We start from the raw sequence: 91,603 nt of genomic DNA, 5'->3' as shown, positions 1-91,603 counted from the left end.
ACTTGCCGCAATTGCTCAATCAGATTCCCACCCATGATCTTTTATCCCCTCAATACTTGCTATTTTACCTATTTTAGGGAATGAAACAGCCCTGCTTTTTAAGGCAGGGCTGTTTCATTCCCTAAAAGGCTCTGATTTACAAGCGCTTCAAGCAGAAAATTCAGGTGAATAAAAAACCTGATTGGGCAAGAAAATCGCGTTTGCACTGAAATTTACTCGTTGAAGTGGTATCTTTTCAATGACCAAATCAAGCAAATTTCTGACTTATACTATTGACAAAATCTCTAAGAGATCGAATGAAACAGCCCTGCCTTTTTAAGGGGGGTTGGGGGGATCAAAAGTCTGTAGGACAACTTTAGAAGACTTGTGTGTACACCATAGCCGAATGGCACGCTTGTAAAGCCGAAAGCCTTGTGTAACCTCGTTCCCAGTCTTCAGACTGGGAATGTATTCCGAATGGGCTGCTGCCTCTCGTCAAGAAAAAGGAGGCGGCAGCCCTCCCAGAATGGGTTCCCAGCCTGGAGGCTTGTTCCAGTGAGGGCAAGGGCTATATCTTAACTTAGTGCCATTCCACCATAGCCTTTGATCAGAGTCTGTTGCACAAAACGATCGCTTCCCTTCGCTATGTCGTTCGATCAAGGTGCTGTTACTTTCACGATTTTTCCGGGAATCCTGTAGTTGTATACCCACCATATTTGTCAATCCATCAGCTTAGGTAGGCAAGTTTTATGCAACTCATCACCTCACTAGATATTAGAAATTCAGAATATTTATCAAAAAATCGCCTCGTTAGTTACCATCACCAGGTGCGTCTAATTTTTTCGCTGGGTAATCAGGTAAAAAACGTTTTGGAAATTGGCATTTTTAATTCTCTGTTAACAGATATCCTGAAGAATAATGGATACAACGTCACTACCGCCGATGTTGACCCCAACCTCAAGCCAGAAATGATCTTGGATTTGACCACAGATTTTTCATTGCCAAAAGATAAATTTGATGCGATCGTTCTGTTTCAAGTTCTGGAACACTTTCCCTACCCTGAGTCAGAAGCAGCATTGAAAAAACTGGCAGAAGCAACAAAGAAATTTTTAGTGATTTCGATTCCCTATTGCACCCAATACCTCTCGTTTCAGATCAATACCTCTTTTTCAGGTAGACCAAGGTATTTATTATTCAATATGCCGAAATTCTGGAGTACAACGCCAGTCTGTGACGAACATTACTGGGAAATGGGTTTGAAAGGATATCCCAAAACCCGAATTTTAAACTCTGTTGCCAAAGCTGGGTTAACTGTCAAGCAAGAATTTATCGATCCCAGTTATCCATACCATTATTTTTTGGTGTTGCAGAAGAATTCTAGTAATACTTAGGGAGTGGGGAGATGGGGGAGATGAGGGAGATAAGGGAGTAGGGAAATCCGAATCAGATAATGGGGGCAAACAATCCTTAAAAAAGGTGCGATCGCCTAAGTTATGATTTTAGAATCCTAATTGGTATCATACCTTTCTGTGTTCTCCGGGTTTATCCTGGAAAACATGAGGGCTAAGTTGTATTACCTACTATCATCATTTCAGATACTAACATCGAAGATTACCAATTATGCTAGAACAAGGCACCATCAGTATTCATACTGATAATATTTTCCCCATCATCAAGAAGTCGCTTTACTCAGATCACCAAATCTTCTTGCGGGAACTGGTATCCAACGCTGTAGATGCCATCCAAAAGCTGAAAATGGTATCCCGCGCTGGAGATTATGCTGGAGATATCGGCGAACCAGAAATTGAAATTGCCATTGACAAAGATCAGAAAACCCTATCGATTTCCGATAACGGTATTGGGATGACCGCCGATGAAGTTAAGAAATATATCAATCAGGTTGCCTTCTCTAGTGCTGAAGAATTTATTCATAAGTATGAAGGCAAATCAGACCAACCGATAATCGGTCACTTCGGTCTTGGTTTCTACTCTTCCTTCATGGTGGCGCAAAAGGTAGAAATTGATACCCTCTCCTATCAAGAAGGGGCGCAAGCGGTTCACTGGACTTGCGATGGTTCCCCAGCTTTCACCCTCGAAGATTCGCCTCGGACAACTCGCGGCACTACTATTACTCTCAGCTTGGAAGGAGAAGAGGAGGAGTTTCTCGAATCAGCACGAATTAAGAATCTTGTCAAGACTTACTGCGACTTCTTGCCAGTCCCAATTAAACTCGATGGTGAAGTAGTAAATAAGCAAAAAGCACCGTGGCGAGATTCTCCAAGTAATCTGAGTCAAGAAGATTATTTAGAGTTTTACCGCTACCTGTATCCTTTTCAGGAAGAACCCCTGTTATGGGTACATCTAAATACAGATTATCCCTTTATCATCAACGGGATTCTGTATTTTCCCAAAATGAGGCCGGATGTAGATGTAACCAAAGGGCAGATCAAGCTATTCTGCAATCAAGTTTTTGTTAGCGACAACTGCGAAGAAATTATCCCACAATTTCTGATGCCGATGCGGGGTGTGATTGATAGTACCGATATTCCTCTGAACGTATCGCGTAGTGCTTTGCAAGGCGATCGCACCGTGAAGCGAATTGGTGATTACATTGCCAAAAAAGTAGGCGATCGCCTCAAAGAACTTTTCCGCGACAACCGCGAACAATACATTAGCGCCTGGAAAGACCTCGGCACCTTTGTAAAATTTGGCGCTCTCAACGACGATAAATTCAAAAAACAAATTGAAGATATCATCGTCTTCCGCACCACCGCCAAATTGACAGAAAAAGTTGCTGCTGAAACTCCAGTGGTTGAGGTACAATCTTCAGACGGGGATGCTTGGCAAGATGTCACTCCCTCGCCCAGTTCTGAGAACTCAGCACCCAGCGCTCCCTATACTACCCTGAAAGAGTATCTAGAACGCAACAAAGAACGCAACGAAAACCGGGTTTTCTACAGCACCGATGGAGCAACCCAAGCTACATACATAGAACTGCACAAAAATCAAGGTTTGGAAGTCCTGTTTATGGACTCATTCATCGACACCCACTTTATCAACTTCCTAGAGCGGGAATATCAGGATGTCAAATTTACGCGGGTAGACTCAGATTTAGATAATACCCTGCTAGAACAAGACAAAGCTACGGAAATTGTTGATCCCAACACGAATAAAACCCGGAGTGAGACGATTAAAGAGTTATTTGAGAAATCCCTCAACAAACCCAAACTCAACATCCGTACCGAAGCATTGAAATCAGACGATCCTCAAGGTACACCACCTGCGATCGTGCTTTTACCAGAGATTCTCCGCCGCCTGCGGGAAATGAACGCCATGATGCAGCAGCAGTCAGCAGAGTTTCCCGAAGACCACGTTTTGCTAGTGAATACTGCTCACCCACTAATTCAAAATCTGGCAAATATTAGCCAAGGTAGTATTATTCAAGGTGACGGTCAATCGTCTACAGATCAGTTAGTCAACTTGATTTGCCAACACGTCTATGATTTAGCGCTGATGTCTCAGAAAGGATTTGACGCTGAGGGAATGAAATCTTTCGTCGAGCGATCGAATGAGGTACTCACTAAGTTGACGGAACAAGCTAGTAAGTAGTGCTTGGGGCATTGGGAATTGGGTATTGGGCATTGGGTATTGGGCATTGTTTAATAGACTTCTTGCATAAATCAAAAAAAGAACCCCACCCCGCCTTTAACTTACGTCAAAGTCTCCCCTCCCCGCAAGCTCTTAGGGGTTGGGGGTGGGGTGTTAGGGGACTTTTGCAAGAGGTCTAATGGTTAATGGTTAATGGTTAATGCTTATTCTTCCCCCACTTCCCCGACTCCCCATTCCCCATTCCCCATTCCCCACTTCTGTTGCCTAAGACCTAAAATGGAAAGGCTGTATTAAAATAAGAATCTGGAGATACTTGCTATGTCCCGTCGCTGTGAACTAACTGGTAAGAAGGCAAATAACGCCTTTGCTGTTTCCCACTCCCACCGCCGTACTAAACGCCTTCAGCACGCTAATCTGCAAAACAAGCGTGTTTGGTGGGAAGCCGGAAATCGCTGGGTAAGATTAAAGCTGTCTACTAAAGCAATCAAAACCCTACAAATTAATGGGTTAGAAGCAATGGCAAAAGAAGCTGGCATTAACCTGAATCATTACTAGATAATGTGGATTTCATAACCCAAAACTTGGGTAGCTTGCAATACAGGTAATTCGTAGGGTAGCACAGCTAGGTGTGCTACCCTATTAGTTTTGATGGTTTGTAATAAAGACTTTAATGCTGAGAAAATAAGGACTAAAGTCCTTACTACGAGCTTGCTCACGCATCATTGTTCACGGTAATATTACATAATTGTTTTACCTTTTCTGTTACCCAATCGACACGATCCTTTCCCCAAAATCTTTCGCCTTCTACTACCCAAGTTGGCACTCCAGGACAACCAAATTGCTCGTATTCTGCTAAGGCTGCTACTGCTGCAAGTTTTGCTGTTTCGCCTTGGATTAACTCAAGAATGCGATCGCCATTCAGCCCAACATCATTTGCAACTTTCTTAATCACAGACTCATCGTTAACATCCAGAAGGTCGATGTACGTCGCTCGAAAGAAAGCCGCATCAAGCAGATGCTCCTTCCCAGTTCCACAAGCAGCGTAATACGCCCTCGCGGTCAGTTCTTCGCGACCAAACTTCATTTTTTCCCAGCGCTTGACCCACCGACGAAATTCTTCATACTCCTTGAGCCGAATTTCAATGCCGTACTTTTTCGCCCACCGCAGACAATCTTCTTTGTGATACGACGATAACAGGGCGCTTTCACTTCGTCCTTGCAGGTCAGCGACCTTTATACCTCGCTCCTTCGGTATGTAGATTGGTCGTCGTTCAATATCAACAGGTAAACCCTGCAATGCTTTTTCGGCAAGAGCAATACCAATATATGAATTTGACGAGTGGTATATCGAGTATGAATATACTTTGATTCGCTGCGACATATATGCTTCTAAATCTGTCTAAATTAATTCGCTATTTTGATTGATATTAAATTTGGCTTTTAACCCATTGCCGAAATTCTTTAACTAATTCCAAATAATCTTTTTCTCCCACCTGCTCTAAAAAATTAGAAATCTCTGTTAATGGCAGATTGGGAAATGCTAAACTCCGTTCAAAAGATATATATTTCTGATTTTGTAAAATGTTAATACTAAAAGAATTGCCATCATATCGCCAGATTTCAGGCACACCCATATCAGCATAGACTTCAAAGCGATTTTTAGAACTGCTAGTAATATCAATTTCCACTACCAAATCTGGCGGTGGGTCTTGCGTTAAATCTATTCTTTTTTTGCCTCTGATTACATTAATATTTTCAATGTAAAAGCATTTGTCTGGTTCTGCTCCACTAAGTTGTGGACGTTTAAAAGTAGTAGAACCAAGGCAGTCAATTCTAACTTCTAGTTCTTCTGCTAGAGTTTCGACAAATCGACCCATAATTTCTTTGTATCGTTCATGTTCAGGTGAAGGAACCATAATTTCTAAAGTACCTCGATTGTAAGTAAGCCGGAGGCGGCGACTAACACTAAGTTCAGTTAGCAAGTTTTCGTATGTTTGCCAACTGATACCCGATAGGTGGATGATTTCTGTGGGTTGAAGCAGTGTGTTGCTAGTCATAGGTATCCAAGAGTATTTGAGAAGTTTTGGGGTCTAAGGAATAATAGTAATTGTGTAATTTTTAATTACGTTTAGCGCATTAATTTTAATCAATTTTACTTCTAACCCAGTTGCGAAAATCGCTCACCAACTCTAGATAATCTTTTTCTTCAATCTGTTGTAAAAAATCAGCAATTTCTGTTAGAGGCAAATTAGGAAATGCTAAACTTTGGTCAACAACTATATATTTGTCATTTCGTAAGATATTTATACTAAAAATAGTGCCATCATAACGCCAAATCTCTGGTAAACCCATATCAGCATAGACTTGAAAACGATTTTTGGAACTGCTGCTAATATCAATTTCCACTACCAAGTCTGGCGGTGGATCTTGTTGTAAATTAATTCTTTTTTTGCCCTTAATAAACTTGACATTTTTAATGTAAAAGCATTCACCTGGTTCTGCACCACTCAGTTCTGGACGTTTGAAAGTAGTAGAACCAAGGGGCTGAATCCTAACTTCTAGTTCTTCCGCTAGAGTTTCGACAAATCGACCTAATACTTTTTTGTACCGTTCATGTTCATGGTGAGGGAACCATGATTTCTAAAGTACCTCGATTGTAAGTAAGCCGGAGGCGGCGACTAGCACTAAGTTCAGTTAACAAGTTTTCATAAGTTTGCCAACTGATACCCGATAAGTGGACGATTTCTGTGGGTTGAAGCAGTGTGTTGCTAGTCATAGCGATATGTGATGTAGGTTCTCGCTGTACAATAGCCATTCTTACCTTCACTGTACTTGAAAGGTAGGTATCTGGTTGCTACAGTCGGGGTGAAAAATACTAAGCTGGTAAATAGCACGTTAAAACTTTAGCGGAAATTCCAAATCGCATTCATCGGCGGTTTAAAATTCCCCATTGGCTAACTACCTGTAATTACATTATGTTTGATGCATTATCTGACCGTTTAGAATCCGCCTGGAAAAAACTGCGGGGACAGGACAAAATTTCTCAATCCAACATTCAAGATGCATTGCGCGAAGTGCGCCGCGCCCTGTTGGAAGCAGATGTCAATCTCCAGGTAGTCAAAGATTTTATTAGTGAAGTTGAAACCAAAGCACAGGGAGCCGAGGTGATTACCGGCGTGCGACCTGACCAACAGTTCATCAAAATTGTTCACGATGAACTGGTGCAGGTGATGGGAGAAGAAAATGTTCCCATCGCAGAAGCCCCGGAACAGCCTACGATTATTCTCATGGCTGGGTTGCAAGGTACTGGTAAAACCACAGCTACGGCTAAGTTAGCCTTACATCTGAGAAAATTAGAGCGTAGCTGCTTATTGGTAGCGACAGACGTATATCGCCCAGCCGCCATCGACCAGTTGCTAACGTTGGGTAAGCAAATTGACGTACCAGTATTTGAACTAGGAAGCGACGCCGATCCGGTAGAAATTGCCCGACAAGGTGTAGAACGCGCTAGGGCAGAAGGTGTAAACACAGTAATTATTGATACTGCTGGTCGCCTACAAATTGACGAAGATATGATGGCGGAATTAGCCCGCATCAAAGCAACTGTCCAACCCCATGAAACTCTGTTGGTGGTGGACGCGATGACTGGTCAAGAGGCCGCAAATCTTACCCGTACCTTCCATGAGCAGATCGGCATTACTGGGGCGATTCTCACCAAGATGGATGGTGATAGCCGTGGTGGTGCAGCGTTGTCAGTGCGGAAGATTTCGGGAGCGCCGATTAAATTTGTGGGCGTGGGTGAGAAAGTCGAGGCACTGCAACCGTTTTATCCCGATCGCATGGCATCGCGGATTCTCGGTATGGGCGATGTGCTAACCCTGGTAGAAAAAGCCCAGGAAGAGTTTGACTTAGCCGATGCTGAGAAAATGCAGGAGAAAATTTTGTCAGCGAAGTTTGACTTTACTGACTTTCTCAAGCAGTTACGGATGCTGAAGAACATGGGTTCTCTGGGAGGCTTAATCAAGATGATTCCAGGGATGAACAAGCTCTCAGACGATCAACTCAAACAGGGAGAAACCCAGCTGAAACGCTGTGAGGCGATGATTAACTCCATGACTCGCCAAGAACGCCATGACCCCGATTTATTAGCCAGTTCTCCTAGTCGGCGGCGGCGGATTGCTTCTGGCTCCGGCTATAGAGAGTCAGATGTGACTAAATTAGTGGGTGATTTCCAAAAAATGCGATCGCTCATGCAGCAAATGGGTCAAGGTGGCTTCCCTGGAATGCCGGGAATGTTCGGCGGTGGCGGTATGGGTAACGCCTTCGCAGGTGCTGGTAATCGTCCCGCAGCCCCCGGATGGCGAGGTTATGATGGTGCCCCAGCTGCGAAAAAGAAGAAACCCAAAGATAAAAAGAAAAAAGGCTTTGGCAATCTTTAGTTATTGGGGATGGGGCATTGGGCATTGGGCATTGGTAATTTGCAAATGACTAATGACAAATAGCAGCAAATGCTAGGCAGTGCTAAAATTAGCATTTCGACCTCAGAATTTATCAGCAGAGGAAACTAACCCTCAATTTCTCGGCAACAGCCAGATTTCGGTTACTTCGTCACCAATTAGTTGCTGACTAATATCTAACAACAGGAGAATGATTCTTCAACCATGATCAAACTGCGCTTGAAGCGATTCGGTAAAAAGCGGGAAGCAAGTTACCGCATTGTCGCCATTAACAACCTCGCTCGCCGCGATGGCCGTCCCTTAGAAGAATTGGGTTTTTATAACCCCAGAACCGATGAAGTGCGACTAGACGTTCCCGGTATCGTCAGGCGTCTACAACAAGGCGCTCAACCCACTGACACCGTTCGTCGCATTCTAGTAAAAGCTAATGTTTTTGAGCAGGTCAGTGCAACAGCCGCATCATAATTTCGGAACAAAACTCCCAACAGCTAGCCCTAACTATGCTGGGCTGGTTCGGTTTTTGGTGCAGCCGTTTTTGGAAGCTCCAGAGACATTAAGCGTCGATTGTGAAATTTCTCAAGCCCTTAACCGGGTTTGGGTTCGCATCGCCTTTGAAAGCACAGATAAAGGTAAAGTGTTTGGTCGAGGGGGACGCAATATTCAGGCGATTCGCACAGTAATTGCCGCAGCCGCAACCGCAGCTGGGCAATCAGCATACCTGGATATCTACGGCAGCACCACTCCAGGCCGCGAGGGTATGTCTTTTGATGAAGACACAGAAGAGCGATCGCCACCGCCAACAAAGAGAGAACCGCGTGCAAATGATGGGCCTAAACCCATTGTTAAACCGCGCCTCCGCTAGGTTAAAACTAGAGAGCAAGTCTGAGCGGTTGTTGTTACCTCCGCTCAGAATTTTTGTAAAGATGGAAAGAAATCGGCGGTTAGAAACCGCGTCTACACAAGCAAAACCCACCTCCGTGGGTTTCAAAACTCAATTTTTTCTTAGTCTGCGGAGGCAGACTTTGTTTGTGTAGCCGCGAATTCCATTCGCCTTGACTCTAAGCTGACACCTACAGGCAATTAATTTGTTACAAATATTTTTCCAAAACGTCAGTAATAAAACTGTAATTTCGTCCTTAGCGAGAAAACATTAACCTTTGTCAAACACAGATCCTCACCAATTAAGAAATACTATGGCAGGTGCCTTAACAATTCAGCTGCCGAATGTTGCCAGCGCGATCGCTCTTGGGGGAGATGGAGAAGAAAATCTCAAATTCCTATCTCGGCAAACAGGAGCCACTTTAGTCCTACGCGGACAGGAATTAGTCATTTCTGGTACCCAAGGGCAAATTGATCTGGCTTCTCGATTAGTGCGATCGCTTGAAGACCTCTGGATTAAAGGCCATACTATCTCCAGTGCCGATATTTTAACAGCCCGTCAAGCCATCGATAGCGATCGCCAAGGAGAACTACAAGATTTACAACGAGATGTCCTCGCCAAAAGTCGCCGGGGTGAAGAAATCCGTGCCAAAACCTTTCGCCAGCGTCAATATATCGACGCACTCCGTAAACGCGATCTCACCTTTGGCATTGGTCCTGCCGGTACTGGCAAAACTTATCTTGCCGTTGTTGTCGCCGTGCAAGCACTCCTTGCGAACCAAGTTGAAAAGTTAATTTTAACTCGCCCTGCTGTCGAAGCCGGTGAAAAACTCGGTTTTTTGCCTGGAGACTTGCAGCAGAAAGTTAATCCCTATCTTCGCCCACTTTACGATGCTATTTATGAATTCATCGACCCAGAAAAAGTACCCAGTTTAATGGAACGCGGTGTGATTGAAGTCGCCCCACTCGCCTATATGCGAGGACGCACCCTCAATAACGCCTTTATAATTGTCGATGAAGCTCAAAATACTACACCCGCTCAGATGAAAATGGTTTTGACTCGTTTGGGTTTCCGTTCGCGGATGGTGATTACAGGCGACATGACACAAACTGATTTACCACTTCACCAACAATCGGGTTTAGGAGTGGCTTTACAAATTTTAAAACACGTTGAAGGCATTGCCTTTTGCGAATTTTCCCAAAAAGATGTTGTGCGCCATCCTCTAGTTCAGCGTATTGTTGCTGCTTATGAACAATATGAAAAATAGTCATTGGTCATTAATCATTAGTAAAAAACTAAGAAAGGATAATAATTTATGAGTACTACTTTGAAAGAATTTTTAGCAGCTTGTGAGACTTTGGGAACTTTACGTTTAATTGTTACTAGCAGCGCTGCTGTATTAGAAGCACGAGGCAAAATTGAAAAGCTATTTTATGCAGAATTGCCCAAAGGTAAATATGCAAATATGCACACCGAAGGCTTTGAGTTTCACTTGAATATGGATAAAATTATTCAAGTGAAATTTGAAACTGGTGAGGCAAAAAGAGGTAACTTTACTACCTATGCAATTCGCTTTTTAGATGAGAAACAAGAATCCGCTTTGAGCCTATTTTTACAATGGGGTAAACCGGGGGAATATGAACCCGGTCAGGTGGAAGCTTGGCTGGCTTTGAAAGAACAGTATGGGGAAATTTGGCAACCTTTACCAGCAGAAATTTAATATTGCTCATTGGTATGTTGAAAACTGCGGATGTTTCGGAAATCAAAAGATGTTTACGTAGTTCCTTGATGGAAAAAACTGCAAAGAACCAACCATTGAGAAAAGTCTCTATATGAAATGTTTCCAAAGCTTGGAGATTTTTAGAATGAAATGGACGCTTGACGAAGCCCAAAAACAGCTACCCTCAATAATTAATGCGACTAGTCAAGAACCTCAGCTAATCTATACTGAAGAGGAATTGGTGGCCGCAATTCTAGATCCTGAGCTTTTTCAAGAATTTTTAAACTAGCGACAAAAAGCTACGAAAACATCTCTAGCTCAAGTCTTTCAAGAACTTCAGCAGTTATGTACTGAAGAAGATTATAGCTTAGAGATACCACTACGAAGCGACCGTAACAATTGTTACTAGAAATATTAAGGATTTTGAGGGTTGTGATATATATACATTGAATCCATTTCAGCTATAACAATTGTGACAATATAATAGTCTTGTTGACATTATAAGACCGCCTTGAGGCGCTCTCACTAAAATCAATAAGAGTCGATACTATAGATTAATTTTTAATCAATAAATAATAAACGTTAAATATAAAACTGCTAATGTTTTTTATAAAAGCGATTTGGAGTTTTTGCTTAATTGCTTTTTTCCTGCTATGGAGTGGAGAAGCTGAAGCCGGAGAGTTATCTGAACGGTTAACCAACTTTCCTCAGTGGGAAAAATTAACCTCTGTGCAGCCAGCATCGGGAGATTTAGTTTACCCTGAATGGATGGCTGGTACTTGGCAAGTTACAAGTACTTTGGTAGATTTAGCTGCGCCTTTAGCACCAGAAATCGTAACGCCAGGGTTTGAAGGTAATCGCCGACAATTAAACCAGTTTGTGAATTTTGTAGTAAGATTTGTGAAAGATCAACCACATCTTTCTGGGTTAAATATATTACCTAGGATAGATAACAAATCCCCCATTTTAATAGCAGATAGAGCATTTAATAGTTTGAATTTGGCACGGGCTTATTTAGGGGATAAAGCAGTGTTATTAGTCAAAGTAGATCCAGATTCACCTAATCGTCAAATTACGTTTTTGCGTAGCAGCCGCCAACTAGTTTCTATTGTGACTGCGCGGGCTACAGAAACTACCTCTGATGGCAAGTTCGTCACCACAGAAGTGTTTCAACAACTATTTAAAGGCGGTTCACGCCCCTATTTAAACTCTGTAGAATCTACCACCGCTTATCATAAACTTACAACATCTACTCCGGCGATTGAGGCAGATCAAGTTACTGCTGTCTATCTTTCACCCCAAGATCCAGATTACTTTAAAGCTGGTTCTCAGCCAGTTGCCCTCTATCGCTATCGCCTAGAATTTGTCCCTGTACAAATGCCTACTACTCCAAAAGGCTGATTTAAACCTACAACCCTTGACTATCCTGTAATACGCTTGTAATATACTAATTCCAAGTTTACGATCGCGCTCTTGGACGGTGTGCATCATGGCCAAATTTCAAGATATTGTCAATTACTTTCGCTCTGATTGGAAGCTGAGTCTTTTCAGTATTACAACATCCAGCATTTACGAAATTCTTGATTTGGTTGTTCCTTATGCGATTGGGCAGATTTTAAACGTTTTGTCTGCTCAACCGTTGGATAAACCACTTCAAAGTGCGATCGCAACTTTTTCTGACATCACCAATTACCCAGCTAATAAAACTCTATCTTTGGGTGTATTACTGGGTTTAATATTCATTGTCACCGTAGTAAGAGCGCCCACACAACCTTGGTTAACCCATTGGTTTCATTGGGATATAACCTTAAGGCTGCGTCGGCAGAAAGCCCAAACAGCCATAGAAAAAATTCTCACTCTCCCATTGGAATTTTATGATGAAAATAACCCTGGGCGGATTGCTGCAAGAATAGCTAGAGGTATTGGAAACCACACTTTTACATACCCCGAAGTTGCCGGACAGTTGATTCCTAGACTAGTTCGTATACTAGCAATTTTCGTCTTTATCTTGATGATTGAGTGGCGAATTGCGATTTTATATCTGATTTCCTTTGTGGTTATTCTTAGCTTTACCTTGAAGAATTTACAGCAGATAATTTGGCACGAAACTCTTCTAGATAAATATGGAGAAGATACGGAAAGCCGCAACTCTGAACTGATCACCAACATCAAAACGGTGAAAGCATTTGCAACAGAAGCTAATGAACTGAAACGGCAAAAACAACGCTTGGATCGTGAACTAATGGTGGTTGATTATCGCATCCACAAAGGTTATGTAAAACTGGCTACTTGGCAAAGGACTGTAATTCAGTTTTGCGTGTTTACGATCCTAGGTTTGACTCTAGCAGCAACAGTACATGGGAGAATTTCTCTTGGTCACTTTATCATGACCTTAACTCTTTCTAGCATGGCTTATGCCGAATTAGAACCTATTGGCACTTTGGCAGAAGTTTTTGCTCGTCGTTATTCTTCGATGCTGCGGTTTCATGAATTTCTCCAAGAGCCAACTGCACCTGATTCAGCTGGTCTTTTAGAAGAGATTAACCAGACAGAATCACCTTATAAATTCACTGGAAAAGTTGAGTTATCGCACGTCAGTTTTGGATATGATACTAAGCGTCAAGTCTTGCAAGATATCAACTTGTTGATTGAGCCATACCAAACAGTGGCATTAGTGGGGCGTTCCGGTTCTGGGAAGTCTACTTTAGTGAAATTACTATTGCGATATTTTGAACCTCAATCAGGTCAAATTCTGATTGATGGTCAAGATATTTGCACTTTGAATGTAGGTAAGTATAGACGAAGGCTAGCGATCGTTCACCAAGAAGTAGACGTTTTCAACGGTACTATATTGGATAACCTGACTTATGGTAGGACAAATGCCACTTTGGAGCAGGTTGACGAAGCCTGTAGAATTGCCAGAGTCGATGAAGTAATGCAGCACTTACCCCAAGGTTATTACACCGTCGTCGGGGAACGAGGTGTCAGACTATCTGGAGGACAAAGACAACGCTTGGGAATTGCGAGGGCGTTGCTAGTACAACCAGACGTGCTGATTTTTGACGAAGCCACCTCTAGTTTAGATTATGAGTCTGAGCGCTCAATTCAGCTAGCCATGCGATCGATTCAGGGCACTTGCACTACCATTGTTATTGCCCACCGTTTAAGCACAGTGCGGGAAGCTGATAAAATTGTAGTTCTGGAGCAAGGAAAGATTGTAGAAGTGGGTAGCCACGATGAACTCTTGCGTCACGAGGGTATTTACCGCCGCTTGCACTCCCTACAAGAAACAGGAGAACTGCTGAGTTAGGGGAAATACACATTTTTGATTTTCGATTGACTCCAAGAATCAATCCGCTTGATTTTATCGACTTTATTGACAATACAATAAGGTCGATTTTTGCCAATTTTCCCCGACAGTACTTTGTACAAGACTGAAAATTTTGAGCCACCAGTCATTATGTAATGTACAAATTAATCGTGGTATGCATTTACCAAAATAGGTCGTTTTAGGCTGGCATTAATCATTCTTTAATAGTATATAGATCCGCGTTGTAGATGTGGCTTTTCAAGCCATCCATATTTGGTATTTCCTGTCAATGCGTAAGTACTAGAAGTTTGCCAACAACAAAAAACTAAGATTTACTCTTATCTGCTTCTTTCTGTGCCGCCTCACTATATTTCTTATAGAGTTGAGTCCGAATCTTAGCTTCTTGATAACGGCTGTGGTTTTGTGGCACCGTACTCATTAAATCTGAAGCCCTTTGCCACTTAGCAGCTATCTCTAACCACTGAGTTGAGGTTGTGGCTGTTTTTCCAGATGCAGAAGCTTGGTTTGCAATTCGCACAGATATTGCAAATGGGTCATCAGGTTGTTCAGAAAGGCTATTGTTAGGAGCAGAGAATGGTATTTGGGCTTTCCCTTCGTTAGTATGTTCTGTAGTGAAAGATTTGGAAGTTTCTAGTTTGATTAAATTTTTAAGTTTATTACCTAATTGGGCATAAACAACCCAACTAAGCAACAACAGTGAGCATAAACCAACTACTACTAATATCTTTTTTTCAGATTTATTTTTGTGTTTTTCTTTGCTAATAAGTACTAAGGGACGAGAGACTTGAGTTTTAGGGAAATTTGGTTTTCCTAGTTCAGCTTGAGCTTCTGTGAAATCTTTAATTAATTGCTTTATAATATTAGGCTGAATTAATGTAATTTCCTGTGACCAAAGCAATTGGTTTTCGCGATCGCTATCTATTTCCTTTAACCACAGTAATTGTTGTTCCCGAACAATTCGACTGTTGATATTAACCCGGCGAATGTGACGCGGGGCGATGGACTCAAGAATTTGCTCGATTTGTTCTACCACAGGAGATTGCTCAAGTTGCTCTACCCTAGGCGCTTCACACAGAAGTTGTAAGACACCATCAGAAAAAATGGCTCTAGTTCTGACACCAGACTTGGCTAGCTTCTCGTTCAATAGCTGAATAATCGCCGCAACGCTACCTTGGTGAGCTTGCCAAGCGATATCGTTTATCCGGTCTACCACCTGAAATTTAGTGATAGCTCTTCCACCCTGACTGATTAACGTACTCATTAATTTAGGGACTCTTTTCTACTGACCTTGATCTTGTCTTCGATTTTACGAGTAAAAAGATGAGTTGCCAAATGATATCATAAATATAGAGGAATATAGCTCTTCCCTTCTTGGTTCGGCAAGGAATTTTGATGGCGCTCAGTTAATTGGACACTCCCACCCATTGAAAGCTTAGGATTCTTGGGCTTGAAACTGTACTTTCGGGTAACGTGTATGCACGCGCACAAGCCACAAGTAAATTATCATATCTTTTTGCGATCGCCTTCTTGATTAGCCGCGCTTACAAAGAAGGGCAGAGGGCAGAAGGAAAGAAGTATTAATAAAAACTTTAGTTGTGGGTCTAGAGCCGCACTAGTATAAAAAGATTTGTGTCGAGATGCGTAGCACGAGACACAAGGGAGCCAGTGCGGTCTTGGGATGCATCCCAAGTGGAGCATCTGGCGTCGTCCCTACTTCAATCCCACGTTTTTAAACGTGGGTTCCCTTCTGCCTTCTGCCTTCTGAAATCCCCAGCCACAAGGGGATGTAAGCGCGTTCAATAAGTTTAGTTACTCTGTATCCTTTTCCATTTCGGTATCGAGAAGATGAGTCGATGATTATATTATCTCAGGGACTTTCCCTGAAATTTCTAGAACTGCTGAGTAATTTATTTGTTGGAAGTCCCTTAAATCAAGCATCAAGACTGTTAAAGGCTAAAATTTTGTTAGCCAAGCTTAAGATATATATTATACTTCTTAATTCTTATCTACGGATAGTTAATCTAGCCAACCAAAGAATGTGTAAAATCTATCTCTTTTGGTAGGTGAACTATATTGCTAAATTTGGTAGAAAATCACTGCACTCGGTAAACTAATTGGATATGGAAGTTTACTCATCTATCTCTTAGCTGAATTTAACATAATGGATTTTAGTCAACTACTGGCTGAAAAAACGGACACTATCCTCAATAAATGGATTGCAGCAGTTCGCAAGGATAGACTGATTGAAAGTGCTGATGACTTATCTTACACAGCAATCAAGGATCATATCCCCAATGTTTTGAGAGCTATGGTGACAGTGCTTTCAAAATCTGAAGATAATGATATTCAGTCAATAGTTACTGCTAGTTTCCAGCATGGAGCGATTCGAGCCGAACAAGGCTTTGATCCAGCAGAAATTGCTAGAGAATATCATCTGCTGCGAATAGCAATATTTGATGTTCTACAACCAGATTTATTGAGTGGAATCCCGTCAGAGATAATTCGTTCCATGCGTTTGATTGACGCGATTGTAGATGAAGCGATCGCTCGGTGTTTCAAGAGTTATGTTGAGGAACGCTTACGGGAATTACAGCAGTTGCAAGCATCACTAAAGCTCCATAATGAGGAACTCACGCGGTTAATTAGCGCCAATCAAGAGTATCTTTCGCAACTAGCCCACGAATTGAAACATCCTTTAACTTCCATTATTGGCTACTCGGATCTGTTTTTACGCCAACAACGACGAAAGACTGAGATAAAAGACAACTTTACTAATTTAGAACATATTGAGCGGGTACTACGCAATGGTAGACAGTTACTCCATCTGATCAATAATGTACTAGAACTTTCACGCTATGACGCCGGACAGATAAAAATCCAATTAGTGCCTACCGATGTGCGTCAATTAATCGATAATGTGTGTGAAATGTTGGAACCTTTAGCTGCTGGAAAAAATTTACAAATCGTATCAGATTGCGATCGCGCTCCCGAAAAATTAGTGACAGATTCTTTCCAATTGCAACAGGTTGTCACAAATCTTGTTAGTAATGCGATTCGTTATACAGAGTCGGGGACTGTGATTATCGTATGTCAGGTGTTGGAGAACCAAAGATGGACGATCGCAGTTTCTGACACTGGAATTGGCATTGCACCAGAAAACCAAGCCCAGATATTTGAACCCTACTTTCGCGTAAGTTCTAGCGCTCGTTCCTATCTTGCCGATAGTACAGGATTGGGGTTAGCGATCGTCTCCCGGTTGGTAAAATTATTGCAAGGTCAAATTAACCTAGTTTCCCAGGTAGGTGTTGGTTCTACTTTCACCGTCATTTTTCCCTTAGAAATGAAGAGTTGAAAAAAGTATTGGGCAAGAATTCGCGGCTACACAAGCAAAGTCCACCTTTCCTGCGGAACGCTACGCGAACGTGGACTAAGAGAAAATCAAAGGTTTGTTAACCTGCGGAGGCAGGTTTTGTCTGTGTAGCCGCTATTTCCAATCGTCAGGGCTATCTACCATCCCCATTTTTTATCTTTCCACTTCATCTACTGCTTTGGGAACCCCCGCAGTTAACACTTCATGTCCCCCAGGTGTAACTAACACATCATCCTCAATCCGAATACCAATGCCAACCCATCGAGGATGTGTCTCTGGCTGGTCTTCTGCTAGTTTAGTATCTGGCACAATATATAGTCCTGGTTCCACTGTCAAAATTTGACCTGGTTGTAAAATCTGCGGTTTATCTTCACCATGCTGGTAAACTCCCACATCATGAACATCCAAACCTAACCAATGACTGGTGCGGTGCATATAATATGGTTTGTATTTCTCTTCTTCAATTAACTTGTCAATTTCACCTTTGAGAATACCAAGTTCGACTAAACCTTCTGTGAGGACACGTACTGCTGTATCATGAATTAATTTGAAGGGATTACCTGGTTGCACTTGAGCGATCGCTTGTTTTTGCGCTTCTAAAACAATTTCATACAGTGTCTTTTGTTCTGGCGTAAATTTACCCCCCACAGGAAATGTCCGCGTAATATCTGAGTTGTAATAACCGTAGGCACAACCAGCATCAATTAGCAATAATTCTCCATCCTGCATTTGACGATTATTTTCAATGTAATGCAGTACGCAAGCATTCACACCGGAAGCCACAATAGAAGGATAAGCCGGACCTGAGCCACCCCGCACTCGAAAGATCCGTTCCATCTCCGCCTGTATTTCATACTCATAACATCCAGGTGCGGCGATTTTTTGGGCATAATTGTGTGCTTCCGTGGCGATCGCAGCTGCTTGACGCATCAATTCTAATTCAGCTTCACTTTTGATCAATCTCATGCTGTTGAGGACAGTCCCAGTATCTTCAATAGCGATCGGACCTGTACCACGTTTAGGATAAGTCCGCAGTAAACTTTGATAGTGTCCCAGGATTTGGTCATTAAAAGTGCGATCGCGTCCTAAGTGATAGTAAATCCGACTAGCTTTTTCCAAATACTGCGGCAACTTTTCATCTAACTCGCTAATGGGGTACGCTTCATCAGCACCATAAATTTCCTTGGCTGCATCTACCCCAGAAAGATAACCAGTCCATACTTCCTTTTCGCGATCCTTCGGTTGGACAAACAGCACAAACCGATGTTCTGAATGATGTGGCGCTAACACTGCAACTGCCTGTGGTTCATTAAAACCAGTCAAGTAAAAAAAATCACTATCTTGGCGATAAACATACTCGACATCGTTGTGCATCACTGCCATTGGCGCACTGCGAAAAATGGCTGTACCATCACCAATTTTTGCCATTAACTGCTCACGACGCTGCCGATATTCTGCTTGCATAGTTGATGTATTTATGAAAGTATCGTGTTATTTTACACTTTTAGCAACTAGCAGATGCACAGTCCATGCTTCTCGGTAGTTGCTAATCTAAATTATTCTAGCCAATATTTCTTTCTACTCAAGTCATAAATTGTTGGAGAATAATCAATTATCTGGAAAAGCTCAGATCCCCGATGTCTTAAAGAAGTCGGGGAGCTTATTGGTAATCACATCAGATTTACATAGTGTAAATATTTTTATGTAGTACAGTAACAATTACATAAATATGTATGTTTAAATTCAACTTTTTAAATATCAATGATAATAGATAAAGTCATCAATCTTTATCTATAAATCATCATAATATGTATAAAACACAAAATATATTTTGCATTTGCTTATATAGAACTTGAAAATTTCATCATAATCGTTTAAAACAAATAAACATTTATCTTCAAAAAATGACATTAATAAAGAAAAAATATTTATAAAAAAATATTTAAAGTCTAGTAAATGTTATTTGGTTACAGAAAGAGATTGCTAAAAAAGTTAAAAAAATATAACACCTAGTGATAAAAACGCATCATGATTGGAAATACAAATCTATCAAACTTGTCTTTGAATACAGATCAAATGGCATCAAATTCTTTTGCCACATCACAAAGCTTGACAACTTCTCTTGATAGTTTAAATTCTAATTTTGGAACTGGGAGTAGTAGTTACTCACAACCACTACAAGATCAATTGTTTACCCAACAAGCAGTGACTGCGCCTACCAAAACATCACCAAATCCCAATCCTAATCCTTACATAACTAGCGCGGCGATTACTCCTGACTTTAACGGTGATGGCAAAACTGACAAAGTTTGGGCTGATCCTACAACCGGTGAGATTATGATTCGGTTGATGGATGGTACAAAAGTTTTGCAACAGGGTTCTCTAGGTAAATTTGACCTATCCACCTATACTTACAAAATTGGTGACTTCAATGGTGATGGCAAAACCGACTTCTTATTACGCAATAAGACAACCGGTGCTAATAGCATTGTGCTAATGGATGGCACAAAAGTTGCTAATATGGCTTCTCTAACCACCCTTGACCCAGCTTGGACTCCTGAGATTGGCGATTTCAATGGCGATGGCAAGACCGATATTTTCTGGCATGATACTAAAACCGGTGAGAACGCTATTTGGGAGATGAATGGTACAACAATTCTGAGTTCAACTGTTTTAGATAAAACAGACCCAGCGCTAACTCCTACCATTGTTGATTTCGACGGTAATGGTAAGAGCGACATTTTCTGGCGCAATCCGACAACCGGTGCTGACACCGCCTGGTTTATGGATGGCACACAAAAGACTGAATTAGCGCTGCAATCGCAGGATGCTGCCTGGACTCCTACTTTTGGTGATTTCAACGGCGACTATAAGACTGACATTCTCTGGAGAAACACTCAAACAGGTCAGAACCAGATTTGGTTGATGAATGGGATCTTAGTCACACAGGGTACTTTAGATACACTTGACTCATCCTGGACTTCTCAAATTGGCGATTTCAACGGCGATGGCAAGACCGACGTCTTCTGGCACAATAGCAAAACCGGCGAGAACACCGCTTGGTTGATGAATGGCACAACAGTTGCTACTCAAGCTTTCCTACCGACCACAAACGCAGCTTTGACACCATCCCTTGGCGATTATAATGGCGATGGTAAGACCGACATCTACTGGCGCGATCAGACAGGAGGTGCAGACACCATTTGGACTATAGATGGGACAACAGCGACTCCAAATCCGATTAGCGATGCTGATAAACTTACCTCAGAATGGTACACGTTCTAAATTTAGGGGCATTGGGCATTGGGAAAGAGGAGGCAGGAGGCAGAAATAAATTCTTGAATTTTGAATTTTGAATTGATTTCTCCCTCATCCACTCATCCCGTACTTCTCAAAACTTGTAACTCAAAACCTGAATCACGCTACTTTCCGGCAAATCTTTAGGGTTAATGGAAATACTATCTCCATTGCTACGCCGGACTGTCATACCTTTCATCAAAGTGAGAAAATCATCCAGTGGTGAAATATCGCACTTAGCGGCATCAGCAGCTTGTGTGCGGTAATGGGTGGGAATCACCAACTTGGGATTTAACACTTGAATAGCCTGCTTTGCTTCTTCAGCATTGTAGGCTTTTGCACTGCCTCCCACTGGAATGAATGCGACATCGGGACGACCCATCAAGATTTTTTGCTCAATGGAAATGGGTGCAGCAGCTCCCCCTAAGTGTAAGATATTAATTCCGCCTTGCTTCCAACTCCAAGCGGTATTTGAGCCAAACTGTCTACCACCTTTGCGATCGTGGTCTATGGCAATTCCTTGGAACTTAATGCCTTTAAACTCGTAAACTCCTGGTTCGTAGATGAGTTTTGGGTTTCCTGGTAGTATGTCCACAGCACCTTCATCCAGCAGTTGGCTGCTAATCAGTACTAAATCTACTGCAACTTTTGGTGGACGATACCCAGCAGTACAGCCGGCTGTCCGAAATGGATTGACGAGGATTTTCGCACCGCCACCAGTAAAAAGAAAGCAAGTATGACCCAACCACTGAACTGATAAACCGCTAGATTGTGCATCAGCTTGAGATTCAGAACCCAAGTTAGTAAGCAAAGCTGTTACCAACCCCGCCCCAGCATAGCCCATCAACTGTCGTCGTTTCATTAATTATGCTCTCGACTGTAACTGTTCCAGAAAATTTCGCAATAACTGTTTTCCTGAAGATGTCAGGACACTCTCTGGATGAAATTGGACGCCCTGAATATGAGGATAGTTCCGGTGTCGCACTCCCATAATAGTGTTATCTTCAATCCAAGCAGTGATTTCTAACACATCTGGGCACGTCTCACGTTCGATTACCAAACTATGATACCTGGTAGCGGTTAGAGGATTTTCTAATCCCCGAAAAACCCCCACCCCACTGTGAGACACCTGAGAGGTTTTGCCATGCATCAACTCAGGAGCCGGAATTATTTTACCACCGAATACTTGACCAATACTTTGATGTCCCAAACAGACGCCCAAAATTGGTAAATCTTGTCCTAACTGTTCAATCAATTCTAAGCAAATTCCAGCATCTTCCGGGCGACCTGGCCCAGGAGAAATAACCACGGCTTCCGGCTTTAATGCCCGAATCTCATCTATGGATATCTTGTCGTTACGAAAAACTTGAATATCATTTACAACTCGGAATTGTGATGCCAATTCTCCCAGATACTGCACTAAGTTATATGTAAAACTGTCGTAATTGTCGATAACTATAATCAAAATTTATAACTCCTGGTTTTTACCACTCATCAATTCCAAAAAGCATAGACAAATATCTCATGCTATTTGTTGGGTAGGTGTAAAAATAACGCTAACGTAGATGCGTAAATATCAAGCAGTTACTTTGCTAAAGAGTATCAAGTAACCTTTTAGCCAGGATGCTTGGCGCGTAGGCGTAGCCCGCACTTCTCTACGAGACGCTGCGCGAACGGCTGCGCTCAGTGACCGTCGTAGACATCGCATGACTTAAATAATGTCTTCTCTAAAAGGGATGGGACAGAGGGCGATCCTCTCAAGGAGTAACTTGGCAATGACTGGGTTGGGCTACGCCTAGGCAAATCACATCTACAAAGCCGATATAATTAACGTTAGCAGAGGAGGGAGCAATAGGGTACCAGCTACTAACATCGCTACGAAAGCAGAAACAAGCACTGCACCTGCCGCACAATCTTTAGCGATTTTTGCCAAATCATGGTATGTCTGCTTAACGGTTAAGTCCACAACGGACTCGATTGCTGTATTTAGTAACTCTAAAGCCAAAACTAAACCACTAGTGATACCAATTACCGCGATTTCCACCGCTTGCAGATGCAAAAAAACGCTTAAAGCGATCGCCATTGCACAAACACTTATATGGATGCGAAAATTACGTTGAGTTTGAAAACTATAGCTGATTCCAGCCCAGGCATACTTAAAACTAACAAATAAATTAGAGGCTACTTTCCAGGAAAATTCCCGTTCGTTAGACACCAGTGTTTGTAACGAGGTGGGCGTTGGTGATGGAGAAACTTTTGGGGACATAGACTTAAAAATACAAAAACAGAGTTGCTACAGTGGGAATATTCGCCAATCTTAATGGCAGAATTAACTATGAGGCAATTTTCCACGCGAATATTATAAAAGTATTACCCCAAATTAACACTAAGGGATACACAAACTACTGCTATTCTATGTCAATAGCAATACCTATTGTATTCAGCAATCTTACTTGCTGTTCTAACATTCGCTCCAAACTTTCTTCATCAGGATGATCCCAGCCCAACAGGTGCAATAAACCGTGAGCAGCTAACCAGGCTAGCTCAGTTGGTAAACTGTGTTCTTGTTGTTGAGCTTGACGTTGTGCTGTATTTACAGACACAATAATATCACCTAGATATAATGGTACAGAAGCAAGCATTTCTTCGGTTTGCGGGAAGTCCACCTCCAAAGCAGCAAAGGCTAAAACGTCTGTCGGCTTATTTTGTTGACGATACTGGGCATTCAGTTCTTGAATTTGTGAGTCATCTGTCAAACGCAGCCCGATTTCATAACTTGGCGCTGGCGGAATCTGAGGGTGAAGTATTTCTAACCATTGATTAAACCAGTTTTCCCAAGTTTCAGGAGTAATTCGGGCATAAGTGTCCCGAATCTTTACAGATGTTGTCGGGGACAAATCGTAAAAAGAATCTTCCACATATAGTTCAACGCTCAGGGGCACGCAGTCTCCTTGTCTGAGGTTTATGGTTTGTCTTTAGTGAGTTAGGTAAGCAAGACCAACAAGGAGAGCTAAAAGCCCTACGGCAGTCAACCCAAAATGCTTCAGGGAAGTTGCACCCTTCCGCACCATGTTTCGCATGGCGAGTTTTACGTAGCTAGGTTGAGGTTCTGTTGAAGGAGAGTTGCTCATAGTTATTTGTCTACAGACTCTTTTATAACTGTAACAGTTGGTCTGGGATAGAATTGCCATCGTCTGTATATTAACAAGGGATTTTTATTAAAAGGCACCAATGAGATGGGGTGCTATGGGATGTCTACGATGGTCACTGAGCGCAGCCGTTCGCGCAGCGTCTCGTAGAGAAGTGCGGGCTACGCCTACGCGCCAATCTTAAAATCCTCAAAAATAAATAATTAAGTGCTAAGTAATGTTAAAAATAATTACTTAGCACTTGTAAATAATGGCAATTTATGCCGGACTATTTTCTACCAGTTTATTTTCTTGGCGCAGATAAGCTTGGATGAATGTATCAAATTCGCCATTCATCACATCGCCAATCGCTGTTGTCTCCGTATTTGTGCGTAAGTCTTTCACCATCTGATAAGGGTGAAACACATAGTTACGGATTTGGTTTCCCCAGGAGGCTTCCACCATATCGCCGCGAATTTCGGCAATTTCTTGGGCGCGTTGCTCCTTGGCTATAACCAACAGCTTTGCTTTGAGGCGATTTAGGGCTTTCTCTTTATTTTGCAGCTGCGATCGCTCTTCTGTACAGCGCACGGCAAGACCTGTGGGCAAGTGAACAATCCGCACTGCCGTTTCTACTTTGTTGACATTCTGCCCACCTTTACCACCAGACCGAGTTGTGCTGATATCCAAATCTTTGTCTGGAATATCTAATTGCACAGAGTTATCAATCTGTGGCATTACTTCCACCCCTGCAAAACTGGTTTGTCGCTTACCGTTGGCATTAAAAGGTGAAATCCGCACTAAGCGATGTGTACCCATTTCTGAACGCAAGTAACCATAAGCATAGCGACCAGTAATTTCTAGGGTTGCCGATTTAATTCCGGCTTCATCACCTTTCGACTCTTCAGCTAAAGTTACCTTATAGCCGTGAGCTTCCCCCCAACGGGTGTACATCCGCATCAGCATAAATGCCCAGTCTTGGGAGTCTGTGCCACCAGCACCAGCACTAATGGTCAGTACAGCACCTTCAGCATCATAGGGACCAGAAAGTAACTGTTGTAACTCCCACTGGTCAAGGTCACGATTCAGTTTGGTGATGGTAGATTCCGCTTCTTGGAGTAGCGCCTCATCGGTTTCTAACTCCAACAACTCAACAACTGCCCTAGTATCTTCCAGATTGGCGTGCCACTGATCGTATTGCTGGAGGTGGGCTTTCAGTTCGTTGAGTTCTTGTAGCGTTTGTTGGGCTTGGGTTTGGTCATTCCAAAATTCCGGTTGAGCGGATATTTTTTCGAGGTCTTGAATTTTGGCTGTCAGTGCAGGTACGTCAAAGATAGTCCTGGGTTTTACCCAGGCGGCCAGACAACGTTTCGATTTCGCGTTTGAGTTCTAGAACATCCATAGTGCTTGCTGAATGATAGATAGAGCGCTTCGGATTGAGAAATTGCTCTTTATTCTACTGATGTTTCTTAATTTTAACTGTAGTTGGGCAAATTTCTCTACACTAGTTACAAAAGTTACTTGAAATTATCAAGCGCTTCTTTAACCACAACCACTGAAGTAGTGTGATTTAGCTGTTGCAGATAGGCTTTGATAAACAAATCAATTTTACCGTTCAAAACCTCTGCTGCCGCAGGTGTTTCTACATTGGTACGTAAATCTTTCACCTTGGTGTCAGGATGCAAGATATATTCACGGATGAGCTTGTGGGATAGAGATTTTATCTGTCGGGGTTGAATTTTGTCAAGCTGGACACCTTGGGCTAGTGCGTAGGCGTAGCCAGCCGTAGGCATCGCAAACAGTTTACTCTTGAGAATAGCTAAGGCTTTCTCTTTATTTTGCATCTGGCTACGCTCTTGGTTAGAAGATACACTAATTCCGGTAGGAATGTGAACCATCTTTACCCACGTTTCTGTTCGGTTGACATTCCCCCGATGGCGATAAAAAGTAATTTCTAAATGCTTCTCTGGAATCTCAAAATCAATAGACTCATCTAAAATCGGGCTGACTTCTACACTGGCTAGGCAAGTATGCCGTTTGCCATTGCCATGAACAGGAGAAATTCGCTCTATTCTTGCATGAGTTCCTTATATTCTACTATGAAAACGATAAAAAACCGTGGGTGCTAAAAATTCAACCACGGTTTTTGCTTTATAAAAGGTTACTTCTGTGAGTGCCTACAGACAATTAATTGCGGCCATTTAGGGAAATTAGCAACCGCAAGATAAAGACGAACAAGTTGATATAAGTTAAGTACATCGATAAAGCAGCAGGTAGATATTGGTCATCGCTGTAAGTGCGGGGCAAGATGTAGAAATCCACAACAGAAACCCCAACAAACAGAAACACACCTAAACCAGAGATGGCGATTTCTAACCAATTTGGCGTGTAAACACCAAACATCGCAAAGCCGAATTGGGCTAGACACACAACCACCAAGGCGATAACACCAAGATTGATGGTTTTCGTCAAAGCCATCCCATCTTGTTCAGAGAGATTTGAACCAATTTGACGGGCGAAAATAAAGGTAACGCCACAACCAAGAGCAGCCAACCCAATGCCTTGAATGCCAACACCTTGGGATCTCAAAGCGACAAATATCAAGCCACTGAGAGTATATCCAGACAAGAGGCTGTAGGTTGCCAATAGGGGTAGTGCAAGTCCCTTATTACCTTTTTGGGCAACATTTTGGGCAACAAAAAACAAAATTAACTCTAAAATCACCGCACCAATGAAGGTGGGAAAGAACATTCCGGGGTTAGTACGGATAACTCCCAAACCGCCATAGGTTCCTAATGCTGTTAGCACCAATCCACCACCGACGTAGGGGAGGGCGTTGGCAATTACGTTGGGACCAACGAGGGCGTGAGATTTAGCCTCACGGATAGCTTCACGAAAATTACTGGTATTGCTCATATTGAAAAACTGTTTTTTAGGAAGACATTGTGCTTATTCCTATTCTTACCAAGATTTAGGGTGAGAAACCAGGAAGTGCAAGGTAGAAGACAACTAAATAAAAAAGATTAAGAAAGGTTGAAATTTTTATCTAAGAAACAAAAATAATCTGTAACAGAGAAGTTAGGAAAATCATGCGTAAAAATACGGAATTGTGGAGTTCGACCGCCCATAAGTTCAGTGAAACGACGATGGCTTATTCTGCCTTGACTAAGGAAAATAATGACAGCTTAAAAGAAAATATACGCAACTCCATTTTCTTAGGAAGTAGGAGTTACAACAAAGGAATGTATATGGCAACAAGTGAATCCTATTTACGATCTGATGGTATAGAATTATTACACTTGTACCACCAGAATCCTTCTATTAAACTTCGTAATAAACTTGTACAGTTACATACTGGCTTAGTGCGGAAGATGGCTCATAAATTTAGCCATCAATGCAATGAACCTTATGAAGATTTAGAACAAATCGGTTATTTTGGCTTGATTAGGGCAATTGAGCGTTTCGACCCTAGCCAAGGATATGCTTTTAGTTCCTTTGCAGTGCCATACATTCGCGGTGAGATGCTGCACTTTTTGCGCGATCGCAGTACTCTATTAAAAATTCCCCGCCGTTGGCAAGAATTATACAATGAAGGCCAAAAGATTCGCAAGGACTTGTCAATGTCTTTAGGTCGCCCACCCAAGGATGCTGAAATTGCTGACCAACTTCGGGTATCTGTGCAAGAATGGCAAGAAACCAAGTTAGCCGCTCAAAACCGGATGCCTTTGAGTTTAGATGCAACCGCAGTTAACTATGTTGATTGTCAAATAACCTTAGGTGAGGCACTTCCTTGTCCTCGTTCTCATGTGCTTCTGCAACAAGAAGAAGAACGCCAACAACTCCAAGGCGCGATAAATATGTTGGAAGAAAAGCCCCGTATGGCAGTTGAAATGGTATTTTTGAAGGAACTTTCTCGCAAGGATGCAGCTAAAAATATTGGCACAAGTCCAATGACAGTAACGCGCTATCTGCAAAAGGGAATTCAAGATTTGATTTGCTATTTGCAACCACAGGTAATGCCCACTGGATCGTAGTCATTTGAGGGAGATGAGAAAGTAGGGGGAGATGAGGGAGAACAGTACAAGAGTTATTAAAGATCATAAGGATTTAGAAGTTTATAAAATGGCTTTTGATTCGGCCATGATAATTTTTGAACTATCAAAAATTGCAACTATCCGGTATATCCACCTGCTTGAAAAATCTGTTCGGCGGTTAAATTTAACTCTGGGAAAGCAGACGAGATGATGCAATCGCTGCCTCGAAACTGCCTGATTTGGTATTCTCCTTCAATTAACGAGTAAACCCAGATAGTTGGTTGTTTGGGATTGCCTATAAACCGCTTACCACCTAAAGCTGCATAATCTACAATCCAGTATTCGGGAATGCCTACTGCCTCATAGTCAGCTACTTTTTTTAAATAATCATCTCTCCAGTTGGTACTTACCACTTCAATTACTAAGGGAATTGATGCTGCTTGGCTTACAGTCGATTCTTTTTTCCACAGAGGTTCATTTACTAAATTAGTCCGATTTAATATCAGCACATCTGGAGAATAAGCTGATTGACCTGACAATGGTTTAATGAACGCCGTTTTGGGAAGGAGGTAGGGAAGTTTTAGCCTCTTAATTTCGGCAGATATTTCTAGTGCCAAAAATCCAACGACCTCTTCATGGTCGCCTGTTGGTGGTGCCATCTCAACAATTACTCCATCATGCAGTTCATAACGTTGTTGTAGGTTTTCTGGATACCAAGCGATAAATTCATCGAATGTTACTAGTTTACGTAAGGCTTGAATCATAATTTATTGTCCCCCTGGTACTGCTTTATCAACTGAGTTAACCGCGAAATGTGCCACAGGGATACTCCCCGGTGGACACTTTCGCGCTCTTTGTACCCTGGAGTTTCTTCGGTTAACCGGATTGAGTTTGCTGTTAAGTGCAACTACATGAATATTGAAATAGGTCGATAATTATATGGTACATACAACCAAGTTCTCAGCAGTCTAGTACATATAATTAACAAACCATCACCTTAGCTAACGAGATTTTAAATCAGCGATCGCACCTTTGGTCATGGCAGCAATAGCTTGGTCTGTCGCTTTCGGCAAATGATAATATTTACCTCCTGCTGTTTGCGATAATTCTTTAGCAAAACCCGTGGACACAAATTTACTTTCCGTATCAATTACTAATAGTTGCATCCCTAAAGCCCGGATTCTGGCAGCAATTTCTAATAATTCTCCTTTGATATCTGGCTTTTCGCCTGGTTCTAGCTGTTCACCCAAAGAACGCGCTAAGGGAATATTACCCCGTCCATCGGTGATTGCGACAAGGACAACTTGCCCAATATCTCCACTCATCTGAGCATTTAAGCCGACGCGCACAGCTTGAGTTAAACCATGTGCTAAAGGCGAACCCCCACCACAAGGCAATCTTTCTAAGCGGTTACGCGCTAAAGCAATAGAACGTGTTGGAGGCAATAATACCTCTGCTTGTTCTCCCCGAAAGGGAATTAATGCTATTTGGTCGCGGTTTTGATAAGCTTCAGTCAACAGTTGCATTACCGCACCTTTAGCCGATTGCATTCGATTCAGGGCCATTGAGCCAGAAGCATCTACTACAAATACTACCAACGCCCCGGCTTTGCGTACCAGGCGTTTCGAGCGAATATCAGCTTGTTCAACAATAACTTTTCTATCTGGGTGTCTTTCTCTTCGTGATTTTTGATAAGGAGCTGCAGCTCTCAAGGTAGCATCTACTGCAATGCGTCGCGCTTTCCCCTTGGGCAACATTGGCTTAATGTAACGTCCCCTGTCATCGGAAAATATGACACTGCGACTACCAGATTTACCTTGCCGCTTCGCCATTTGAGTAAAGTAAAGCACGTTGTCATCAAGAATTACCCCTTCTGGATCAAAAATGAATTCTTCCGGGATGCTAGGGGGTTCTTGCTCTTGATTTTCTTCCTGTTCTTCTTGTTCTTCTTCTTCTTCTTCTGATTCGTCCTGGGGTTCTTCTTGATTCTGTTGTGGCGGCGGTGGAGGCGGTGGTGGTGCTTGATCTGGTGGTGGTGTCTGTACAACTGTGGCGCGTGGTACAATCACCAATTCCACCGCACGGCGCAAATCTTCGGCATTAACTGTTGTTCGTCCCTCCAAAGCCGCCGCAGCTTTAGCAACCCGCGTGGCGAATAACTCGGCGCGATGTCCCTGAACTCCGCCACGAATGGCCTCATCTACTAAGTAAGCAATTTGTTCATGGGTGATGATAACTTCTTTCAACCATTCCCGCGCCAAGATGATTTGGGTTTTCAGGGAGTCTAAATCTTCGTTGTACTGTTTGAGGAAGTCTTGGGGAGATTTAGAATAAGCGATCGCCACTTCAACTGCTTCTACTCTTTGATCTAAGCCGAGTACACCGTCAGCAGAAAGGGCGATCGCAATTCTATCTAGCAAATGCTCCCGTAATCCGCCTTCTTCTGGGTTGTAGGTGGCAATAAATAGCGATTTACACGGATGCTGAAAACTAATCCCTTCCCGTTCAATCTGGTTGCGTCCGTCAGATAATACTGTTAAAAGCTGATTTGATATTTGGTCATCTAATAAATTAATTTCATCTACGTACAGTACACCCCGGTTGGCTGTAGCGAGTAAACCGGGCTGAAAAATCGTATCACCTTGTTTTACCGACTTTTCCACATCCACGGAACCGAGGAGTCGGTCTTCTGTGATACCTAGAGGAATTTGCAAAAAAGGTGCAGGAATGATTTCGACGGGAACATCTTCAATGGCTTTGTCTGCGTACTCCGCCAACAGTTGATCGTCCCATTCTTCTGGGTGGTTGGGGTCGCAATTACTGATTGAGCCTTTGACAACTTCAATGGGCGGTAGGAGAGCGTGGATAGCACGAGCCATCACAGATTTTGCCGTACCGCGACGACCTGCGATCGCCACTCCTCCCAAACCAGGATCAACTGCGGCTAACAGCAAGGCTAATTTAATTGCTTCTTGACCGACTACGGCACTCAAGGGAAAGGCAGTGATGGTGGGATTGATAGTAGGCGCAGGCATTGTTTGCTTTCATAGCGAGTCTTGGCCTTTAGCATACCAATTTCTGACACATTTAGAATATAAGTGCGATCGCCTCCGACGGGCGATTGTGCGATCGCATTTCCCTTGAGAGGATAATTTATGAGTATTGCTCAGGCTAAACGCTTCACACTGGATGAATATCACAGGCTTACTGAATTGGGCTTTTTCCATGAAGATGACCACATTGAATTAATCAATGGGGAGCTTATGACCAAGATGTGAAAATACCTCTCTATGCCAAAGCAGGTATTACTGATTATTGGATATTCAATTTATTCGATAATTATTTGGAAGCTTACAGTGAGCCATATCAGGATAATCAAGGTAAATATGGTTACTTAAATAAGCGAATTTTCTTGTCAAATCAGATAATAAATTTCCCCTGCTTCGCTGATTTATCTCTGGATTTAGTTCTGACTTTTCACGGTATGTGGAAAACCTCTCTCTAAATCTCTCTCCTAAAAGGAGAGAGACTTTGAATTTTCCCCCTTCCCGTCGCGGGAAGGGGGTTAGGGGGTTAAGTTTTTCGTGGGCTTTTCTAAGACTAAGGATTAAGTTTTATGGCTTATAGTGATTTTAAACTTATTGAAGTTATTGATTCTTTTGGGTTAGTTATCCATGAGTCATCTGGACTATTCGCAAACGTACAAGAACAAGAATATAGTGATTTATTATCTACTATTCTTAGGGAAAATGTAGATTTAGCAGTAGCGATAAGTTCAGAAAAAGCTCGTAGTGAAATGATAATTAGTCCAATTTTGTTAGAAATTAGACGCAAATTTAATTATGAAATAAGCTTTTTCTCTGGAGTTGATTTTACTGTTGATAGCCAGCGAGGATTAAACGGCTTTTGTGATTTTATTTTAAGTCTTTCTTCAGAGCAGTTGCTTGTACGTAGTCCGGTAATTGTCATAGTAGAAAGTAAAAATGAAAATTTGAGGTCTGGTTTAGCCCAATGTATTGCTGAAATGGTAGCTGCTCAGTTATTTAACGAGAGAGGTGGAAATCAAATCAAAGCTATATATGGTGCTGTTACTATCGGTACTATCTGGCAGTTTCTCAAACTTGAAGGTAATGTAGTTTCCATTGATTTGAGTGAATATTATATTAAGGATATTAAGAAAATTTTAGGTATTTTGTATGGTGCGATCGCGCAAAGTAAGCCATAAATTATTTATTAGCTAAAATATTATTTAACTATAGCGAGTGTTACGGTAAGCCATATCAGGATATTCGATGTAGATATGGGTATTTAAACAAGAAAGTTATCTAAGCAAATCAGGTGATATGCTTAGATAATTTTTTCCTGATTTGTGTTTCGACTTAGATCGGGCGTTTCTGCCAACGGCGTTGGCTTTGCCAAGGTGGTAAGTAAAAAATTTAGCCGGCATCCCTTGACATTACGTAAACTTTTGGTTTATATTCACTATCAAGGCAAAAAAACTAAGCTAGCAGATAAAGTTAGTGGCCGCGTCTATAAAAGTCATCAACCGTTTAATGAGCGTAATAGTCATTATTATTTACGCTAATTTTACGGCTAAGGGTTTTTGTGCTGTACGCGCCCTTTAACTTGCAATGGGTGAAACTCATGAAGTTTTCACTGATTGTAGGCATAAGCGTTGTTATGGGAATTCCTAACTATAAATTCCTATCTAAAACTCTAGATTTATGCTGGATAGCTGATGTTCTTTTGCTTTTGCAAACAAAAAGCAAAACGAAACTAAAGCAAATGAATTCTAAGCAGAAGTACAACAAGAAGCAGCAACTTATTGATTTGTATGGTCATAACTGTTGGTGGTGTGGTCATTATATAACAACAGATAAAGTGACCATTGAACATCTTTTTCCTAAAAGTCGTGGCGGTTCCAATTCTTTAGAAAACCTAAGACTAGCTTGTTTAACTTGCAATCGGTCCCGTGGAAATAGTCTGTTTCCACCTGGTTGGAAAAAGGCTAATTGTGTCTAAATAATACCTGAATTTTCTCAGTTCTTACCTTGTGGGATGGGCATCCTGCCCGCCCTTCTATTCAATTCACAAATAAAATAATCGTAAAATGCATGAAATTTTGATTTTCAAAAATGAAAAACTTTTGCGACAAGGACTTACCCACCGTTCTTATGTCAACGAACATCCTGGAGAAGGGGAACATAACGAACGCCTAGAGTTTCTCGGTGATGCTATCCTAAATTTCTTAAGCGGTGAATATCTCTATAAAAAGCATGGAGAAAAGGGAGAAGATGAATTAACACGGCGGCGTTCGGCGTTGGTAGATGAGAAGCAATTAGCAAAGTTTGCCAAGGAGGTTGGTTTAGACTTTAGGATGCGGTTAGGAATAGGTGCGATTCGAGACGGAGGCTACCAAAATCCCAATTTACTTAGCAGTACCTTTGAAGCTGTTCTTGGTGCTTACTATTTAGACAATGGTTCTGATATTGGAAAAGTTCGCGCAATTGTAGAACCACTATTTGATTCTGTACCTGAGAATATTGTTGTGTCTCGCTCTAATGTAGACTCAAAAAATCGCTTTCAGGAATGGGTGCAAAGCAGGGGTATCACGATTCCTCCGATATATAAGACAATACAAATAGGTGGTGAATCTCACACACCAGAGTTCAACTCTAAGGTATTTGTGGATGGACACGAAGAAGCATTTGGAACTGGTAATGGACGCAATAAAAAAGATGCAGAAAAAGCTGCTGCTGAAGATGCGCTAGCTAAGTTGAAAAAACAAGGTTTGTTATAAAGTTTATGGGTTCAGAAATTTTGAGAATCAGAGTCCCCTACTTCTAACCAGTTATTAATTATCAGTGAACAGTTAACAATGATAACTGATTTCAATCCCAGGGCAAACGCATCTAAATTACTCTTGATCACAACGAAGGTTAAGAACCAACGAAAAAATCTTTCCTTTCGCGTTTAATTATTTTTTAAGCCCCAAAGCGATCGCCTAAATTTTTCGCAATAAGTAAGAGTTAATGACATTATTTTTAACTCTATTGAGAATAGACTTTACTTATTGACATGATGCGGCCCCTCTGGGGTTAGGGGTTGTTTGAAAAGTGGTTGACAATTTTAGGCACTGATTGATCCCCCCTAACCCAAATCCGTCTGCGCGGACTAATAAAAAACTTCAAACCCGCGATCGCGGGTTTTGCTTGTATAGTCGCGTATTTGGTATTTTATAAAGCGATTAGTTAAAATTAAGATTTTTGAATCTCCTCTTGTAAAACTTGAACCTGCTCAATAGATAATTCAGTAACTTGAGCAATTTGTTCTAAACTCATTGCAATTCGCAACAAATTTAAAGCCAACTTTCTTGTTGTTTCTGCTTTACCTTTGGCTTCGCCTTTAGCTTCGCCTTTAGCTTCACCTTCTTCTAGGATTTGTTGATAAATGACTGATTCGCGCATAATCTCACTCCTTAAAATCTTGCTAATTACATCTTTCTTTAAGACCAGACCTGCTAAAATGCCAGTGGCAGCAGCTATATTTCTTTGTAGCTGGCGATCGCTAATTGCTTCAACTGCTTTGGCTACTTGGGTTAATACCATTGTAGGATCGTTTGTCTGACTCAGCACGGCAAAGGGTAATAGACCTGGAATACTCATAAACTGTAATAGTTAGAAGAAAGTACATTTTCTTGGCAGCTTTTCGCTACCTGAGCTAGTCTATTCATATTTACCTGTGCATCACTTCTCATTGGTGTTAATAACAAAGCCGAGCTAGTTACCACCAAAGCTATTAAGCTTTTAACTGTGAAATTTATCATTGATTTCTTTCTCTTATCACAGCTTCTAACTGCTCTCTTTCTGTTCTAACAGCAGCTTCTTTTTTAACAGCCGCTTGTCTCTCATCCTCCGCTTTTAAAGCAGCCTGAAGTTTTTGTTTTTCTATCTCCTCTATTTGAGCTTGTTCGGTTTTTACTTTGTCAGATGTAGGCAAAGTTAAAGGACTTATTGTAGGTTGAGATTTAACAACTAATGGGATTTCACGAATTCGGGTAACTGGACTAGGAATAGCTACCGGAACATTTTCTACAGGAGAAACCAAAACCGGATTTTTGGTGTTTGGTTGACTAATAACCGCAATAACAACAGCAAAATGTCCCAATCCTAAACCGATGAGAAGTTGCCAAAGTTTTTGGCTTTTCTGAGTCTGGCTAGAAGACGCATTGACTGATTTAGCTACACTGACTGATAGAGTAGCAACAGAACTAGATGACGCAGCAGATTTAGACCCATTAGTTGATTGAATTGCCGTTTTTTGCCATAGCATTTTGCACTGTTTAGCTGACTCAAAACCTTTGCTTCCTGCTGAAACAGTTCAATGGCTTTGGGGTTATTCTCAGTCAGCACTTTTAAGACTTTAGTTTTCCCACACTCGTCAACTTCAAAAGTGTTACCAAAGCCACCTTGTCCTAGTTGCTTGAGTACCCGATAGCGACCTTGCAACAGGATTTCTGACCCACAGTTACGGCAAATAAGGTTGTTTGCATTCACTGGGTCAATAGGTTTTGGACAATGGGGATTTATACAATAGGTCATTACACAAAAGTAAATATCCTAAAAAATCGATTTTTATTGATATTTAAACAGAGGGCTAAATCTATAAGGTTCTATTAATAGAGTTCCCTGAAACTTTGACAAAGTAACATATATAGCAGTTATCACTTCAGTATTAAATCTCATACATAATAAATTAGGGCTACAACAATTGTTGTAACCCCACAGATTGGCTATATTAAATCTGCTCGAAAAGCACTATACAATAACAATTAACCTCATAACTACCGGATTATGAGGAATTCTTCATATTTACTACATTTAGATTAATGGTTTGCTAAGGCAAATACTTTCTTGCTTGCCTGCGTGGGATAAGTGACGCTAGTGTTAAAAGAAATCATCCAAAGCGAAACCCCCATCCCAGAAGTCGAGTAAGAAGCTAGAATGGCAATTCCAAATAAACAAGTAAAATCCAATACAGATATTTTAGATAATAGACGCACCCAAACTCGCATCCAGGTTCGCATTCCTAAAGACTTGCATGAGGAACCAGTCATTTCACGACTGGTTTCTCACTATGGCATTACAGTCATTATTGCTGATGCTCAGGTCAGCCCAAACGTGCCACAATATAGCTGCTTCGATTTGGAACTGCGAGGTACTGCTTCCCAGATTGAAAGCGCCCTAACTTACCTGGATGAACTGGATTTAGAAGTTTTGCACCAATCCAGCCCTGAAGAAGATGGGTGGTAAATCTTAATTAGGAGTTAGGAGTTACGAGTTAGAAGTTAAAAAATTCATAATTCATAACTCCTAACTTTTAACTCTTAACTTTGTTTAAGCCATTTGATTTTCAATCGCCCACCGCGCTAATTCAGTGCGGTTGTGGAGATTGGTTTTGCCCAACATATTGGACACATGGCTTTCAACCGTGCGCTGACTAACATTTAGTTCTTCAGCAATTTCACGGTTAGCTAAACCCCTAGCGACAAACTGGACTACTTTCAGTTCGGTTGGGGTTAATTGCACATCGAAGGGAACCTGGATACGGGAACCGTTTTCGCCTCCTTTTGCTTGGTGTTCTTTCCAACGGATAGTTTGTTTCAGCGAGGATTCAACTTGGGCTACGAGTTCTTCTGGTTCAAAGGGCTTGACCATATAAACATCAGCACCTTTATTCAGACCCTTAACTCGGTCTGCACTTTGTCCCTTGGCTGAAAGGAAAAGAACCGGAATCCAGCTGGTGCGTTCGTTTTGCCGGACTTGTTCCACAAAAGTATATCCGTCCATTTCCGGCATCATCACGTCGCAGATGATCATGTCTGGAACATCTTGCTCTAAAATTTCCAGAGCTTCACGTCCATTTTCGGCGGTGATGACTTCATATCCCCGGAATTCTAAGTAATCCTTCACCAGCAAGATGAGGTTAGGGTCATCATCAATCAATAGAAGTCGTTTGTGATCTTTCATGCTGGGCTCTTTCATAGCAGTGGCACTTGTCGCGCTTCGGTCCATCAAAGTCTTGAATATTTATCCTCTGTGGTGGGTTATCTGAGATGTTGTCCTTTTTCCTACTTAACTTGCCTTTGCTGTCTCGAAGTCTTAAAAATGCCGAGCATTTTCAATAGACTAGTAGCTCGATAGCAAAAGTCCAGCAAGGATACGTATAGCAGTAGTATCTATAATGCGCTATTATATATCGCATTGAAAGGGGCGGGCGAGAAAACACTGATAAAATAATAATCCTTCTGACTCACAAGTAAGTATTGGCTTAAAGATGACCCTACCTCAAAACCAACCCGCACTTTCTTTAAGCTTACTGCTATACCATATCCTTCGGTTGTTAAGCCTCTATGAGGTGTTCACAAGAAACTAGGGAAGTTTCTGGCATAGGGTGGGTTAAAAACGCATATTTTTCAACCACCATTATGCGTATTTAAGTGTTCTCGGACGATCCGCAGGGTAACTTCCGGTTTGCTTGGCGATACCAGACACCATCAGGGTAAACCACCATTATGGGTCTAGAACAAGAAACACGCAAGTAATTGGCTTTAGTTCTAGAGACGTAAATGGGATAACTCTGTTGCGGCTCATTGAGTTTTAACTCCTAAGTCGCTTTTTAAGTGTTCCCAGGATTCCAGACTAGCTCGTTTTGAGCAGCAATTAGCAATTATCTGGTCAGCGCAAATAAAAATATGTCGCTGATTTTTTGCAATTTCTAAACTTTCTACACAATTACTCAGGGTCTTATGTTTTAGAGAGTTAGAGGTTTTGGGGATTTGATGGCTGGACTGGATCACTCTATTGTTACTCATCGAGCGGCTCCCTGATTACAGTTCCATAACAAATAAAAGGGGAGTAGGGAATGGGGAATGGGGAATGGGGAAGAATTCTCATAACTCCCTACTCCCTACTCACCACTCCCTACTCTCTTCGTAACTTACGGAACAGAACCCGCAAGGTATAACTAATTAAGCATTTATACTTAAGTAAATCTCTGACTCTGTAGTTCGGGAACCCGTACTACAGGGATTCTTGCCATTGGATGCTAATTTTCGGTAGATTAGCACTCAGGAGTTGAGAGTGCTAAACTCTGGAGAAAATAATTATGGCTGCTTTATCTCTAAGCGTTTCTACAGTTAAACCTTTAGGCGATCGCGTTTTCATTAAAGTGAGCGCCCCTGAAGAAAAGACCGCAGGCGGTTTGTATTTACCCGACAATGCCCAAGAAAAGCCCCAAGTAGGGGAAGTAGTTGCTCTTGGCCCTGGCAAGCGTAACGACGACGGCAGCCGTCAGGAATTGGACATTAAAGTTGGCGATAAGGTGCTGTACTCCAAGTACGCTGGCACCGACATCAAACTCGGCACCGAAGAATATGTACTGCTTTCTGAAAAAGATATTTTAGCAGTCGTTATCTAGTGGGGAATGGGGAATAGGGAATAGGGAACAGGAAATAGGGAACAGGGAATGTCAGAAATAAAGACAATGCCCAATGCCCAATGCCCGATGCCCAATGCCCAATGCCCAATACCCAATTCAAGAAAAAATTGACCTAATCCCTGGATTTAGACACCTATGGCAAAGCGCATTATCTACAACGAAAACGCCCGTCGCGCCTTGGAACGAGGCATTGACATCCTGGCTGAGGCTGTAGCTGTTACCCTTGGCCCCAAAGGTCGTAACGTAGTTCTAGAAAAGAAATTTGGCGCACCGCAAATTGTTAACGACGGTGTAACGATCGCCAAAGAAATTGAATTAGAAGATCATATTGAAAACACTGGTGTAGCTCTGATTCGTCAAGCTGCTTCTAAGACCAATGATGCTGCGGGCGATGGCACCACAACTGCTACCGTTTTAGCTCATGCGATCGTCAAAGAAGGCTTGCGGAACGTTGCAGCCGGTGCTAACGCGATTTCGCTGAAGCGCGGGATTGACAAAGCTACTGCCTTCCTAGTAGAGAAAATCAAAGAACACGCCCGTCCAGTGGAAGATTCCAAAGCCATTGCCCAAGTTGGTGCGATCTCGGCTGGTAATGACGAAGAAGTTGGTCAGATGATTGCCCAAGCAATGGACAAGGTGGGCAAGGAAGGCGTAATTTCCCTAGAAGAAGGGAAATCTATGTTCACCGAGTTGGAAATCACTGAAGGGATGCGCTTTGACAAAGGCTACATCTCTCCTTATTTCGCTACCGACGCTGAACGGATGGAAGCGGTTTTTGATGAGCCTTTCATACTGCTGACCGATAAGAAAATCGCTTTGGTACAAGACCTTGTGCCAGTGTTAGAGCAAGTAGCTCGTGCTGGTCGTCCTTTGGTGATTATCGCCGAAGATATTGAAAAAGAAGCTTTGGCAACCTTGGTAGTAAACCGTTTACGCGGTGTACTCAACGTGGCTGCTGTTAAGGCTCCTGGCTTTGGCGATCGCCGCAAAGCACTACTAGAAGACATCGCTGTTTTAACTGGTGGTCAACTAATTACCGAAGATGCTGGTCTGAAGCTAGATAACACCAAGCTGGATAGCCTGGGTAAAGCTCGCCGAATCACCATTACCAAGGACAGCACCACAATTGTTGCCGAAGGTAACGAAGCTGCGGTTAAGGCTCGTGTCGAACAGATTCGTCGTCAAATAGATGAAACCGAATCTTCTTACGACAAAGAGAAATTACAAGAGCGTCTTGCTAAACTCTCCGGTGGTGTTGCTGTAGTGAAAGTGGGTGCAGCGACCGAAACCGAAATGAAAGACAAGAAATTGCGCCTAGAAGACGCTATCAATGCTACTAAAGCTGCTGTGGAAGAAGGTATCGTTCCTGGTGGTGGTACAACTCTGGCTCACCTTGCTCCTGAATTGGAAGTTTGGGCAAAGAGCAATCTTAAAGATGAAGAGTTGATTGGTGCGTTGATTGTCGTTCGCGCCTTACCTGCACCTCTGAAGCGGATTGCTGAAAACGCCGGTCAGAATGGTGCTGTGATCGCTGAACGCGTGAAAGAGAAAGAATTCAACGTTGGCTACAATGCTGCAACAAACGAATTCGTCGATTTGTTAGAGGCTGGCATTGTTGACCCTGCGAAAGTGACTCGTTCTGCTCTGCAAAACGCTGCTTCGATCGCTGGTATGGTGTTGACAACCGAATGTATTATAGTTGACAAGCCTGAACCTAAGGATGGCGCTCCTGCTGGCGGTGGCGCTGGTGGCGGAGACTTCGATTACTAATACTTTGTAGTCCTCTGTTTGTAAAAACAGCTGCTTCCTTTATGGAGGCGGCTGTTTTTTTTGTGTCAAGATTCAGGTGTTTCAAATGAGAAAATAACGAAATGGAAGATTACTAAGCCGCTTTTATGCAGCGTCACCTTGATACTGAAATATTATGTAGAAAGGAATCGGAAAGAAGAGTAGCCGCTATGCACTTTGGAGGTGTAACCATTGAATGTTTATTAAAAGCAATGATTTTTGCTACCTTACCAAAGGGTGCAACTCAGGAATGGAAGACAGATTCTACTAATCCTGGGCATACTATTACTAATCCGGGACATAGTTACACAGAAGCATTAAATCGGCACAATCGACTTAAATCTAGAATTGCTAATTTTCCTGAAGTGCAAAAATGGCTTACTGAAGTGGAAAATCCAAATAGCCAAAAATTTATAGATATGCGTTATTGTGGCCTTGAGTCTGATGATGAAAGTTACAAACGCTGGTTAAAAGCTTATCGGAGTCTCAAGGGGTGGTTAGAAAAGCAAGCTACTCAACTTTAAAGAGGTGGTCAAATGCAGGAAAGTTGGCAGGTTTTGCTAAAGCAGGAAATTGCAAACCAGTATGTGCATAATTCACAAGAATGGGTTGATTTAAATATTTCCACATCAGGTTTATTGAATTTGACTATTGTCAGCGATCGCTTTATTAATTTATCTATTCCTCAGAGGAAAGAAGAAAGTTTTAATTTACTTAAATCACAAGTTCCTCATTTATCTCCTGGGTTTATTTCCTTATATACGCTTCAAGAAGCAGAATCACTAAATCTTTCAGCACCGCAGGCTTTTAATACAGCTTCAGTAAAAACTTGGCAAGATTTAGCAATTCAAGCAGCAAATCCGCAAAATCAACCTCAACTTCCGCAGCGTGAACCCAGTTTACCCAGAACCGTAACCTTTTATTCCTTTAAAGGAGGAGTAGGTAGAACTACTGCATTAACCCATGTTGCCTCAATTTTGGCAATGCGTGGTCTTAAAGTCGTAGCTGTGGACTTGGATTTAGAAGCACCTGGCTTGAGTACAGCATTCAACCTCAAACCACAACCAAAGTATGGAATAGTTGACTATTTTTATGAGCGTTCCTACTTACCAGAAGGAATAGAACCGAGTATTTCAATTGCAGAAATATTCGGTGAAGTGAGAATACCTAACGCTACAGGCAGATTATTTGTTGTTCCTGCTGGTTGTCTTAATCTTGATTATGTCTCCAAAGTTGATGATCTTCATGCTACTACTATTATTGATGGAGATCAAAATCTTTGGTCTGTTTTCAAACGTGAAATTTACGAACAATTAAAACCTGATATTATCTTAATTGATTCGAGAACTGGAATCAATCAATGGGGAGCTTTATCATTAATTCAAGCAGCTGACGAAGCAATTATATTTCTTTTTCCTAACGAACAAAATAAACAAGGAATAGAACTGCTAATACAATCCCTCCAATGGGTAAAAAATTTATCCATTAATTTTGTTTTTTCTGCTGTTCCTGATGTTACTGAGATTGGTTTGTCGAAAGTAAAACAAATTTGGTACTCATTGCTGAACAGATTAAATACAGTAACAAATGAAAACTATGAAACAGATGAAGATGAGCCAGATTTAGATAATTCTCAAACTCCAATAGAAAAACTTTTAGTAGTCCCTTATCTTTTGCCAATCGCTTTGGCTGATAGTTATCCTGTACAAGGTATACAAGATTACTACACAAAAATTGCTAACTTAATTGATGAAAAAACTGATGAACTCAAACGTAGCAATGTTTTAAATACAATAGATCAGCGTTGGAACATTATTGAAAGTCTGCAATTTCCTGAAGTAAATGCTGCTGACCAAAGACAAGATTTGAATCTACTATTTCAGCGTACTACTGATTTTGAAAGATTTTTAGACGATACAACCTGCCTAATTAGAGGGCGAAAAGGCACAGGAAAAACTGGACTTTATTGGCTTTTTCTAAAACACAAAAATGTTGCTCAAAAACTAGCTCATGGACGGTTGGATAAGACTATATTTTTATCAGCACATGGTAGATTCCAAAAAAGTCGCCCATCTCGTGATGAATTCCAAATCATCCATCAAAATTTGCAGCATAATAGTGGCACATGGGAAGCTTTCTGGAGAGCTTATTTACTGCTGAGATGTCATCATGAAAATTTATTTAATTTTCCTAAAGGTAAAAAAGGTGCAAAGTTTAGTGAACTGAAAAAAATTATTAATAATTTACCTATAGAAAGATGGCAGTCTGAATGCACTCAAGCGTTGCTATTATTATCTACTAACTGTGGTATGGAATAACCGCGATCAAGAAGATGCATTCACTATAGAATATAGCCGAATAGTCCGCGAAGCATCTAACAATCACCCAGCAGAATCTCGAATGCAGTCGGTAGAAGCCCTGTTAGTAACTCCCTATTTTATTAATATCCACGAATATAATTTTACTTATAGGCAACAGTTAGATTTAACTGGGCTTATTGGAAGAGCAATGAGTGTTTCTTATTTGCCGCATGAAGGCTCGGCATACGAACAGCTTATTGATAATTTTCAAGAATTATATCAGCACTTTCGTGATGAAAGTGGTTTTGTGTATATGGTCTATCGCACTAGCGTACATCTTGGTGAAGTAATTTAAAAATAAAAATGGGAATCATAAGAAGTAGGGTGCGTTAATTCACTCTCAATAAATATCAGGATTCACATGGCACAACCAAAATATGAAGGTTATTGCGAATGCACTCCTACAAAATTAGTCCGAGAAAAATTTGGAGATGTTAATGTTTTTGCACAAAATGCGAAATCACTCTTAACAAAAGCTACTGGTTTTATTGGTAATTATGATTTTACTCTAAATCCTTACAGGGGATGTCAATACGGTTGTAGTTATTGCTATGCTGCTGCATTTAGCCCCAATGCTCAAATGCGCGAAGACTGGGGTAAATGGGTAATTTTTAAGGAAAATTCTGCTGAAATTTTAGCGAAAGAATTAAAAAAATGGTATGAAAAAAATCCCCAGACTCCTCCTAGTATATACATGAGTAGCGTTACTGATCCTTATCAACCACTTGAGTCTAAACATCAATTGACTCGTCGGTTGTTAGAGGTAATGCTAGATATGGGGATTGACGGTTATCCAACTCCAACTTTGGTGATTCAAACTCGTAGCCCAATTATTACTAGAGATATTGATTATTTACAACGATTTAAGCGATTGCGAATTAATATGAGCATTCCCACTGGGAGCGAATTAGTAAGAAAAGATTTTGAACCGCGATCGCCCAGTATTAAAGCCAGACTAAACGCTATCACTAAAATTAAACAAAGTATTGATTATTTCAAAGGTTTTCTTCCTAAAATATCTATCACTATTACCCCTCTCCTCCCTACTTTCCCAACAGATGAAGCTGCTTTTATTGACAGACTAGCGATCGCCGATAGGGTTGTAATTCAAGCTTTTCATGCAACCCAGAGTCGTTCTCTCATCGCATCAACTCGCCAAGAAGCTGAAGAAATTAAGCAAAAATACGCTTGGTGGTACGAGGATGAGCAATTAAGCTATATGAAATTTAAGGAAAAGTTAGTTTCTCGCCTTGCAGGTGCAGAAATTATGGAAGGTAAAGAGGGATTTGGTTATGAATAATCTTATCATAAATTGGTGGCGAAGTCAGCAGTTTAAATTATCTTTAAAACGCGGGGATATCCGACGTGCAACGCAATTATTGCAAGAGATTCAAAAATCAGGTGCAAGATTCTCATGGTTAGAAAAACTATTTAGGGATAAACTTCAACTTGAACGTTATTCCCAAGAATACAAACGACAAACAGAAACTTTAAGTAAACAATTAACAGAAGTATCAGAGCAAAAAGATGATCTCATATTAATCCCATATGAGGAATTTGTTAAATATATCTATAAGATTTTTAATTTAATACAGCACGATGAATATAAACTACAATCTACTGGAATTGATGAACGTATATTTGATGATTTTGAATCAAAACTAGTTGAATATCTCAAAGAAGAGTTTAATAAGATTCCTGAAAACCAGTTATTTATTAAGCTAGAAGATGCTCTTGAGGATATTAATAACTTAAAAATTGGACAAGACCCAGACTACCGTTTTAGTCTAACTCCTCATGTCTACTTTATGAAGTATTTTTTAGACAATGTATATTGCATATATTTAGCTTGGTTTCTCATTTACCAAGATGCTTTACTACCAAGCAAGGTTAATATCCTTGATATTGCAGCAGGGCCAGGAACAGTTGCTTATGGTTTAGCTTTATTTCTCCAAAGTAGTAGCGGTTTTTTTCATATCCCGCAAATGCACATATCCTACTACTCTTTAGAAAAACAAGATGCTTTCCAGTTTCGTGGACTTCAGTTTTGGCGACGATATATAGAGTCGCGTTTAACCACGGTGAATGCTTATTTCCGCTTTGTTACTACTGATATTTTTACTTGGAAAACTCAATCGAATAATCTACCCAAAGACTTTTTCGACTTTATCGTAATTTCCCACTGCTTTTTTGCAGATCCAGCCAAGAGGGTTGAAGCTAATAATGCTTACAAGCAAATATTTGCCAATAGCTTAAAAAGTTCAGGCTATATTTTAATAATTTTGCAAGATAAGAAGTTATTCAAAATATACGATGTTCATCAACTTGAAAATCAAGAACACGAAAAAAATGTAGTGGAGAAATTTCTGGCAGAATTGGGATTAGAGTTAGTCTGGTATAGATATCTTACCTCAACAGGTTCAAGAATACCTTTGTCCGGTATTGAATTTGGTAAGTTTGCTCGACAAAAATTACCAAAACAACTATATATGAGTCCGATACTCCAACAGTATTTTGGTCAGAAGCATCAGTTACACTATACATTAGATGATTATGTAATCTTGGCTAAAAAATCATGATAAATTGCAGGTAAAGTAGCAGAGAATGTATTAAATAAATATAAGGTATGTGAACTTTAAAGTTGAATTTATAAATGACCTGGAATCCGCAAATAACAGAAGGTTGGCATGGCAAACTTAATTTAGTCTATACCGATCGCCAGGGTAAAACCCAATTAATTTACAATCACCAACAAGCGCCTCTGAAAGTACAACGCCCATTTTATCCAGAAGGGGAAAATGTTTGTCATAGCGTCATTTTACACACGGCTGGGGGAATGGTGGGAGGCGATCGCTTATCCTCTAACATCCACCTCCAAGCCCAAGCCCAAGCCTTAATCACCACGGCGGCTGCAAGCAAGATATACCGCAGCAATGGCTTACAAGCTAGACAAACCATCCAGATGCAAGTTGACGCTGGTGCTTGTTTAGAATGGCTACCGCAAGAGACAATTTTATTTAACGACGCGATTTATCGGCAAGATTTACGGGTAGAATTAGCAACCGGGGGCAGTTGGTTAGGCTGGGAAATTACCCGATTTGGTCGGACTGCTAGAGGAGAAAAATTCTTGCAAGGAGAATGGCGATCGCACACGGAAATTTGGCAAGAAGGTGTTCCTTTGTGGATTGATCGGCAATACTTACCCGGTAGCGAAGACATTTTCCACAGTCCCCACGGCTTGGCTGGAAAACCAATCGTTGGTAGTCTAGTTTGGGTTGGTGGTGCAGTTTCCGCAGAAATTATCGAAAAAACGCGAAATTTATGGCATGGGGAGGGAGAAGCGGGTGTTAGCAGGTTACAACATGGATTATTGTGTCGATATCGCGGTGCTTCTACATCTGAGGTGAGAAACTGGTTTATTGATGTTTGGCAATTGCTGCGAGTTTCTTTTTTGAATCGTGGTAATTGTATACCAAGAGTGTGGCAGGTTTAAACGAACCGCAGAGGCGCAGAGAACACAGAGAGAGGAGAGAGGAATGCAACTTACGCCGCAGGAAAAAGATAAGTTATTGATTTTTACTGCTGCTTTATTAGCAGAAAGACGTAAAGGAAGGGGTTTAAAACTGAATTATCCCGAAGCTGTTGCTTATATTTCTGCTGCTATTTTAGAAGGGGCGAGAGATGGGCAAACTGTAGCTGAATTAATGAGTTATGGTACAACTCTATTGACGCGGGATGATGTCATGGAAGGGATATCAGAAATGGTGCATGAAGTGCAGGTTGAAGCAACTTTTCCTGATGGTACAAAGTTAGTAACAGTACATAATCCAATTCGTTAATGAAAAAGAACTTAATATAGTAAAAATAGAGATAAGGCAAATAGAGGTAACGAAATGGTATCACCATACCGATTAACATCAGTCAAAATTCAGGGTTATCGACCTTTTAGAAATTTTGAAGCGCCATTACAACCATTAGAAATTATTGTTGGTGCTAATGGTGCTGGAAAATCTAGTTTGTTTGAATTTCTGAGATTTTTACGAGAAAGTTTATCTCAAGATATACCAGCAGAAATAGTTCCTGATTCTATTGGTCAACAGATTTTTCATATTCCAGGACCAGCTAAGTTTGAATGGGATATAGAAATTGATACAGGTCGTCCAGTTGGGATTAGATATTTAGGGGAACTCATGGGGCCTGTTGGTCGAACTCAAGTTTCCTATGAACGTGTAGAATCATCTAAACCTTTTAGTGATAAATACACTAATCCATATATATATATGGATATTAAAGGTAATAAAGGTGTTGTTCAAGACCCTGACACCAAAAAATTTGCACAGCAAGAGATTGCGCTAAAGCGGCCTAATCAGCTTGCTTTAAGTGTAATGACAAATCCATCACTTGAGGATTTATATAACTTACGTGAATATATTCGTGATTGGAAGTTTTATAGTTCTTTTAATATAGCAAATTATAAAATACGCAAATCAGTTCCGATTGAACAAGAACCTGTTTTACGTGAAGATGCAGGAAATTTAAGTTCAATTTTGCATTACTTAATGACTGAGCATAGATCAGCATTTGATGAACTACAACAACACTTGCGTTCTGTGGTTCCTGGTTTTAAAGGTTTGACAGTAAAAGCTCGTGGTGGGCCAGGAGAAGTGATAGCTTTTTGGCAAGAATCAGGAATTGATCAAGACCTTAGCCTTGCTGATTTATCAGATGGTATTCTACGCCTAATTTGTTGGATTTGTCTTTGTGTGCAGCCAAATCCACCTTCTTTAATTTGTATCGACGAACCAGATCAAGGCGTTCATCCTCGAACCCTTCCTGTTCTTGCTGGTTTATTTGAAAAAGCTTCTGAACGTACCCAAATTTTCTTGGCTACTCATGCTTCTTACTTCCTCACTCAATTTGACATATCTCAAATTGCTGTACTCAGAAAAGAAAATGGGGAAGCAAAGTTTATTAAACCTGGAAATTCTCAAGTTTTAATAGATATGCTTGATGATTTTGGCTCAGATGAAATAGAACAGTTACACCGTAGTGATCAATTGGAGCGGCTGCCATGAGAGTTTTGATTTATGTAGAAGGTCCATCTGATAAGTTAGCAATGGAAGCATTATTAGCAAGTTTAATTGATGATAAATCTCAACAAGGTATCAGCATTAAATTTTTTTCTGTTAAAGGAAGTGATAATAGTAAAGGAGGGGATGCTAAAAAAGACTTAGTGACAAAGACTCCAATAGCAGCAATCGATATTATCTGCAATCCGCCAGATTCAATAGTAGTAGTCATGCCAGACCTGTATCCCAAAAACAAGGGTTTTGAACATGAAACAGTTCAAGAGCTAGAAAATGGTATTCTAAATAATTTTAATCAAGCACTACAGTCTAAGGGAATTAATGATAATCGCTTAAGAGAACGTTTTAAATTTTTTTGCTTTAAACATGATTTAGAAGCATTAATTTTAGCTGCTGAATCCCAATTAAGAAGTGTACTTGGTGTTAATTCTCTGAATGTAACATGGACAAGACCAGTTGAAGATCAAAATCATAATGTTCCACCTAAAAACATTGTAGAGGGAATTTTTAGAAAATGTGGCAAAAAATATAAAGGTACTGTAGATGCACCAAGAATATTAGGAAATGCTAGATATCAAGATATTGCAGAACAATGTCCTCAAGGTTTTGGGCTTTTTGTCGATTTCTTAGAAAATATTTAAATTGGGAAAAATAAGTTATGATTCCTGGGGAATTTATCATACCAGAAGGTGAAATTGAACTGAATGTTGGTCGTCAAACTGTAAAATTACAAGTGTCAAATACAGGCGATCGCCCCATACAAGTCGGTTCCCACTATCACTTTTATGAAGTTAACACCGCCTTAAATTTTGACAGAGAACAAGCACGAGGAATGCGCCTCGATATCCCCGCCGGAACCGCAGTTCGCTTTGAACCAGGCGACGAAAAAGAAATAACTATAATCCCTCTCGTTGGTAGTCGCCAAGTCTACGGCTTCAACAGCAAAATTAACGGACATTTAGATACTTAAAATCATTCGATGCTATTCTAATTAAACTAGGTAGGGAATAAATGCTACGTACCGGCGATTGAGTTAGCAACTACCGTTGTAGCCGCAATTAAATGTTGTGAGAAAGTAGCATATCCATTCGGACAACGATTTTTGATAATTGCTAAATCAATCTCAAAAGCAAGTTTCCATCGAATTTGTAGAGGGCGTTGATTGCTACTATTTTCAGAGAGATATGTTGATTGTGCGATCGCATTTTCTAAAATACCTTTTCCACCATCTAATTCTTCTAAATTTTCCAGAGGTTCAAGCTCTACACCTAAAATGCTTGATACTGTTTGAGTGTCTGCCAATAACCACAGTTCAAAATTTTTAATCGCTAAACCTCCTGCACTGCGATCGCTAATTTTTTGCTCGCTAACATCCAGGTGATTATCACGGATTTTATTTAAAGCCCGTTCCAAGTCAATTTGCCTTTGGTGAAGCTTATCATCTGCATCAACTACAATTAGGATCATATCAACTTCTTCAGGTTTCCACGCAATAATCACCTGTGCTAAATATTTTGGATCTAAAATTGAGTATCCTACACGCCGTTTAAAGACTCGACTCTCGCTGATGGATGGATGTCTTTGTACAAAATCACAATCAGGCAATCCCAAATTATTAATTTCTCGTCTGATTATGGTATGAAGTGCCCCTTCTCTATCTCTTTCAATAACTTTTCCACCATCTTCTGGTTTAATATAGGGAATACTTGCTCCGAGTTCTGCTTCTCCCTCAGCAATTAGCCCAATACGAATCGCCCGATTCATACCGGATTACCTCCAAACACATTCGTAAACCAAAGTTCACCTAATGCTCCATCATAAGCTTCTAGGGCTTTTTGGAAGCGTTCCGAATCAATGGGTAAGGCATGAATTTGAGTTTTACCTTCGGTGTCTAACTCAACAGCACGCACTTGGTGAGGTTCGACATAATTTAGCAAAACTGGAGAATGAGTTGTGATTAATACTTGAACAGGTTTACCTGTAATCCCCTCTGTAGAAATTATTTGCAATAATTCCATCATTTTGTGTAACAACCAAGGATGAACTCCGTTTTCTATCTCTTCAAAACAAATAATACTGGGGGTATTTTCTTGATAAAGTGCGGTTAGAAATGCCAAAATTCTAAGTGTACCATCAGATATATCCGAAGCAGGGATATGATGTTCAGAATATCTGTCGATTAATTCCAGTAAAAAAGTTCTATCTTCTCTACGCAGTAAAGAAATTCTCTGTATATTAGGAACAAGCCGTGTCAAACGTTCCTCCAACTCATCAAAACTTTTACGATTACTCAGCAAAATATCAGCTAGAGCATCAACAATTCCCTGTCCTGTTTTATCTATTCCACTAGTTGATGGAATATTATTAGAGAGACTAATTGGGGCAAAATCATAAATACTAACTTTTTTGACTGCCTTGGCTACATGAGAATTCAAATAATTATCAGAAATTAAAATTTTTCTTAGTTCCAGTGTATACTGATTACTTGCACTAATTAAATTTCCGTAATAGTCTAGTCTACTAATAGAGACTATTCGCTGCGGATAATCAATATGAATTGATATATCATTGAATTCTTGGCTTTCTCGATTTGAGTCTGTATCCACTTCAAAGAAAAGATAATCTTGCTTACCCTGCCAGAATTTTGATTCAATTTTCTGCTGGTTTGTACTTGTAGCTATTAAAGACTGAGCGAAAAAAGGTATTAATTCCTGAGCATTGATATTAATTATTAATCTTTCCAAAAAATTAGATAATACAAATAAAGCTTCACAAATATTCGACTTTCCCGAACCATTCGGTCCAATAAATACAGTTAATGGTTCTAAATCAACTTCGATATCAAAGAGGCTCTTGTAGTGCTGAACTCTCAGTTTAGATAACATTCTACCTCAGTTTTATATCTGCCTATGTTCCCAATATCATTCTAGATTTTCGCGGTTATAAATTCGCTTTAACTACCATTAAAATTTATTTCACTACATCTACGGTTACAACAAAATTATAAATTTATACAAAATTTCCTCTGAATATCTCTAAACTTGCTCAAAAATAATCAAAGTAACACCACCCCAGGAGTAGCATTATGCCTTACAGAATGGATCGCCGCGCCTACGCCGAAACTTATGGGCCAACAGTAGGCGATCGCATCCGACTTGCAGACACAGAATTATTTATTGAAGTTGAACAAGATTTCACCACTTACGGCGATGAAGTAAAATTCGGCGGCGGTAAAGTTATCCGCGATGGGATGGGACAATCCCCCATTTCTAACGCCGATGGTGCTGTAGATTTAGTAATTACTAATGCCTTAATTCTCGATTGGTGGGGAATTGTCAAAGCAGATATCGGCATTAAAGATGGCAAGATTTTCAAAATTGGTAAAGCCGGAAATCCTTATATTCAAGACAATGTAGATATTATTATCGGCCCCGGAACTGAAGCCTTAGCAGGGGAAGGAATGATTCTCACTGCTGGCGGTATCGATGCCCATATTCATTTTATTTGCCCCCAACAAATTGAAGTGGCGATCGCTTCTGGTATTACCACGATGATCGGCGGCGGTACTGGGCCAGCTACAGGTACAAACGCCACTACCTGCACCCCCGGTCCTTGGAATATTTACCGAATGCTGCAAGCTGCTGATGCTTTTCCTGTCAACTTAGGATTTTTGGGTAAAGGTAACACCAGTCAACCCCAAGGACTTGTCGAACAAGTAGCCGCCGGTGCAATGGGGTTAAAACTACATGAAGACTGGGGAACCACACCCGCAGCAATTGATACTTGCCTCAGCGTTGCCGATGCTTATGATGTGCAAGTAGCGATTCATACCGATACCCTGAATGAAGCCGGATTTGTGGAAGATACGATCGCAGCTTTTAAGAATCGTACCATCCACACCTACCACACTGAAGGCGCAGGTGGTGGACACGCACCAGATATTATCAAAGTTTGTGGCCAAGCCAACGTTCTGCCATCTTCTACCAACCCCACACGTCCTTACACCGTCAATACCTTAGATGAACACCTGGATATGTTGATGGTATGCCATCACCTCGACCCTGCGATCGCTGAAGATGTTGCTTTTGCCGAATCTCGCATCCGCCGGGAAACCATTGCTGCTGAAGACATTTTGCACGACTTAGGCGCATTTAGCATGATTTCTTCTGATTCCCAGGCGATGGGAAGGGTAGGCGAAGTGATAATTCGTACCTGGCAGACATCTCACAAAATGAAGGTGCAACGAGGAAGTCTTAATCCACAAGGAATAGAGCAAAAAGCAGACAATTTTAGGGCAAAAAGATATGTTGCTAAGTATACAATTAACCCTGCGATCGCTCACGGAATTGCTCAATATGTGGGTTCAGTGGAAGAGGGAAAATTAGCCGATTTATGTTTGTGGCGTCCGGCATTTTTTGGCGTGAAACCAGAGATAGTGATTAAAGGCGGAATGATTGCATGGGCGCAAATGGGCGATGCTAACGCCAGTATTCCCACACCGCAACCCGTTTATATGCGACCGATGTTTGGTAGTTTTGCCGGGGCGCGTCATGCCACATCATTAACTTTTGTTTCCCAAGCAGCTTTAGAGAAAGAAATTCCCAGCCAGCTAGGTTTACAAAAGGCAGCAGTTGCAGTTTCTGGAACACGCCAATTGAGTAAGCGGGATATGAAGCTGAATGACGCACTACCCCACATTGAAGTAGATCCAGAAACATACCAAGTTAGGGCTGATGGAGAGTTGCTGATTTGTGAACCTGCGACAGTTTTACCAATGGCACAGAGGTACTTTTTGTTTTAATTCATGACCGAGCAACTTACTGATTACGATAGTCCTTGGAAAGAAGTCATTGAGCTATATTTTCCCCGCTTTCTAGAATTCTTTTTCACCCAAGCTTATGCCGAAATCGACTGGACGCGACCTTATGAATTTCTGGATACAGAACTGCAACAGCTAGAACCGGATGCAGAAATTGGGCGGCGTTTAGTCGATAAAGTTGCAAAAGTTTGGCTACTGGATGGAGAGGAAGCTTGGGTATTGGTTCATGTTGAAGTCCAAGGGCAATATGACAGCCAATTTGCCGAACGGATGTACACATATAATTACCGCTTATTTGACCGCCATAAAAAGCGAGTGATTAGTTTAGCAGTTTTAGCAGATGAACAAGCAAATTGGCGACCTTCCAGCTACAGCTATCAACTGGGCGGATGTCGTGTCAGCTTAGAGTTTCCTGTGGCGAAACTGTTGGACTATGAGCAAGGGTGGGAAACCCTAGAGCAAACAACCAATCCCTTTGGTGTAATTGTGATGGCGCATCTCAAGACCAAGGCAACGCAACGAAATCCACAAAATCGGCTACAGTGGAAACTAAGCCTAGTTAGACGGCTGTACGAACGGGGATATAGCCGGGAAGATATTCGGGAATTATTTCGGTTTATCGACTGGATAATGGTTTTGCCAAAAGAGTTGGCACTTAGTTTTAAAACAGAAGTAAGAAGTTACGAGGAGGCAGATAGAATGCGGTACGTAACTAGTATTGAAAGGCTAGCAAAAGAAGAAGGAATTGTTGAAACTGCTAGAGAAAGCATCATTACAGTCCTAGAAACAAGGTTTGGAGAAGTGTCAAGCTCCATTGTCGAAGTTATCAATAGGATAGAAGAACCATCTGTACTCAAAATACTTCATAAAAGCGCGATCGCTATTCCTTCCACAGCAGAATTTCAGCAAGCCCTAGATAGTCTCAACTCTGGGAAATCAGCGTAGATATAGAGAGGCTTATTGCTAGATATCGCTCTTAAAGATGAGTGTGAAGTTTCCCTCATCGATTTTCTGTCTTGAAGTTACGATCGATATAGTTAAACGTTGTATCTGATATAGAAAATCATGCTACCTTTTAAGAAAAAAATTGTGACTGATGAAACCATGCGTCCGGTAGCAGTGTTAATTGATTATCAGGACTGGCAGCAAATTGAGAAGATATTAGAAGCTCATCAATCACAACAAAAACAAGAGTTTAATTTAAACTAGTATGCGGGTGTAATTCAACTAACTCAAGACCCTTTGGAATATCAGCAGCAAATTAGGGATGAGTGGTGTTAACACAACCTTTAATTTTGATAGATACAAATGTAGTATTGTATTTTTTGGGTGGCCGTTTGGTAAACCCATTGCCATCAGGACAATATTTTATTTCAGTAATTACTGAGATTGAATTACTCTCTTATCCGAGTATCAGTCTAGAATAAAAAACACAAATTATTGATTTTGAGTTTAATCTTTTGTTTAGAGCCTAAGCATTAGCACTTTTTAAAAGCTAAAATCAAAGTGCAGCATTCTATATTCAACTCATGATGACTCCGAAATTAATGATTGAACCTTCATACTGGTTGGAAACAGGAATCAAACTAGACAAAGTAAATAATCTTAATCTTTTTAAATTTACCGAGGATCTGCAAGGGCGTTCAGATCATCTGCTAGAACGAAGCAAATCTGGATTAATCACGCCAGAAGAAAAAGCTGAGTTAGATGGTATATCTGAGTTGGCGCAGATTTTTACCTACGCTAATTCCGTTTTAGCGGCTGAATCAACATGGTTTCCAACTCCATCCGAGAAATCGTCGGTGAAAGAGCAAAATACCTCTGCGAATATTGTCACTCCCCAGAATCGCCCATAACCAATTGAGCGAAATTGATTTCCTGGCGCAAAAGTTGGCGATAAGGGTACACCTTGACCTTGATAATTGGATAATTGCAATATAGCGAAATCATCACGGGTGCGATCGCCTAAATAAACCAACTCAACCCCTTGCCCATTGACTCGGACTTTTTCCCAACCCCCTGCCGACTCAACTACATGGGCGCAGGTGAGTAAATGTCCTTTGGGTGAGATAAAAAAGCCCGTGCCTTGGATGTAACCTTCTGGGGTAGCGATCGCCACGGTACAAGCTTTAACTAATTCCCAATTCATGAAAACTTATTACTTGTTTTCTTCTGATGCCAGTTTCCAAGTTATTTTCACCTTCAGTGATGCCTGTCCAGTAGATTCGACCACATAAACCGAGCCTTTGGCGGTAAAATTCACGCCAAACTCAACTTCTCCGCTTACGGGTTGTGATTCTTCCTGCAAGGTACGAAACGCCTTTGTAATTGGGCGACACCCGCGAACAATCAATTCCTTAACTGCATCGAAGTTAGCCTCTATTTTTTCTATAGGTAACTCACCAATGGGCGATACACGACCTACTGATGCATCTGGTAGCTCAATTGCTACCAAAATCGTGCCACCATCTTCTGTATTCAGTTCTAGAAGTTTACGAGCCATAATTTAATTAGCTAGTGGCTATATCTAAAAAAGTAAGTAAAGTTGTTTTTAAAATAAATTTATATAAATTTATAGATAAACAATTTTTTTAATCAAGTATATCTCCGGGTAATTTATAACAAAACTATACCAATAAATCAGTTAGTCTTACAAAAAGTTACTTTGCTCTCATCCCTTGCATCTATATGACTTCACAATCTTCTCGCTCTGACAAAATTCTGGTTGTCGATGACTCTCCTGATAACGTGTTTTTGATCAAAACTATTTTGGAGGAAGAAGGTTACACCATTAGCACCGCCGAAAATGGGATTTCGGCCTTGGCAGAATTGAAAGCTTCTCCTTGTGATTTGGTTCTGCTGGATCTAATGATGCCAGGTATGGACGGGTACGAAGTCACCAAGCATATTCGCAAAGAGATGAAATTGCCGCAATACATCCCCATCTTGCTAATCACTGCCCACGATGCGCCCAACGTCGCCCACGGTTTAGACTTGGGTGCTGATGATTTTATCCGTAAACCTGTAACAGTAGATGAATTATTGGCACGAGTGCGATCGCTCCTGCGCTTGAAGCATAGTATGGATGAACGTGATGAAATTGCCCGCCAGCGAGAAGATTTTGTCTCCCGCCTCACCCATGATTTACGCACTCCCTTGGTAGCCGCCGATCGCATGTTAATGCTATTTCAGCAAGGTGCTTTGGGAACATTATCAGCGCAAATGCAGGAAGTAATCGCCATCATGGCGCGTAGCAATATCAACCTGCTTTCTATGGTCAATACCTTATTGGAAGTTTATCGTTTTGAAGCTGGCCGCAAAACTTTGGCATTTCAACCAGTTAATCTGGGGCGATTGCTAGAGGAGGTGACTGGAGAATTAGCACCCTTAGCTCAAGATAAAGCACTGTCCCTAAATTTAGATTTTATTGAAGAGTCAAACACAGTGATGGGCGATCGCTTAGAATTGCATCGTCTATTCACCAACCTCATAGGCAATGCGATCAAATTTACTGACTCTGGTTCTGTGACTATTGGTTTTACTTCTCAACACCAGGTTGACAGTGAAAAATCCAATTCTGTTGATTACATTAGAATTGAAATAGCGGATACAGGTCTAGGTATTCCCCCTGAAGAACAAGCCACCATATTTGAACGATTTCGCCAAGGCAGCCACAAGAGTTCCGGTAGTGGCTTAGGACTGTACCTTGCTCGTCGAATTGTCGAGGCACATCAAGGTATTATTCTGCTTAATTCCCAGTTGGGCAAAGGTAGTGTATTTATTGTGCTTCTACCCACCCAAACATGAGAAAATTAGTAATTATAAATTGTAGAGTTTCTTATCCTGATAATTCATAACTTTACTACTATCTAAAGATAATTTAAAGTAAATATTTAAATTAGAAAATTAAACCCTAAAAATTCACGAATAAGCTGTCGCGCTTTTAAGTTCAGCAAATATTTTCTGGTTGATTGAGTACGCTAACTCTAGTTTATAAAAAGATTTAGAGGTAAAAAGCAAAATATATGCAGAAGCAGGTATTTTAGAATCGCACCACATAAACACCTTTTAAAAAAGTAACCAAACTCCCATTGCATAATCTGGGGTACAATACCGCCTTAAAGCCGTTGAGATGATTATCCCGATTTTAGATATGCGTCTATTCCAAGAAAAAGAATGGTTATTTAGCTTACTGGTAATATCTCTAATTCTATGGCTGATATTTTTAGGAAACTCCCCTTTACGAGATTGGGATGAAGGTACTTATGCTTTAGTCGCCAGAGAAATTTACCGTACTGGTAACTGGCTTTATCCCACTCTTCAGGGAGAACCATTTTTATTAAAACCGCCTTTGATGCAATGGTTAATTGCTTGCTGCTACTACTTAGGAGGAGTCCAAGAGCTTACCACACGCTTACCTGGTGCGGTTTTAACTGCCTTGGGAGTGCCTTTGCTTTACTTGGTGGGGCGTTTGGCTTTTAAGCAAAGTTTACCGGCTCTATTTGCTGCTTTAGTTTACTTGACAATGTTGCCTGTGGTGCGTCATGGACGATTAGCAATGTTAGATGGAATGACTATTTCTTTTTTCTTGCTGTTGTTGTTTTGTCTTTTGAAAGCACGTCAGAACCGAAAATATGCTCTAGGCGTGGGATTTTGTCTGGGGTTAATTATTCTGACAAAGGGGATGATAGTTTTCCTGTTGGGGGCGATCGCCTGTTTATTTCTCCTTGCAGATCGACAATTTGCTTTGTTAAAAAGTCCCTATCTTTGGGTGGGAATTTTGTTAGGAAATACTCCGGCGATCGCTTGGTATACTGCCCAATGGCAACGCTATGGTAATACCTTCTTAGAAGTACATTTTCAAGCACAAGCTTTTGATCGCCTTATGCAACCTGTTGAAGGTAATAGCGGGCCGGTTTGGTACTATTTATTAGAATTACTCAAATATGGTTTTCCCTGGCTGTTATTTTTACCTGGAGGGCTTTATCTAGCCTGGAAAAAACGTCATGAAAGTTGGGGTTCTCTAGTTCTATTGGGGACAATTATTTACTTGGGAACTATTTCTTTTATGAGAACTAAACTACCCTGGTATGTCATGCCTGTATATCCATTTTTAGCTTTGGCAATAGGTGCTAATTTGAGCGAAGTTTGGCAGAATCGTCATTTTAGAGTGCGGAGTTGGACAATATTTTTGGCTATTATTTCTCTTGCTGGTTTAGGAGGTTGTGTTTACTTTTTTATTAAGAAACAGCCTGTTTTGATAGTCATGAGCATTGTTTTGGCAATAAGTATGAGTATAGCAGCATGGCTAATTAAACAGCGCGATCGCAACTTTATTCCAGTGTTATTTATAGGGATGTATTTAGTTATAGGGCTGTTGGTAAGTTCGCAATCTTGGATTTGGGAATTAAAGGAAGCTTTTCCAGTTAAACCAGTAGCAGACTTAATTCGGGCAAATGTCTCACCAGGAACAACAGTTTATACCTCATTTCCTTATAACCGTCCTAGTTTAGATTTTTATAGCGATCGCAAAGTAGTTTCTGCTTCTATTGCTGTTTTAAAAGAACTATCTAATAATAAATCTTATTTATTACTAGATAATACGACTTTACAGCAAATAACTTTATCTAAATATAAGGTTCTAGGCACTGCTGATAAATTTACTCTGATATCACCATCAAATAAGTAATACGTGATAGTAAGTTTTTGAACATTTTGTAAAAGATATAGCGTTTCTTACTTTACTGAGTTAGATAATAGCCCCCTCCTCGCTTGCGGGGAGGGGGTTGGGGGTGGGGTTCTTGTACCTCACTCAACTGGGAACTGCTATAGTTACATTTATCAATATAAACTTAACTAATAGTTTTTTCAAAAAGATATACATCATCTTTTTCATATTCTAAGTTAAATTTAGGCTGATTTTTCAAAATCTTTACTAAGCTAGAAAGAGATTCTGAACTTGCAGCCCAACCTGGGTGGCGGACATTGAGCAAGATATAATGAAACTTATTTAATTCAGCAATGTTTTCAGAAGGATTATATTTAAAACTAATAAATTGTCTGTGGGTTAAATGTGGAGTAATTATATCTGTAGTCAGAACGCTATCTTTAGTTTTAACTAGAGCGATAGCCTCTTTTGTGGCTGACAAATTATCCATATTGTGGAGATATTTTGAGCTAAAGAACCCATATTTACCTAAAGCCAAAAACCAAACTAAAGACCACAAAACAATTACTCGTCTTTTTGGTAGCCATACTTTATCTGCTGCTAGACTGGCAATTCCGACTAAAACAAGAAATGGAATTGCTGGTAAAGAGTAATGCAAAACAAGATTTTTTTGTGAAGGATGATCGGCAAGTAAATTTAGTGCTATACAAGGAATTGCACTTATCAAAGGTATAATATATTTTGGTCTTAAAGCCCAAATAAAAGGTAATAATAAAAAAGATAAATATTCTAAATTCAGAATTGAAAAAAGGTTGTTTAAAATAATTTTTGGTTGGAAAAGTAAGATTTGTACCATTTCGGAAAATGAGTTTCCTAAATAGCTATATCGATAAAGATGACGAGTCAGTAACGCTGCTTCGCTACCAAAATAAGGGATGATAATGCTGTTAGCAATCACAAACCATATTGTCCCACTTATAATGGCGATCGCACCGTATAAACGTCGCTTTTCAAACAAGAGTAACCAAACCCCCATAGCCACTACAGTCAGGGATAGTACGGCTTTACAACCCAATACCAAAAGAATGCTGACGCAAAACCAAGCTATTTTTCTCGATCTGGCAGCCAAAACGGCCATCAAAAGTGCAGGGACTGCAATCGGATCTGGGTGAAAATCACATAGATTGCTATTGTACACCACCGGATACATTAGATATACAGCCACCATTGCGATCGCTAAATTTTCTTTTAAACCTGCTTGCAGCGCCAGATAATATGTAGGTAAAGCACCTAATGCTAAAGCAACAGACTGTACTGCAAATAGCCAATAAACACTAGGGTAAATTTTGTATAGTAAAGCCAAAGGATATAAAATCCAAGCAGCGTGATCAGCTAAAACATGAAAACCAATTACAGAAGAAATTGGCGGTTGTCCTTGACTAATTAAGTAAATTCCTTGGTCAAAAACTGCTAAATCCCCAGATGAATTAAATAACTCGTGTCGCAAGCTGCTGGAGATAAATAAAATTAAGGTACTAATGCCGATAATTATTCTGATCTTATTCATTTTTGGCAGTTATTCTGTTACTTAAATTTTACTTGCTTTATTCATCTAGGGGCAATTCATGAGTTGCCCCTACAATGTGTACTTTTACCTAAGTCCTAAATAAATGGTATTACTACAAATTATTATTGATATTTGAGGAGAATCCAGCTTGTAATTTCGGATAAATCACATCACATTTTCGCACAACAAACCAGAGGGCAAAACCTAAAGGTAATGAAAACAACTGGATAAATATGGGAGTTCCCAAATAGCCAAAAAATGATGCCATTTGCACTACTATAGCTACCCAAAAATATCGGGGAAAATAAAAGGCAAAGATAATTGCCAGGATATCGGCAGGATAAAAATATCTTTCGTGCATTTTGGGCAGGATATATGGCATAAACAAAACTGAGATGGTGGCTAAGTGTATCAGTCTGTCTTGAGTAATTTTTAGTTTACTTTTATAAACAATGTATCCAAGTAAAAATATTGCAGATATGGTTAACGTTAAACCTATAGGGACAACAATATTATAAAAATTGTTAGGAATCCATTGATAAAGATTAGGTGCGCCTTTAGCTAATTCTTTGTATTTATTAGCTTGATTAAAGTATACTAATAGCAAGTCTAGTATCGGTCTCCCCATAAACCAAGGTGGCAAAATAGCAATTATATATACCACCGGAATTAATGGGAGATAATACCAATGAATTCTTTTTTTGAGCAAAAGAGCTAATAATAAAGGTGCTAAAAACATGGCTTGCAACTTAAAAGAAAGTGCCAGACCAAAGCTGAGTAATGCTGGAATTTCTTTTTGAATAGATAAAAAATAAATACAGGCGATCAATCCTGTTGTATAGATAACATCACATTGACCCCAGAGCGCACTATTATATATAACAGTCGGACTCAAGATAACTGCCAAAAAAGCAAAGATGGGTTTCCTGCCCTGTGGGTATTTTAGTCGGACAATTTTGTAAGTTAAAAATGCACAAAGAAAATCAACTGTCATCGCAAAAAGCTTGATTGCCAGAATTTTTGGCAATCCAGACAGTACGGTAGCAGCAATTAAAATCCAGTAGAGGTAGGAGGGTGTGTAATCGGCAAAACTATATTTCAGAGCGCTAAAGCCGCCATGAAATGCGATGAAATCATACCAAGGCGCTAAAAAATATTTATAATCCACCGATTTATTTGGAACACAAACTAATCGAATCAGCACTCCTAATATAATGCCAACAGCCAAGTATCCAGGAACGGGCAAGGGGAGAGAGTTTAATAGCCTATTGAACGGAGATTTTACTAGTTTTAATAATGTCTGGTCGGGAGTTTTTGTCATAAATTGTATCAGTAAAGTTGGCGGTATCCAAATAATTTTGTTTGTCTAGTAGCGAATTAGATTCGCCCAATACTTTTAAAACTGGCAAATCTTACGGATAATTCTGTGCATCCAGCGATGCCTACGGTGGGCTTCTCTACGAGACACTGCGCGGAATGCCAACGCAATTTCTGCTGCTTGTTCTTGTAGCTACCGATCATCTGCTATGATGCTTCGTTGGTTACTTGAACTGTGGATTGACTAGATTGGGCTAGATAGATACCCACTAAAACTACGGCAAAAGTTAGCCAGTCAAACAAACCTACTTGTTCTGAAAAAATGAACCAAGCAAAAATAGAGGCCAAGACTGGTTCGAGGAGAAGGGTGACGGCGACGACGCTTGAAGAGATTCTGCTGAGACTATAAGCCAAAAGTCCCTGACCTAACACTTGGCAAAAAAGTGCTTGGAAAATGATCAAAAACCAACCCGTCCAGGAGTAGGGAAACAGCCGAGCTTCGAGGAATAGGACGACGGGTAGTAGAAGCATTGTTGTCACTCCACAGCGCCACAGCATGATAGTTGCGGTGCTAAATCGGGTTCTGAGTCGTTCTATCAGCAGCATACACGTAGCCATGAAAACCGCAGTTAGCAATGCTAATGCATCACCCAGTATTTGGTCAGTTGCAAATTGCACCTTATTGAGTTCAAACGCGATCGCTCCCCCCAAGGCGATGACCAAACCAATCACGAATCTGTTATCGAAGCGCCGACCGAATAACAGATACCCAGCTAAAGCAACAAATAAGGAGTTCAAATTAGACAGTAAAGCCACATTAGCAACACTAGTTTGACTCAGCGCCCAAGCCCACAATAGAAGGTAGGTTCCAGCCGAGGTTCCCATTGCCAACAATAACCCCACTTCTTGTCTAGTAAAAGGTTTCTGTTCTACAGATTGGTTATCAGCAAAGGCAGGAGTAATACTGCCTGCTTCAACGGACTGTTGATAGCGGAAAGCCTCAAATCCATTCCACAGCCCAAAGACAACTGTCGCAATCCAACTGCGATGAAATACTACAGCATTTGCACCAATTTCTTGTTGACACAATTTAGTCAGAGATGGTGCTAAAGATATGGGAATTAGGGCAAATAATAATGAGAGAGTTCCTAATAAAGCTGGTGTTTCGGAGAATTGTTGCTTTATTAATGACAGTTTTATAGTCATATTTTTAACGAAAGTGTTAAGTATATTTTTTGCTGATTCCTCCAACGGAAAATTAACAGCAGCTTGGCTAGATACGGCCAAGTACAAACCCATTAAAACTACAGCGAAACCTACCCAATTTGAGAAAGTTAATATTTCCGAAAATATTACCAGAGCGAAAATACCGCTAAATACTGGTTCTAACAGATGTACCAAGGAGACAACCACAGAGGAAAACTTAGCAAGGCTGTAAGTCAAAAGCCCATGACCTAAAACTTGGCAAATCAGGGCTAGGGAAATGACCCAAAGCCACCCATTAACTGTAGAGGGGAAAAGCTGATCTTGAGTCAACAAAAGTATGGGGAAGATGACTAAAGCAGCGATCGCACAGATCCATAACTGGATTGTGGCCGGAGAAAATTTGGTGCGTAATTTTTCTACGATCAGCAGGTATGCACTCAGGAGAATCGCCGACACGATGGCAGCAAAGCCACCTTCAACTTCGTCTGTGGCAATTTGTAGTTCCTCAAATTCAATGGCGATCGCTCCCCCAAGGGCGATGACCATCCCAATCAGGAATTGCTTTTCAAAACCCTTACGAAATAACAGCCACACCCCTAAGCTCGTAAATATGGGGGCGAGATTATGCAACACACTAGAGATCGCAACACTAGTTTGAGTTAGCGACCAAGCCAACAAGACTAAAGTCGCAGCCCAAAGAATACCAGCACCTAGCAATAGCAATAGATCCTGACTGGTGTAGGGCTGCCATTCTAAAGGTTTTTCTAAGGAAAATCGCTGCCGTATTGCCTTGTATCCATGCCAGAGCAAGAAGACCACACTAGCAAGCCAAAAGCGATTAAATACAGTGGCACTGGGGCTGAGTTCCATTTCGCTCAATTTCATAAAAATAGAGCCAAAAGATATGGCACCTACACCTAGAAATAATGAAACAAGGGCTATCTTAGTTTGATTGGATACATTCATTAGCAAATTTAACAATAAAAAATCAACTCATGGATCAAACCCTCTAACCAACCCAATGCTCTTGGGCAAATCCTACAGCTATTTTGGCTAGTAGTATCACAAAAGCGCCCAATATTAAATATCCCTGACGAGGATGGCGAGATAGCACCACACCAATGGCTATATTCAAAGGCACAATACCGTAGGCGAGACGGCTCAGGGAAATGGTGCCTCCAGAGGCTAGCAGCAAACCAATACCACAAAAGCCATAGATAACTGTAACTGGGGTCAGTTGCGTGTGTAAGCGCCACAATACATAGCCACCACCCAAGATCATGAACAAGTTGAGTAAGTTATTGATCCACTGTTCGCTTGCCAGAATCAACAAAAATAAGATTAAAGCATAAAAGCCATAGAATAATTTTACAGAACTAAAACGTTGACGAAAACACCATAAAAGATAGCCACTGGCAACGATCGCACCAAACAACAAGAGATACCAGGGGTCTGGAATTCCGCCAGAGGAGTTTTGAACCCAACCATATTGCCAATTATTTGTGCCAACTGCAATTTGCATGAGCATATTTAACCAACCTTGCCAATCAAACCCTAGAGTTGGTCGCCATCCTCGCTGTGCTTCGATAAAAGCTAAAGGATTGCCAAAATAAATCGCACAATACAAACTGAATAGAAGTATGCCAATAGCGGTAGTCAAGCCAGCTATATAGGCAATGGGTGGTCGGCGTTCTTTCCAGGCTGCGATCGCTAATGCTGGAATTAGTGCCATACCTGTAGGACGTGTTGCTGTCGCCATTGCCCCCCAAAGGGCAGTCCAGCCATACTGCTTGCGATCAAACGCCCGCAAAGTCGCCGTACTCAAAAACAAATACAGCCCCTCTGTGTAAATCACCCCCGTAAACATCGAAGATGGATACAAAGAAACCACAGCAGTAACCCACTGCGCTCCATTGATGCCATAATGCTCTTTGACCCAAAAGTACAAACAGTAAAGCGCTGCAAAAAATGCCAAGTTGTTGACTAACGTCCCCGCTAATTCAAACGGTAAGCCCAACTTCATCAAAACCCAGATGCTTAGGGGAAACAGGGGAAAGAAGGCCAGATTATGTTGCTTGCCGTCATTGACAAATTCATAGCCAGAAGTTGCGATCGCTCGATAATGCATACTATCCCAGGCATCAAAAACGCCCCAACCAAAAGGGGGCAAAAATTCTTCTGCTGGTAACGGTAACTTTGGTGCAACCAGCAACATCGCAGTCCAGATGAATATTCGGCTGGCAAGCCATATTGCGGCTGGAAACAGGAAATCATTTTTCCATAAAACTTTTTTTATAACTATCTGAACTTTGGCCATAAGTTTGAGTGCTTCAACAAACTCCTTTATGAATCTTTTTACATATAGCTGTAACACAGCAATTTATGAGTAATATTTTGCATATTAAATCCTCCACCAAAATAATTAACAACCTGGACAGATTAAAAATTACTTAAAAGTGTTCCCTCTTTGGTAACTTTTGCCAATTTCATCGGAATTTATCTTTAGAAATATAGTATTTATAAATACAACTTTTGTCTAGTTATATAAACTTACCAACTTTCGGGCGTGTTTTCAAAGTCGATAAAATAGTTGAAAATACTAAGGATTAGTGAATTTAGATTTATCTGTTATAAAACTTTGAAATTAACGGATTAGGGCTGGCGCAGGGACAACGAGAAGAGGACATAGAGACACGCCGGCATCTGTCCCCTCCTCATCGTCAGTGTATCGATTATAGTGATTGCTGTGATTAAATAGTCCCCAGCAATTTATAGTGAGAGTTGTCTGTAAATCCTTAAGCAATTGTGAAAGCGATTACTCTTCTTGGTTCCACTGGTTCTATTGGTACTCAGACTTTAGATATTGTCACTCAGTACCCAGATCAGTTTCAGATTGTGGGATTGGCATCTGGGAGCAATGTTGAAATGTTGGCTGCTCAAATTCGGCAGTTTCGACCGGAAATAGCAGCCATTTGCTCAGAAGATAAATTACCAGCCCTCAAAGAAGCTATCAAAAACCTCGATCCCCAACCGATTCTACTGGCAGGTGACGCCGGAGTGATAGAAGTCGCCCGTTACGGCGATTCCCAAACCGTTGTCACTGGTATCGTTGGTTGTGCTGGTTTGCTACCCACGATCGCAGCTATTGAAGCTGGTAAAGATATTGCCTTAGCGAACAAAGAAACCCTGATTGCTGGGGCACCTGTGGTTCTACCCCTGGTGGAAAAACATGGTGTAAAATTACTCCCAGCCGATTCGGAACATTCCGCAATTTTTCAATGCCTCCAAGGTGTGCCAAAGGCAGGCTTGCGGAAAATTTTGCTCACTGCGTCTGGTGGGGCTTTCCGAGACTGGGATGTAGAAAAGTTAGCTGATGTAACCGTTGCTGATGCCCTCAAACATCCTAATTGGTCGATGGGGCGGAAAATCACTGTAGACTCTGCTACTTTGATGAATAAAGGACTGGAAGTAATTGAAGCTCACTTTCTGTTTGGGTTAGATTATGACAATATCGAAATTGTCATTCATCCTCAGAGCATTATTCACTCACTGATTGAACTGCAAGATACTTCAGTTTTAGCCCAACTCGGTTGGCCGGATATGCGCTTACCCTTGCTGTATGCTCTATCTTGGCCCGATCGCATTTACACCAACTGGGAACGACTAGATTTAGTCAAAGCTGGAAATTTAACCTTCCGTGAACCAGATCACCAAAAGTATCCTTGTATGCAGTTAGCTTATGCTGTAGGTAAAGCTGGTGGTTCGATGCCAGCCGTCTTGAATGCCGCCAATGAGCAAGCTGTGGCTTTATTTTTAGATGAAAAAATTCGCTTTCTAGATATTCCCCGATGTATCGAATGGGTGTGCGATCGCCATCAAAATGATAACCGTACAAATCCCTCTTTAGATGACATTTTGGCAGCAGATAAATGGGCAAGACAAGAAGTTTTAACAGCGACTGAAAAGTTAGAAACTCAATCGCGGATAATTTCTCTGCGATAAAAACCTTCAGTTCTGATACCCAAAAGGCAGATTTTCTGGCTCTTGACCAATTCTTGTTTAGCCTTCAGACTAATGCTGAAGGCTAACGATTAAATCCAACTGCGATAATTAGTGCAATAAAAGCTACCTCAAGGGAGTGCCCCTGCCACAAATCCCAATAAATGCGTAGCCGTAAGGCTTGTAGTTAGACATCGCATTTTCCCAACTGCAACAAAAATGCGAACTTACAAGTCAGCGCTTCGCTATCGCACTTCTCCAAAATCACAAATGCGATCGCAAAGTCTTAAGGTATCGACCAATCCACAATTTTCAAACCAGGAACTTTTTCAAAATCTTTACGATTGCGCGTTACCACTGTAGCACTTACAGAAAGCGCAATTGCTGCTATTCTTAAATCTTGAGTACCAATACGAATTTTTGCTGCACGTAGTTTGTTATAAATATCAAATGCTGCTTCATCGAAATCAAGAATATTCCCTTGACATAACCGATTAAATGTTTCTTTCAATAAAGCGTAAGCTGTGACTAATTCTTGTTTTGATTTTGCTCGTTTGATAACATCTAAACGACCGTATATCTGCTCGACAATAGTTATTATTGTGACTGAAATTTCTGAAGGATTGACAGCAGCTACTTTGCTAATAACAACTGGATGTCCTCTTTGTAGTAGGGAAATATGGTCAGTATCAAGCACCCATAGTGTCATTTTATTTATACTGAAGCAAATGTTATCCTACTCTTGTGGAAAATCATATTCTATATTTTTATCTAATTCATGTCTATAGCTTTCAATAGCTTCGAGCATTTGTTCAAATTGTGGGTCATCTTTAAAAACTCCAGCCATTGCTAACCAAGGATTTTTCGGCTCAATAGATGGTAATTTAATAGGTAAAGAAACAATTTCTGCTCCTGCTAAATGGGTTTCTAGTCGTTGCTGAATTTGGCTTAGGGCTGTTGCGCGATCGCTTGCTTCTACTTGTAGTTCTGGTAAACCTGGAACGATCGCAATTGTTCTCCCATCACTACCTTGTTTAACAATAACGTTTACTAATACTTCGTTATTGTCTTGGTTTTTAATTTGTGGTGTTACAGATGAGAAAGAATTCATAATGATTGTCTAAGCATATTTTCTTTAATTGTAAATGAAATCTTTAACAATGATGTGACTCAGATTCCTTCAAGTGAATTATTGGATTTCGCTGTACAAGGGATATTAGAAGATGGGAAAAAATTACTAAGTCAGGAAAATATTACTCTAGGTGCATATCCCGGCATAGAAATGAAGCTGTGGGATGAAAAAGAAGGAATTTTTATGACGGGTAGAGTTTTTATTGTTAATCAACGGTTGTATATATTCTTCGTTGGAAGCGATAAAAATCCTCAACTCAGTGATGTCAGAAAGTTTTTTGACTCCTTCGAGTTGATACAGTAATTATCTTACTAGTTGCTGAATAGGTTTTTTTAGCAACTATTAGGACTCCTGTCTGATTTCTGAACAAAATTTCAAATGAAACCCTGATACAACAGCCTTTTCAGTCTCAGGATGTTTTCAAAATCAAATCTGATTCCTAATCTAACTCTTGTATCTTGTGATTATTGATACAAGAACGTTAAAAAAGTCTTTCCGGTAATTCTGCCAAATTGCCAAATAACTTGCCTCTGCTCTGCATTTTTGTCTCATTTTCAGGTAATATGGCATTGGCACAGTTACACAAAAAATCTGAGCTTTAGTATCTACTCAAAATTAGGTCTAATAGCTTTAGCACTAGTAATTGTTACTCAGATAAAAGTTTATCTTTTCTGAATAAATACGTTCTCAGATAACGGCTACTGTTAAGGAATTTATATATTATGATTGCTACGTTGATTGTAGCTTGGATAGTCTTCATAATATTGTGGAAGTTGGTGAAAGCGACCCTAAGCAGTGCATTGACTATTGCCGCAATCCTAGTCTTATTAAATATCGGTTTTGGCATTACCCCGCAAGATATATGGCACCACATAACCCAGTTTGCTCAAACTATCTCTCAAATCCAAAGTGGTAAATAGAAAATTAAAAATTGTTATTTAATGCTGAAATCTTAGCCAATGCATCTTTAACACTCGCCGGTAACTGACGCATAATTTTACCTCTTTCACGATCTAAAGCCACTAAAGTTACCTTGGCAGTGACGTACAATTGTTGTCCATCAGTTGAGACAATGGCATAATCCCAATTGATTCGCACACCAGTTACCTCAGCCATGCGCGTTTTTACTACCACTGATATACCCAATTGAATTGAATGGTGATAGCGCACCGACAGTTCTACAACTGGTAAATCGCAACCTATAGCGACTAAATCAGCAAATTCAATCCCTATCGATCGCAAGCATTCAATCCGCGCTTCTTCCATCCAGGCTAGATAAGAACCGTGCCAAACAATACCTGCATAGTCAGTATGGTGTGGTTGCACTCTCACCGGATATTCAAACCAATTCCCAAATTCATCAGTTGATGGATTGTCAAGGGCACTGGTTGGGGGTAGTTTTGGTTGGCTGGGTTTTTCTTCTGACATCTTCAAGTTTCTAAGCACCGATAAATTTTTCAAATAAGTAGGTAGGCACAAATAAACCTAACTAAGTGTTATTTCTTTAACTGTACTTATTTTACTAGGTTTTGGGATGGACTACCCAGACAATAACCAGTTGACACTCCCCAGCCATTAATAGCGGGGTAACATTCAAAAACATTGGCAGATTCTGCCAATGTCAAATAAATTATACTGATGAAGTTTTAGTAAAAAAGGAGCGCCAAAGTACTTAACCTCTAATTTTGGTGTGTTTTAACACCTTCTGGCTAAAAGCTCAAAATCCGGCTTGTGAGGTTTTGGCAGATACAAACAATATGTGATGGGCTAGCCACGAGCCAATCACTTAATGGTAATGGAGAATCGGTGAGAGCGATCGCTTAACTAAACCTTATCGAAGTTGAGAACTCTAGTTTTCGCCCTCACCCTAAATCCCTCTCCCAAGCTTGGCAGAGGGACTTTCAAATTCGCTCCCCTTCTCCCAAATTTGGGAGAAGAGGTTGGGGGATCAGGGCAAATCCTTTTCATCACCAAAGAACTACGGGTTTCAAAATAGACGTGGTTTAAGCTACCATTGCCAATTACCGATAATCAATTTCTAATTTGCCATCGACCTTTGGAACCTTAATACTTCTTGGCAAGAGTTTTAGAGCCTGTATCAGTTTGCATCGATTGCTTGACAAGATCAGCCAGTTCATCTAGTTGGCTAATTGCCTCTGCACCTTCTAACTTCATTAATTCGCGGTCATCCCGCATTTCCGTCCAAGTAATCCCGTAATCGGACACTAAAAACCGAATCAGATGGTTATCACCCAAGCTAACCATAAATGATGCACTATTCATTTGGTCGCCACAGGTGTAACAGGATGCGAGATACCCGCGCCGCTCTAATACAACTGCCAAGGCTTGCAGGTTCATTACCAAGTCTTGGACGAATTGCCGATGTTGATGTGCTAGTCTCAGAAACACTTTTGTCCTCCAGACACCACAGTTATTTGAGTTTCTTTTATATTTTCTTTAGATTTTCTCATCCACTGGTATTGTAAGCTATTCATTACAATTATCAGACAGATGATATTGAGTCGTTAATTGACTACCTTGTTTAGGGTAGTAGATCGGGAATTTGAGCGCCGTATCAAACTATTCAGTTTGCAAATTCAAAATATCGGACAGAATTGCTAAATTTAACTATATCTTTATACACTTCTGTCAGGGTAGATTCTTGTAGGAAGATATCCGCTTTAAGATTAACTTAAATTTAGCACTAGTCAACTACAGAAAAGCTACATATTTCGTTTTTATTGGCAACTGGCAGCCAAATTGACTGTTGTTAGACTCCATAGCGTAGTTCTGCATCGTTATAGTGTCTCTTGCATAAGCGTTTGATCTGTTCTGTTTCTCAGGTAGATTTTGGTATAGACAAATGATTAGGTATACCAACTTCATTATTCCTACATATATAAAGTTGAGCAGATGACATTACAAATTTAATATTCAGTACTAAAACTAGGATATTTGTAGTATTGTATACAATAACTCCTTGATTGATCGACAAAATGGATCAACTCAACACTGACAATATCTAAACTCAGGAGAGCAATGTTGTTATTTGGTCAATATCTTCAGGTATTTTGGGATTATCCTCAAAAAGTTATACAAACTAAACCACGATAATTTGCAAAGACTTCGAGCTGAATTTGGTTTTGCCAAATTTAATTTATATATAATATATTTCGATGATTTATTGAAAATAAGTAATTATTTTTTATTAATCACTCAGTTAAGTAATTCGTAATTGAATTAGTTAAGGATTTACGCCCCAACAGGTAAAAACCGCCAATTTGACAATTTGGTGCGATCTTTTGCCAATAATTACGAATTACGAATTACGAACTTGTACTGAGCGTAGCCGTTGGCGCAGCCTCTCGTAGAGAAGTATTACGAATTAGTAGACTACTTGCCACCAACCGAAAGCCGGGCCGATAAAACGGATAGTTGCCCATCCTATAACCATAAGTCCAATGCCTATCCAAGCACCACGAGTAGTCCAAGTAACAAATTGTTCGCCTTGATTTTTTGTGATGGGAATCCAAGGCAAGATGCGAGTCTCTTGACCGTATGTTTCCCCTTGTGTGGTTTTACGACGCTTGGCTTCACCCATAATCAGCAACTCAAATTCTACTTAGGTTCTAAATTTATTTTGCCAGAAATCATGGCTACAGAGAGGCAATGAATCGCATCACCTTCTATAAGCTGATAATAGTGCTTGCTTTGAGACGATCGCACTTTGGTTGACAAAATTTAAATTGGGCATGGGGCATCCCTTCTCTACGAGACGCTACGCGTAGCTTGCTTCCACGAAGTGGTACGGCTCCGCTCAGGGCAAGTGGGCATGGGGCATTGGGGATTGAGCGTTGATAACTGAATTTTAGGCGGAATTTTCCTCATCGGTATTAGAAAACAGACTGGGATCAAGATAGTTAATACGTGCCAAGGGACTTAAAGCCGCGAGAATTTGAGCGCCGTAGCTACGGTTAACTACACGGCTATCAAGCAAAGCAACAATGCCTTGACTTTCTCGTACTGGAGCGATCGCACGTTGTAATTCATTCAAAGCTGCTGGCAACAAGTATAAACGGAACCAATCTTGATGCGATCGCTTATAAAGAGCTACCCTACCAGCTACTAGGGGATTTTCCAAAGATGGTAGGGGCAAAGTAGCAATAATTAACAGATGAGGTGCCGGCAAGACTCGTTGATGTTCTCGCCAAAATTCCCAACCGCTAATCAAAATGCCATTTTCATCCAAACAAGTTTTTTCTACTTGCACCCGTGAACCAAACTCTGAGGCCAGAATTGTGGCAACTTGAGCCTTGAGTGGTACATCCCCCACCAAAACAACCGTCAATCCTGGTGCTGTCGCACTTAAACAAACCAGTGTGCGGACTTTGTGAATAAATGCCGCTTGAAATTCTGGGGTGTTGGGTAGGGGCAACTTATAGGGCACATACAGTTGAATGGCTTCCGCTTGACTTTCCGAAGAGAACTTTAGGCAAGTTAAATCGTCCAAACCAAGGCGCTGTCGGAAAAGGGGAGCTTCAGTTTCCGGTTCGATAGCGCTGCCAATTAAAACTACTGGTTGTCGCTGCCAAATAGGTGAGAGTATTTCCCCTAATTCCATTGGGGCGTAGTGCAAAGAAAATAAACCTTGTCGATGGGCAATAGTCGCCCAGAAGAGAGGAGGGGGGGAAATATTTTGATCAAGGGTTTGAAATTGTTGCCAGAATTGTTTCCAAGGTTCTGGGAGTGCTTCTACTGACTCGAAAGCAGAATAAAGACGGCTTAAAATTTCTATTTCTGGCTGGGAAATTAGATAGCACTGATATGGATTAACAGGATGCTGAAAAAGTTCTTGTGTTAGTTGTATCCGGGCTTCGCTAATTGCCTCGGCTTCGTTTGGACAAGCTAGCAGGAGTTGATCCCAATCATGGGGTTGAACATCTTGGGTAAGTTGATCGCGCACCCAATCTTCGAGATCATCTACCCCATCAATAATTGTGGGAATGCCTTGGGGAAAGCGATCGCCACCAGCGAATTGTCCTGTTAACCAAGCTTCTGGAGAAGTTAAAAGTAGCCCTTGGAACTGGGCATCAGGCCAAGCATCACCTGTTCTAATGGATTTATTGGTTGGTAGCCACTGCTGTAGGCGGGGAATTTCCACCCGCAGCAAAAGTTGCTGCACCGCTTCTTGAGCAACAATAATTACAGGGCCATGCCACATTAGGGCTGATGCTACAAAACTAGTACGATACCGCCCTTGATAGCCACAAACCGCCCCGACTTGAATTAGGGCGCTACGTCCCAGGCGCAAGGCGCGTGCTACCAACCGGGCCATCGTCAAATGATGGGGCCAGGAAGGGAACCCCGCTTGCGATCGCAAAAAGTTATGTAGTGACAAATGAACTTCTGCCTCAATCACACGCTTTTAATTCCATACAAAGTGACTTTTACTTCCAATTGCCCCATTTCTATTATCTTGTCATTAGTCATTTGTCCAAAGTCCAATTGTCAATTGTCTAAAACCAATCACCAATGACTAATGACCAATGACCAATCCACCAATACCCTGAATTATGCCAACTTACAGAGGAATTTCCAGCGAAGCCTTCAGGCATCCACTAGATCGCCAAGCCGAGCAAGCTTTAAGAAATTTACCAGGATTTGATTTAATCGCTCGTAAATTTGTGGAATTTATCTACGAACGCCCTCAATTAGTCTATCTAATGGGTAACACCATCCAAGTGGGGCCGCGTCAGTATTCCACTATTTACCAGATGTTCCGCGAATGCGTCCGGGATTTAGATATTTACCCAGAACCAGCACTGTTTGTCTCGCAAAATCCCGAAGCAAATAGCTATGCATTGGGGCAAGAGAATCCTTACATAGTCATAAATACAGGGATATTAGACTTACTAGACGAAGCCGAGATTCGGACGGTGCTAGCCCATGAACTGGGACATATTAAATGTGGTCATACTATTTTAATTCAAATGGCGATGTGGGCGATGAGTGCTGCCTCTGCCTTGGGGGAATTAACCTTCGGTATTGGTAATATTGTCACTCAAGGCTTGATTTATGCCTTTTTTGAGTGGCGGCGCAAAGCCGAGTTATCCTCAGATCGCGCTGCACTACTAGTGATGGATGACTTGAATCCGGTGATGTTAACGATGATGAAGCTCTCTGGCGGTAGTAAAAAATATGCCAATGAATGTAGTTTACAAGAGTTCATCAAGCAGTCAGAAAATTATCAGGCACTAGATGAAGATGGACTGAATCAGATATATAAATTCTTGATTTACAATGGCGCTCAGGGTACAATGTTGAGCCATCCTTTCTCTGTTGAACGCTTGCATTACATACGGGCGTGGGCAGTATCCGAAGAATACCAGCAAATTCGCCGCGGAAATTATCAGCGATCGCCCGCTTCAGGATCAGTAAATGTTTCAGCAGAAACTTCCGAAAATCAAACAGAAAATTTGCGCCGTCAAATTGAAGAATTACAACGGGAAATCGACAGAATCAGAAGGAATGATACCAATTCTATGTGAGGCTGCACTTTAATTCATGTAGGGGCAATTCATGAATTGCCCCTAATATTATTTATGCAAAATTAAAAATACTTAAGAGTTGAACCAGATAATTACTCCAGTTACCAATACACAAATAATTCCCGCCAAGCCAGCTAGGGGTTTTTTGTTCTTCCCTGTGAACCAGTCAGAGACTTTACCTGTGTAAGTAATTAGTTCTGCTGTATCTAGTGTAGCGATCGCCCATATCCATCCCGCATGAAGTCCCCAAGCTAAACCCAAATTGCCACTCGCCCCAAAGCGTGCCAACACCAGCACCATTCCCATCAGCCACAATCCAGGGAGTTGAGGTGCCGTTTCGCGCTGCTCCCAAACCAGGTGTAGCAAGGCAAAAATCAAGCTAGAAATTGCTGCTGCTACCCAAATTGGATAATCCTGCGCTAATTCAGTGAACAGGAAACCACGGAAAACTAACTCTTCTATGCCACCGACTAATAACGCTATCAAGAAAATCGGTAGCAAGATGGGTAGTAGTAACTTGAAATTTGCCTTTTCAAAATAGCACCAACCTAATCCCAATTGTCCACTAAATACAATAGCTAGACTCAGCACTCCCAAACCGAAACCTAGTGCTAAAGAACCAAGAGTTGAAAGATTCCCAACAAAGCCGTAATCTGAAAAAGATTTATTAGTCAGCCAACTAACTCCCCAGAGAATCAGGGGAGCTAATAGATAAAGTGACACCAATAACGGTATCTTTTGCTCTGGCTGCAAAGGTTTAGGGGGTTGCCAATTAAGCAATATTGATGATATTACTGCTATTGGCAACCAGCAAACTATCCAGCAAACAAAAAATGCCATCACTATAACTAGTGCTGGTGCATTTTCCATAAACGCTAATAAGACGTTGACCGAAGGCTCAAAGAAAGTTATCAAAATAAACAAAAAAACACGATAGACTTCTTGCATTATAGATTTCTTGGTGATTAATCAAGACTCTAGTGAATTTGGTGACTTCTGCAAGGAGTCTAATCGGATTTTTTAACTGAGATAAAATTTTCTCAATAGAGCTATGAGTTTACTGTCGGGGTAAGGACAGGTTATCATCACCTGAAACTTATCCCAACAGGAAATTTACTCTTCGTCTTCCAAATCTTCGTCTGATTCGTCAGAATCTATATCTTGTGAGGTTAGTTTTTTATCGGTTTCACCGAGTTGAATCAGGTGAATATGTTTGTATCCCAGTCTGATTTCAAACTCATCTCCAGGTTTTAAGCCCATTGCTTTGGTATATGTAGCACCAATCACAATCTGACCATTTTGATGGACGCTAACCCGATATGTCGGTTCACGACCACGACCATCTTTAGGTGCTTCTGGACTTAGAGGAATTCCTCTAGCCGATAGCAAAGCGTCATAAAAATCGGTGAGATTGACACGAACCTGGTTATTCTTAGTAACAGTGTAATAGCCGCACTGTTTAGCTCTTTCTCGGCGTGGTAATGTGGAAAGTTCTTTTACTTTCGCAAGTAGTGTTTTTCCAGTTAATGGCGCGGTTGCAGTTTCAGTCATTATGCTCAAATTTTCCTTACTCTCTCCAAACTGATAAACGATGTAGTCTTATGCCAGCATTTGACTTTTTAGCATTTGCATAGAGCTACAGAAGACCCTAGTGTAACGGGTGAATTCCTGCCGATAGGAGCCAAAAGCACTTCTATTATGGTTGTCCACAACCAACTAGAGGCCATAGTTGCCACAGACATTTATTTTGGTGATGTTACGGCACTTTTAAGCATTATTCGCCATCAGAAAGAAAACTATTTTCTCCTTTGGCGCTACTGTAGCGGTGTAACTTTCAGCCACCTTTACAAAATGGGTAGGTTCTACTGCAAATAAGTCGTAGACCCAATAAATTGCAGGTTTTTCACTTTCAGTGCTTGCCTTTATTGCCAATGAGCAAGTAGAGTTTTCTCTACTCCTCCTCTCAAGCTTAGGACAGCATAGTATTTCAATAGAGTCCTACGGGCATACACCCTTTTGTCCTGCCAGTAGAGACGCGAATTCTCTTGTCTCTACATTACGAATCAACAAAGCAGTAGTAGCCGCGCTGATACGGCTCTTGATTCTGGTTTTGTTACTTCGTAATTTTATATTAAATACTAGCATGGACTAATAATAGCAAAATAGTTGTTTAATTTTGAATTAAAGTTGCTGGTAAATTTTTATTTAAATTTCTGGACTTAAAGAAGAAAAAGCAGTGAAGATTTTTCTAACCCTTTATCGCCAGGGTGAGTATTGCCATCTGACTTTTATAAAAATTTATATAATTGAGACGAGCAGTTTTGACCAATGAGTGAAATCCCAGATTTTCTAGATTGAGAGTCAGCCAAAAAGCGAAAAGTCTCGCACATCCCGGTTTCCCGGTACTCTAAGTTTTCTTTGAAAGTGGTGAGGATTTCTCCTCGGTTTATTATACTCAGGTCAAAAGCGGTCAGAGGATTTTGTACGTCTGTCTATGGGAAGAATAAATCTCTTAACATATCCCTAACGCTTGATTGTCAGTACTATATATTAAACATGGGCTTTCACACTTCTATATAATCAAAAAATTCCGTCAAGCCTTAGCGAAGTCGGAATTTTCCAGCCACCACTGCTTGATTCCAGTTGACATCAAGAAGTGTTGCTAACCTCACATGGATTTAATTTGGATATTATCGCTAGTTAAAAGATCAACCTAAGTCCCTCTCTTAGCAAACCCTCTTTCCTTCACATTCCCAAACAGGTAAATTCAATGGAAAGCTGCGATTACATTTTTGGCGTTTGATCTCAGAATTTGACACAAATCTTGTCTACAGCGCTACTACAACTGAAATTTTAATGGTTATCCTTAAACTAGAATCAGTAGCCCTTGAATTGTCAGCCTCTTAACACCAGGATTTGAATTAGGGGCAAAAACATAGCTCATTTTTCGCAACTACCTGCTTTGACTCATAATTTTCGAGGCGGGTGAAGCAATTTTAAAATTTTGGTTAGTGGTTATGGAAGTTATTTTTAAGGTCATTCGACAACAACAAAATTCCTCTCCTGTTGTGCAAACCTACCTTGTAGAGGCAGAACCAGGGAATACAATTTTGGATTGCCTCAATCATATTAAGTGGGAGCAAGATGGAACTTTGGCGTTTCGCAAAAATTGCCGTAATACGATTTGTGGTAGCTGTGCTATCCGAATAAATGGGCGTTCGGCTTTAGCTTGTAAGGAAAATGTTGGCAGTGAACTTGCCAGATTACAAAAAATACCATCATCCGAAAGTAAAGTAAATGCCATTCCTGAAATCACGATCGCCCCTCTGGGCAATATGCCCGTGATTAAAGATTTGGTTGTAGATATGAGCAGTTTCTGGAATAATCTAGAAGCAGTTGCTCCTTATGTGAGTACAGCAGCACGACAAATACCAGAAAGAGAGTTTTTGCAAACACCAGAAGAGCGATCGCGCCTCGATCAAACTGGTAACTGTATTATGTGCGGTGCTTGTTACTCTGAATGCAACGCCCGTGAAGTTAATCCCGACTTTGTAGGCCCCCATGCCCTTGCCAAAGCTTACCGGATGGTAGCAGATTCCCGCGATCGCGATACCGAAAATCGCTTAGAGAACTACAACGAAGGTACTAAAGGCGTATGGGGTTGCACCCGTTGTTTGTACTGCGATGCAGTTTGTCCAATGGAAGTTGCACCATTAGAACAAATCACCAAAGTTAAACAAGAAATTCTCGCCCACAAACAAGCCGGCGATAGTCGCTCAATTCGTCACCGGAAAGTGTTGGTGGATTTAGTTAAAGAAGGTGGTTGGATTGATGAACGTCAATTTGGTTTACAAGTAGTCGGTAACTATTTTCGGGATTTAAAAGGATTACTCAGTCTTGCACCCCTCGGTTTGCGGATGATCGTTCGGGGTAAGTTTCCCCGATCATTTGAACCTTCAGAGGGTACGCAACAAGTGCGATCGCTCATTCAATCTGTGCAAGAAGAAATGGGGAGTAGGGAGTAGGGAATAGGGAGTAGGGGATGATTTTATTTCCCCACACTCAGCAAGCACGGGGAATTCTTCAGCAAGTAAGGAGTAGAGAATTTTATTTCACCACTCCCCACTCCCTACTCCCCACTCCCCATTTTTTCAACGTGGCTCTTGAGGTATATTCAACGGCTGTCCATAACGGTCATATACTAAAACATCCCACTGCCCGTTGTTACTAGATTCAAAAGCAATCCTACTACCATCGGCGCTAATTGTCGGGTTGCGGACTTCCGCTTGTAGGTTATTAGTCAAATTTCGTGATTGGCGTGTTTCCCGATCGTAGAGAAAAATAGCCGATCGCCCTTGACGACTAGCAGCAAACACAATATAACGACCATCTTGTGAAACACTAGGGTGATTTGCGATCGCATCAAAAGAGTTTAAACCTGGCAAATCAACCAAATCACGAGTTACCGTATCAAACATATAAACATCTTGGCTACCCCGTCGGTCACTAATAAAAACAATGTATCTCCCAGAAATTTCGGGGTCTAACTCCGACGATAAACTATTGAGACTCCGACCCCCCGGATCAAAGGGATAACTCAAAATCCGAGGGTAGCCAAAACACCCAGTCAATAAACTTAAGCATAAAAATACAGGTATAAAAAAAATACGTTTCATATAATTAGTCATTAGTCATTAGTCATTAGTCATTAGTCAATAGTCTCACAACTCCTAACTCCTAACTCCTAACTCCTAAGGTACAGACGCGATTAATCAATCACTGGGATTAACCTAGTTGCAAGTTTCCCCTTGGTGTTTGATTTTCTGATAATTAACCGGGGTCTGACAATACCTTTTTGGGTGTAAATATCTTGAGTTAGCAGGGTACTGCATTCGCGGATTCTACAGGCGCTAAATAGGCATACGGCAAACAAGGTGCGTAGGCGTAGCCCGCGGCAGGCATCGCGGTCATTGTCTAAGCCATGACTGAAAATTAGCTGTATCTCTGACTGCGTTAGAACCTTAGCGCGTCCATGCGGATTTATTTTCATTGCCAGACTGTAGACCCTGTAATCCACAGCCTACAATGTTTTGACCTGTGATAAACTACATCGATTAAGCGAGTTGATAAAGGTAATTTTTTACAGATTCTCTCGTGTCCGTTTTGCTTCTATTAGTTTTTCCAATTCACCAATTTCATCTATGGTATAAAACTTGGGGTTAGGTTCAGCGTTAATTTTATCCATTAGAGCGTGAAAAGCTTCTGTATCATTCCGATTCTCTAATAAATAACGTTTTAACTCTATTTTACTCATAGCTGCAAACTTAGGCTTAGTCATTCGTCGTATCTCCATTTACCATTGGGGTTAATTACAATACCTGTTTCATCTCCAGCCAAGATATAGATGTCTCCTGTTCGTTCATTAATGGTACATGGGCTGATCTTCCGAAAGCAGGTTATACAAACTATGGGTATGTATCAGGGAAAGTAGTTTCGCCCACTCAAATAACTCTGAATCTATACTTTTGCTAGTTCAGGTTATGTAAGCTCAGAAACTTGTACCCGCTAGACGCATAGCCACAACCATTTCCTTCCCTCCCACCAGCCCTTCCAGCCCTTAGATTCCCTGTAGCTCATGCTGTGGGGAATTGTGATTTAGTAGTAAACCAAAAAGTTTTTCCCAATTCTCACCCTGTAGCACGTCTCTAGCTGTGGGGTTTTGTTTTTGTGGTTGAGTGCGATCGCTGTTTGTTTGGATGCGTCTCTCCAAACTCTTAACTCCTAACTCCTAACTTTTTCCCCTACGGAGGTGAACCCACAGTTGCACCATTAGGAATATCTAACTCAATATTTGGCCCCCGGTCTAGGACTTCAATATCCCACTGACCACGGGTGGCGGTTTCAAAGACAATATAACGTCCATCTGGGCTGATACTTGGTTTTCTAACCCAGCCGCGATAGATGGGTGTGACGATTTGCGACTGTTGGGTAGCGCGATCGTAAAGCGCCACCACTGGTCTACCTTGGTCACTAGTAAGATAAGAAATGTAACGCCCGGTGTAGCTCAAACTAGGACTTTCGGCAATTGTCTCCTGTCGGTTTATGCCTGGTGTGCTAATAAACAGTTGCCTCTCCAAATCGTACACCAGTAGCTGCTGATTACCATTCCGATTAGATACAAACGCTAAAAAGCGCCCATTTCCACTCAAAGCAGGTTGCTCCTCAGTGTAGCGACTGTTGAGGGAAGTAGACCCTGTGGGAATATTATTAGAATCACAAGATACAAGCAAACTTGTTAAACCAAAAACTAGGCTCCAATGAATTGGTCTTTGGAGCCAAAATATCGGCGTAAATTTTTCCACCTCAACTGTTTTCCGTCGCCTCTAAACCTACTTCCACGCCAACTGTTTTAAACATCGTCATCAAAATCAGTCGAATTATCTGGTCGGTCATTTGGCTTTTCAATCGGATTGTATGGCACATAATCAGTTGGAATCGCCTCATCATCTTCGCGCGGTCTTCGAGGAGTTGAGTCAGCGGAGGGACGACGCCTTCTTGGTCTGGGAGCAACATCATCTTCACGACTTTCGGGACGCCCAGACCCGTTATTACTGCGGCGAGAAGGTTTTCTGACTTCCTCGCCCGAACTTTCCCAATCATCAACTTGCCTAGATGAAGAACCCCAATTTTCTTCTTCAGAGCTTTCAGAAGGGCGATTCACCGGACGCCCAGAAGTCCGCCGCGTTCTATCCCTTGAACCCTGCCTTTCATTATTGTTATTACGGCGCTCTGAAGGACGCGGGGATTGATCCTGGTAGTAGTCATCACGAGTTGAAATCTCATCTCTGCTACCCCGAATCCGGGGACGTGAGGGGCGTTCCTCCTCGTCTTCATAAGGCAGTGGATCTAAGTCTGCCTCCATCTGGGCCCCATACTTCTTGCGATTGCGGTTCATTGAATAATTTCCGCTTACCTCTCGCTCATCATCCACAATGGGAGTGTTACGCTTTGCTTGCTGGGTAGCTATACTCCGCAAGCGAATACTTTCAACTGCAAAAAACACAGTTGTACCGACTAAAAGCAGTTGACCAAATTGTAAAATCGGGTCTAGCCGCCATCCTTGAAAGACGAGAATAAAGCCACATAGTAAGCCGACTGCCGCAAAAAAGATATCTTGATCCCGTGACAATTCTGGACGCACAGTGCGGAGAAAATACAGTGCTGCCCCAGCCACAGCCAGGAAAATTCCTAGAATACTGGCTGAGTTTGCCCCAAAATTTACCTGAGCCAGAAAACTGGCTGAGTTCAGCCCAAAATTTATCATTGCTATTTTCCCAATATCAAATCTATGTTAGCGAGTCACAATTAAAATCACTACTGTAATTAGGGACGATATATTGAAGCTTCAAAGCCTCTGGCAAAGAAGCTCTGAAGCTATTCACCGAAAAGTAAAAAAACATACTTCTGTCATCTACAACCGCCACCAGCAGCAGAAACTGATACTTTTGGTGCAATTAAGTAGATAGTTGACAGACAATTATGAGAGTTAAATTAACTCTCATCAGCATTATGAACGCTGGATTTTATCTTTTTGGCTAATGAAAATTAGACCAACTGTAGCGGGTACTACCACAATTGCAGCACCCCAAGCCAGACTCCAAAGAAAATTTGCTAAAGAAGGCGTCATACTTCTAAACCTTTTTTTACACACTTCATCCTAATTTTAATAGTGTATTACTTTCTTGAGAAGCCTCTAACCTCTGAACTACCAAACTTGGTAACTGGTTTCACCAGTTATTGAGTTAACCGCGTGAGCGAGTTCGCTTTTCTATTTCAGAACGAAGTGACAGCATTTGGTTAAAATGATGATGAGAGTGCTTTACAAAGCTTAAAACTTTCTAGCGATGTCTACGACGGGCTATTCGGCGTCGCAAAGCGCAGTAAGCCGGCGCGGTCTTTTCCCAGAGAGGCTAGTACCAAGGGGGTTTCCTCCATGAGCGACTGGCGTTAGCGACGTAGGAGCGTCACCTCAAAGGCTTGCCTTTGCCTAAATTTTTTCTTTCTTTACAGACAGATAGTAGCTTAAACCGATGACTGGTGTTAACCTGACTGCTTTGATTCTTGGCCCTGCATTAGGGGTGATGACATTTTTATTTATATTTCGTATCATTCTCACTTGGTATCCGCAAGTGGATCTGAATCGTTTGCCCTTTAATTTAATAGCTTGGCCTACTGAGCCATTTTTAATCCCGTTGCGAAAGCTAGTGCAACCTATAGGCGGGGTAGACATTACACCGATTATTTGGGTTGGCATCTTCAGCCTGCTGCGAGAAATCCTGCTAGGTCAACAAGGATTGCTGACTATGCTATCTCGTGTGAATTAGGGATGGGGCATTGGGCATTGGGCATGGCTTATATCTTGCACCAGGCGACTAGAAGTCGCGGCTACACGAGACTTTACCTGTCTCCGCAGGTTGAAAAGCCTTGATTTGCGTTAGTCCGCGTAGGCGGACGAGAGTTTGTATAGCCGCGATTTCTAATCGCTAGGGCTAGGTGCAAGATGTGAGATGGGGCATTGGGCATTGGGCATTGGGCATTGGGCATTGGTTACACCCCATCTCCCTCATCTCCCTTATCTCCCTCATCTTCCCCCACTCCCCACTCCCCACTCCCCTAACCGTTCATTTCCTGCACAAAATTCGTATAGACATTACCCTGCAAAAACTGTGGAGTTTCCATAATTCTTTGATGAAATCCGATGGTCGTGGGTAGTCCCGTGATGGCACATTCCCGCAGTGCGCGTTTCATGCGGTTAATAGCAGTGGGTCGGTCTGGTGCCCAAACAATTAACTTGCCAATCAATGAATCGTAGTAGGGCGGGATTTGGTAATCTGTGTAAACGTGGGAATCAATCCGAACACCAGGACCTCCGGGGGGCAGATAGCCGCTAATCCTTCCAGGAGAAGGGCGAAAGTCATGATCGGGGTCTTCAGCGTTGATGCGGCATTCAATCGAATGACCCCGTAATACTACTTGCTCTTGGGTAAGCTTGAGTCTTTCCCCTTGGGCAATGCGGATTTGTTCGGCAACTAAGTCTATCCCGGTAATCATCTCTGTTACAGGGTGTTCTACTTGAATTCGGGTGTTCATTTCCATAAAGTAGAATTTACCGGATCTATCCAAGAGAAATTCGATAGTACCCGCCCCACTGTAATTAATGAATTGGGCAGCTTTGACAGCAGCTTGTCCCATTTTCTCACGTAGGTCTTGGTCGAGAGCCGGACTTGGTGCTTCTTCTAGTAGCTTTTGATTTCGGCGTTGAATTGAGCAATCGCGTTCACCCAAGTGGATAACATTACCGTAGTTATCCGCCAAAATTTGAAATTCGATGTGGCGGGGACGTTCAATAAATTTTTCTATGTAAACACCAGAATTCCCAAAAGCTGCTCCTGCTTCGCCTTGGGCTGCGAGAAAAAGTTTAACAAATTCGTCTTCAGAACGAACTAGACGCATACCCCGTCCACCGCCACCTGCTGTAGCTTTGATCATCACTGGATAGCCGATATCCTTGGCGAATCCCAATCCTTCTTGCTCGGATTCTACCAACCCCTCACTACCTGGTACTGTCGGTACTCCAGCTTTTTGCATGGTTTCTTTGGCAGTGGCTTTATCCCCCATTCGCCTGATAGCTTCTGGAGTTGGGCCGATAAAAGCAATATGATGGTCGGCACAGATTTCCGCAAACCGGGCATTTTCTGCCAAAAAGCCATAGCCTGGATGAATGGCAGTCGCATTGCGTGTTAGTGCAGCAGCAATAATATTGGGAATATTCAAATAACTTTTACTGCTAGCAGGTTCGCCAATGCAAACGGCTTCATCAGCAAGTTGGACGTGGAGAGCATTACGGTCAACGGTGGAGTGAACTGCAACTGTGGCAATCCCCATTTCTTCACAGGCGCGGAGAATACGAAGGGCGATTTCTCCCCGATTGGCAATTAATATTTTGTCAAACTTCATTTTTTAGTTTCGATATCATTACCAGTAGATTGACATTTTCTCTGATCCAACTTGAAACAACGCTTCCGCATTATTTCAAATTATCACAGGAGATTCGCCACCCTGATTCTAAGCAAACTTGCAGGCTTGCAGGCTCTACGGGTCTTACTACACTAACAACATTGCTGCTGCAAGTCTTAGCTAGACTACCAAGCTGGGCTTTTGCGTCGGCGTAGCCCGTGGTAGGCATCGCCAACGGCGGGCGGTTACGCGATCGCATCCCGCCGAATACAATAGCTCTACCCTTTTTAATATCACTCGTGATCTACTAGATTTCTGTCAGTCTGATACAGGCTGGAGAAAATTTATATTTTTGAGCAAATTAATTTAGATATCACCTTACTATAATTATTTTCTTATGCTATAGTCTATGTTTAGATAAACCATGCGGATGTGGCGGAATTGGTATACGCGCACGCTTGAGGTGCGTGTGGCTTTGCCTTGGGAGTTCGAGTCTCCCCATCCGCATTTTTGCTTGTCTAAGCATAGGGTCAATAGTCACGGGTCAAAAAACCCTAGACTATTGACCCTTAAATCTGAATCTACCTTTAGTAGTCTGTAAAGCGAACAATGCTTGGTTTGTAGTGAGCGCTTTAGCGCTGAAATCAAGGACTAAAGTCCTTACTACAAACTTTTTTATCCAGCATACTTGTCTTCACGGACTACTAGTTTTTTATGCTTTTATAGAGATAGATGAAGTTTTGTAAAAAGCATTGAGTATTACTTTTAGTTCGACAAACAACCTGACACTGCCACCAGCTTGGCATCGCCTCACTCCGATTTGGCAAGGAGGGGAGGAAATAATTCAACAAAGTTTACCTCACACTCAACTCGCACCTGCATGGCAGCTAATGCTTTTGGGTGACGGCTCCCCAACACGTCACTTAGAATTGCTCACAGGTGAGCCTGTAGAAGTAGATGTCATTGATATGTCATTAATTGGCATGGATTTGGATGATGCTCCTGAGTTAATCCAAGCTGTCCCAGGACCGCGACTACGGCGACAAGTATGGCTGCGTACTGCTTCTGGTCAGCGATTAGCCTATGCCACTTCGTGGTGGGAAGCCAGTCATGTAGATGAGTATTTGCAGAACCGTTCATTACCAATTTGGGCGAGTTTAGCTCGTCTTCGCACAGAGTTGTATCGGGATGTTCGAGGAATTTACTACGGTAACTCATCAGCGCTACAGTCAGGTTTTGATGTAACTGGGTCTTTTTGGGGTCGCCACTACTTGTTTTGGCATCATGGACAGCCATTGACCTTAATTTATGAAGTTTTTTCGCCTTATTTAACCAAATATTTGGGGCCTATGCAGTTGAGTGCTATTAATACTGAAGCATAGTATAGGACTAGTATTTGATTTTTGAAATACATGTAGGGGAGCCAGTGCATTGGGGAGGTTCCCGATGCTCAAGGACTCGCTCTCAGCGTTGGCGCAGCCTCTCGTAGACAAGCTATGCCGTTGGCGAACGAGAGGCGTGTTGCACAAGCCTACTCGTTCGCGAGTGCGTCTCCCCTTCTCCCAAAGGGAGAGGCTAGCGCCAAGGGAGAAGAGAAGGCTTTACGCTGCGCTATCTGTTGTAGCAACTGGCGTTGTGTTAGCGCCGAGAGTACGGCACCAAAAGCTTGGAATTGTGCGTTACGCTATCGCTAACACACCCTACAAGACTACCGAGATTTCTTCAGAAATCAAAAATCAAATATGATTCCTATATTTTTAAAAGTTTTTCATCCTTTGCAGTGCGCCCCAGAGCATGGGAATTTTGCACCAATCTCAATAACACTATTATCATCAGATAGGCACTGTCTACATTATTTAATTAATCTTTGATTTTTCAAAAAGTTACCAGTTGCTTCTCAGCAAAAATAGCACCTGTTTTGTATCATTTCGATGTAAATTCCCAAAAAGGATAATTTAACAACACATCTGATTTGGAAGATTGGTAATCGATGGGAAATCCCGGACACTGAATTAATCTAGGTTTAGATAAAGTCAATACTCAGAGATGGAAGCTCTGTAAATAGAAGGTAGTGTGGCTTGCTGATGACTTGCAGCAATGCCCAACTTAGTTATATCCTCGAAGTGCTTGAAATGGCAGATTTAACTCCTTGAGACTTTCCACAGAGGCAACCCTCTAAAGGAAGTGTCCGGCGAAATTCAACAAAGCGTGTTAAAAAAGGTAACTAACCACGAAAAAACCACTTTGGAAACATTCGGGAAGGTTGATTACGGAAATACGATCAATGTTTAGGATGGAGAAATTTATGCAGTTAACTGTCCTAGATAACGAGAAATTTTCTGGTTAATTTAACCAATCAAGCAAGTAATGAGTTTGCAAGTATGAGGTATAGGTTTCAATGGCACTGCCTCTTGTGTCTGTCCCAATGAAGAAAAATAAGAAACCGTCTCTGGTGCTGACGCTTTCGGCTGCTGGGTTGTTGATTGGTGCGGGGAGTGCAGCATACTGGTTGTTAACCCAGAGACAACTATCTTCTAGCGATTTGCTAGTAGGTGCAAATATTATTCCTGGTGATGCCCTGTTTGCGGTTTCTCTGACAACAGATGCCCAGCAGTGGCAGCAATTGCGGCAGTTTGGGACAAGAGAAACCCAAGCAGAACTGGACAAAAATTTAGTAGAATTGCGCGATCGCTTTCTGACTAATAATGGTTACGACTTCCAGAAAGATATCGCTCCTTGGGTAGGCAATGACGTGACGATCGCAATTCTTGCCCCAGCGATCGGCAATAAACCTGCACCCAAACCAATTATCACCAATGAAGATGCTGATAACGATCAGCAGTCGATGGTAATGGTATTGCCAGTGAAAAACCCAGAAATCGCTAAAAGCATTTTGGCACAACCCAAAGCTCTTAAACAAGGCAAATGGATTGACCGTACTTATGAAGGGATCGCCATCAAACAAAGTGAGGGACAAGCAGGGGAAAACTTCTCGGCGGCATTACTAGATGGGCGTTTTTTAGTGATCACTGATAGTCCCAAAGCCACAGAACGAGCGATCGATGCCTACAAAAATAAAACATCTCTAGCCACAACCGGGGGCTTTGCTGAGAATTTCCTAAAAATTGCCAACTACCAACCCTTTGCCCAGTTTTATGTAAATGTGCCAACAGCAGCCAAAATAGCCGCAGCTTCTCAAAACCACCCTTTACCTGCTCAAGTTTTGGCTCAACTGCAAAATAACCAAGGTTTAGCGGGGACAATGACCTTAGAACCAGAAGGAATCCGCTTCAAGGGCGTTTCTTGGTTAAACCCTAATAGTCAACGTGTGCTGGCGGTGGAAAACAAAGCTGGTCAAATGCAAAGCCGCCTACCTGCGGATACCTTGATGATGCTATCTGGCGGTAACTTACAGAGGTCTTGGGGAGACTATGTTTTAACATCTCAGGGAAATCCCTTGTCGCCGATCGCACCAGAAAAGCTGCGAGGTGGTGTAAAATCTCTACTCAATCTCGATTTAGATAAGGATTTGCTCAGTTGGATGAAAGGCGAATTTTCCTTATCATTGATTCCTAGTACTCCAAAAGCAGGTTCACCAGATGATTTTCGTGCGGGTTTGGTGTTTATGGTACAGGCAAGCGATCATAACTCAGCTGAAACATCCTTAAAACAGCTCGATGATGTGATGAGAAACCAATACCAGTTCCAAGTCCAAGCGGGGAAAGTGGCAGATAAACCCGTTGTTAACTGGGTTTCACCTTATGGTACGTTAACTGCAACCCACGGCTGGTTAGATGAAGATGTTGCCTTCCTGGTAGTGGGCGCTCCCATCACTGATAAAATTGTTCCCAAACCCAATAACACACTAGCTAGCACGATCCCCTTCCAACAAACAGTTCCTACAGAACCAAATCCCACAAATGGCCAATTTTTTCTGGATGTTGAACGAACTGTGAAAAATTTCCCTTTACCACCTCTAATTCCCAATCAACAAACTTTGCTAGATGCAACTCGCTCAATTGGGATGACATCTGCTGTCAGCGACAATCGCAGTAACATCTACAACATTTTTATAGCACTGAAAAAAGTTACTAACATGACTACATTCCCTAGTCCAGAAAGCAATAAAAGCACTTCTGCGACACCATCTGCGACTTCTCCATAACACTAATTGGAAAAGTTAAGAGTTTGGAGAGACGCGATTAATCGCGTCTGTACTTTGGAGTCAGGAGTTGTAGGAATTCTCAAAAATCTTGCTATGTCTAAATCTTCGCGTCTGGTGTGTCTTTACCTCAGAGCAATATCATCTGTAGCAACCTGAAAATGAAATGGGATGAAAAAACTTTAATTCATAACTCTCAATACGGTTCGGATAAGGTTGTTTGATGACACGCCGCTAATCGCAAAGCAAAGACGCGATAAATCGCCGTCTCTACAAAGGACTGATTATTGTAAAGACGGCGATTGATCGCGTCTCTTGCCTTAACCGAACCGTATTGTCATAATTCTTAACTCCTTACTCTAACTTTAACTTTCTCCTGTGCCATGACCCTGTAAGCATATAGGATCAGAATAGTCAGAATCGATATTTTAAATCATTCGCGGAGAGAAGACTTTATGAATCTGGTTGTACTCCAGAACTGGCTGGACAATGCCTCCTTTGCCATATTATTCCTGACAATGCTGGTGTATTGGGGAGGAGCGGCTTTTCCGAATCTACCTTATCTAGCCGCTTTGGGGACAGCTGGGATGGCGATCGCTAATTTGTGTATAGCTACTTTATTAGGGGCACGATGGATCGAAGCTGGTTACTTTCCCTTAAGTAATCTCTATGAATCTCTGTTTTTCTTAACTTGGGGAATTACCGCAGTTCATCTGATTGCCGAAAATAGTAGCCGTAGCCGCTTAGTAGGAGTTGCGACAGCTCCAGTGGCAATGGCGATCGCAGCTTTTGCTACTATGACATTGCCATCGCAAATGCAAGCGTCAGAACCCCTAGTACCTGCCTTGAAGTCAAATTGGCTGATGATGCATGTCAGCGTCATGATGTTGAGTTATTCTGCTTTGATGGTGGGTTCATTATTAGCGATCGCTTTTTTAATAGTCACTCGCGGTCAAAATATCCAACTACAAGGTAGTTCTGTTGGTACTGGTGGCTATCGCAGCAACGGCTACCGCTTGCACAAAGCATCCGAACTAATTTCTCAACTACCAACCCCTGCTGTCGAAAATAACGGCTTTGCCCGTTTTGAAACTAGTAGCAATGGCAACGCTAACACTGCTGTTTTGGATTTAGTAACTACCCCTGAGTCTCAAGCTGTAGCATCTGCTGAACCTCTTTCACCCCAGCGCCTTAGCCTTGCCGAAACCCTCGACAACATTAGTTATCGCGTCATCGGGCTAGGTTTTCCCCTGCTGACAATTGGCATCATTGCTGGTGGCGTTTGGGCTAACGAAGCCTGGGGTTCCTATTGGAGTTGGGACCCGAAAGAAACTTGGGCATTAATCACTTGGTTAGTCTTCGCCGCCTACCTTCACGCCAGAATTACTCACGGTTGGCAAGGGCGCAGTCCGGCAATCTTAGCCTCCACCGGCTTGATTGTCGTTTGGGTTTGCTATCTCGGTGTGAATCTTTTGGGTAAAGGTTTGCATTCTTACGGTTGGTTTTTCTAACAACCTGACTAAGACAGTACTCAATACTCTTCGGTTAAGGCAAGAGACGCGATAAATCGCCGTCTTTACAATAATCAGTCCTTTGTAGAGACGGCGATTTATCGCGTCTTTGGGATATATTATTTTCATCAAATAACCTTAACCGAACCGTATTGAGACAGTACTGAGTATTGAGTATTTTTCCTTTACTCATAACTCAGAACTTAGTAGGGGCAATTCATGAATTGCCCCTACCTGAAAATCGACTAATGACTAAATCGGCGGGCAGCTATCCCAGACACCTTGAAGGGATGGTATTTCCGCCGATTTTTCTTGAGTAGCGCTAAATCTATAAAATCATCATTTTATTTCGGATGAACTGTTATGTCTCTGGAAAATATAGGTTTAGTGACAGGAGATTTTTATGGAAGATGGATTTGAGAGACTAAATCACGATGAAGTTGTGTCTATAGAACCAGACACTTTTAATAAGTTAAATATTGCTAAAACTTTTAAAGTACGTGATTTGATTACAGCAATTAAGGAATATATTGGGGCGGAAGATACAGACGAAGTAAATTTGTATACTCAAGGATTAAATTGTGAAGTCTTACAATTTAGTACTCAGGGATGGAAAAAAGGAAAAGTTAGACTTGCTTTAGAATTTTGCTCTGATGAATCTGAGTCACCACTTGATGAAATTTTTCAAAAACTCAAACAAGTGGAAAACTAATATCCAATGAACAAAATATCCCCGACTTCTTAAAGAAGTCGGGGATCTGAGCCTCTCGATGTTTGCAAATAAAATGGGATGTGCTGAATTGCTATCAACATTCATTAATAAAATAAAGATGTACTTGCGATCGCTCGGCATAGATCCTGATTCTCTCATCTGACTTCCTCTAAGGGAACTCCCAATACGGTTCGGTTAAGGCAAGAGACGCGATAAATCGCCGTCTCTACAAAGGACTGATTATTGTAAAGACGGCGATTTATCGCGTCTTTGCGATTAGCGGCGTGTCATCAAAAAACCTTATCCGAACCGTAGTGAGGGAACTCCAACATATAAATCATCTAATCTTGTGGGGTGGGCAACATGAGCGCCCAGTTCACAGGACGGGCGAGACAGCCCATCCCACAATAAATATTAGGATATTTTATTACTTGCAAGTCCCTAAAAACTCGTCCACGAGTATCAAAGACTCGTTAACGGAGTTCAGAGGTGGATGAATCCAGTTCAAAGACTCGTTAACGAGTATCAAAGACTCATTAGAGCAGTTTTCATTTACTTAAATCCCACTCTTGCATTCTCCTCTGCGCCTCTGCATGAGACAAAAATCTTTCAGTAATTACGAATTACGAATTACGAATTACGAATTACGCATTACCCTATCAAGACTTGCACTCACACTTTCAGCATCCGGTGACTTCAACTGCTGCAAAATCTTTAAAGCTGGTTGCAAATAGGATATCGCTTTAGTGTATTCACCCTGCTGTTCTGCCAAATCTCCTAAGCACCACAGAGTAATTGCTTTCCCTTGGACATTACCAATGCGTTCATTTATTTCCAAAGAAAGATTGTAGAGTGCGATCGCTTAATCCACTTCCCCTTTGTTGGCGTAGAGAATTCCCAGTTGGTGTAACGTCGTCGCTTTCCCTTGGACATTTCCAATACGTTCATTTATTTCCAAAGAAAGATTGTAGAGTGCGATCGCTTCATCTACTTCCCCTTTGTTAGCGTAAAGAATTCCCAGATTGCTCAACGTCGCTGCTTTGCCTTGGACATTTCCAATGCGTTCATTTATTTCTAAAGACTGATTGTAGAGTGCGATCGCTTCATCCACTTCCCCTTTGTTGGCGTAGATAATTCCCAGACAGCGCAACGTCGCCGCTTTCCCTTGGACATCTCCAATGCGTTCCTTGATTTCCAAAGACTGATTGTAGAGTGCGATCGCTTTATCCACATCCCCTTTGTTGGCGTAGATCATTCCCAGACAGTTCAACGTCGCCGCTTTCCCTTGGACATTACCAATACTTTCAGTTATTTCCAAAGACTGATTGTAGAGTGCGATCGCTTTATCCACATCCCCTTTGTTGGCGTAGATCATTCCCAGACAGTTCAACGTCGCCGCTTTCCC

Annotated in this window: 93 protein-coding genes, 1 tRNA gene and 5 pseudogenes; 48 read left to right on the top strand and 51 right to left on the bottom strand. The window is 41.4% G+C overall.

Features of this window, described 5'->3' with window-relative positions:
- The first annotated feature begins 728 nt into the window (after positions 1-728).
- From V7K97_RS17775 to rpmB, 3 genes are all read left to right on the top strand, one after another.
- Complete coding sequence (locus tag V7K97_RS17775) at positions 729-1,370, top strand: class I SAM-dependent methyltransferase (RefSeq protein ID WP_334802329.1); 642 nt, start codon at positions 729-731, stop codon at positions 1,368-1,370.
- Positions 1,371-1,599: 229 nt separating this feature from the next.
- On the top strand, positions 1,600-3,588 hold the full coding sequence (gene htpG, locus V7K97_RS17770; RefSeq protein ID WP_334802328.1) for a molecular chaperone HtpG: 1,989 nt from the start codon (positions 1,600-1,602) through the stop codon (positions 3,586-3,588).
- A gap of 318 nt (positions 3,589-3,906) precedes the next feature.
- Positions 3,907-4,143 carry a 50S ribosomal protein L28 gene (rpmB, locus tag V7K97_RS17765; protein ID WP_094350731.1) on the top strand — a complete coding sequence of 79 codons (237 nt, stop codon included), beginning with the start codon at positions 3,907-3,909 and terminating at the stop codon, positions 4,141-4,143.
- Here rpmB and V7K97_RS17760 read toward each other — a convergent pair.
- The 5 genes and pseudogenes from V7K97_RS17760 to V7K97_RS17740 all read right to left on the bottom strand — a co-directional run bounded on the left by V7K97_RS17760 (position 4,140) and on the right by V7K97_RS17740 (position 6,403).
- Positions 4,140-4,304, bottom strand: coding sequence for a hypothetical protein (locus tag V7K97_RS17760; protein WP_334802327.1), 165 nt, complete (start codon positions 4,302-4,304; stop codon positions 4,140-4,142). The two genes, rpmB and V7K97_RS17760, sit on opposite strands and share 4 nt — an antisense overlap.
- Complete coding sequence (locus tag V7K97_RS17755) at positions 4,301-4,969, bottom strand: 2-hydroxychromene-2-carboxylate isomerase (protein WP_334802326.1); 669 nt, start codon at positions 4,967-4,969, stop codon at positions 4,301-4,303. The genes V7K97_RS17760 and V7K97_RS17755 overlap by 4 nt, the downstream gene beginning before the upstream one ends.
- A gap of 46 nt (positions 4,970-5,015) precedes the next feature.
- On the bottom strand, positions 5,016-5,645 hold the full coding sequence (locus V7K97_RS17750; RefSeq protein ID WP_334802325.1) for a Uma2 family endonuclease: 630 nt from the start codon (positions 5,643-5,645) through the stop codon (positions 5,016-5,018).
- A gap of 85 nt (positions 5,646-5,730) precedes the next feature.
- Positions 5,731-6,150: pseudogene (locus tag V7K97_RS17745) on the bottom strand (Uma2 family endonuclease); the annotation flags it as partial.
- 55 nt (positions 6,151-6,205) lie between these two features.
- A complete protein-coding gene (locus tag V7K97_RS17740) occupies positions 6,206-6,403 on the bottom strand; it encodes a hypothetical protein (protein WP_334802324.1) in 198 nt (65 codons plus the stop codon).
- A 160-nt stretch (positions 6,404-6,563) separates the two neighbouring features.
- Here V7K97_RS17740 and ffh point away from each other — a divergent pair, with 160 nt between their 5' ends.
- The 8 genes from ffh to V7K97_RS17700 all read left to right on the top strand — a co-directional run bounded on the left by ffh (position 6,564) and on the right by V7K97_RS17700 (position 13,955).
- Complete coding sequence (ffh, locus tag V7K97_RS17735) at positions 6,564-8,027, top strand: signal recognition particle protein (RefSeq protein WP_334802323.1); 1,464 nt, start codon at positions 6,564-6,566, stop codon at positions 8,025-8,027.
- Positions 8,028-8,249: 222 nt separating this feature from the next.
- Positions 8,250-8,510 (top strand): 30S ribosomal protein S16, encoded by a 261-nt coding sequence (rpsP, locus tag V7K97_RS17730; protein ID WP_334802322.1) that lies wholly within the window; start codon positions 8,250-8,252, stop codon positions 8,508-8,510.
- Complete coding sequence (locus tag V7K97_RS17725; RefSeq protein WP_334802321.1) at positions 8,473-8,907, top strand: KH domain-containing protein; 435 nt, start codon at positions 8,473-8,475, stop codon at positions 8,905-8,907. Before rpsP ends, V7K97_RS17725 begins: the two co-directional genes overlap by 38 nt.
- A gap of 331 nt (positions 8,908-9,238) precedes the next feature.
- Positions 9,239-10,192, top strand: a complete 954-nt coding sequence (locus V7K97_RS17720; RefSeq protein ID WP_334802320.1) for a PhoH family protein — start codon at positions 9,239-9,241, stop codon at positions 10,190-10,192.
- 48 nt (positions 10,193-10,240) lie between these two features.
- On the top strand, positions 10,241-10,645 hold the full coding sequence (locus tag V7K97_RS17715; RefSeq protein ID WP_334716193.1) for a ChuX/HutX family heme-like substrate-binding protein: 405 nt from the start codon (positions 10,241-10,243) through the stop codon (positions 10,643-10,645).
- Between the two features lie 145 nt (positions 10,646-10,790).
- Positions 10,791-10,934 carry a hypothetical protein gene (locus tag V7K97_RS17710; RefSeq protein WP_334802319.1) on the top strand — a complete coding sequence of 48 codons (144 nt, stop codon included), beginning with the start codon at positions 10,791-10,793 and terminating at the stop codon, positions 10,932-10,934.
- Between the two features lie 311 nt (positions 10,935-11,245).
- On the top strand, positions 11,246-12,046 hold the full coding sequence (locus V7K97_RS17705) for a DUF6816 family protein (protein ID WP_334802318.1): 801 nt from the start codon (positions 11,246-11,248) through the stop codon (positions 12,044-12,046).
- 88 nt (positions 12,047-12,134) lie between these two features.
- On the top strand, positions 12,135-13,955 hold the full coding sequence (locus tag V7K97_RS17700; protein WP_334802317.1) for an ABC transporter ATP-binding protein: 1,821 nt from the start codon (positions 12,135-12,137) through the stop codon (positions 13,953-13,955).
- Positions 13,956-14,280: 325 nt separating this feature from the next.
- Here V7K97_RS17700 and V7K97_RS17695 read toward each other — a convergent pair whose 3' ends face one another.
- A complete protein-coding gene (locus V7K97_RS17695; RefSeq protein WP_334802316.1) occupies positions 14,281-15,237 on the bottom strand; it encodes a hypothetical protein in 957 nt (318 codons plus the stop codon).
- A gap of 900 nt (positions 15,238-16,137) precedes the next feature.
- Between V7K97_RS17695 and V7K97_RS17690 the strand changes: the two genes are divergently transcribed.
- Positions 16,138-17,328, top strand: a complete 1,191-nt coding sequence (locus V7K97_RS17690; protein ID WP_334802314.1) for a sensor histidine kinase — start codon at positions 16,138-16,140, stop codon at positions 17,326-17,328.
- 171 nt (positions 17,329-17,499) lie between these two features.
- On the opposite strand, the gene V7K97_RS17685 is transcribed toward V7K97_RS17690, so the two are convergent.
- The gene (locus tag V7K97_RS17685) at positions 17,500-18,810 is read right to left on the bottom strand and encodes an aminopeptidase P N-terminal domain-containing protein (protein WP_334802313.1); all 1,311 of its coding nucleotides are present in this window, start codon (positions 18,808-18,810) and stop codon (positions 17,500-17,502) included.
- Positions 18,811-19,422: 612 nt separating this feature from the next.
- Here V7K97_RS17685 and V7K97_RS17680 point away from each other — a divergent pair.
- The gene (locus tag V7K97_RS17680) at positions 19,423-20,631 is read left to right on the top strand and encodes an FG-GAP repeat domain-containing protein (RefSeq protein WP_334802312.1); all 1,209 of its coding nucleotides are present in this window, start codon (positions 19,423-19,425) and stop codon (positions 20,629-20,631) included.
- A gap of 106 nt (positions 20,632-20,737) precedes the next feature.
- Here V7K97_RS17680 and V7K97_RS17675 read toward each other — a convergent pair whose 3' ends face one another.
- The 9 genes and pseudogenes from V7K97_RS17675 to V7K97_RS17640 form a co-directional block, all read right to left on the bottom strand.
- A complete protein-coding gene (locus tag V7K97_RS17675; RefSeq protein ID WP_334802311.1) occupies positions 20,738-21,505 on the bottom strand; it encodes an MBL fold metallo-hydrolase in 768 nt (255 codons plus the stop codon).
- A 3-nt stretch (positions 21,506-21,508) separates the two neighbouring features.
- The gene (locus tag V7K97_RS17670) at positions 21,509-22,108 is read right to left on the bottom strand and encodes an anthranilate synthase component II (RefSeq protein WP_334802310.1); all 600 of its coding nucleotides are present in this window, start codon (positions 22,106-22,108) and stop codon (positions 21,509-21,511) included.
- Positions 22,109-22,453: 345 nt separating this feature from the next.
- Positions 22,454-22,909 carry a diacylglycerol kinase family protein gene (locus V7K97_RS17665; protein WP_334802309.1) on the bottom strand — a complete coding sequence of 152 codons (456 nt, stop codon included), beginning with the start codon at positions 22,907-22,909 and terminating at the stop codon, positions 22,454-22,456.
- Between the two features lie 142 nt (positions 22,910-23,051).
- Positions 23,052-23,579: an rRNA maturation RNase YbeY gene (gene ybeY / locus V7K97_RS17660; protein WP_334802334.1), complete on the bottom strand. Its 528-nt coding sequence runs from the start codon at positions 23,577-23,579 to the stop codon at positions 23,052-23,054.
- A 39-nt stretch (positions 23,580-23,618) separates the two neighbouring features.
- Positions 23,619-23,774 (bottom strand): DUF3285 domain-containing protein, encoded by a 156-nt coding sequence (locus V7K97_RS17655; protein ID WP_094329633.1) that lies wholly within the window; start codon positions 23,772-23,774, stop codon positions 23,619-23,621.
- Between the two features lie 276 nt (positions 23,775-24,050).
- Positions 24,051-25,173, bottom strand: a protein-coding gene (prfB, locus tag V7K97_RS17650) for a peptide chain release factor 2 (protein ID WP_334802308.1) whose coding sequence is annotated in 2 segments (ribosomal slippage) — positions 24,051-25,100 and positions 25,102-25,173 — 1,122 coding nt in all. Because the reading frame shifts where the segments join, the coding sequence is not laid out codon by codon here.
- Between the two features lie 115 nt (positions 25,174-25,288).
- Positions 25,289-25,471: pseudogene (locus V7K97_RS32100) on the bottom strand (hypothetical protein); the annotation flags it as partial.
- Between the two features lie 12 nt (positions 25,472-25,483).
- A pseudogene (locus V7K97_RS32095) lies at positions 25,484-25,858 on the bottom strand (peptide chain release factor-like protein); the annotation flags it as partial.
- Positions 25,859-25,958: 100 nt separating this feature from the next.
- Positions 25,959-26,687 (bottom strand): Bax inhibitor-1/YccA family protein, encoded by a 729-nt coding sequence (locus tag V7K97_RS17640; RefSeq protein ID WP_334802307.1) that lies wholly within the window; start codon positions 26,685-26,687, stop codon positions 25,959-25,961.
- A gap of 332 nt (positions 26,688-27,019) precedes the next feature.
- On the opposite strand from V7K97_RS17640, the gene V7K97_RS17635 reads away from it, so the two are divergent.
- Positions 27,020-27,805 carry an RNA polymerase sigma factor SigF gene (locus V7K97_RS17635; protein ID WP_334802332.1) on the top strand — a complete coding sequence of 262 codons (786 nt, stop codon included), beginning with the start codon at positions 27,020-27,022 and terminating at the stop codon, positions 27,803-27,805.
- A gap of 137 nt (positions 27,806-27,942) precedes the next feature.
- On the opposite strand, the gene V7K97_RS17630 is transcribed toward V7K97_RS17635, so the two are convergent.
- The 3 genes from V7K97_RS17630 to V7K97_RS17620 form a co-directional block, all read right to left on the bottom strand.
- Positions 27,943-28,569 carry a Uma2 family endonuclease gene (locus V7K97_RS17630; protein WP_334802306.1) on the bottom strand — a complete coding sequence of 209 codons (627 nt, stop codon included), beginning with the start codon at positions 28,567-28,569 and terminating at the stop codon, positions 27,943-27,945.
- Positions 28,570-28,806: 237 nt separating this feature from the next.
- Positions 28,807-30,840 carry a magnesium chelatase ATPase subunit D gene (gene bchD / locus V7K97_RS17625; protein WP_334802305.1) on the bottom strand — a complete coding sequence of 678 codons (2,034 nt, stop codon included), beginning with the start codon at positions 30,838-30,840 and terminating at the stop codon, positions 28,807-28,809.
- Positions 30,841-30,849: 9 nt separating this feature from the next.
- A complete protein-coding gene (locus tag V7K97_RS17620) occupies positions 30,850-31,032 on the bottom strand; it encodes a hypothetical protein (protein WP_334802335.1) in 183 nt (60 codons plus the stop codon).
- Between V7K97_RS17620 and V7K97_RS17615 the strand changes: the two are divergent.
- The 5 genes and pseudogenes from V7K97_RS17615 (at position 30,961) to rnc (ending at position 33,605) form a co-directional block, all read left to right on the top strand.
- Positions 30,961-31,310 (top strand): annotated as a pseudogene (locus V7K97_RS17615) (hypothetical protein). The gene V7K97_RS17620 and the pseudogene V7K97_RS17615 overlap by 72 nt on opposite strands.
- A 111-nt stretch (positions 31,311-31,421) precedes the next feature.
- On the top strand, positions 31,422-32,030 hold the full coding sequence (locus V7K97_RS17610; RefSeq protein WP_334802304.1) for a hypothetical protein: 609 nt from the start codon (positions 31,422-31,424) through the stop codon (positions 32,028-32,030).
- A gap of 144 nt (positions 32,031-32,174) precedes the next feature.
- Positions 32,175-32,390: a hypothetical protein gene (locus tag V7K97_RS17605; RefSeq protein ID WP_334802303.1), complete on the top strand. Its 216-nt coding sequence runs from the start codon at positions 32,175-32,177 to the stop codon at positions 32,388-32,390.
- 59 nt (positions 32,391-32,449) lie between these two features.
- Positions 32,450-32,827: an HNH endonuclease gene (locus V7K97_RS17600; RefSeq protein WP_334802302.1), complete on the top strand. Its 378-nt coding sequence runs from the start codon at positions 32,450-32,452 to the stop codon at positions 32,825-32,827.
- 88 nt (positions 32,828-32,915) lie between these two features.
- Complete coding sequence (gene rnc, locus V7K97_RS17595; protein ID WP_334802301.1) at positions 32,916-33,605, top strand: ribonuclease III; 690 nt, start codon at positions 32,916-32,918, stop codon at positions 33,603-33,605.
- 457 nt (positions 33,606-34,062) lie between these two features.
- Here the strand turns inward: rnc and V7K97_RS17590 are convergent, their stop codons facing one another.
- Genes V7K97_RS17590 through V7K97_RS17575 form a run of 4 tightly spaced genes read right to left on the bottom strand, consistent with a single transcriptional unit; the run spans position 34,063 to position 35,406 of the window.
- A complete protein-coding gene (locus tag V7K97_RS17590) occupies positions 34,063-34,470 on the bottom strand; it encodes a hypothetical protein (protein WP_334802300.1) in 408 nt (135 codons plus the stop codon).
- On the bottom strand, positions 34,467-34,631 hold the full coding sequence (locus V7K97_RS17585; RefSeq protein ID WP_334802299.1) for a hypothetical protein: 165 nt from the start codon (positions 34,629-34,631) through the stop codon (positions 34,467-34,469). The genes V7K97_RS17590 and V7K97_RS17585 overlap by 4 nt, the downstream gene beginning before the upstream one ends.
- Entirely contained in the window at positions 34,628-35,137 is a 510-nt protein-coding gene (locus V7K97_RS17580; RefSeq protein WP_334802298.1) for a hypothetical protein, read from the bottom strand. Before V7K97_RS17580 ends, V7K97_RS17585 begins: the two co-directional genes overlap by 4 nt.
- On the bottom strand, positions 35,047-35,406 hold the full coding sequence (locus tag V7K97_RS17575; RefSeq protein ID WP_334802297.1) for a 4-Cys prefix domain-containing protein: 360 nt from the start codon (positions 35,404-35,406) through the stop codon (positions 35,047-35,049). The genes V7K97_RS17580 and V7K97_RS17575 overlap by 91 nt, the downstream gene beginning before the upstream one ends.
- A gap of 402 nt (positions 35,407-35,808) precedes the next feature.
- On the opposite strand from V7K97_RS17575, the gene V7K97_RS17570 reads away from it, so the two are divergent.
- Positions 35,809-36,117 (top strand): NIL domain-containing protein, encoded by a 309-nt coding sequence (locus tag V7K97_RS17570; protein WP_334802296.1) that lies wholly within the window; start codon positions 35,809-35,811, stop codon positions 36,115-36,117.
- An 84-nt stretch (positions 36,118-36,201) separates the two neighbouring features.
- Here the strand turns inward: V7K97_RS17570 and V7K97_RS17565 are convergent, their stop codons facing one another.
- A complete protein-coding gene (locus tag V7K97_RS17565; protein WP_012407592.1) occupies positions 36,202-36,879 on the bottom strand; it encodes a response regulator transcription factor in 678 nt (225 codons plus the stop codon).
- A 1,093-nt stretch (positions 36,880-37,972) separates the two neighbouring features.
- Here V7K97_RS17565 and groES point away from each other — a divergent pair.
- The 12 genes from groES (at position 37,973) to V7K97_RS17505 (ending at position 48,510) form a co-directional block, all read left to right on the top strand.
- Positions 37,973-38,284, top strand: a complete 312-nt coding sequence (gene groES / locus V7K97_RS17560; protein ID WP_334802295.1) for a co-chaperone GroES — start codon at positions 37,973-37,975, stop codon at positions 38,282-38,284.
- Between the two features lie 156 nt (positions 38,285-38,440).
- A complete protein-coding gene (groL, locus tag V7K97_RS17555) occupies positions 38,441-40,075 on the top strand; it encodes a chaperonin GroEL (RefSeq protein ID WP_334802294.1) in 1,635 nt (544 codons plus the stop codon).
- A gap of 125 nt (positions 40,076-40,200) precedes the next feature.
- Positions 40,201-40,617 carry a hypothetical protein gene (locus V7K97_RS17550; protein WP_334802293.1) on the top strand — a complete coding sequence of 139 codons (417 nt, stop codon included), beginning with the start codon at positions 40,201-40,203 and terminating at the stop codon, positions 40,615-40,617.
- Between the two features lie 12 nt (positions 40,618-40,629).
- Positions 40,630-42,411, top strand: coding sequence for a ParA family protein (locus V7K97_RS17545; RefSeq protein ID WP_334802292.1), 1,782 nt, complete (start codon positions 40,630-40,632; stop codon positions 42,409-42,411).
- The gene (locus V7K97_RS17540; protein ID WP_334802291.1) at positions 42,398-42,748 is read left to right on the top strand and encodes a hypothetical protein; all 351 of its coding nucleotides are present in this window, start codon (positions 42,398-42,400) and stop codon (positions 42,746-42,748) included. Before V7K97_RS17545 ends, V7K97_RS17540 begins: the two co-directional genes overlap by 14 nt.
- Before the next feature lie 66 nt (positions 42,749-42,814).
- Entirely contained in the window at positions 42,815-43,753 is a 939-nt protein-coding gene (locus V7K97_RS17535; protein ID WP_334802290.1) for an SPL family radical SAM protein, read from the top strand.
- On the top strand, positions 43,746-45,032 hold the full coding sequence (locus V7K97_RS17530; RefSeq protein ID WP_334802289.1) for a photosystem II assembly protein: 1,287 nt from the start codon (positions 43,746-43,748) through the stop codon (positions 45,030-45,032). Before V7K97_RS17535 ends, V7K97_RS17530 begins: the two co-directional genes overlap by 8 nt.
- Positions 45,033-45,106: 74 nt before the next feature.
- A complete protein-coding gene (locus tag V7K97_RS17525; protein ID WP_334802288.1) occupies positions 45,107-45,946 on the top strand; it encodes an urease accessory protein UreD in 840 nt (279 codons plus the stop codon).
- A 43-nt stretch (positions 45,947-45,989) separates the two neighbouring features.
- Positions 45,990-46,292 carry an urease subunit gamma gene (gene ureA, locus V7K97_RS17520; protein ID WP_265274331.1) on the top strand — a complete coding sequence of 101 codons (303 nt, stop codon included), beginning with the start codon at positions 45,990-45,992 and terminating at the stop codon, positions 46,290-46,292.
- 54 nt (positions 46,293-46,346) lie between these two features.
- Complete coding sequence (locus V7K97_RS17515; protein ID WP_334802287.1) at positions 46,347-47,528, top strand: AAA family ATPase; 1,182 nt, start codon at positions 46,347-46,349, stop codon at positions 47,526-47,528.
- On the top strand, positions 47,525-48,181 hold the full coding sequence (locus V7K97_RS17510; protein WP_334802286.1) for a DUF4276 family protein: 657 nt from the start codon (positions 47,525-47,527) through the stop codon (positions 48,179-48,181). The genes V7K97_RS17515 and V7K97_RS17510 overlap by 4 nt, the downstream gene beginning before the upstream one ends.
- Before the next feature lie 17 nt (positions 48,182-48,198).
- Positions 48,199-48,510: an urease subunit beta gene (locus V7K97_RS17505; protein WP_334802285.1), complete on the top strand. Its 312-nt coding sequence runs from the start codon at positions 48,199-48,201 to the stop codon at positions 48,508-48,510.
- Positions 48,511-48,554: 44 nt separating this feature from the next.
- Here the strand turns inward: V7K97_RS17505 and V7K97_RS17500 are convergent, their stop codons facing one another.
- Positions 48,555-49,304: a hypothetical protein gene (locus V7K97_RS17500; protein WP_334802284.1), complete on the bottom strand. Its 750-nt coding sequence runs from the start codon at positions 49,302-49,304 to the stop codon at positions 48,555-48,557.
- A complete protein-coding gene (locus V7K97_RS17495; RefSeq protein ID WP_334802283.1) occupies positions 49,301-50,425 on the bottom strand; it encodes an AAA family ATPase in 1,125 nt (374 codons plus the stop codon). The genes V7K97_RS17500 and V7K97_RS17495 overlap by 4 nt, the downstream gene beginning before the upstream one ends.
- 200 nt (positions 50,426-50,625) lie before the next feature.
- Between V7K97_RS17495 and ureC the strand changes: the two genes are divergently transcribed.
- The 3 genes from ureC (at position 50,626) to V7K97_RS32090 (ending at position 53,568) form a co-directional block, all read left to right on the top strand.
- Positions 50,626-52,341 carry an urease subunit alpha gene (gene ureC / locus V7K97_RS17490; protein WP_334802282.1) on the top strand — a complete coding sequence of 572 codons (1,716 nt, stop codon included), beginning with the start codon at positions 50,626-50,628 and terminating at the stop codon, positions 52,339-52,341.
- Positions 52,342-52,344: 3 nt separating this feature from the next.
- Entirely contained in the window at positions 52,345-53,304 is a 960-nt protein-coding gene (locus V7K97_RS17485) for a transposase (protein ID WP_334802281.1), read from the top strand.
- 120 nt (positions 53,305-53,424) lie between these two features.
- Complete coding sequence (locus V7K97_RS32090; protein ID WP_335152118.1) at positions 53,425-53,568, top strand: hypothetical protein; 144 nt, start codon at positions 53,425-53,427, stop codon at positions 53,566-53,568.
- Positions 53,569-54,097: 529 nt separating this feature from the next.
- On the opposite strand, the gene V7K97_RS17480 is transcribed toward V7K97_RS32090, so the two are convergent.
- Positions 54,098-54,508 carry a S1 family peptidase gene (locus V7K97_RS17480; protein WP_334802280.1) on the bottom strand — a complete coding sequence of 137 codons (411 nt, stop codon included), beginning with the start codon at positions 54,506-54,508 and terminating at the stop codon, positions 54,098-54,100.
- A 9-nt stretch (positions 54,509-54,517) separates the two neighbouring features.
- Positions 54,518-54,862, bottom strand: a complete 345-nt coding sequence (locus tag V7K97_RS17475; RefSeq protein ID WP_334802279.1) for a CU044_2847 family protein — start codon at positions 54,860-54,862, stop codon at positions 54,518-54,520.
- 185 nt (positions 54,863-55,047) lie between these two features.
- On the opposite strand from V7K97_RS17475, the gene V7K97_RS17470 reads away from it, so the two are divergent.
- Together V7K97_RS17470 and V7K97_RS17465 are read left to right on the top strand one after the other, a co-directional pair.
- On the top strand, positions 55,048-56,166 hold the full coding sequence (locus V7K97_RS17470; RefSeq protein WP_334802278.1) for a hybrid sensor histidine kinase/response regulator: 1,119 nt from the start codon (positions 55,048-55,050) through the stop codon (positions 56,164-56,166).
- 346 nt (positions 56,167-56,512) lie between these two features.
- Positions 56,513-58,048, top strand: coding sequence for an ArnT family glycosyltransferase (locus tag V7K97_RS17465; protein ID WP_334802331.1), 1,536 nt, complete (start codon positions 56,513-56,515; stop codon positions 58,046-58,048).
- A gap of 163 nt (positions 58,049-58,211) precedes the next feature.
- On the opposite strand, the gene V7K97_RS17460 is transcribed toward V7K97_RS17465, so the two are convergent.
- The 4 genes from V7K97_RS17460 to V7K97_RS17445 form a co-directional block, all read right to left on the bottom strand.
- The gene (locus V7K97_RS17460) at positions 58,212-59,594 is read right to left on the bottom strand and encodes a DUF2079 domain-containing protein (RefSeq protein WP_334802277.1); all 1,383 of its coding nucleotides are present in this window, start codon (positions 59,592-59,594) and stop codon (positions 58,212-58,214) included.
- A gap of 112 nt (positions 59,595-59,706) precedes the next feature.
- Entirely contained in the window at positions 59,707-60,915 is a 1,209-nt protein-coding gene (locus V7K97_RS17455; RefSeq protein ID WP_334802276.1) for a hypothetical protein, read from the bottom strand.
- Between the two features lie 203 nt (positions 60,916-61,118).
- Entirely contained in the window at positions 61,119-63,083 is a 1,965-nt protein-coding gene (locus tag V7K97_RS17450; RefSeq protein ID WP_334802275.1) for a DMT family transporter, read from the bottom strand.
- Positions 63,084-63,126: 43 nt separating this feature from the next.
- On the bottom strand, positions 63,127-64,434 hold the full coding sequence (locus V7K97_RS17445; RefSeq protein WP_334802274.1) for a mannosyltransferase family protein: 1,308 nt from the start codon (positions 64,432-64,434) through the stop codon (positions 63,127-63,129).
- A gap of 488 nt (positions 64,435-64,922) precedes the next feature.
- On the opposite strand from V7K97_RS17445, the gene V7K97_RS17440 reads away from it, so the two are divergent.
- Positions 64,923-66,119 carry a 1-deoxy-D-xylulose-5-phosphate reductoisomerase gene (locus tag V7K97_RS17440; protein ID WP_334802273.1) on the top strand — a complete coding sequence of 399 codons (1,197 nt, stop codon included), beginning with the start codon at positions 64,923-64,925 and terminating at the stop codon, positions 66,117-66,119.
- Between the two features lie 283 nt (positions 66,120-66,402).
- Here V7K97_RS17440 and V7K97_RS17435 read toward each other — a convergent pair whose 3' ends face one another.
- Both V7K97_RS17435 and V7K97_RS17430 read right to left on the bottom strand, forming a co-directional pair.
- Positions 66,403-66,825, bottom strand: a complete 423-nt coding sequence (locus V7K97_RS17435) for a type II toxin-antitoxin system VapC family toxin (RefSeq protein ID WP_334802272.1) — start codon at positions 66,823-66,825, stop codon at positions 66,403-66,405.
- Between the two features lie 27 nt (positions 66,826-66,852).
- The gene (locus tag V7K97_RS17430) at positions 66,853-67,227 is read right to left on the bottom strand and encodes a hypothetical protein (RefSeq protein WP_334802271.1); all 375 of its coding nucleotides are present in this window, start codon (positions 67,225-67,227) and stop codon (positions 66,853-66,855) included.
- 54 nt (positions 67,228-67,281) lie between these two features.
- Between V7K97_RS17430 and V7K97_RS17425 the strand changes: the two genes are divergently transcribed.
- Both V7K97_RS17425 and V7K97_RS17420 read left to right on the top strand, forming a co-directional pair.
- Positions 67,282-67,551, top strand: a complete 270-nt coding sequence (locus tag V7K97_RS17425) for a hypothetical protein (protein WP_334802270.1) — start codon at positions 67,282-67,284, stop codon at positions 67,549-67,551.
- Positions 67,552-67,970: 419 nt separating this feature from the next.
- Positions 67,971-68,168, top strand: coding sequence for a hypothetical protein (locus V7K97_RS17420; protein WP_334802269.1), 198 nt, complete (start codon positions 67,971-67,973; stop codon positions 68,166-68,168).
- A 4-nt stretch (positions 68,169-68,172) separates the two neighbouring features.
- On the opposite strand, the gene V7K97_RS17415 is transcribed toward V7K97_RS17420, so the two are convergent.
- The 4 genes from V7K97_RS17415 to V7K97_RS17400 all read right to left on the bottom strand — a co-directional run bounded on the left by V7K97_RS17415 (position 68,173) and on the right by V7K97_RS17400 (position 72,667).
- The gene (locus tag V7K97_RS17415; protein ID WP_334802268.1) at positions 68,173-68,676 is read right to left on the bottom strand and encodes an acyl-CoA thioesterase; all 504 of its coding nucleotides are present in this window, start codon (positions 68,674-68,676) and stop codon (positions 68,173-68,175) included.
- 636 nt (positions 68,677-69,312) lie between these two features.
- Positions 69,313-69,657: a DUF1815 family protein gene (locus tag V7K97_RS17410; protein WP_196527888.1), complete on the bottom strand. Its 345-nt coding sequence runs from the start codon at positions 69,655-69,657 to the stop codon at positions 69,313-69,315.
- 976 nt (positions 69,658-70,633) lie between these two features.
- Positions 70,634-70,849 (bottom strand): DUF2839 domain-containing protein, encoded by a 216-nt coding sequence (locus V7K97_RS17405; RefSeq protein WP_334802267.1) that lies wholly within the window; start codon positions 70,847-70,849, stop codon positions 70,634-70,636.
- Between the two features lie 267 nt (positions 70,850-71,116).
- Positions 71,117-72,667, bottom strand: coding sequence for an ATP-dependent DNA helicase (locus V7K97_RS17400; RefSeq protein ID WP_334802266.1), 1,551 nt, complete (start codon positions 72,665-72,667; stop codon positions 71,117-71,119).
- Positions 72,668-72,821: 154 nt separating this feature from the next.
- Here V7K97_RS17400 and V7K97_RS17395 point away from each other — a divergent pair, with 154 nt between their 5' ends.
- Complete coding sequence (locus V7K97_RS17395; protein ID WP_334802265.1) at positions 72,822-73,796, top strand: M48 family metallopeptidase; 975 nt, start codon at positions 72,822-72,824, stop codon at positions 73,794-73,796.
- A 72-nt stretch (positions 73,797-73,868) separates the two neighbouring features.
- Here the strand turns inward: V7K97_RS17395 and V7K97_RS17390 are convergent, their stop codons facing one another.
- The gene (locus V7K97_RS17390) at positions 73,869-74,744 is read right to left on the bottom strand and encodes a CPBP family intramembrane glutamic endopeptidase (RefSeq protein ID WP_334802264.1); all 876 of its coding nucleotides are present in this window, start codon (positions 74,742-74,744) and stop codon (positions 73,869-73,871) included.
- 165 nt (positions 74,745-74,909) lie between these two features.
- Positions 74,910-75,347: an AbrB family transcriptional regulator gene (locus V7K97_RS17385; RefSeq protein ID WP_292719127.1), complete on the bottom strand. Its 438-nt coding sequence runs from the start codon at positions 75,345-75,347 to the stop codon at positions 74,910-74,912.
- A 1,466-nt stretch (positions 75,348-76,813) separates the two neighbouring features.
- On the opposite strand from V7K97_RS17385, the gene V7K97_RS17380 reads away from it, so the two are divergent.
- Entirely contained in the window at positions 76,814-77,821 is a 1,008-nt protein-coding gene (locus tag V7K97_RS17380) for a succinate dehydrogenase/fumarate reductase iron-sulfur subunit (protein WP_334802263.1), read from the top strand.
- A 126-nt stretch (positions 77,822-77,947) separates the two neighbouring features.
- Here the strand turns inward: V7K97_RS17380 and V7K97_RS17375 are convergent, their stop codons facing one another.
- The 8 genes from V7K97_RS17375 to psbX form a co-directional block, all read right to left on the bottom strand.
- Positions 77,948-78,472, bottom strand: coding sequence for a TolB family protein (locus tag V7K97_RS17375; protein ID WP_334802330.1), 525 nt, complete (start codon positions 78,470-78,472; stop codon positions 77,948-77,950).
- Between the two features lie 92 nt (positions 78,473-78,564).
- A complete protein-coding gene (locus V7K97_RS17370) occupies positions 78,565-78,846 on the bottom strand; it encodes a site-specific integrase (protein WP_334802262.1) in 282 nt (93 codons plus the stop codon).
- Between the two features lie 90 nt (positions 78,847-78,936).
- Positions 78,937-79,134, bottom strand: a complete 198-nt coding sequence (locus V7K97_RS17365; RefSeq protein ID WP_094341389.1) for a DUF6887 family protein — start codon at positions 79,132-79,134, stop codon at positions 78,937-78,939.
- Complete coding sequence (locus tag V7K97_RS32085) at positions 79,131-79,238, bottom strand: DUF6888 family protein (protein WP_442936893.1); 108 nt, start codon at positions 79,236-79,238, stop codon at positions 79,131-79,133. The genes V7K97_RS17365 and V7K97_RS32085 overlap by 4 nt, the downstream gene beginning before the upstream one ends.
- Positions 79,239-79,413: 175 nt before the next feature.
- Entirely contained in the window at positions 79,414-79,566 is a 153-nt protein-coding gene (locus V7K97_RS17360; RefSeq protein WP_334802261.1) for a hypothetical protein, read from the bottom strand.
- Positions 79,567-79,597: 31 nt separating this feature from the next.
- Positions 79,598-80,158: a TolB family protein gene (locus tag V7K97_RS17355; RefSeq protein ID WP_334802260.1), complete on the bottom strand. Its 561-nt coding sequence runs from the start codon at positions 80,156-80,158 to the stop codon at positions 79,598-79,600.
- Positions 80,159-80,205: 47 nt separating this feature from the next.
- Positions 80,206-81,120: a Ycf66 family protein gene (locus V7K97_RS17350; RefSeq protein WP_334802259.1), complete on the bottom strand. Its 915-nt coding sequence runs from the start codon at positions 81,118-81,120 to the stop codon at positions 80,206-80,208.
- Between the two features lie 243 nt (positions 81,121-81,363).
- Positions 81,364-81,483, bottom strand: coding sequence for a photosystem II reaction center X protein (psbX, locus tag V7K97_RS17345; RefSeq protein WP_322733475.1), 120 nt, complete (start codon positions 81,481-81,483; stop codon positions 81,364-81,366).
- Between the two features lie 403 nt (positions 81,484-81,886).
- Here psbX and V7K97_RS17340 point away from each other — a divergent pair, with 403 nt between their 5' ends.
- Positions 81,887-82,180 (top strand): YggT family protein, encoded by a 294-nt coding sequence (locus tag V7K97_RS17340; protein WP_334802258.1) that lies wholly within the window; start codon positions 81,887-81,889, stop codon positions 82,178-82,180.
- A 289-nt stretch (positions 82,181-82,469) separates the two neighbouring features.
- Here V7K97_RS17340 and accC read toward each other — a convergent pair whose 3' ends face one another.
- Complete coding sequence (gene accC / locus V7K97_RS17335) at positions 82,470-83,813, bottom strand: acetyl-CoA carboxylase biotin carboxylase subunit (RefSeq protein WP_334802257.1); 1,344 nt, start codon at positions 83,811-83,813, stop codon at positions 82,470-82,472.
- A 426-nt stretch (positions 83,814-84,239) separates the two neighbouring features.
- On the opposite strand from accC, the gene V7K97_RS17330 reads away from it, so the two are divergent.
- From V7K97_RS17330 to V7K97_RS17310, 5 genes are all read left to right on the top strand, one after another.
- A tRNA-Leu gene (locus V7K97_RS17330) sits at positions 84,240-84,320 on the top strand.
- Positions 84,321-84,565: 245 nt separating this feature from the next.
- Positions 84,566-85,195 (top strand): chorismate lyase, encoded by a 630-nt coding sequence (locus tag V7K97_RS17325; RefSeq protein WP_334802256.1) that lies wholly within the window; start codon positions 84,566-84,568, stop codon positions 85,193-85,195.
- Positions 85,196-86,211: 1,016 nt separating this feature from the next.
- Positions 86,212-87,978: a DUF3352 domain-containing protein gene (locus V7K97_RS17320; protein WP_334802255.1), complete on the top strand. Its 1,767-nt coding sequence runs from the start codon at positions 86,212-86,214 to the stop codon at positions 87,976-87,978.
- Between the two features lie 452 nt (positions 87,979-88,430).
- Positions 88,431-89,486: a c-type cytochrome biogenesis protein CcsB gene (gene ccsB, locus V7K97_RS17315; protein ID WP_334802254.1), complete on the top strand. Its 1,056-nt coding sequence runs from the start codon at positions 88,431-88,433 to the stop codon at positions 89,484-89,486.
- 403 nt (positions 89,487-89,889) lie between these two features.
- On the top strand, positions 89,890-90,198 hold the full coding sequence (locus V7K97_RS17310; protein WP_334802253.1) for a KGK domain-containing protein: 309 nt from the start codon (positions 89,890-89,892) through the stop codon (positions 90,196-90,198).
- Between the two features lie 637 nt (positions 90,199-90,835).
- Here V7K97_RS17310 and V7K97_RS32080 read toward each other — a convergent pair.
- Together V7K97_RS32080 and V7K97_RS17305 are read right to left on the bottom strand one after the other, a co-directional pair.
- Positions 90,836-91,060: pseudogene (locus V7K97_RS32080) on the bottom strand (tetratricopeptide repeat protein); the annotation flags it as partial.
- Positions 91,061-91,603, bottom strand: a 543-nt coding sequence (locus V7K97_RS17305) for a tetratricopeptide repeat protein (protein WP_442938914.1), incomplete at its 5' end; no start/stop codon positions are given.

It is taken from the genome of Nostoc sp. (genome assembly GCF_036917815.1).
GTDB lineage: Bacteria > Cyanobacteriota > Cyanobacteriia > Cyanobacteriales > Nostocaceae > Nostoc.
This window is presented reverse-complemented; position numbering and strand designations above follow the sequence as displayed.

Coding starts and splice junctions, on each gene's coding strand:
- V7K97_RS17450 (WP_334802275.1), bottom strand. CDS start 63,083: ATGAATGTATCCAATCAAACTAAGATAGCCCTTGTTTCATTATTTCTA.
- V7K97_RS17695 (WP_334802316.1), bottom strand. CDS start 15,237: ATGAGTACGTTAATCAGTCAGGGTGGAAGAGCTATCACTAAATTTCAG.
- V7K97_RS17480 (WP_334802280.1), bottom strand. CDS start 54,508: ATGAATTGGGAATTAGTTAAAGCTTGTACCGTGGCGATCGCTACCCCA.
- V7K97_RS17515 (WP_334802287.1), top strand. CDS start 46,347: ATGGTATCACCATACCGATTAACATCAGTCAAAATTCAGGGTTATCGA.
- V7K97_RS17375 (WP_334802330.1), bottom strand. CDS start 78,472: ATGAAACGTATTTTTTTTATACCTGTATTTTTATGCTTAAGTTTATTG.
- V7K97_RS17485 (WP_334802281.1), top strand. CDS start 52,345: ATGACCGAGCAACTTACTGATTACGATAGTCCTTGGAAAGAAGTCATT.
- V7K97_RS17510 (WP_334802286.1), top strand. CDS start 47,525: ATGAGAGTTTTGATTTATGTAGAAGGTCCATCTGATAAGTTAGCAATG.
- groL (WP_334802294.1), top strand. CDS start 38,441: ATGGCAAAGCGCATTATCTACAACGAAAACGCCCGTCGCGCCTTGGAA.
- rpmB (WP_094350731.1), top strand. CDS start 3,907: ATGTCCCGTCGCTGTGAACTAACTGGTAAGAAGGCAAATAACGCCTTT.
- V7K97_RS17620 (WP_334802335.1), bottom strand. CDS start 31,032: ATGGAAAAAGCCCAATTCAGTAAGCCTGTGATATTCATCCAGTGTGAA.
- V7K97_RS17405 (WP_334802267.1), bottom strand. CDS start 70,849: ATGGGTGAAGCCAAGCGTCGTAAAACCACACAAGGGGAAACATACGGT.
- V7K97_RS17750 (WP_334802325.1), bottom strand. CDS start 5,645: ATGACTAGCAACACACTGCTTCAACCCACAGAAATCATCCACCTATCG.
- V7K97_RS17470 (WP_334802278.1), top strand. CDS start 55,048: ATGACTTCACAATCTTCTCGCTCTGACAAAATTCTGGTTGTCGATGAC.
- V7K97_RS17665 (WP_334802309.1), bottom strand. CDS start 22,909: ATGTCCCCAAAAGTTTCTCCATCACCAACGCCCACCTCGTTACAAACA.
- V7K97_RS17690 (WP_334802314.1), top strand. CDS start 16,138: ATGGATTTTAGTCAACTACTGGCTGAAAAAACGGACACTATCCTCAAT.
- V7K97_RS17630 (WP_334802306.1), bottom strand. CDS start 28,569: ATGATTCAAGCCTTACGTAAACTAGTAACATTCGATGAATTTATCGCT.
- V7K97_RS17415 (WP_334802268.1), bottom strand. CDS start 68,676: ATGTCAGAAGAAAAACCCAGCCAACCAAAACTACCCCCAACCAGTGCC.
- V7K97_RS17505 (WP_334802285.1), top strand. CDS start 48,199: ATGATTCCTGGGGAATTTATCATACCAGAAGGTGAAATTGAACTGAAT.
- accC (WP_334802257.1), bottom strand. CDS start 83,813: ATGAAGTTTGACAAAATATTAATTGCCAATCGGGGAGAAATCGCCCTT.
- V7K97_RS17350 (WP_334802259.1), bottom strand. CDS start 81,120: ATGATAAATTTTGGGCTGAACTCAGCCAGTTTTCTGGCTCAGGTAAAT.
- V7K97_RS17525 (WP_334802288.1), top strand. CDS start 45,107: ATGACCTGGAATCCGCAAATAACAGAAGGTTGGCATGGCAAACTTAAT.
- V7K97_RS17775 (WP_334802329.1), top strand. CDS start 729: ATGCAACTCATCACCTCACTAGATATTAGAAATTCAGAATATTTATCA.
- V7K97_RS17395 (WP_334802265.1), top strand. CDS start 72,822: ATGCCAACTTACAGAGGAATTTCCAGCGAAGCCTTCAGGCATCCACTA.
- V7K97_RS17600 (WP_334802302.1), top strand. CDS start 32,450: ATGAAGTTTTCACTGATTGTAGGCATAAGCGTTGTTATGGGAATTCCT.
- V7K97_RS17460 (WP_334802277.1), bottom strand. CDS start 59,594: ATGAATAAGATCAGAATAATTATCGGCATTAGTACCTTAATTTTATTT.
- V7K97_RS17640 (WP_334802307.1), bottom strand. CDS start 26,687: ATGAGCAATACCAGTAATTTTCGTGAAGCTATCCGTGAGGCTAAATCT.
- V7K97_RS17570 (WP_334802296.1), top strand. CDS start 35,809: ATGGCAATTCCAAATAAACAAGTAAAATCCAATACAGATATTTTAGAT.
- V7K97_RS17430 (WP_334802271.1), bottom strand. CDS start 67,227: ATGAATTCTTTCTCATCTGTAACACCACAAATTAAAAACCAAGACAAT.
- V7K97_RS17590 (WP_334802300.1), bottom strand. CDS start 34,470: ATGAGTATTCCAGGTCTATTACCCTTTGCCGTGCTGAGTCAGACAAAC.
- V7K97_RS17585 (WP_334802299.1), bottom strand. CDS start 34,631: ATGATAAATTTCACAGTTAAAAGCTTAATAGCTTTGGTGGTAACTAGC.
- V7K97_RS17655 (WP_094329633.1), bottom strand. CDS start 23,774: ATGAGCAACTCTCCTTCAACAGAACCTCAACCTAGCTACGTAAAACTC.
- psbX (WP_322733475.1), bottom strand. CDS start 81,483: ATGACGCCTTCTTTAGCAAATTTTCTTTGGAGTCTGGCTTGGGGTGCT.
- V7K97_RS17420 (WP_334802269.1), top strand. CDS start 67,971: ATGATTGCTACGTTGATTGTAGCTTGGATAGTCTTCATAATATTGTGG.
- V7K97_RS17675 (WP_334802311.1), bottom strand. CDS start 21,505: ATGAAACGACGACAGTTGATGGGCTATGCTGGGGCGGGGTTGGTAACA.
- ureC (WP_334802282.1), top strand. CDS start 50,626: ATGCCTTACAGAATGGATCGCCGCGCCTACGCCGAAACTTATGGGCCA.
- V7K97_RS17500 (WP_334802284.1), bottom strand. CDS start 49,304: ATGAATCGGGCGATTCGTATTGGGCTAATTGCTGAGGGAGAAGCAGAA.
- V7K97_RS17755 (WP_334802326.1), bottom strand. CDS start 4,969: ATGTCGCAGCGAATCAAAGTATATTCATACTCGATATACCACTCGTCA.
- V7K97_RS17725 (WP_334802321.1), top strand. CDS start 8,473: ATGTTTTTGAGCAGGTCAGTGCAACAGCCGCATCATAATTTCGGAACA.
- rnc (WP_334802301.1), top strand. CDS start 32,916: ATGCATGAAATTTTGATTTTCAAAAATGAAAAACTTTTGCGACAAGGA.
- V7K97_RS17340 (WP_334802258.1), top strand. CDS start 81,887: ATGACTGGTGTTAACCTGACTGCTTTGATTCTTGGCCCTGCATTAGGG.
- ffh (WP_334802323.1), top strand. CDS start 6,564: ATGTTTGATGCATTATCTGACCGTTTAGAATCCGCCTGGAAAAAACTG.
- V7K97_RS17365 (WP_094341389.1), bottom strand. CDS start 79,134: ATGACTAAGCCTAAGTTTGCAGCTATGAGTAAAATAGAGTTAAAACGT.
- V7K97_RS17710 (WP_334802319.1), top strand. CDS start 10,791: ATGAAATGGACGCTTGACGAAGCCCAAAAACAGCTACCCTCAATAATT.
- V7K97_RS17580 (WP_334802298.1), bottom strand. CDS start 35,137: ATGCTATGGCAAAAAACGGCAATTCAATCAACTAATGGGTCTAAATCT.
- V7K97_RS17475 (WP_334802279.1), bottom strand. CDS start 54,862: ATGGCTCGTAAACTTCTAGAACTGAATACAGAAGATGGTGGCACGATT.
- htpG (WP_334802328.1), top strand. CDS start 1,600: ATGCTAGAACAAGGCACCATCAGTATTCATACTGATAATATTTTCCCC.
- V7K97_RS17535 (WP_334802290.1), top strand. CDS start 42,815: ATGGCACAACCAAAATATGAAGGTTATTGCGAATGCACTCCTACAAAA.
- V7K97_RS17705 (WP_334802318.1), top strand. CDS start 11,246: ATGTTTTTTATAAAAGCGATTTGGAGTTTTTGCTTAATTGCTTTTTTC.
- V7K97_RS17720 (WP_334802320.1), top strand. CDS start 9,239: ATGGCAGGTGCCTTAACAATTCAGCTGCCGAATGTTGCCAGCGCGATC.
- V7K97_RS17715 (WP_334716193.1), top strand. CDS start 10,241: ATGAGTACTACTTTGAAAGAATTTTTAGCAGCTTGTGAGACTTTGGGA.
- rpsP (WP_334802322.1), top strand. CDS start 8,250: ATGATCAAACTGCGCTTGAAGCGATTCGGTAAAAAGCGGGAAGCAAGT.
- V7K97_RS17495 (WP_334802283.1), bottom strand. CDS start 50,425: ATGTTATCTAAACTGAGAGTTCAGCACTACAAGAGCCTCTTTGATATC.
- V7K97_RS17455 (WP_334802276.1), bottom strand. CDS start 60,915: ATGACAAAAACTCCCGACCAGACATTATTAAAACTAGTAAAATCTCCG.
- bchD (WP_334802305.1), bottom strand. CDS start 30,840: ATGCCTGCGCCTACTATCAATCCCACCATCACTGCCTTTCCCTTGAGT.
- V7K97_RS17680 (WP_334802312.1), top strand. CDS start 19,423: ATGGCATCAAATTCTTTTGCCACATCACAAAGCTTGACAACTTCTCTT.
- V7K97_RS17385 (WP_292719127.1), bottom strand. CDS start 75,347: ATGACTGAAACTGCAACCGCGCCATTAACTGGAAAAACACTACTTGCG.
- ccsB (WP_334802254.1), top strand. CDS start 88,431: ATGAATCTGGTTGTACTCCAGAACTGGCTGGACAATGCCTCCTTTGCC.
- V7K97_RS17370 (WP_334802262.1), bottom strand. CDS start 78,846: ATGAAAATAAATCCGCATGGACGCGCTAAGGTTCTAACGCAGTCAGAG.
- V7K97_RS32090 (WP_335152118.1), top strand. CDS start 53,425: ATGCTACCTTTTAAGAAAAAAATTGTGACTGATGAAACCATGCGTCCG.
- V7K97_RS17740 (WP_334802324.1), bottom strand. CDS start 6,403: ATGGCTATTGTACAGCGAGAACCTACATCACATATCGCTATGACTAGC.
- V7K97_RS17545 (WP_334802292.1), top strand. CDS start 40,630: ATGCAGGAAAGTTGGCAGGTTTTGCTAAAGCAGGAAATTGCAAACCAG.
- V7K97_RS17390 (WP_334802264.1), bottom strand. CDS start 74,744: ATGCAAGAAGTCTATCGTGTTTTTTTGTTTATTTTGATAACTTTCTTT.
- V7K97_RS17550 (WP_334802293.1), top strand. CDS start 40,201: ATGCAGCGTCACCTTGATACTGAAATATTATGTAGAAAGGAATCGGAA.
- V7K97_RS17635 (WP_334802332.1), top strand. CDS start 27,020: ATGGCAACAAGTGAATCCTATTTACGATCTGATGGTATAGAATTATTA.
- V7K97_RS17700 (WP_334802317.1), top strand. CDS start 12,135: ATGGCCAAATTTCAAGATATTGTCAATTACTTTCGCTCTGATTGGAAG.
- V7K97_RS17435 (WP_334802272.1), bottom strand. CDS start 66,825: ATGACACTATGGGTGCTTGATACTGACCATATTTCCCTACTACAAAGA.
- V7K97_RS17610 (WP_334802304.1), top strand. CDS start 31,422: ATGGCTTATAGTGATTTTAAACTTATTGAAGTTATTGATTCTTTTGGG.
- V7K97_RS17575 (WP_334802297.1), bottom strand. CDS start 35,406: ATGACCTATTGTATAAATCCCCATTGTCCAAAACCTATTGACCCAGTG.
- V7K97_RS17685 (WP_334802313.1), bottom strand. CDS start 18,810: ATGCAAGCAGAATATCGGCAGCGTCGTGAGCAGTTAATGGCAAAAATT.
- V7K97_RS17320 (WP_334802255.1), top strand. CDS start 86,212: ATGGCACTGCCTCTTGTGTCTGTCCCAATGAAGAAAAATAAGAAACCG.
- ureA (WP_265274331.1), top strand. CDS start 45,990: ATGCAACTTACGCCGCAGGAAAAAGATAAGTTATTGATTTTTACTGCT.
- groES (WP_334802295.1), top strand. CDS start 37,973: ATGGCTGCTTTATCTCTAAGCGTTTCTACAGTTAAACCTTTAGGCGAT.
- V7K97_RS17445 (WP_334802274.1), bottom strand. CDS start 64,434: ATGGCCAAAGTTCAGATAGTTATAAAAAAAGTTTTATGGAAAAATGAT.
- V7K97_RS17530 (WP_334802289.1), top strand. CDS start 43,746: ATGAATAATCTTATCATAAATTGGTGGCGAAGTCAGCAGTTTAAATTA.
- V7K97_RS17465 (WP_334802331.1), top strand. CDS start 56,513: ATGCGTCTATTCCAAGAAAAAGAATGGTTATTTAGCTTACTGGTAATA.
- V7K97_RS17380 (WP_334802263.1), top strand. CDS start 76,814: ATGGAAGTTATTTTTAAGGTCATTCGACAACAACAAAATTCCTCTCCT.
- V7K97_RS17310 (WP_334802253.1), top strand. CDS start 89,890: ATGGAAGATGGATTTGAGAGACTAAATCACGATGAAGTTGTGTCTATA.
- V7K97_RS17565 (WP_012407592.1), bottom strand. CDS start 36,879: ATGGACCGAAGCGCGACAAGTGCCACTGCTATGAAAGAGCCCAGCATG.